At 66.5% G+C, this 86249-nt stretch carries 74 protein-coding genes, 2 tRNA genes and 1 pseudogene; 34 read left to right on the forward strand and 43 right to left on the reverse strand.

What is annotated here, in order from left to right; genetic code table 11:
• From NA11_RS27515 to pknB, 5 genes and pseudogenes are all read left to right on the forward strand, one after another.
• Positions 1-692: pseudogene (locus NA11_RS27515) on the forward strand (serine/threonine protein phosphatase); the annotation flags it as partial.
• Positions 692-2182 (forward strand): FtsW/RodA/SpoVE family cell cycle protein, encoded by a 1491-nt coding sequence (locus NA11_RS27520; RefSeq protein ID WP_069164924.1) that lies wholly within the window; start codon positions 692-694, stop codon positions 2180-2182. The pseudogene NA11_RS27515 and the gene NA11_RS27520, both read left to right, overlap by 1 nt.
• Positions 2179-3642 (forward strand): peptidoglycan D,D-transpeptidase FtsI family protein, encoded by a 1464-nt coding sequence (locus NA11_RS27525; RefSeq protein WP_069164925.1) that lies wholly within the window; start codon positions 2179-2181, stop codon positions 3640-3642. Before NA11_RS27520 ends, NA11_RS27525 begins: the two co-directional genes overlap by 4 nt.
• 31 nt (positions 3643-3673) lie before the next feature.
• A complete protein-coding gene (locus NA11_RS27530; protein WP_069164926.1) occupies positions 3674-5209 on the forward strand; it encodes a protein kinase domain-containing protein in 1536 nt (511 codons plus the stop codon).
• On the forward strand, positions 5206-7098 hold the full coding sequence (gene pknB, locus NA11_RS27535; RefSeq protein ID WP_069164927.1) for a Stk1 family PASTA domain-containing Ser/Thr kinase: 1893 nt from the start codon (positions 5206-5208) through the stop codon (positions 7096-7098). Before NA11_RS27530 ends, pknB begins: the two co-directional genes overlap by 4 nt.
• A gap of 72 nt (positions 7099-7170) precedes the next feature.
• On the opposite strand, the gene NA11_RS27540 is transcribed toward pknB, so the two are convergent.
• From NA11_RS27540 to NA11_RS27555, 4 genes are all read right to left on the reverse strand, one after another.
• On the reverse strand, positions 7171-7590 hold the full coding sequence (locus NA11_RS27540; protein ID WP_069164928.1) for a CBS domain-containing protein: 420 nt from the start codon (positions 7588-7590) through the stop codon (positions 7171-7173).
• 182 nt (positions 7591-7772) lie between these two features.
• The gene (locus tag NA11_RS27545) at positions 7773-8228 is read right to left on the reverse strand and encodes a deaminase (protein ID WP_245746211.1); all 456 of its coding nucleotides are present in this window, start codon (positions 8226-8228) and stop codon (positions 7773-7775) included.
• Between the two features lie 498 nt (positions 8229-8726).
• Positions 8727-9407 carry a RibD family protein gene (locus tag NA11_RS27550; protein ID WP_084655117.1) on the reverse strand — a complete coding sequence of 227 codons (681 nt, stop codon included), beginning with the start codon at positions 9405-9407 and terminating at the stop codon, positions 8727-8729.
• A gap of 99 nt (positions 9408-9506) precedes the next feature.
• Complete coding sequence (locus NA11_RS27555) at positions 9507-10151, reverse strand: aminodeoxychorismate/anthranilate synthase component II (protein ID WP_069164929.1); 645 nt, start codon at positions 10149-10151, stop codon at positions 9507-9509.
• A 211-nt stretch (positions 10152-10362) separates the two neighbouring features.
• Here NA11_RS27555 and crgA point away from each other — a divergent pair, with 211 nt between their 5' ends.
• Complete coding sequence (gene crgA, locus NA11_RS27560) at positions 10363-10626, forward strand: cell division protein CrgA (RefSeq protein ID WP_069164930.1); 264 nt, start codon at positions 10363-10365, stop codon at positions 10624-10626.
• Positions 10627-10746: 120 nt separating this feature from the next.
• The gene (locus tag NA11_RS27565) at positions 10747-11229 is read left to right on the forward strand and encodes a PH domain-containing protein (protein WP_069164931.1); all 483 of its coding nucleotides are present in this window, start codon (positions 10747-10749) and stop codon (positions 11227-11229) included.
• A 145-nt stretch (positions 11230-11374) separates the two neighbouring features.
• Here NA11_RS27565 and NA11_RS27570 read toward each other — a convergent pair whose 3' ends face one another.
• The gene (locus NA11_RS27570; RefSeq protein ID WP_069164932.1) at positions 11375-12238 is read right to left on the reverse strand and encodes a rhomboid family intramembrane serine protease; all 864 of its coding nucleotides are present in this window, start codon (positions 12236-12238) and stop codon (positions 11375-11377) included.
• Positions 12239-12242: 4 nt separating this feature from the next.
• A complete protein-coding gene (locus NA11_RS27575; protein WP_069164933.1) occupies positions 12243-12770 on the reverse strand; it encodes a peptidylprolyl isomerase in 528 nt (175 codons plus the stop codon).
• A 168-nt stretch (positions 12771-12938) separates the two neighbouring features.
• On the opposite strand from NA11_RS27575, the gene NA11_RS44170 reads away from it, so the two are divergent.
• Positions 12939-13151: a hypothetical protein gene (locus NA11_RS44170; protein WP_084655118.1), complete on the forward strand. Its 213-nt coding sequence runs from the start codon at positions 12939-12941 to the stop codon at positions 13149-13151.
• An 8-nt stretch (positions 13152-13159) separates the two neighbouring features.
• Here the strand turns inward: NA11_RS44170 and NA11_RS27580 are convergent, their stop codons facing one another.
• The 4 genes from NA11_RS27580 to NA11_RS27595 form a co-directional block, all read right to left on the reverse strand.
• Positions 13160-13999: an ABC transporter permease gene (locus tag NA11_RS27580; RefSeq protein ID WP_069164934.1), complete on the reverse strand. Its 840-nt coding sequence runs from the start codon at positions 13997-13999 to the stop codon at positions 13160-13162.
• The gene (locus NA11_RS27585; RefSeq protein ID WP_069164935.1) at positions 13996-15003 is read right to left on the reverse strand and encodes an ATP-binding cassette domain-containing protein; all 1008 of its coding nucleotides are present in this window, start codon (positions 15001-15003) and stop codon (positions 13996-13998) included. The genes NA11_RS27580 and NA11_RS27585 overlap by 4 nt, the downstream gene beginning before the upstream one ends.
• A gap of 936 nt (positions 15004-15939) precedes the next feature.
• Complete coding sequence (locus NA11_RS27590; RefSeq protein ID WP_069164936.1) at positions 15940-16869, reverse strand: acyl-CoA dehydrogenase family protein; 930 nt, start codon at positions 16867-16869, stop codon at positions 15940-15942.
• Between the two features lie 39 nt (positions 16870-16908).
• On the reverse strand, positions 16909-17409 hold the full coding sequence (locus NA11_RS27595; protein WP_069164937.1) for a pyridoxamine 5'-phosphate oxidase family protein: 501 nt from the start codon (positions 17407-17409) through the stop codon (positions 16909-16911).
• Between the two features lie 321 nt (positions 17410-17730).
• Here NA11_RS27595 and NA11_RS27600 point away from each other — a divergent pair, with 321 nt between their 5' ends.
• Together NA11_RS27600 and NA11_RS27605 are read left to right on the forward strand one after the other, a co-directional pair.
• A complete protein-coding gene (locus NA11_RS27600; RefSeq protein WP_069164938.1) occupies positions 17731-18441 on the forward strand; it encodes a YoaK family protein in 711 nt (236 codons plus the stop codon).
• 51 nt (positions 18442-18492) lie between these two features.
• The gene (locus tag NA11_RS27605) at positions 18493-19680 is read left to right on the forward strand and encodes a DUF1444 domain-containing protein (protein ID WP_069164939.1); all 1188 of its coding nucleotides are present in this window, start codon (positions 18493-18495) and stop codon (positions 19678-19680) included.
• 35 nt (positions 19681-19715) lie between these two features.
• Here NA11_RS27605 and NA11_RS27610 read toward each other — a convergent pair whose 3' ends face one another.
• From NA11_RS27610 to dnaA, 11 genes are all read right to left on the reverse strand, one after another.
• Positions 19716-20252, reverse strand: coding sequence for a VanZ family protein (locus NA11_RS27610; protein WP_069164940.1), 537 nt, complete (start codon positions 20250-20252; stop codon positions 19716-19718).
• Positions 20253-20825: 573 nt separating this feature from the next.
• Positions 20826-20898, reverse strand: a tRNA-Ala gene (locus NA11_RS27615).
• Between the two features lie 4 nt (positions 20899-20902).
• Positions 20903-21010: a DLW-39 family protein gene (locus NA11_RS46400; protein WP_218023389.1), complete on the reverse strand. Its 108-nt coding sequence runs from the start codon at positions 21008-21010 to the stop codon at positions 20903-20905.
• 29 nt (positions 21011-21039) lie between these two features.
• Positions 21040-21113, reverse strand: a tRNA-Ile gene (locus tag NA11_RS27620).
• Between the two features lie 170 nt (positions 21114-21283).
• Positions 21284-22426 carry a DUF3566 domain-containing protein gene (locus NA11_RS27625; protein ID WP_069164941.1) on the reverse strand — a complete coding sequence of 381 codons (1143 nt, stop codon included), beginning with the start codon at positions 22424-22426 and terminating at the stop codon, positions 21284-21286.
• Positions 22427-22468: 42 nt separating this feature from the next.
• Entirely contained in the window at positions 22469-24991 is a 2523-nt protein-coding gene (gene gyrA / locus NA11_RS27630; RefSeq protein ID WP_069164942.1) for a DNA gyrase subunit A, read from the reverse strand.
• A gap of 70 nt (positions 24992-25061) precedes the next feature.
• A complete protein-coding gene (gene gyrB, locus NA11_RS27635) occupies positions 25062-27116 on the reverse strand; it encodes a DNA topoisomerase (ATP-hydrolyzing) subunit B (protein WP_069164943.1) in 2055 nt (684 codons plus the stop codon).
• A gap of 554 nt (positions 27117-27670) precedes the next feature.
• Positions 27671-28234, reverse strand: coding sequence for a DUF721 family protein (locus NA11_RS27640; protein ID WP_141717878.1), 564 nt, complete (start codon positions 28232-28234; stop codon positions 27671-27673).
• 158 nt (positions 28235-28392) lie between these two features.
• On the reverse strand, positions 28393-29574 hold the full coding sequence (recF, locus tag NA11_RS27645) for a DNA replication/repair protein RecF (RefSeq protein WP_069164945.1): 1182 nt from the start codon (positions 29572-29574) through the stop codon (positions 28393-28395).
• Between the two features lie 279 nt (positions 29575-29853).
• Entirely contained in the window at positions 29854-31029 is a 1176-nt protein-coding gene (gene dnaN, locus NA11_RS27650; protein WP_069164946.1) for a DNA polymerase III subunit beta, read from the reverse strand.
• A 1048-nt stretch (positions 31030-32077) separates the two neighbouring features.
• Positions 32078-34066 carry a chromosomal replication initiator protein DnaA gene (gene dnaA, locus NA11_RS27655; RefSeq protein ID WP_069164947.1) on the reverse strand — a complete coding sequence of 663 codons (1989 nt, stop codon included), beginning with the start codon at positions 34064-34066 and terminating at the stop codon, positions 32078-32080.
• A gap of 644 nt (positions 34067-34710) precedes the next feature.
• Between dnaA and rpmH the strand changes: the two genes are divergently transcribed.
• From rpmH to NA11_RS27700, 9 genes are all read left to right on the forward strand, one after another.
• Positions 34711-34854 carry a 50S ribosomal protein L34 gene (gene rpmH, locus NA11_RS27660; RefSeq protein ID WP_005516618.1) on the forward strand — a complete coding sequence of 48 codons (144 nt, stop codon included), beginning with the start codon at positions 34711-34713 and terminating at the stop codon, positions 34852-34854.
• A gap of 21 nt (positions 34855-34875) precedes the next feature.
• A complete protein-coding gene (rnpA, locus tag NA11_RS27665; protein WP_069164948.1) occupies positions 34876-35283 on the forward strand; it encodes a ribonuclease P protein component in 408 nt (135 codons plus the stop codon).
• Positions 35280-35678 (forward strand): membrane protein insertion efficiency factor YidD, encoded by a 399-nt coding sequence (yidD, locus tag NA11_RS27670; RefSeq protein WP_069164949.1) that lies wholly within the window; start codon positions 35280-35282, stop codon positions 35676-35678. Before rnpA ends, yidD begins: the two co-directional genes overlap by 4 nt.
• A gap of 4 nt (positions 35679-35682) precedes the next feature.
• A complete protein-coding gene (gene yidC, locus NA11_RS27675) occupies positions 35683-36774 on the forward strand; it encodes a membrane protein insertase YidC (RefSeq protein ID WP_069164950.1) in 1092 nt (363 codons plus the stop codon).
• Between the two features lie 150 nt (positions 36775-36924).
• A complete protein-coding gene (locus NA11_RS27680; RefSeq protein WP_245746217.1) occupies positions 36925-37431 on the forward strand; it encodes a Jag family protein in 507 nt (168 codons plus the stop codon).
• 166 nt (positions 37432-37597) lie between these two features.
• The gene (rsmG, locus tag NA11_RS27685; protein ID WP_084655121.1) at positions 37598-38374 is read left to right on the forward strand and encodes a 16S rRNA (guanine(527)-N(7))-methyltransferase RsmG; all 777 of its coding nucleotides are present in this window, start codon (positions 37598-37600) and stop codon (positions 38372-38374) included.
• A gap of 2721 nt (positions 38375-41095) precedes the next feature.
• The gene (locus NA11_RS27690; protein ID WP_245746225.1) at positions 41096-42049 is read left to right on the forward strand and encodes a ParA family protein; all 954 of its coding nucleotides are present in this window, start codon (positions 41096-41098) and stop codon (positions 42047-42049) included.
• A 70-nt stretch (positions 42050-42119) separates the two neighbouring features.
• On the forward strand, positions 42120-43142 hold the full coding sequence (locus NA11_RS27695) for a ParB/RepB/Spo0J family partition protein (RefSeq protein WP_069164954.1): 1023 nt from the start codon (positions 42120-42122) through the stop codon (positions 43140-43142).
• Positions 43143-43396: 254 nt separating this feature from the next.
• Complete coding sequence (locus NA11_RS27700) at positions 43397-44134, forward strand: GNAT family N-acetyltransferase (protein WP_069164955.1); 738 nt, start codon at positions 43397-43399, stop codon at positions 44132-44134.
• A 77-nt stretch (positions 44135-44211) separates the two neighbouring features.
• Here NA11_RS27700 and NA11_RS27705 read toward each other — a convergent pair whose 3' ends face one another.
• The 6 genes from NA11_RS27705 to NA11_RS27730 all read right to left on the reverse strand — a co-directional run bounded on the left by NA11_RS27705 (position 44212) and on the right by NA11_RS27730 (position 52812).
• Positions 44212-45405: an N-acetylmuramoyl-L-alanine amidase gene (locus tag NA11_RS27705; RefSeq protein WP_069164956.1), complete on the reverse strand. Its 1194-nt coding sequence runs from the start codon at positions 45403-45405 to the stop codon at positions 44212-44214.
• A 188-nt stretch (positions 45406-45593) separates the two neighbouring features.
• Positions 45594-45941, reverse strand: coding sequence for a thioredoxin (gene trxA / locus NA11_RS27710; RefSeq protein ID WP_069164957.1), 348 nt, complete (start codon positions 45939-45941; stop codon positions 45594-45596).
• A 60-nt stretch (positions 45942-46001) separates the two neighbouring features.
• A complete protein-coding gene (gene trxB, locus NA11_RS27715) occupies positions 46002-46982 on the reverse strand; it encodes a thioredoxin-disulfide reductase (protein WP_069164958.1) in 981 nt (326 codons plus the stop codon).
• A gap of 164 nt (positions 46983-47146) precedes the next feature.
• Positions 47147-48010 (reverse strand): RsmA family anti-sigma factor, encoded by an 864-nt coding sequence (locus tag NA11_RS27720; RefSeq protein ID WP_141717879.1) that lies wholly within the window; start codon positions 48008-48010, stop codon positions 47147-47149.
• Positions 48011-48084: 74 nt separating this feature from the next.
• Positions 48085-48618 carry an RNA polymerase sigma factor SigM gene (sigM, locus tag NA11_RS27725; RefSeq protein WP_069164983.1) on the reverse strand — a complete coding sequence of 178 codons (534 nt, stop codon included), beginning with the start codon at positions 48616-48618 and terminating at the stop codon, positions 48085-48087.
• A 342-nt stretch (positions 48619-48960) separates the two neighbouring features.
• On the reverse strand, positions 48961-52812 hold the full coding sequence (locus NA11_RS27730) for a murein biosynthesis integral membrane protein MurJ (protein WP_084655129.1): 3852 nt from the start codon (positions 52810-52812) through the stop codon (positions 48961-48963).
• 28 nt (positions 52813-52840) lie between these two features.
• Between NA11_RS27730 and NA11_RS45045 the strand changes: the two genes are divergently transcribed.
• Positions 52841-53125, forward strand: coding sequence for a hypothetical protein (locus tag NA11_RS45045; RefSeq protein WP_141717880.1), 285 nt, complete (start codon positions 52841-52843; stop codon positions 53123-53125).
• A 613-nt stretch (positions 53126-53738) separates the two neighbouring features.
• On the opposite strand, the gene NA11_RS45875 is transcribed toward NA11_RS45045, so the two are convergent.
• The 3 genes from NA11_RS45875 to NA11_RS27740 form a co-directional block, all read right to left on the reverse strand.
• The gene (locus NA11_RS45875; RefSeq protein ID WP_167837747.1) at positions 53739-53909 is read right to left on the reverse strand and encodes a hypothetical protein; all 171 of its coding nucleotides are present in this window, start codon (positions 53907-53909) and stop codon (positions 53739-53741) included.
• Between the two features lie 158 nt (positions 53910-54067).
• A complete protein-coding gene (locus tag NA11_RS27735; protein WP_069164961.1) occupies positions 54068-56584 on the reverse strand; it encodes a DUF6049 family protein in 2517 nt (838 codons plus the stop codon).
• 128 nt (positions 56585-56712) lie between these two features.
• Positions 56713-57252: an NUDIX hydrolase gene (locus NA11_RS27740; RefSeq protein ID WP_305793859.1), complete on the reverse strand. Its 540-nt coding sequence runs from the start codon at positions 57250-57252 to the stop codon at positions 56713-56715.
• 247 nt (positions 57253-57499) lie between these two features.
• Here NA11_RS27740 and NA11_RS27745 point away from each other — a divergent pair, with 247 nt between their 5' ends.
• On the forward strand, positions 57500-58960 hold the full coding sequence (locus NA11_RS27745) for a CCA tRNA nucleotidyltransferase (protein ID WP_069164963.1): 1461 nt from the start codon (positions 57500-57502) through the stop codon (positions 58958-58960).
• 72 nt (positions 58961-59032) lie between these two features.
• Here the strand turns inward: NA11_RS27745 and NA11_RS27750 are convergent, their stop codons facing one another.
• On the reverse strand, positions 59033-59848 hold the full coding sequence (locus tag NA11_RS27750) for a hypothetical protein (protein WP_069164964.1): 816 nt from the start codon (positions 59846-59848) through the stop codon (positions 59033-59035).
• A gap of 216 nt (positions 59849-60064) precedes the next feature.
• Between NA11_RS27750 and NA11_RS27755 the strand changes: the two genes are divergently transcribed.
• Both NA11_RS27755 and NA11_RS27760 read left to right on the forward strand, forming a co-directional pair.
• Positions 60065-60820 carry a LamB/YcsF family protein gene (locus NA11_RS27755; protein WP_069164965.1) on the forward strand — a complete coding sequence of 252 codons (756 nt, stop codon included), beginning with the start codon at positions 60065-60067 and terminating at the stop codon, positions 60818-60820.
• Between the two features lie 17 nt (positions 60821-60837).
• Complete coding sequence (locus NA11_RS27760; RefSeq protein WP_084655125.1) at positions 60838-61539, forward strand: 5-oxoprolinase subunit B family protein; 702 nt, start codon at positions 60838-60840, stop codon at positions 61537-61539.
• 6 nt (positions 61540-61545) lie between these two features.
• On the opposite strand, the gene NA11_RS27765 is transcribed toward NA11_RS27760, so the two are convergent.
• Positions 61546-63075: a glycoside hydrolase family 183 protein gene (locus NA11_RS27765; RefSeq protein ID WP_069164966.1), complete on the reverse strand. Its 1530-nt coding sequence runs from the start codon at positions 63073-63075 to the stop codon at positions 61546-61548.
• A 286-nt stretch (positions 63076-63361) separates the two neighbouring features.
• Between NA11_RS27765 and NA11_RS27770 the strand changes: the two genes are divergently transcribed.
• Positions 63362-63910, forward strand: a complete 549-nt coding sequence (locus tag NA11_RS27770) for a hypothetical protein (protein WP_069164967.1) — start codon at positions 63362-63364, stop codon at positions 63908-63910.
• A gap of 29 nt (positions 63911-63939) precedes the next feature.
• Here NA11_RS27770 and NA11_RS27775 read toward each other — a convergent pair whose 3' ends face one another.
• Both NA11_RS27775 and NA11_RS27780 read right to left on the reverse strand, forming a co-directional pair.
• Positions 63940-65298 (reverse strand): MFS transporter, encoded by a 1359-nt coding sequence (locus NA11_RS27775; RefSeq protein ID WP_069164985.1) that lies wholly within the window; start codon positions 65296-65298, stop codon positions 63940-63942.
• A 64-nt stretch (positions 65299-65362) separates the two neighbouring features.
• Complete coding sequence (locus NA11_RS27780; RefSeq protein ID WP_069164986.1) at positions 65363-65827, reverse strand: NUDIX hydrolase; 465 nt, start codon at positions 65825-65827, stop codon at positions 65363-65365.
• A gap of 259 nt (positions 65828-66086) precedes the next feature.
• Between NA11_RS27780 and NA11_RS27785 the strand changes: the two genes are divergently transcribed.
• The gene (locus tag NA11_RS27785; RefSeq protein WP_069164987.1) at positions 66087-66860 is read left to right on the forward strand and encodes a pirin family protein; all 774 of its coding nucleotides are present in this window, start codon (positions 66087-66089) and stop codon (positions 66858-66860) included.
• A 117-nt stretch (positions 66861-66977) separates the two neighbouring features.
• Positions 66978-67448 (forward strand): DUF4190 domain-containing protein, encoded by a 471-nt coding sequence (locus NA11_RS27790; protein ID WP_069164968.1) that lies wholly within the window; start codon positions 66978-66980, stop codon positions 67446-67448.
• Here NA11_RS27790 and NA11_RS27795 read toward each other — a convergent pair.
• Positions 67438-67944, reverse strand: a complete 507-nt coding sequence (locus tag NA11_RS27795; RefSeq protein WP_069164969.1) for a hypothetical protein — start codon at positions 67942-67944, stop codon at positions 67438-67440. The genes NA11_RS27790 and NA11_RS27795 overlap by 11 nt on opposite strands.
• A gap of 135 nt (positions 67945-68079) precedes the next feature.
• Here NA11_RS27795 and NA11_RS27800 point away from each other — a divergent pair, with 135 nt between their 5' ends.
• The 3 genes from NA11_RS27800 to NA11_RS27810 all read left to right on the forward strand — a co-directional run bounded on the left by NA11_RS27800 (position 68080) and on the right by NA11_RS27810 (position 71481).
• Positions 68080-68931 carry a Scr1 family TA system antitoxin-like transcriptional regulator gene (locus tag NA11_RS27800; RefSeq protein ID WP_069164970.1) on the forward strand — a complete coding sequence of 284 codons (852 nt, stop codon included), beginning with the start codon at positions 68080-68082 and terminating at the stop codon, positions 68929-68931.
• A gap of 10 nt (positions 68932-68941) precedes the next feature.
• Entirely contained in the window at positions 68942-69322 is a 381-nt protein-coding gene (locus NA11_RS27805) for a DUF397 domain-containing protein (RefSeq protein ID WP_069164971.1), read from the forward strand.
• A 140-nt stretch (positions 69323-69462) separates the two neighbouring features.
• Positions 69463-71481 (forward strand): M13 family metallopeptidase, encoded by a 2019-nt coding sequence (locus tag NA11_RS27810; protein WP_141717882.1) that lies wholly within the window; start codon positions 69463-69465, stop codon positions 71479-71481.
• 71 nt (positions 71482-71552) lie between these two features.
• Here the strand turns inward: NA11_RS27810 and NA11_RS27815 are convergent, their stop codons facing one another.
• From NA11_RS27815 to NA11_RS27845, 7 genes are all read right to left on the reverse strand, one after another.
• Positions 71553-72632 carry an ABC transporter ATP-binding protein gene (locus NA11_RS27815; RefSeq protein ID WP_069164972.1) on the reverse strand — a complete coding sequence of 360 codons (1080 nt, stop codon included), beginning with the start codon at positions 72630-72632 and terminating at the stop codon, positions 71553-71555.
• A 66-nt stretch (positions 72633-72698) separates the two neighbouring features.
• Positions 72699-74027: an ABC transporter substrate-binding protein gene (locus tag NA11_RS27820; RefSeq protein WP_084655126.1), complete on the reverse strand. Its 1329-nt coding sequence runs from the start codon at positions 74025-74027 to the stop codon at positions 72699-72701.
• A 9-nt stretch (positions 74028-74036) separates the two neighbouring features.
• Entirely contained in the window at positions 74037-74828 is a 792-nt protein-coding gene (locus NA11_RS27825) for a carbohydrate ABC transporter permease (RefSeq protein ID WP_245746227.1), read from the reverse strand.
• 86 nt (positions 74829-74914) lie between these two features.
• Positions 74915-75844: a carbohydrate ABC transporter permease gene (locus NA11_RS27830; RefSeq protein ID WP_069164990.1), complete on the reverse strand. Its 930-nt coding sequence runs from the start codon at positions 75842-75844 to the stop codon at positions 74915-74917.
• A 305-nt stretch (positions 75845-76149) separates the two neighbouring features.
• Complete coding sequence (locus NA11_RS27835) at positions 76150-76986, reverse strand: L,D-transpeptidase (protein ID WP_069164974.1); 837 nt, start codon at positions 76984-76986, stop codon at positions 76150-76152.
• Between the two features lie 369 nt (positions 76987-77355).
• The gene (locus NA11_RS27840; protein WP_069164975.1) at positions 77356-78732 is read right to left on the reverse strand and encodes a cytochrome P450; all 1377 of its coding nucleotides are present in this window, start codon (positions 78730-78732) and stop codon (positions 77356-77358) included.
• A 146-nt stretch (positions 78733-78878) separates the two neighbouring features.
• On the reverse strand, positions 78879-80153 hold the full coding sequence (locus NA11_RS27845; protein ID WP_069164976.1) for a serine hydrolase domain-containing protein: 1275 nt from the start codon (positions 80151-80153) through the stop codon (positions 78879-78881).
• Between the two features lie 345 nt (positions 80154-80498).
• Between NA11_RS27845 and lppU the strand changes: the two genes are divergently transcribed.
• Both lppU and NA11_RS27855 read left to right on the forward strand, forming a co-directional pair.
• On the forward strand, positions 80499-81113 hold the full coding sequence (gene lppU / locus NA11_RS27850; RefSeq protein WP_069164991.1) for an LppU family putative lipoprotein: 615 nt from the start codon (positions 80499-80501) through the stop codon (positions 81111-81113).
• A gap of 28 nt (positions 81114-81141) precedes the next feature.
• Positions 81142-82617 carry an MFS transporter gene (locus NA11_RS27855; RefSeq protein ID WP_069164977.1) on the forward strand — a complete coding sequence of 492 codons (1476 nt, stop codon included), beginning with the start codon at positions 81142-81144 and terminating at the stop codon, positions 82615-82617.
• A gap of 152 nt (positions 82618-82769) precedes the next feature.
• Here NA11_RS27855 and NA11_RS27860 read toward each other — a convergent pair whose 3' ends face one another.
• Positions 82770-83444 carry a chymotrypsin family serine protease gene (locus NA11_RS27860; protein WP_069164978.1) on the reverse strand — a complete coding sequence of 225 codons (675 nt, stop codon included), beginning with the start codon at positions 83442-83444 and terminating at the stop codon, positions 82770-82772.
• A 560-nt stretch (positions 83445-84004) separates the two neighbouring features.
• On the opposite strand from NA11_RS27860, the gene NA11_RS27865 reads away from it, so the two are divergent.
• The 3 genes from NA11_RS27865 to NA11_RS27875 all read left to right on the forward strand — a co-directional run.
• The gene (locus tag NA11_RS27865) at positions 84005-84823 is read left to right on the forward strand and encodes an ABC transporter permease (protein ID WP_174567739.1); all 819 of its coding nucleotides are present in this window, start codon (positions 84005-84007) and stop codon (positions 84821-84823) included.
• A complete protein-coding gene (locus NA11_RS27870) occupies positions 84824-85687 on the forward strand; it encodes an ABC transporter permease (RefSeq protein ID WP_069164980.1) in 864 nt (287 codons plus the stop codon).
• 7 nt (positions 85688-85694) lie between these two features.
• Positions 85695-86249, forward strand: a 555-nt coding sequence (locus NA11_RS27875) for an MlaD family protein (RefSeq protein ID WP_141717883.1), incomplete at its 3' end; no start/stop codon positions are given.

Here is an 86249-nt window from a genome sequence, read left to right on the forward strand (position 1 = left end):
CGCCGAGGGCCGCGCCGCGCCGCGCCGCCGCTACCCCTGAGCCGGAAGCCAAGGGCAAGTCCCACAAGCTGCGCTGGGTGGTCCTCGCGGTCGCGCTGGTGCTCGCTGTCGGCGTCGGTCTGCTGGTCGGCTACAAGATGATTCGTAGCAACTACTACGTCGGCGCCGACAACGGCTCCGTTGTCGTGTTGCGCGGCCTACCCGGTGCGGTGCTCGGCTACTCGATCCACGATGTGAACCTCGTCGGCTGTGTCACCAAGTCCGGCGAGCTGTCGCTGGTCGATCCCGGCGCCGACCTGCCGTCGTCCTGCCGCGAACTCAAGGTGACCGATCTCAAGCAGACCGGCCGCGAACAGGTCGGCAAGGGTTTGCCGCCCGGCTCGTTGGATCGGGCCAAGGAGCAGATGCGCTCCATCGCGCAGGGCGAGCTGCTGCCGCCGTGCCCGGCGAAGGCTTCGGTGCCACAGCCGGGTGTCGTGCCGACCCCCGAGCCTGCGCCGGTGCCGACCCCGAGCACGGCAACTCCGCCGACCGGTGACCCGGCGCCACCGGCGGCGTCGCCGACGCCGGGTGGCATCGACACCCGTGGCACCGAGATCAAGCCACCGACCAAGTCGGAGTCACCGGTTCCGCCGCCGACCACGTCGTCGAACCCCCAGATCGCGGGGGAGAACTGCCGGGTGACGGACTGATGTCCGCACCGGCACCGCCTGCCGCTGGGGCTTTTCCCAGTCCTCCCGGCGGCTTCGCTCCGGCGCCGCCGCCGAGCACCAGACGCAATGTCGAGCTGTTGCTTCTTGCCGGTGCGGCGGTGATCACGACTGCCTCCTTGTTTCTGGTCGAGGCCAGTCAGGAGCAGTCGGTCACCTGGGATATTGCCAAGTACGGCTTGGCTTTTCTCGGGTTGTTCGGGGTGGCTCATCTCGCGGTGCGTCGTTTCGCGCCGTTCGCCGATCCGCTGCTGTTGCCGATTGTCGCGCTGCTCAACGGACTCGGGCTGGTGCTGATCCACCGGCTCGATCTGGCCGACGAGCAGACCGCGGCCTACAACTCGTGGCCGATGCCGTCGCCCGACGCGAACCAGCAGATCCTGTGGACCGGCCTCGGCATGGTGGTGTTCATCGTGCTGCTCATCGCGTTGCGCGACTATCGGACGCTGGCCCGCTACAGCTACACCCTCGGCTTGGTCGGCCTGGTCGCGCTGGCCACGCCTGCGCTGCTGCCGAGCCGGTTCTCCGAGATCAACGGCTCCAAGAACTGGATCAAGATCACCGGATTCAGCATCCAGCCCGCCGAATTCGCGAAGATCCTGCTGATCATCTTCTTCGCCTCGGTGCTGGTGGCCAAGCGTGATCTGTTCACCGCCGCCGGCCGCCACTTCCTCGGCATGGAGTTCCCGCGCGGCCGCGACCTCGGCCCCATCGTGGTGGTCTGGATCGTCTGCGTCGGCGTGCTCGTCTTCGAGAAGGACCTCGGCACCTCGCTGCTGATCTTCAGCACGGTGCTGGTGATGCTGTACATCGCGACCGAGCGGGTCGGCTGGCTCGTCATCGGCGGCGCGCTGCTCACCCTCGGATTCTTCTTCGCCTACCAGACTTTCAGTCACGTGAAGGTGCGCACCGAGACCTGGCTGCATCCGTTCGACGACTACAACAACACCGGCTACCAGATCTCCCAGTCGCTGTTCGGGCTCGCCACCGGCGGGCTGGCAGGCACCGGCCTCGGCAGCGGCAGGCCCAACCAGGTGCCCTTCGCCAAGACCGACTTCATCATCACCTCGATCGGTGAGGAGCTCGGCCTGATCGGGCTCACCGCCGTGCTCGTGCTGTTCCTGGTGCTCATCGTGCGCGGCCTGCGCACCGCGCTCGCCGTGCGCGACAGCTTCGGCAAGCTGCTGGCGGCCGGACTGGCCTTCACCCTCGCGATCCAGCTGTTCGTCGTCGTCGGCGGCGTCACCAAACTGATCCCGCTCACCGGTCTCACCACGCCCTTCATGTCCTACGGCGGCTCGTCGCTGCTGGCCAACTACGCGCTGCTCGGGCTCCTGATCAAGGTCTCCGACGCGGCCCGCGCGCCTGCGCCCGCCCGCAAGAATGTCCCCGCCGCCCCCATCGCCGACGCGACGACCGAGCTGCTGCGCAAGCCCGAGGCCGGTCGAGCGGAAAAGGGGCCTGCGACATGAACACTCCGCTACGCCGCGTCGCGATGGCCGTGATGCTGATGATCGTCGCATTGCTGCTCAACGCCACCTACGTCCAGGTGATCAAGGCCGACGACTATCGCTCCGATCCGCGCAACTCCCGGGTGCTGCTCGACGAGTACTCGCGCCAGCGCGGCCAGATCTCCGCGGGCGGCACGGTGCTCGCCTCCTCGGTCGCCACCGAGGACCGGTACAAGTACCTGCGCACCTACCCGAGCAGCCCCGAGGCCTACGCGCCCGCCACCGGCTTCTACTCGATGCAGTACGGCAGCACCGGACTCGAACGTGCCGAGGATTCGGTGCTCAACGGCTCCGACAGCCACCTGTTCGGGTCGCGCCTCGTCGACATGGTTTCGGGCCGCGATCCGCGCGGCGGCAACGTCATCACCACCCTGGACCCGGCCATGCAGCAGGTCGCCTACGACCAGCTGACCAGCAAGGGCTACACCGGATCGGTGGTCGCGATCGAGCCGAGCACCGGCAAGATCCTCACGATGGTGTCCACGCCGAGCTACGACCCGAACAAGCTGTCCGGGCACGACGGCGCGAGCGGCACCAAGGCGTGGGAAGAGCTGAGCGCGGACGAACGCCAGCCGATGCTCAATCGCGCTGTCTCGCAGACCTATCCGCCCGGCTCCACCTTCAAGGTGATCACCACCGCTGCCGCGCTGTCGAACAACGTCGCGACGCCGGAGGATCAGTTCACCGCGGCGCCGAACATCACGCTGCCAGGCACGAACACCACCCTGGAGAACTACAACGGCCAGAACTGCGGCGGCGGCCCGACCGCCTCGCTGTACGACGCGTTCCGGCTGTCCTGCAACACCGCGTTCGCCGAACTCGGTGTCAAGGTGGGCGCCGCGAATCTCAAGTACCAGGCACAGGCCTTCGGCATCGGCGAGAAGCGCGGCATCCCGATCCCGGTCGCCGAGAGCACGGTCGGCACCATGTCCGACAACGCAGCGGTGGCGCAGAGCAGCATCGGCCAGCGTGACGTGGCGCTCACCCCGCTGGACAACGCGGTGATCGCGGCGACCGTCGCCAACGGCGGCGTCCGGATGGAGCCCTATCTGGTCGACCAACTGCAGGGGCCCGACCTCAGTGAACTCTCCAAGACCAAACCGGTCTCGGTCGGCCAAGCCGTCACCGTCCAGGTAGCGTCATCGCTGACAAATTTGATGATCGCGTCGGAGAACAACACCCTCGGAGGTGGCAAGTCCCGCTATCAGATCGCGTCCAAGACCGGCACCGCCGAGCATGGCAGCGATCCACGCAAAACCCCACCGCACGCCTGGTACATCGCCTTTGCGCCCGCTCAGAATCCGAAGATCGCCATCGCGGTGGTCGTGGAGAACGGCGGGGACCGGCTGAATGCCACCGGCGGCGCAGTGGCGGCGCCGGTGGCGCGTGCGGTGTTGGACGCCGGTCTGCGAGGGGGCTGAACGATATGGATGTGCGAGTGAGGGTACGGGGATGCTGAACAACGGTGCGATGATCGCCGACCGCTACCGCCTGCAACGCCTGATCGCCACCGGCGGCATGGGCCAGGTCTGGGAGGCGCTGGACACTCGGCTCGATCGCCGGGTGGCGGTCAAGGTGCTCAAGGCGGAGTTCTCCGCCGACCCGACGTTCCGGCATCGGTTCCGCACCGAGGCCAAGACCACCGCCCAGCTGAACCACCCCGGCATCGCCGGGATCTACGACTACGGCGAGACCACCGACCCGCAAGGCAGTGAAACTGCCTACCTGGTCATGGAACTGGTCCAGGGCGAGCCGCTGAACACGGTGCTGAACCGGCTCGGCAGGCTCTCGGTCGGGCAGGGCCTCGACCTGCTCGAGCAGACCGGCCGCGCGCTCGATGTGGCCCATCGGGCCGGTGTGGTGCATCGCGACGTCAAGCCGGGCAACATCTTGGTGACGCCGACCGGACAGGTGAAGATCACCGACTTCGGCATCGCCAAGGCCGTTGACGCCTCGCCGGTGACCAAGACCGGCATGGTGATGGGCACCGCCCAGTACATCGCGCCCGAGCAGGCGGTCGGCGAGGACGCCACCGCCGCGAGCGACGTGTACTCGCTCGGCGTTGTCGGCTACGAGGCGCTTGCCGGGACCAGGCCGTTCAGCGGCGACGGTGCGATCACCGTCGCGATGAAGCATGTGCGCGAGACGCCGCCGCCGATGCCGGGCGATCTGCCCGCGAATGTGCGTGAGCTGATCGAAGTCACCATGGGCAAGGACCCGGCAGGGCGGTATTCGCGCGGCGGCGAGTTCGCCGATGCCGTCGCCGCGGTGCGCGCAGGCCGCAGGCCGCCGCCGCCGAGCGGAGCCAATGCCGCGGTGTCGATGACCGGCGCCACCCGGGTGCTTCCGCCGGGGCCGACGGTCGTCATTCCGTCTACCCCTACAGATTTCGACGGCGCGACGGTCCGCTACAACACGCCGGCCGGGCAGGCCGTCGGCACCGCAGGCCATCCGGTCGCGCCCGCGACAATGCTGAATTCCGGCGGCAACCCGGTGCCGCCGGGTGATGGCAAGCGGTTCACCAGCGCGCAGAAGTGGACGGCCGCAGGCGTCGCCGCAGGCGTGCTGCTCGTTGCCACCGTCGGGTACTTGTTATTCGGCGGCAACACCAATCCGAACAAGTCGACGCCGCCGCCGACGACATCGACAACGGTGCCGAAACCGCCGCCGCCTCCGGTGACGACCACGACGACCGCGAAACCGCTTCCGCCGCCGCCACCGCCGACTACGGTCGAACGAACCACCATCCCGGAGCCGACGACAACCACTCCGGAACCGACCACCACAACGCCGGAACCGACGACGACAACGCCGGAACCGACCACAGCCACGTCCACACCGACCAAGACAAAACCGACAACAACGACACCGAGCACCCGGTCCAAGCCCATTGTTCCTACAGTGGACAAGCCGTTTCCGGGGCTCAACGGTGCCCGAGCCCCCGAGTCTTCCCGCGAGCCCGACTCTGATTCGCAAGGACAACAATGACGACCCCGAAGAATCTCTCGTCCCGCTACGAGCTGGGCGAGATCATCGGGTTCGGCGGGATGTCGGAGGTGCACAAAGCGCGCGACCTCCGGCTCAGCCGAGACGTGGCGATCAAGGTGCTTCGTGCCGACCTGGCCCGTGACCCCACCTTCTACCTGCGGTTCAAGCGCGAGGCACAGAACGCCGCCGCGCTGAACCATCCGGCCATCGTCGCGGTCTACGACACCGGCGAGGCCAAGGTCGACGACGGCCCGCTGCCGTACATCGTGATGGAGTACGTCGACGGCGACACCCTGCGCGATATCGTGCGCGGCCAGGGTCCGCTGCCGCCGCGGCGCGCCATGGAAGTCATCGCGGATGTCTGCGCCGCACTGGATTTCAGCCACAAGGCCGGGATCGTGCACCGCGACATGAAGCCGGCCAACATCATGATCAACCGGGCAGGCGCGGTGAAGGTGATGGACTTCGGCATCGCCCGTGCGATCGCCGACAGCTCCAACCCGATGACACAGACGGCCGCAGTTATCGGCACCGCTCAATACCTTTCGCCGGAACAGGCACGCGGCGAGACCGTCGACGCCCGCTCCGACGTCTACTCGGTCGGCTGCGTGCTGTTCGAAATCCTCACCGGTGAGCCGCCTTTCACCGGTGACTCGCCGGTCGCGGTGGCCTACCAGCATGTGCGGGAGGATCCGCGGCTGCCCTCGCACGTGCATCCGGGGGTACCGCGCGAGCTCGACTCGGTGATCCTCAAGGCGATGAGCAAGAACCCGGCCAACCGGTACCAGAGCGCGGCCGAGATGCGGGCCGACCTGATCCGGGTGCTCGGCGGGCAGAAGCCCATCGCCCCGATGGTGATGACCGACGAGGATCGCACCACCATCCTCGGCTCGAACGAGCCTGCGCCGCGCAGCTACCGCACCGTCGATCGCAACGACGACACCTCCGAACAGGCCATGGTGGAACCCGCGGGCCCACGGCGCACGCTCTACATCGCCGTCGCTGCAGCCGCCGCCGTCGCGGTGGCCTTCGCCCTGTTCTGGGTGTTCGGTCCCGGCAGCAAGGCGGATCAGATCGCTGTGCCCGACCTGTCGGGCAAGCCCGCCCAGCAGGCGACCGAGCAGCTGCAGCAACTCGGCTTCAATGTCGCCATCCAGCAGAAGCCGGACAACAAGATTCAGACCGGCTACGTCATCGCCACCTCGCCGCTCGGCGGCTCGCGGGCCGAGAAGAAGGACACCATCACCATGATGGTGTCCACCGGGCCGACGCAGGTGCCGGTGCCGAAGCTGATCGCATTGACCCAGGACGAAGCCGCCCAGCAGCTCGCGGGGATCGGGCTCCGGGTGAATCCGACGGTGGAACGCAAGCCGTCGCTCGCGTCTGATAAAGACAAGGTCACCGAGCAGAATCCGCCGCCGGGTTCCAAGGTCGACATCGACTCTGAGGTCATCCTGACGATCGGTTCGGGTCCGGAGCCGGTCCGCGTTCCCTACGTCGTCGGGCAGTCCCTCGATGTCGCATCGGCCAACATCGAGGGCAACGGCTTCAAAGTCGTTGTCCAGGAAGTCCCGTCGTCCAAGCCCAAGGGTGAGGTGCTGTCCACCTCGCCTGCCGGTGGCAACAATGCCGAGAAGGGCTCGACGGTCACCGTGCAGGTGTCCAACGACCAGATCAAGATGCCGTCGCTGGTCGGGCTCACGGTCTCGCAGGCCGTGGACAAGCTGCGCGCGGAAGGCTGGACCGGCACGGTGAGCCAGATCAACCAGTCCAGTCAGGGCACCCTCGACCCCGGCGCCGTCGGCCGGGTGCTGAGCCAGCAGCCGTCGTCCGGATCGGCGGTGGCGCGCAACGGCACCGTGTCGATCACCGTCGGGGTATTCGGCTGATCGGTCGAAACAGCAAGCAGCGCGGACACAGTCGAAGTCCGCGCTGCTTTTTCGTTTCCGGGTTGTGCAGGTTTACGGCCGCCCGTAGACCGCCGTCACGAACTCGCCGAGCTGATTGTCGTCGAGGTGCCTGGCCAGGTCGGCCTCGCTGATCATGCCGACCAGCCGCTTCTTCTCGATCACCGGCATGCGCTTGATCCGGTGGCTTTCCATCTGATCGAGGACCTCCTCGATATCGGCGTCGGCGTCGATCCAGCGCGGCGTCGACGCGCAGAGTTCGGCGGCCCTGGTGGTGGCCGGGGAACGGCCCTGGGCAATGCATTTCACCACGATGTCGCGGTCGGTGATGATGCCGCACATCCGATCGTTGTCGTCGGCGATGACCAGCGATCCGACGCCGAGCTCGGCCATCACGCGCGCGGCCTTCCCGACGGTCTCGTCCTTGGAGATCCACGTCCCACCGGGCTTCATGATGTCCCTGGCGGTCGTCATAGCGCTTCCTCTCTTCCGCCGCGTCTTCGAACCGGGCTCGGGTGCCGAGACATGGTGTCGGCGGCCGGCGGTGACGTCGTGGGTAAGTGGCCCGTGTCCGGGTTTACCTCGGTGCTGTGCGAGATGAGCTGACTAGATGGTACCGACCGGTCGCGTTACCGGAGGCGGAATGTGCACAGCCGCTAGCCGAGATCCAGGTGGCGGTTCATCGACATCGCCTCGGCCGCCAGCTCGGGCAGCTCGAGCACCTCGACGCCGTGCTGCCGCAACTTCTCCACGCCGACGCAGTTGGTCACAAAGGTCGCAGGCTCGCGCCAGGCCACCACGACCCTGGGAATCCCCGCGCGCAGGATCCGGTCGGTACACGGCGGTCGCGACGCGGTGGCCCGCTGCGAACACGGCTCCAGCGTGCTGTAGATCGTCGCCGTGGCCAGTCGAGGATCGTCCGGATCGAGTTTGTTCAGCGCGGACTCTTCGGCGTGCACCTTCGCGTCGGTCTCGCGCGAGAACCCGGTGGCGATCTCCACCCCGTCGACCACGAGAACCGCGCCGACCGAGAACGCCGTTTCGCTCGGCGGACATTTCCGAGCCAGCTCGATCGCTCGCCGCATGAACGTCACGTCCTGCTCAGCACTCAACCGACCGCCTCCGAATCGTCTTGGCGCACCTTCGTCCATCCTTCCACTGGGGGGTCTGCAGGCCGAACTCGACGGCAGCAAGCGAATCCGAAGCATCCGGCCTCGGCTCGCAACAATCCGCAACCTTGTTGCGCTCCGCCGGCGCCTCCGCCGGTTGTGGCGCGGCGCGTTTGCCGCTGTCGAAGTTGCGAGTTGTTGCTCGAATCGGAAGTTGGGGGCGTGCGTCGACAGTTGCGAATAGTTGCGTCGAATCAGACCACACCGACTGATATCACCGCAGGCCCACTCGATTTCGCAACAAGCAGCAACGTCTCCCAGTACGTGACGCATCACGGTGCGGCTCCGGAACCGCGCACCCCATCCCGGCGGCCGTCGAGCGTGTGCAGACCGGCTCGTCGAGGCGTGCAACTTTTCCTGCCGGTGGCGGCGCCTACGCACCCGGCACCCAATACCGAGTCCGCACAAGCAAACTCAGCGAAACGCGTCGGCGACCGCCGACTACGGGTGTATCGCTTTCGGGAGGTAGCGCAGGACCGCGATGTCGCCGACCTGGGTGACGTCCGCGAGGTGCATCCTGCGGTGCGGGGCACCGGGATACGAGGCAGGGTCGAGGAATCGGGGGGCGTTCGAATCACCGACCAGGAGCGGGGCGACGGCCAGGTGAATTTCGTCGGCCAAGTCGGCGGCGAGGAACGCAGTATGAATGCGGGTGCCGCCCTCGACCATCAGCCGACCGATGCCACGGCGGCCGAGATCGTCGAGGAGAACGGCGAAGTCGAGATCGGTGCCGAGCGGGACGACGTCAGCGAGGCCGGACAGGGTATCGGCGAGGCGGGTCGCGCCCGCGTCGGTGGTGTACACGAGTTTCGCGCCGCCGTGGTGCCAGAACCGCAGGGTCGGGTCGAGGTCACCACTTGCCGTGACGGTGATCTTCAGCGGGTACTCGGGTTTGCCCGCCGCGATCCGTGCCGCTCGGCGATCGGCGCTGTCGACGAGCAGCCGAGGGTTGTCACGGCGCAGGGTTTCGGCGCCGATCAGGATCGCGTCGGAATCCGCGCGCACCTGATCGACCCGATCGAAATCGGCGGCATCCGACAACCGCAACCGTTCGGAGCTCGCGTCGTCGATGTAGCCGTCGACGCTCATTGCCACCGACAGCAGCACATGCGGACGGGTCACGACTCCGCCTCGCCGGCGCTCAGCTCCGTCGTGTCCGAGGGCGCGCTGTGTCCTCGGTTCACTCGCTGACGCTCGCTCACCGCCGCGCCTCGCCGCTGATCACTGCAGCACCAGCGCGGCGACCTCCGCCTCCAACATCTCCACCAGGCCCTCGCCCGGACGTTCGCCGCAGACACCGAGCCAGTTCGCGAGCATCCGATGCCCGCCCTGGGTAAGGACGGATTCGGGATGGAACTGCACGCCGTGAATCGGCAGCGTCCGGTGCCGCATCGCCATCACGATGCCGCTCTCGGTGCGGCCGAGCACCTCGATCTCGTCGGGCAGGGTGTCCTCGAGGACGGTGAGCGAGTGATAGCGGGTCGCGGTGAACGGGTCGGGCAGGCCGGCCAGCACCCCGGCGCCGATGTGGAACACCGAGCTGGCCTTGCCGTGCAACAGTTCCGGCGCGCGGGTCACCGTGGCGCCGAAGGCCTCGCCGATCGCCTGGTGGCCGAGGCACACGCCGAGCAGCGGCACGGAATGCTTCGCGCAGGCGCGCACCAGGTCGATGCTGACGCCCGCGCGATCCGGCGTACCGGGACCAGGGCTGATCAGAATGCCGTCGAAATCGGCGACGACGGCGTCCAGGTCGGCCAGGTTCGCGTCGTCATTGCGCCAGACCACGGCCTCGGCGCCCAGTTGACCCAGGTACTGCACCAGGTTGAACACGAAGCTGTCGTAATTGTCGACGACCAGAACACGCATGATCAGAGATTACGTGCCCGTACGGTGCCGCGTCGCATCCATTACCAGTTGGGATAGCCTAGAGGCACACCGGAGGGCGCCAGCCGCACCCACCCCGCCGACTCGGTCGGCTGCGATCCCAGAGCCTCGCCCACCCGGCGAGCGAGCTCGGCACCACCGAGACTCGGCCTGCCCCGCCGGTACCGACCTGCACGCCGAACACGAGGACGACATGCCCAAGTCGAAGGTCCGTAAGAAGACCGACTATACGATCAACCCCGCCAGCCGGATTCCGGTGAAGGTGAAAGCTGGGCCCTCGCCGGTCTGGTACGTCGCCATCATGCTCGGCTTCATGCTCGCCGGATTGGCGTGGCTGCTTGTCTACTACCTGGCCGCCGATCACATCACCTGGATGAGCGATCTGAACGCCTGGAACTTCCTGATCGGATTCGGCCTCATGGTCGTCGGTCTGATCATGACCATGAGGTGGCGCTGACACCACATCTGGGTTGCGGTGAGTGACGCTGCCCCCACATATGGGTTACAGACGTGTCATTCATACACACCTGTGGATGAATCTGTGGACAACTCGAGGAGCGATTGGGGAAAGTGACGCGTGACACCTGATTCTCCCGATCTCCACCCCCGCGTTCCCGACCCGCGCCTGGCCTGGACCACGCCGACGCCCGCGCTCATCGCGGTCACCGTCGGCGGCGTCGTCCTCGCCGGTGCGGCCGTCTTCGCCGCCGACGCCGCGAGCAGGCTGCTCGTCGGGTTGGCCGCGGTCGGGCTGTTGGCGCTGGCCGGACTCGGCTTCCGGCAGCGGCCCCGGCTGTCCGTCACCGCGGGGCCCGAGCCGCGACTGGTCGTGCGGACCCTGCTCGGCCCCGACGAGTACACCCGCGAGCAGATCATCCGGGCACGGGTGGTGAGCTATCGCCGCCTCGGGCGCAAGAATCCGATGCTCGAGATCGACGTCGATCGCAACGGCACCGAACGCCTGATGATCTTCGGCCGTTGGGATCTCGGCGCTCGCCCCGACGACGTGTACGAGGAGCTGGTCAAGTCCCTGCGGCTGTCCGGCGACACCACCCGCTAGGTCCTTGCCGTCGAGAGACGTGCCGAAGTTCCTGGCCGGGGCCCTAGTTCAGTAGACCGCCTTCGTGATTCGGGGCGGGTACTAGTCGGCCGACTGCCTTCGTAGTTCGGCGTGTTTCACGTGGAGCCGAACCACGAAGGGTCGATCAGGCCAGGGACATCGCGGTCGCACCGATCATCGCGCAGGATGCCAGCGCGACGACTCCGACCGAGATCCAGCCGATGAGGCGCGCCGCCTCTTGGGATTTCGCGCGCAACCAGGTGGGCAGGAACAGGATGCCCAGCGTCGCGAGCGTGCCCGCGGCCAGCCCACCCAGGTGTCCCCACAGCGAGATGCCCGGCAGTGAGAAGCTGATGAACACGTTGATGGCGATCAGGATCAGCATCTGATTCGGGTTCTGCCGCAACCGGATCAGGATGACGGTGATCGCACCGAACAGGCCGTACACCGCACCCGAGGCGCCCGCGGTGGCGCTGTCCTGCGAGAACACCATGACGGCCGCCGCACCGCCGAGCATCGACACGAGATAGACCGCGAGGTACCGCAGTCGGCCGAGCACCAGCTCGGTGTCCCTGCCGATCACGTACAACGCGAACATGTTGAGCAGCAGATGAATCGGGCCGAAGTGCAGGAAGCCCGAGCCGATCACTCGCCACCACTGACCATCGGCGACATACGGCGGAAACAGCACCCAGCGCCCGAACAGCGCGGCGGTCTGGTTGTCCACCACGCTCTGGGCCTGCGCCGCGGTAATCGCGAAGACCGCCACGTTGATCACGATCAACGCGTAAGTGACGTACGGCTGCGCGCGGCCGGCCTGCGCACCGGCGACGGTGCGCACCGGCCGGACGTCGCGCTGTTCCTGCCGCAGGCAGTCGACGCAGTGCTGGCCGACCGCCGCCGGACGCAGGCATTCCGGGCAGGCAGGCCGTCCGCAGCGCGTGCACGCCAAACCGGTCGGACGAGTGGGGTGACGGACGCACGACGGTGCGGGCGGCTGAGCGGTCATAACCTCATTCGATCGTGATCTTGGTGATTTCGACGGGGTCAAGAGGATGATCGTTGCGGTCCGTCGGTGTCGTGGCAATGGCGTCGACGACCTTGCGGGACTCCGGATCGACGACCTCGCCGAAGATGCTGTGCTTGCGGTTGAGGTGCGGCTGCGGGCCGACGGTGATGAAGAACTGTGACCCGTTGGTGCCAGGTCCCGCGTTGGCCATCGCCAGCAGGTAGCCGCGATCGAAGCGCAGCTCAGGATGGAATTCGTCGCCGAATTCGTAGCCTGGTCCGCCGCGCCCGGTGCCGGTCGGGTCACCGCCTTGGATCATGAAACCGTCCATCACCCGGTGGAAGATGGCGCCGTCGTAGAACGGGCCCGTGCTGCCGCCGCTGGCATTCGCGGTGGTGTAGGGCGCCGAACCATCGGCGAGGCCGATGAAATTCCGGACCGTCTTGGGAGCGTGGTTACCGAAGAGCGAGATCTTGATGTCGCCGCGATTCGTGTGGAGCGTTGCCACAGCGGTCTGATTCGGTGAGGTCACGCCCGCAATGCTACGGTCCCGCCGCCTCGCAACTCCGGCACCACCCCCGGACCGGCCGCGCTGTCACCTCTTGTCGCACCGACTCTCGTCCCCGTCGGAGTCGACGGCGCGACGCGGCGCTGAACTGGGCCTGCTGCATGAATTGCGGGGTTGTGCCAGCATGGGCCAATGACCCTGGGGCCTCTACACGTATCCGCACCCATCCGTAACCGGCTCGCGATCGCGGTCGTCGTCGTATTGGCGGGTGGCGTGGCCTGGCTGGTGCGAAGCAAGCGCCCGCAGCCGCCTGCGCCCGCCCCGGCGCCGCCGCGGATCGGGTACTCCCGCAACGGCTCCGCGCCGACCCCGGTAGCGGGAGCCGGCGCGGAGAACAGTCGCTGACCTGGTGATCAGCGGCTGACGGTCTTCTTGTACTGCCGGACCGCCAGCGGCACGAACACCACCATGATCAGCACCATCCAGATCACCGTGGCCAGCTCGGGATGCTGCAGCGGCCACGCAGTGGGCGGCGGCGCAAGGGCATTGGTGTTGCCGAACAGATCGCGCGTCGCCTGGGTGACCGCGGAGACGGGATTCCACTCCGCGATCACCCGCAGCACCGTCGGCAGCTTCTCGCTCGGCACGAAGGTGTTGCCGATGAAGGTCAGCGGGAAGATCACCATGAAGCTCGCGTTGTTGAAGACCTCAGGGGCCCGCACCAGCAGGCCGACATAGGCCATCACCCAGGACAGCGCGTAGGCGAACAGCAACAGCAGTGCGTAGGCGAGCACCGCGTCGAGGAACGATCCGCGAATCCGCCAGCCGACGACCAGGCCCGTCAGCGACATCACCGTCAGGCTGACCACGTTGATCACCACATCGCTGAGCGTCCGGCCGATCAGCACCGCGGACGGCGCCATCGGCAGCGACCGGAACCGGTCGATGATGCCCTTCTGCATGTCCTCGGCCAGTGCCGCGCCGGTGAAGGTCGCGCCGAACACCACCGTCTGCGCGAAGATGCCCGCGATCAGGAACTCCCGGTAGCCGCCGGGCATGTCGATCGCCGCACCGAAGATGTAGGCGAACAGCAGCACGAACATGATCGGCGACAGCGTCGAGAAGATCAGCACATCGGGCACGCGCTTGATCTTGATGACCCCGCGCTTGAGGATGGTCAGGCTGTCGCTGACCACCATCGAGAGTCGCTCGACGATCGAGGGCCGGTCGATTACCGGAATCGTCGCGGTCATCGGGTCTTTCCTTCCACTGCTGCGAGCTTGTCGGCCGGCGTGTGGCCGTTTCCGTTGATGAGTTCCTCCGCCTCATGGCCGGTCAGGGTGAGGAAGACGTCGTCGAGGGAGGGCCTGCGCAAGCCGACGTCGTGGATCTTCACGTCGTGCTCGGCAAGCTTGCCGATCGCGGAGACCAGCGCCTGGGATCCGTCCGCGACGGGGACGGTGATGCGGCGCAATCCCTGCTCGATGTGAATCTCGCCGTCTGCCAAGCCTTTCAGCGCCTGCGCTGCCGTCGCGAGGTTGTCGGCGTTGTCGACTGTGAGCTCGATCCGATCGCCGCCGACCAGCGTCTTGAGCTCGTCGGCGGTGCCGCGCGCGATGACCTTGCCGTGGTCGATCACCGCGATCGAGTCGGCGAGCCGGTCGGCCTCGTCCATGTATTGGGTGGTGAGCAGCAGGGTGGTGCCGCCGGCGACCAGTTCCTCGATGACGTCCCAGAGGTCGAGGCGGGCGCGGGGATCCAGACCGGTGGTCGGCTCGTCGAGGAACAGCACCGGCGGGTTCGCCACCAGCGCGCCCGCCAGGTCGAGCCGCCTGCGCATACCGCCGGAATACCCTTTGACCGGCCGGTCGGCGGCATCGCTGAGCCGGAAGCGTTCCAGTAGCTCACGGGCGCGCGCCTTACTGCGTTGCACGCCCATGTGATAGAGCCGCCCCACCATTTCCAAATTCTCGAAGCCGGTCAAATATTCGTCGACAGCGGCGTATTGACCGGACGCACCGATGCGTGACCGCAGGGTGCGCGGATCACGAAGCACGTCGATTCCTGCGACAGTCGCGCGACCGGCGTCGGGCACCAACAAGGTGCTCAGCACCCGGACCGTAGTGGTTTTACCTGCGCCGTTGGGGCCGAGTAGTGCGGTGACGGTCCCCTCGGGGACCGTGAGGTCGAGTCCATCGAGGGCCACTGTCGGGCCATATCGTTTGACCAGACCCTCGGCGACTATTGCGTCGGGCATGATTCTCCTGAAGTTCGTCAGTTTTCATGGGATGTATTTGTGCGACACCGTGGTTGGCGCCGACCAATTCGCGCAATCGGGATGCTGGCGATACTCGAGTCAGTATTGCCGGACCCTCCGACAAGTTTCATCCGATTTATTCCATATCCCCGATTTTGGCGCAGTGTGGCATGTCGCCATCGGCGCCGAACGGGCTCTTCTCTCTACAATGTACATAGTTTTCGAAGCAAAGCCACCCCCAAGTTGGCGTGGGTCGCCTGGGCGCCCACACAAAGGTCGCACCTCGATCCAGGCGGTGCTCGGGGGTGCCCGGTCGAGGTGCGACCGATTAGATACTCCCGCGCGCACCCCCGCCGAGTCGTGCGTAGCGGACTACCCGAATCGAACCAACGCGGTACTCGCCCCAGGCACGGATCGAGCCGAAAGGGGCCGAGCGAGTTGATCGCTCGGCCGCTGCGAGTGGCCGGTGTGCGCACGAACACATGTTCGCACCGAGGTACGACAGATTTCCGCGGCAAGGACACACCGATCCACGCGACACGCGCCGCGTTTTCGACGCCGCCGGGACCGCCAATCACCCATAACAGACAGCGATGCTCGACACACTGCGACCGGTCGGCATGTTCTGCCGATCAACAGTGCGCACCGCAGCGCCGCAAACTCGGTATCGGCCTGCGCAACAGCCGTTTTGGCTAACACCAGGCCACCATCGATCAGTGCTCCCTGAGGGGGTGTCTCCGACCCGAAACGAGGGCGGATTGCCGGAAAGTAAGCACACCCAAAAAAACTTCGAAAAGTGGCGCTCCCCACGCGCACACAATCGCGGATCATCGCGTAGGATCATTCACGTCGGCCCCTCCCCCCCGGGCCGACCTTACGCGGGCCTCGGCTAACTCCCCCCCTTCGCCGAGGCCCGCTCCCCATTTCTGGACCAGGTCAGTCGGCCTGAATCTGGTCGGCTCGCACCGTTCGCCACGCTGTAGCCAGCCGCTGCTCCCGCACCTGCCCGGCTATCGCGAGCAACGGCCGATCCCGCTCCCAGCGTTGCCTTGTGGTCGAATCCACCGATCCCCACAGGGAATCCAGCTCCGTCAGCAGCCCGCCGAACGCCGCGAACGCGCCGCCCAACGCGATGTGCACGCCAGGAGAACCCGGCGCATCGATGTCGAGCCCGCGCACCGCCGCGACCACCGTGAGCAGCTGTTCGAGCACCTGCGCGGACCAGCCCGACTCCCGTGCCACCCGGACCAGCCAACCGAGACCGGCCGCGAGCACGTGAATGTCCTCGATCGTGCGGAACGGTTTGAGATAGTCCAGGTAGCCGTCGCCCGGCAACACCTGCGCCGCAACAGCTGTCAGCGTGACCGTGGCGTGCGGGATCTCCGGGGCGAACGGGGTCGCAGGCAGGCTCGTCACGCGCACGCCGGGGTCGCGGGCGTCGACCATGGTGGCGCGCAACCAGTTCCGGCCGTCCTCGGCCACGCCGACACTGGCGATCACCACCAGCCGGTGCGCCATCATGCCCAGCGTGGCAAAGGATTTGGTGCCGTTCAGCTGAGGTGTGCCCTGCTCTTCGGTGAGCGTCGTCATGATCGCCGACGGATGCCCGCCGCCCGCCTCGGTCGCGCACAACGCGACCAGCTCGTCAGCGGCGAGATCGGGGATCAGCGTGCGCAACGCCTCCTGGTATCCCGACAGAAAGGCGTAACCGAGTCGATCCGCGCCGAACCCGCCCGCGATCGCGACATCGACCGGCTTGTCGAATCGGTTCGCGGCCACTCGATGTCGAATCCAGGCGGCCGCGACATCGTCGAGGGGCGTCGCGGCGAGCGGTTCGGTCAGCAGGAAATCGAGCACGGAGTCCACCCCTGCACGGTAACCGGCGGCGAGGCGCGCGGTGCGGCGTCAGCCTGCGACTCGCTCGGCCGCCTGCGGCGCCTGCCAGATCCGGCTGCGCAGGTCCATGCCGCGAATCACCTGAATCCGCCACGGGTCCAGCCGCATGATCTGCAGTGTCGGGTCCCGCGGCGACAGCCAGAACTGACCTAGGTCGTACCCGGCGCCCGGCGGGCTGGTCTGTCGATACAGCTGCCACACCCGCTGCCTGACCTCGTGTGTGTCGACCCACTCTGCCGTCGCGTCCACCGCCACCGAGTTGTTGCCCGGGGCCCAGTAGGAGAAGTTGACGTGCGGGTTCCCCGCGAGATGTGCCGCTTTGACCGGCGTCTTGTAGGTCGCCAGCCAGCCGAGCGGCTGGCCGTCGACCTTCTCCCAGATCGGAATCAGCACTCGCGTGCGTGGTCGATTCCGCCGATCGACGGTCACAATGGTTGCGTAGCCGATCCGACCGACGTACTGGTCGAACTCCGCCTCGAGGTCGGCGAACGCCGGGACCTTGCTCGTCATGCCGCCACCCTCGTTTCTTGCGTGCCACTTGTCACAACAGCCTCCGCACCGACGGTCGTTCTCACGGCCGTCCACAACTCGCTCCATGGTTACTTCTAGTAACTGACATCATCATGCGTTACTGGAGGTGACCACGGAAGACGGCACTTTCAAGTCACTCGGTTACCGCGCGGATACCGGTCGAACACCCGAACCGGAACCCACTCAATCAGTCACGCGCTCGCTGGTGACCATCCGGCAACCCACGGCGCTTCGCGTGCGCATTCCACCGGCGAGCGGTAACACTGTGGAGTGGGATACATCTCGAAAGGAGCCTGACCTGTGCCGAAATCGGACGAAGCGCGCAAGAAGGCGCTTTTCGACAATGAGGCGAGACTGTCATGGGTGCTGGCGGGATTGGCAGGCCTGATCGGCGCCGCCGCCTTCATGCACACCTCTGGCTACTTCGTCACCTTCATGACCGGAAACACCGAGCGCGCCATCCTCGGGCATTTTCACCAGCAGCCGGACACCGCAGTCGCGGCGACGGGGCTGCTGGCGGCCTTCCTCTCCGGTGTGTTCGTCGCCTCCTGGTGCCGCAGGCACTATTGGTCCGGGCACCCGCACGGGCCCACGCTGCTCACCACTTTCAGCTTGGCCATGGCCTCGATCATCGACATCATCCGCTTCCAAGGCGACGACGCCGCCAGGATCGACTTCGTGCCGATCCTGTTCGTTGCCTTCGGTGTCGGCGCGCTCAACACCTCGTTCGTGAAGGACGGCGAGGTGTCGGTGCCGCTGAGCTACGTCACCGGAACGCTGGTGAAATTGGCCCAGGGCATCGAACGCCACATCAGCGGTGGCGATTACGCGGATTGGCTCGGCTACTTTCTGCAGTATGCGAGTTTCGCGTTCGGCGCTCTGCTCGGTGGTTTGCTGAGCATGCTCGTCGCAGGCTGGGCGATGCTCATCACCGCCACCGTCGTCTGCCTGGTGGTGACCGGCTACACCTATCTCCATCTCGACCGGCACGGACCGCTGTCGCCCAGCTGATCCGAAGCTCTTCCCACTGCGACCGTCGTTTGTCGCGGTTACGGTGACCGCGTGGAGAATTTCGGGGGCGATGCCGACCAGTTCGCGGCACTCATTGTGCAACGCATGCGGGATCTCGGCGCGCAAGCGACCTACGATCCCGACGAATTCCGGATCCTGCTGCCGGACGGACATATCTACCTGGGCAACATCTTTCGAGAAATCGCCGATCTCCCCGGCGACGAACGCGAGGAACGGATCGCCCGTTTCCTCGGTGCGGTACAGGACATGGACGAACCGGATTCCTGGCCACAGGTGCGATCCGCGCTGCGACCGATTATGCGGCCGAGCACTTTTGGGCAGCACACTCCGGACGAGAACATGCAGGTGATCGCCCGCCCCACGCTGCCGTTCCTGCACGAACTGGTCGCGGTCGACCTGCCCAACTCCCGCGCGATCGTCTCCACCGCGACCCTCGACCGCTGGGGCGTCACCGCCGACGACGTGTTCGCCGCGGCACACGAAAACCTCACGGCCATGGTCGGTTCCCGTGGCATCAAGCAATCGGGCATCCTCCGTTTCGCCGACAACGGCGACGGCTACTGCACCTCATGGCCGCTGATCCCCGGCTGGCTGGCAGGCACCGGCGACGGCGAGCACCGCCCGATCGCCTTCCTTCCCGACGTCGACACCTTGCTGATCACCCCCGACACCGGCGATCTCGGCCCCTTCTTCGCACTGGTCGAGCGGCAATACCGCGACGCCGTCCGCCCGATCTCCCCGCAGGGCTACACGATCGACGACCATGGCGCCGTCATCCCGCTCGATCAGTCCCCGCACCACCGGCACCTCCCCTTCGTGCAACGCGCCCGATGCGGTTTGGCCGTCACCGAATACGACGCCCAATCCACCGCACTGAACGACGATCTCGACGACGACCTGGCCTTCGACCACCACGACGACCTCGACCCCGCCTTCATCGGTTCGGTCATGTTCGCCCAGGACGACACCGGCCCTTTCACCCTCACCATCTGGGGCGAAGGCGTCGAGTATCTGCTCCCGGAAGCTGACCGCATCCTCTTCTGCCGCACCGACGAAAACAACGAGATGGAAACCCTTTTCGAGGCCCCCTTCGCCACCGTCGCCGAAATCACCGGCCTCACACCGATTCCCGGCATGACACCGCGCCGCTACGAGGTCCGCCACTGGCCCGACCCGAGCACCCTCACCCAACTCCAGTCCGCCGCCATCACCCGCTAGCGCGCCGGGCCCGGAAGATGGCCCGCCGGCAAGTACTACCGATGAATAATCACGTGATCGCGACCCGAATCCACCCGACCGGCATCAGCAACCCACCACCGGCGGGAGAACTGCGCAGCCAGGCACGCGCCGAACGCATTCAACAGCACATCATCGACCGACGAGTGCCGCCCGATCGCCAGCCCGAACTGCGCTGCCTCCACCACAATCGACGCACCACCCGCCACCAGCAGCACCCGATACGACTGCCCGAACCACGCCCACCGCACCGGCAACAGCGCCCCGAGCGCCGCAAAAACCAGCAGATTCCCCCCGAACTGCTCGATCACCCGACTACCACCCGCCTGCTCGGTCAGATCACGCAACAGCAGGAAATTCACCGAACGCCCACTCCCCTTCGGCGTCAAGATCATCCACAACCACGGCACAGTCCCCACCACCATCCCCACCTCACACACCGCCACCCGCCACCCACGCCCCCGCGCAAGCCACCACGCCACCATCCCACCCACCGGCATCGCGGCAATCGCGAAAACCACGACCCCGCCCCACGCCGCCCAAGTCTCATTCACCCCGCAAGTCTCCGCCAAACCACTTGCGCCTCAGCCCATCTCCACAAACCATTCACACAACCAGCACCGGATCCCGACGGTGCAGCAGCAACCTCGCGCACAGCCCACCCGTCGACACCCCAATTGACCTGGCAAACCCCAAAACCCGCAACCACCGACTTGGCAAACCCCCAGTACGACGTGACCACCAGATACTCAATCCGGCATGCGGTCGTGATTCGTCAGGCCAGCAGCAGAGATTCAGCAAGGTCGGCGGCTTTGTAAACGATCAGACCTGCACACAGCCCAAACTGAGTTGGCAGACCCCAAAGGGCAACCAGCGACGAGTACTCAGCCCGGCCAGTGACAGGTATTCGGTCAGACCAGCCGTGGAGATTCGGTCAAACCATCCGCTCTATACGACCAACGACGTATACGGCCCACATTGGATGACCACATCCAAGAAAACCCAACCACCAACTGGGGGGACCGGGGGGCGAAGCCCCGCCGGGCGGGGCGTGGGGGCTGCGCCCCCACAAAACACGCGAAACGCGAAAGTGGCTCATGCTCTCCATGAGCATGAGCCACCAAGCGTGGAGCCTAGGGGAATCGAACCCCTAACCCCTGCCTTGCAAAGGCAGTGCTCTGCCAATTGAGCTAAGGCCCCGAGTTCAGCGGGTGGTGACCTCGTGCCACAGGTCCGCGTCGTTGCGCTGGCGCAGCTTGGAGATACCAATGAGAACCGCGACCACGGCGCCTACCGTGATTAGAAACTTCATGGTTCCCACCCTACTGTCGTGTTCGGGAGTGGGCCTAGGAGGACTTGAACCTCCGACCTCTTCGTTATCAGCGAAGCGCTCTAACCGCCTGAGCTATAGGCCCGTGCGACTCTCGCACCGAAGCACTTGAGCCGAGGCTAGAGATTACCCGACCGGGCGCACTACCTCCAAAACGGCTGGTAGAGGGCGGGAGGGGCAGACGCCGTCCAGATAACCGAAACGGCCGGCATCGTCTCTCAATGGAGTCGATACCGGCCGTCTGGGTCTAGTTGTCTAGTCGGGATCGGCGAGTGTCACTTGGATGCCGCCGACCAGATCACAGCACTGGTTGTAGATGAAGGTGCCGACGGTGCCGAGCGCGGTGAACAGCACCACGTTGATCAGCCCGATGACGCCTGCGTAGCCGAAGACGGTGCCTGCGTCGACGAGACCGACCGATCCGCTGTCTTGGGACACCATGTCGGTGAACGTGTTGTTCAACCGCTCCCACACGCCCATGCCTTCGAGCACGATGTAGAGCAGGCCGACCGCGAGCATCCAGACGAAGAACATGGCGACGCTGATGACCAGCGAGATCTTCAGGGTGGACCAGGGGTCGATCCGACGGATCTGCACGGTGGCCCGCAGCGGTTCGCCGGTGGCGACGGATGCGGCGACCGCGACCGGCACCGCGGGTGAGATCGGTGTCTGCGGACCGGTGGATTCGATGGACGGCGGCAGCGGGTGGCGGATCTCCGACAGGTCGGGCATGTCTTTGATCAGTTCGGGCCGCGCGATGCTGCGGGTTGGTCCGTCGATGCCGACGGACTTCACCATCGCCGCTTCTTTGCGGGCCGCCTTGGCCGCGAGGTCCGCGGTGGTGCGCGCGTTGGTGACGCCACCGCCGAGGCCACCCCCACCGGAGCCGCTTGGGCGTCCGGTGACCGGCGCCTGGCCGGGCCGGTACAGGTTGGACTGCGGCTCCCGCTGCGGGAGCTGCGACCAACCGTCTTGGGTTTGCGGTTGGCCACCACCGTTGCCACCGGAATCGGCGGCTCCGGAATCGCTGTTGTTCATCCGGACCGTCTCCTGATCGAATTCGGGCCCGGGCGCCTGGTTCTGCCCACCCTGTTTCCCCGCGAAATCGCCTTGCTTGCCTTGCATTTCGTGCGGCTGCCCCGGCGGGCCGCCTGCAGGCTGGCCGCCTTGTTGGCCGGATCGGTCGCCACCCTGCTGGCCTTGCTGACCGGACCGATCACCACCCGGTTGGCCGCCGTTCGGCTGGCCGCCATGTGGCTGCCCGCCGCCCGGCTGGCCGTTCTCTGCCGAGGCAACCGGCCGAGGGATCGGCCGCGGCGGAATCGGTGACGGTGCGATCCGCTCGGTCACGCCGTTCGTCTGGTGCCGCTCGTCATTCGGCTGATTCGGAGTGGTCAATGGGAATCCTTAGATCCGTTCGTTGCCGCCGCTGTTGGGTTACTACTCAGAGGAACCGGTGTCGCCTTCTTCGCCTGCGAGCAGATCGGGATCAGGCTCGTCGGCATTGCGCGCGATAGCAAGCAACGTATCGCCCTCGCCGAGGTTCATCAATCGCACACCCTTGGTCTGTCGTCCAGCCTTGCGAACCTGCTTCGCCACTGTCCGGATGACACCACCACCGGACGTGATCGCGTACAACTCATCTTCGTCCTCGACGATGAGCGCACCGACAAGGGTGCCACGCTTGGGGTCGTATTGGACGGTCAATACACCTTTACCGCCTCGACCCTGTGCTGTGTACTCCTCGATCGCCGTTCGCTTAGCGTAGCCGCCTGCTGTGGCTACCAGCAGATATGTATCCGGGCGCACAACATTCAAACTCAAGAGTTCATCAGAGGCGTTGAAGCGCATGCCCTGCACGCCGGAGGTGGCGCGGCCCATCGGGCGCAGTGCCTCGTCGGTGGCGGAGAACCGGATCGACTGGCCGAGCGCCGAGACCAGCAGCAGGTCGTCCTCTGCGGAACAAAGCACGGCCCCGACCAGTTCGTCTTCGTCGCGCAGGTTCACCGCGACGATGCCGCCACTGCGGTTGGAATCGAAGTCCGACAGCTTCGATTTTTTCACCAGGCCATTCTTGGTGGCGAGCACCAGATATGGGGCGACTTCGTAGTTTTTGATCTGGATGATCTGGGCGATCTTCTCGTCCGGCTGGAAGGCGAGCAGGTTCGCCACGTGCTGGCCGCGCGCGGTGCGGTTGGCCTCGGGCAGCTCGTACGCCTTGGCGCGGTAGACCCGGCCCTTGTTGGTGAAGAACAGCAGCCAGTCGTGGGTCGACGAGATGAAGAAGTGCCTGACCAGGTCGTCCTGCTTGAGGCCTGCACCCTGCACACCCTTGCCGCCGCGCTTCTGGCTGCGGTAGAGGTCGGTCTTGGTGCGCTTGGCGTAGCCGGTCTCGGTGATGGTGACGACCACGTCCTCGCGGGCGATCAGGTCCTCGTCGGCCACGTCGCCGTCGGCGGCGATGATCCTGGTGCGGCGCTCGTCGCCGTACTTCTCGACGATCTCGGCCAGCTCGTCGCGCACGATGGCACGCTGGCGCTCCGGCTTGGCGAGGATGTCCTTCAAGTCGGCGATTTCGAGTTCGATCTTGGCCAACTCGTCGACGATCTTCTGCCGCTCCAACGCCGAGAGGCGGCGCAGCTGCATATCGAGGATCGCGGTGGCCTGGATCTCGTCGATATCCAACATCTGCATCAGGCCGGTGCGCGCGGTGTCGGTGTTGGCCGAACGCCGGATCAGGGCGATCACCTCGTCGAGCGCGTCCAACGCCTTGACCAGGCCGCGCAGGATGTGGGCCCGCTCCTCGGCCTTGCGCAGCAAGTACTTGGTCCGTCGGACGATGACGTCCAACTGATGCTTGACGTAGTACCGGATCATCTGGTCGAGCCGCAGCGTGCGCGGCACGCCGTCGACGATCGACAGCATGTTGCAGCCGAAGCTGGTCTGCAGCTGGGTGTGCTTGTACAGGTTGTTCAGCACGACCTTGGCGACCGCGTCCCGCTTGACGGTGACGACGATCCGCATGCCCGCGCGGTCCGAGGACTCGTCGTGGATGTCGGAGATGCCGGCGATCTTGCCGTCGCGCACCTGCTCGGCGATCGAGTTGATGAAGTTGTCGGTGTTGACCTGGTACGGCAACTCGGTGATGACCAGGGTGGTCCGGCCCTTGTTGTCTTCCTCGATCTCGACGACACCGCGCATGCGGACCGAGCCGCGGCCGGTGGTGTAGGCGTCGTGAATGCCCTGACCACCGACGATGAGGCCGTAGGTCGGGAAGTCCGGCCCCTTCACCCGCTCCATGCAGGCGGCCAGCGTCGACTCTTCGTCGGCGTCGTAGTTGTCCAGCGCCCAGTAGATCGCCTCGGCCAACTCGTTCAGGTTGTGCGGCGGGATGTTGGTCGCCATGCCGACCGCGATGCCGTTGCTGCCGTTCATCAGCAGCGCGGGCACCCGGCTCGGCAGCACGGTCGGCTCCTGCGAGCGACCGTCGTAGTTCGGGATGAAATCGACCGTCTCGTGGTCGATTTCGCGCAGCATCTCCATCGCGAGCGGCGTGAGCCTGCACTCGGTGTAGCGCATGGCGGCCGCGCCGTCGTTGCCGCGGGAACCGAAGTTGCCCTGGCCGTCGACCAGCGGGTAGCGCAGCGACCACGGCTGCGCCATCCGGACGAGGGTGTCGTAGATCGAGGTGTCGCCGTGCGGGTGGTAGTTACCCATGGTCTCGGCGACCGGGCGCGCGGACTTCACATAGCCGCGGTCGGGGCGATACCCGTTGTCGTACATCGCATACAGCACGCGCCGGTGCACCGGCTTGAGGCCGTCGCGCACCTCGGGCAGCGCGCGGCCGACGATCACGCTCATCGCGTAATCGATGTAGCTGTTCTGCATTTCCTGCTGGATGTCGACCGGGTCGATCCGGTCGCCGCCGGTGCCTCCGTACGGAGGCAGCGTCGTGTCGGTCATGAAGTCTCCTTAGCGGGCGGTGCGGTTGCGGTTCTGCTCGGGCATGCGCCCGGTGAGCAAACGCACCGGCTTATACGTCGAGGAAGCGAACGTCCTTGGCATTACGGGTGATAAAGCTGCGGCGGGCCTCCACGTCCTCACCCATCAGCACGCTGAACAACTCGTCGGCCGCGGCCGCGTCGTCCAAGGTGACCAGCTTGAGCACGCGCACCGACGGGTCCATGGTTGTCTCCCACAGCTCCTTGGCGTTCATCTCGCCGAGGCCCTTGTAGCGCTGCACGCCGTCGTCCTTGTTGATCTTCTTGCCCGCGGCGAGGCCTGCTTCCATCAGACCGTCGCGTTCCCGGTCGGAGTAGGCGAACTCGGGCTCGGAGCGCTGCCACTTGAGCTTGTACAACGGCGGCTGCGCCAAGTACACGTGGCCCTGCTCGACCAGCGGGCGCATGAAACGGAACAGCAGCGTCAACAGCAGCGTCGCGATGTGCTGGCCGTCGACGTCGGCGTCGGCCATCAGCACGATCTTGTGATAGCGCAGCTTGGCGATGTCGAACTCGTCGTGGATGCCGGTGCCGAAGGCGGTGATGATCGACTGGACTTCGTTGTTCTTCAGCACGCGGTCGATGCGCGCCTTCTCGACGTTGATGATCTTTCCGCGCAGCGGCAGGATCGCCTGGTACATCGAGTCACGCCCGGATTTGGCCGAGCCACCGGCGGAGTCGCCCTCCACGATGTAGATCTCGGACTTGCTCGGATCCTTGGAGCGGCAATCGGCCAGCTTGCCCGGCAGCCCGCCGAGATCGGTGGCGGACTTGCGGCGCACCAACTCTCGCGCCTTACGCGCGGCCACGCGGGCCTGCGCCGAGGACACCGCCTTGTTCACGATGGTCTTCGCGTCGGCCGGATTGGCCTCGAACCAGTGCTGCAGGTGCTCGTTGCACGCCTTCTGCACGAACGACTTGACCTCGGTGTTGCCCAGCTTGGTCTTGGTCTGGCCCTCGAACTGCGGCTCGGACACCTTCACGCTGACGATCGCGGCGAGACCCTCGCGGATGTCGTCACCGGTGAGGTTGCCGTCCTTCTCCTTGAGCAGCTTCTTGTCCTTGGCGTACTTGTTGACCACCGTGGTCAGCGCCGCACGGAAGCCCTCTTCGTGGGTGCCGCCCTCGTGGGTGTTGATGGTGTTGGCGAAGGTGTGCACCGACTCCGAGTAGCCGGAGTTCCACTGCATGGCGACCTCGAGCTCATGCCCGGTGCCCTTGCCGGTGAACCCGACGACGGAGTTGTGGATCGGCTGCTTGGTGCGGTTGATGTGGCGGACGAAGTCCTCCAGACCACCCGGGTAGTGGTAGGTGCGGGTTTTCACCTTGTGCTCGACCGGCGCGGCCGCGCCCTCGGACTCCGCGTGCTTCGGCGCGTCGGCGGTCTCGCTCACCACGTCGTCGGTGATCTCCGAGTCGGTGACCCGCTCGTCGGTGAGGGTGATGGTGAGGCCCTTGTTCAGGAACGCCATCTCCTGCAGCCTGCGCGCGACCGTCTCGAAGTTGTAGGTGGTCGTCTCGAAGATCTCCGGATCCGCCCAGAAGCGGATGGTGGTTCCGGTCTTCTTCGACGCGTCGCCCTGGACCAGCTTGCCGGGGATCGAGTCCTTGTACGCCTGGCTCCAGTGGAAGCCGTCGCGGTCGATCTCCGCCTCCAGCCGGGAGGACAGCGCGTTGACCACGGAGATGCCGACGCCGTGCAGACCACCGGACACCGCGTAGGAGTCCGAGTCGAACTTGCCGCCCGCGTGCAGCTGCGTCATGACCACCTCGATGGTCGGGACGCCCTGGGCGTGCATGGCCACCGGGATACCGCGGCCGTCGTCGACCACCTCCACGCCGCCGTCGGCGAGGAGCGTGACCTCGACCTTGGACGCGTAACCTGCCATCGCCTCGTCGACGGAGTTGTCGACGACTTCCCAGATCAAGTGATGCAGGCCGCGCTCACCGGTGGAACCGATGTACATGCCTGGGCGCTTGCGGACGGCCTCGAGCCCCTCGAGGACCGTGATGGACGAGGCACCGTAGTCCTGCTTGCCCGAGGTAGCGTTGGTCGAGCCCGATGCGTTGGAGTCGTTGGCAGCCACTGGTCGGTAGCTCTCCTTACTTGCTGATCCCCGGCGCAGGGGTCGTACAGCACGCGCTGGCCCCTGGTCAGGTCTGCTCGAAAAATACGGGGCCGCGCGGGCGGTACGGAACGCGCCGAAGGTGATCGCCGCTAGTTACGTCACCATCCTACTGGTACAGCCAACCTACAACGCACCTACGACACCCCTGACGGCTCCGTGAATGCGAGAAATCGGATTGCGGCGAGTCTGTTCCGCCCTTCGGGACTTTGGATCCGCTCTGGGAGGATTCGGACGGTAGGCATCGGGTGTCGTTCCGGTTGCCCTACGGTTCGTCGGCGGTATGTCTGGATTTTACCGAGCTCGGTGCGTTGCCGGTGGGTTGCCTAGCGCCGGGCGAGGAGGCCGGGCGCTGCTCTATTCGCGCCGGTGGGCGGGGGTCGCGGCTCAGCTGTGGATGCCTTGTTGAGCGATGCACAGCCGTTGGGGACGAACGCAGTCCACGCTCGCGGCGGCGAAAATGCTTGTCGCATCGAGCGATACCGTCGAGCGTTTCACGTGGAACGCTCGACTCCCTATCCGTAGGTATCGCGCGGACCGCGGCCTCTGATGTGGCGCTCGCCCTTGCGCCAACTCGGTGCGGCAGGGCCGGTGATCTTCAATGAGTTCACCACTCCGGGGCCGACCGCAGCAGTGATTTTCGCCAGGATCTGGCTCTGCAACATGCGCAATTGGGTTGCCCACGCGGTGGATTCGGCCGCGATGCTCAGCACGTTGTCTTTCAGGGTGAGCGGGGTGGCATGCGCGGCGATGTCCTCGCCGACCACACCGGCCCAGCGGCCGAACACCATGCCCTCGGCGACCTTGGTCGACCAGCCGCGACTCTTCGCGATCGAGCCGGTCAGCGACGACAGCGACTGCGGATCGCGTTGATCAGGGCCTGCACCCGACCAGCCGGTGCGGCGACGTGCGCCGGTCCGAAGTCTGCGCTGTGGCGAAGATCGTCCCTGGCCGACGGACTTTCCGCTCGCCTTTGCCGCGGCGCGCGCCTCTTCCAGAGCGCGCCTGGCCAGATCGATACCGCGCAACTCCGGCTCCGGTCCTGCCGGTTCGGCCGGTGGCTGTTGTTCGGTCACCAGGCTCCTCTCGTAGTGCGCGGCCAGACGTCACTGTACGACAGCGCACCGACGAAAACCGTCGCCTCCCGGCATGGCCGAGTTCTCCACAGGACCTGTTGATAACCATGCTTTTCTGTGCATACGTCTAGCTGTTTTCGCCAGAATGCGAAACTCGATCGTCAGGACGGTGGCGGGACCGGCTCGGCGATCCGCGAGGTCCGGCCGTCCGGGCCGCCGCTGGTTTCCACCCGCAGCGGAGCGGCGGCGAGCTCGGCGGGTACGTCCTCCGGCACCGCCGCGGTGATCAGCACCTGCTCCGCCCCGGCGGCGACAGCGGCGAGGGCGGTGCGCCTGCGGCGGTCGAGTTCGGCGAACACGTCGTCGAGCAACAGCACCGGCTCGGACCCGGTGGCGCGCAACAGCTCGAACGCGCCGAGGCGAAGTGCCAAGGCGAAAGACCATGACTCGCCGTGGCTGGCGAAACCCTTGGCCGGTGCCGCGCCGAGGTTCAGGTCGAGCTCGTCGCGGTGCGGGCCGACCAGGCACACGCCGCGTTCCAGCTCCTTCGGCCTTGCCGCGGCGAGCTCGCGCAGCATGATCGCCTCCAGCGCCTCGGTGTCGTCCGGCGCGGGTTCCCTTGCCGGATCGAGGAATTCGGGCGGCAGGCTCGCGCTGCGGTAACCGATTGTGGCGGGCCGTGATTCGGGGGCGATGGCGGCGTAGGACTGGGCCAGATACGGGTACAGGTCGTGTACCAACCGCAGTCGGTACGTCAACAGCACCGAGGCATGGGTGGCCAAATGACCGTCCCACACGTCGAGGGTGCCCAGGTCCGCCTTCGATCTGGCTTGGCGCCCAGCGGATTTCAACAGCGCGGAGCGCTGGCGAAGGACGCGGTCGTAATCGCTGCGCACCGCGGCGAGCCGTGGCAGGCGGGCGGTGCACAGCTCGTCCATGAAGCGGCGGCGCTCGCCGGGATCGCCACGCACCAGGGCGAGATCTTCCGGCGCGAACAACACCGTCTGCAGGATGCCGAGGATCTCGCGGGTCCGGCGCGCCGGCGAACGGTTGATCTGGGCTCGGTTCGCGGTGCCCTGGTTCAGCTCGACGTCGATCCGCAGCTCACGGCCGGTGTTGACCACCGAAGCGCCGATCCGCGCCTTGTCGGCGCCCATCCTGATCAACGGGGCGTCGGCGGCGACACGATGAGAACCGAGAGTCGCGAGGTAGCCGATCGCCTCGAGCAGGTTCGTCTTGCCGTTGCCGTTCGATCCCAAGAATACCGTTCGGCCTGGGGATAATTCGAGCTCCGCGTGCTCCCAGGAACGGAAGTCACGCAGCGAAAGTGCCCTGATGAACATCCGCTACCTGGCCCCTGCCTGCGCGAACCATGACGTCTCTGGAACGCGCGGCGATGGCATATGCGCAGGCCAGGACGCCGCGAGTGCTGCGGTGCCGCGCTCGGAACCGCCGCGTGCCGCGCACACGGTATCCGCACCGAGCCGAGGGCGCCGCAAGGCCATCCCTTGACCACAGGATGTGGATGTCCTGTGGATGACCGGCGCCGACCGCGTCGAAAGCCACGGCGTTGCTACCGGTTTCGCAGCAACCGAACCCGGATCGCGATCATGCACAGGTGCTCAGCCCGGGAGCCGGACCGGCATCAGCAGGTAGATGTACGGGCTGTCCAGCGCCGCGAACGCACCCGAGTCGAGCGCCTGCGGCTCTTCCTCGGCGGCCGGGAGCAGCACGGCGGGACGACTGGGGGTGGTGAACCCGAAGGTGACCCGCTCGGCGTGCAGCGCGGACAGTCCGTCGATCAGGTAGCCGGGGTTGAACGCGATGGTCAGCGATTCGCCACGGAAGTCGGCCTCGAGCCATTCCTCGGCGCGGCCTGCATCGTCACCGCCCGCAGACAGCTGCAGGCCCTCGGTGGAGAACTCCAGCCGCACCTGGGCGCCGCGCTCGGCGACCAGCGCGACGCGCTTGATGGCCTCGGTGAGCACCGACACCTGGAGGGTGGCGATCGAGGTGTGTTCCTTCGGCAGCAGCTGCCGGAACTTGGGGAATTCGGCGTCGAGCAGCCGGGTGGTGGTCCGGCGGCCCGCGTTCACGATGCCGAGCAGACCGTCCGACCCGCCGCCGGTGCCGAGCGACAGCTGCACCGGGGCATCGGATGCGCCGAGCGTCTTGGCGGATTCGGACAACGTCCGGGCCGGGATGAGCACCGCGGTCTCGATATCGGCGTTCGTCGGCTTCCACTCGATGTGGCGCACCGCGAGCCGGAATCGGTCGGTGGCCGCGAGCACCACCTTCGAACCCTCGATCTCGACCCGGATGCCGGTGAGCATCGGCAGCGTGTCGTCCCGGCCCGCCGCGACGGCGACCTGGCCGACCGCGTTCGCGAACACGTCGACGGGGAGCTCGCCGGTCGGCTGGGGCACCTCGGGAAGCTGGGGATAGTCCTCGACCGGCATGGTCGGCAGGGAGAACTTCGCGCTGCCGCAAGCGATCAGCACGCGCGTGCCGTCGACGGACACGTCCACCGGCTTGTTCGACAGCGCCTTGGTGATGTCGGCGAGCAGCCTGCCGGAGACGAGAACCTCACCGGGCCCTGCGACCTCGGCCGCCACCCGCATCTGCGCGGACACCTCGTAGTCGAAGCCGGAGACGGTCAGCCCGCCTTCGTCGGCAACGAGCAGCACACCGCCGAGCACCGGGACGGGAGGCCGGGACGGGAGGCTACGAGCCACCCAGGCAACGGATTCCGCGAAGTCTTCTCGGGCGACCCGAAACTTCATGCTTGCAAGCTCCATCGCCCGATCTGTCCTCTCCCAGTTCCGTGAGCTGTTGTGCGGTGGCCGGACATTCGTCCTCCAAAGCCTCTCGGCTCGTCAACATCGATTCGCGAAGGGTGTGGATCGGCCGCCATCAAAAGTGTGGCACACGCGACCGACACCAAACCGTACCCGCGTGCGGCCCAACGGCCTAGCCCGACCCGCTAGTCCGCCTCTCCGAGTCTCCTGGCCAGAGCTGGGAGCAGCAACGGCGACGTTGGGGCGGGCGGCAATGTCGAGGTCGAGTCAGCTCGTACCCGGTGAGTTGCCCATGTGCTCACGAAATCTGTTGGCCGGTTTCGTAGACCGGGCTGCACTCGCAAGGAGGCCGCGTGCGTGACATCGCCTCGACGGGGTAACGCGAAGGCAGTGCGGATCGACTGAGGGTCACGACTCTCGATCCGGATCCGATCGCTTCTCCTTGCCTGGGGACGAGAGCAGTTCGGGACGAGACGTCTTCGACCGACTTTCCACACACCCTGTTTCAAAGAGAGTTCTTCTAGAAGAAGAACTGAAGTAGTAGTAGGCACTGTGGATTCTGTGGACTGCGGCCGAATCCGCTGGTCCGGGGCCACATTGCCGTGGGGATGACCGCCGAGTGTCTCGAGGATGAACGCGAGGCGTCTGTGGAGTTCACGAGTTGTCCCATATTCATCCTCGAGCGCTCCTCGAGTTGTTCCACCGAATTCACCCGGTTGTTCACACGTGTGAACCAGGTCGTGGACAGCTCGAGGATTCCTCGAGGACTCCACATGGACTCCTCGAGGAATCCACACCCCCTCGAGTGCCTCCTTGGCTGGTCACTGCCTGTGCGCAAGATTGCCTGGGGAAAGTGTGGATGAAGTCCTGTTAGCGGACGGCGGACGGTCCATCCCCACACCTGTTAGCCGATCGGTGCACAAACCAGTGGATTCCTCGAGGACTCCACAAGGATTCCTCGAGGAATCCACAGGCCACAAAAAGCACCGCCCCAGGTCAGGGGCGGTGCGAAGGTGTTAGTAGAACTTTGGGAGCAGGGTGGGGAGAACTAGCGCGAGCGTTGCTTGATCCGGGCTGTCAGTTCTTGCACCTGGTCGTAGACCCGGCGCCGCTCCGTCATCTCCTTGCGGACTTTCTTCTCCGCGTACATCACCGTCGTATGGTCACGGCCGAATGCCTGACCGATCTTCGGCAGCGACAGGTCGGTCAGCTCCCGGCACAGATACATCGCGATTTGGCGGGCCTGCGCCAGCGGCCGCGCCTTGCCCGGCCCGGTCAGCTCCTCGAGCGTGGTGTTGAAGTACTCGGCGGTGACGGCCATGATCGTCGCCGCATTGATCTCCAGCGCCGCAGTGTCTGGCATCAGATCACGCAGCACCACCTCGGCCAGCGGCAGGTCGAGCGGCTGGCCGTTCAGCGACGCGAACGCGGTCACCCGGATGAGCGCGCCCTCCAGCTCGCGGATGTTGCGCTCAACCCGCGTTGCGATCAGTTCCATCACGTCGTGCGGCACATCGAGCCGGTCCATCCTGGCCTTCTTGCGCAGGATCGCGATGCGCGTCTCCAGCTCCGGCGGCTGCACATCGGTGATCAGGCCCCACTCGAACCTGGTCCGCAGCCGTTCCTCCAGCGTCGCCAGCTGCTTGGGCGGGCGGTCGGACGAGACGACGATCTGTTTGTTGGCGTTGTGCAGGGTGTTGAAGGTATGGAAGAACTCCTCCTGGATACCTTCCTTGCCCTCGATGAACTGGATGTCGTCGACCAGCAGGATGTCGGTCTCGCGGTAGCGGCGTTTGAACGCCACCTTGCGGTCGTCGCGCAAGCTGTTGATGAAGTCGTTGGTGAACTCTTCGGTCGAGACGTACTTCACCCGCATGCCGGGGAACAGCCGCTGGGCGTAGTGCCCGGCGGCGTGTAGTAGGTGCGTCTTGCCCAAACCTGAAGCGCCCCAAACGAACAGCGGGTTGTAAGCGCGGGCAGGAGCCTCCGCGATGGCGACCGCGGCGGCGTGCGCGAAGCGGTTGGACGCGCCGATGACGAACGTTTCGAAGGTGTACTTCGCGTTCAGGCTGGCCGAGGAGCTCGAGGGCGCCGCGGACTCCTGCGACTTGGTGAAGTAGGTCGGCCACGTGTTGCGCACGTTGACCACGGGTTCGTCGTTGCGTTGCTGACCGTCGGTGTCGCGGACCGAATCGTGCGCGGGATCCTCGGCCGACGCCGCCTCGCGCACCGGCGTCCGGACCGGACCGCGCATGGTGGCCGGACCGGGGTCGGGGGTGAACAGCGACTCCTGCCCCGGCGGGATCGACTCGCGCCGGGACGGCATCTCCTGTTCGCGGCGTTGGGGCGGGGCTTGATCGCGTCGGCCCGTCGGTACTTCGGCAGGCACCGGGTAGTCGTCGCGGTCGGCGTAGTCGCCGTTGGTGTAGTCCTGGCGGTCGTACTCGCCGGCGGATGCGTAGTCCGGTGCGTAGTCGTTGTCGGCGTAGTCGTTGCCGCCGTTGTACTCCGCGGCCGGTGCGTAGTCGTTGGGCTGGGCGTAGTCGTTCGATTGCGCGTAGCGCGGCGCCGGATAGTCGTCGTGCGTCGGGTACTCGTTGCCGGGGTAGCCGGGTTGGTTGCGTCCGTTGTCCCTGGGGCCGTTGTCACGGGGACCGTTGTCCCTCGGTCCGTTGTCGCGCGCGCGTTCCGGTCGGCTTGTCATCCTGGCGTGCCGAGGGTTGTTGCCCGCCCGCTCGGTGGGCTGGACCGTCGGCGCGGCGATGCGCACGCCGAGTCCCTCCACCTGGGGGCCGAGTCGCCGGGCCAGCGACCGCAGGATCGGCTCGCGCAGATCGCGTTCAATGGCCTCCTGAGCCAACGAGGAAGGCACCGAGAGCAGGGCGAACCCCTGCGCGACCGTCAGCGGCTTGACCAGTTTCAGCCAGGCCTGCTGTGCGCGGGTGACCGCCGGAATGGCTCCGTCCGGCGACCCGGTGGTCAGCTCGGCGACTACCTCGGGCCACACCGTGGCCAACACGTTCTGCTCGTCGTCCATGCAGTTTCCTCCCCGGAAGTAGGTCGATAGGAGCAGACGGCCGGGGCACGCGGGGAAATTGTGGCGACGACCATGCTCGGGTCGGTACCGTGATCCTGCGTACGTCCGTAACCGGTTCGGACGCTGCCCAGATCCCCAGTCCGGGCGGCGGCGTTGGCACCGTCGGCCCTACGAATATGCCACTCCAGGGGTCTTTCCACACAATTATCCACAGATGTGGAGAACCCTGTGTAACTGTGAAACGCCGTTGCGCGCCGACTCGGCAGGGCTCTGACCAGCGGTTCTGTAGCAATCCCCGAGCAAAGCGTGTTGGTGTTACGCCCGGGCGTGGCTAGGGGTGTGGACGAACTCACGGAAATACTCACAGGGTCTGACCGGTCGAGACCCGTTCCCCCTGGTCGCGCGTCCGAACCAGCTGGGGTGGGGCGAGTTTGACCCGCTCCGAGCCGATCAGTACCCTCGTACAGTCACCCTTTGGTGCGGTGGCGGTCTTGTGCTGACCGCGTGTAGGTCGTTATCGACCGACTGTGCGCCAAGACCGACGCGCCGATGATGACCAGACCTGCGATTCATCGCGAATACCTGTTTCACCGAAAAAAGCTTCGGGTACCGACTGGTGCCCACTGACTCGAGGAGTGTTGACCGTGGCCAAGGGCAAGCGGACGTTCCAGCCGAACAACCGTCGTCGGGCGCGCGTCCACGGCTTCCGTCTCCGGATGCGCACCCGTGCGGGTCGCGCCATCGTCTCGGCGCGCCGCCGCAAGGGCCGCGCCGAACTCACTGCCTGATCCTCGCTCGCGGACGCTCGGGTGTTGCCTGAGCCGTATCGGTTGCATCATCGTGCCGACTTCTCCCGGACGGTGCGCCGCGGCCAGCGAATCGGGAGGCGAGATCTCGTCGTACACGTGCTGAAACACGAGTATGACGGAGTCGTGGACGTGCAAGGACGATCTGACGATCCGGCCGATGGGCTGGTCCGCGTAGGCGGGCCGCGCTTCGGGCTGATCGTCAGCAAGGCGGTGGGCAACGCGGTGATTCGACACCGTGTGGCCCGCCGCCTGCGTCATATGTGCGGCCAGGTGATCCCCGAGCTGCCCGCGGAGACCGACATCGTCATCCGCGCGCTGCCCGGCGCGGCCAACGCCTCCTCGGCGGAACTGCTGCGCCAGCTCCGCGGTGCGGTGCGCAAACTCGGGTTCGCAGCAGGCACAGCATGAGCCTGCCAACGAAGATCGGTCGGCTACCGGCGAACGCACTGATATTTCTGATCGAGTTGTATCGGACCTACGTCTCCCCCACCCGCATGCCGGTGTGCCGTTTCACCCCGACTTGTAGCGAGTACGCCGTCACCGCATTGCGGACGCGCGGACTGTTCGTCGGGCTCGGATTGGCAGCCGTTCGACTGGCCAAATGTGCACCCTGGCACCCTGGTGGGTGGGACCCGGTTCCGGAGCGGAAGCGAAGCACCGTTCGCACCGCGCCAGGGACCGTGGCAGCCACCGATCCGGCGCCGCAGGAAACCAGCCTGCAGGCCGAGCCGGTGTCGGAACCGAAGGCTTGGAAAGGATCACCGCGCGCGGTGATCGGCGATACGAACGACGGGAGTGCATAGAGCCGTGCTCGACTTCATTTATTACCCGGTTTCCTGGATCTTATGGTTCTGGCATCGGGTCTTCGGGTTCGCGTTCGGCCCCGACAACGGCCTTACCTGGGCACTTGCCGTGGTGTTCCTCGTCTTCACGTTGCGCGTACTGCTCTACAAGCCGTTCGTGAAGCAGGTACGCACCACCAAGCAGATGCAGGAGCTGCAGCCGCAGATCAAGGAACTGCAGAAGAAGTACAAGAACGACCGCCAGAAGATGGCGGTCGAGATGCAGAAGCTGCAGAAGGACCACGGCTTCAACCCGCTGATGGGCTGTCTGCCGATCCTGGCCCAGGTGCCGGTGTTCCTCGGCCTGTTCCATGTGCTGCGTTCGTTCAACCGGACCGGTCACGGGATCGGGCAGCTCGGCATGTCGGCCTACGACAACGCGCACACGCCGAACTATGTCTTCAGCGCGACCGATGTGCAGTCGTTCCTGAGCGCCCGCATCTTCGGCGCACCGATCTCTGCCTTCATCACCAGCCCGACCAGCGAGCTGCAGGCGTTCGCCGACTACGGCGGGGTGCCGACCAAGGTCACCATCGCGATCATCGCGATCCCACTGATGGTCATCGCCGGCCTGGCCACCCACTTCAACGCGCGTGCCTCGGTCGCCAGGCAGACGCCGGAGGCGGCCGCCAACCCGCAGGCCGCGATGATGAACAAGCTTGCGCTGTGGGTCTTCCCGCTCGGCGTGCTCGTCGGTGGTCCCTTCCTGCCGATCGCCATCCTCCTGTACTGGGTCTCCAACAACATCTGGACCTACGGGCAGCAGCACCTCGTCTTCGGTCGCATGGAGAAGGAAGAAGAAGAGAAGAAGCAGGCCAAGCTGGAGCAGCGCGCGCAGAACGCGCCGAAGCCTGGCGTCAAGCCGGTCAACACGAAGAAGAAGGCAGCGTCGAGCGCGGCCGATGCCGTGGACGCCGAGGATGCGACCGACGGGGCCGACGCCTCGCCGTCGACGAACGGCACCGGCAAGACGCCGACCAAGGCCACCGGTCAGCGCAGGCCGGGTGGCCAGCGGCGGCCGAACCGGGGCAGGGCGAACCAAAAGCGCCGTCGCTGATCGCATTTCGGTGGTCGGCAGGCCACCACGCTGAGCAACCCTTTGATCGCGCACCGTCCGGCGGCGAGCGCCCGGCGAGCGCGATGAGCAGATGAAGGAAACCAAATGACAGTTGAGACCGACGGAGGGGACGCCACAGTGGCGACGACGATGGTGAACGCCGGAACGGACGCCGACGATGTCGTGAACGATGCCGAAGAAGCCCTGATCGAAGAGGGCGAGATCGCTGGCGACTACCTGGAGCAGTTACTCGACGTGCTCGACTTCGACGGTGATATCGATCTCGACGTCGAAGGCGACCGGGCCATCGTGAGCATCGATGGTGGCCGTGATCTGTCAAAGCTGGTGGGCCGCAACGGCGAAACGCTCGACGCCCTACAAGAACTGACCCGCCTGGCCGTGCAGCAGGCGACCGGCGTGCGCAGCAGGCTGATGTTGGACGTGGCCGGCTGGCGGGCCAAGCGCCGGGAAGATCTGAGTGCGCTCGGTACCGCCGCCGCGCAGCGGGTGCTCGAGACGGGGGCACCGGAGTCGCTGGCTCCGATGACGCCGTTCGAGCGCAAGATCGTGCACGACGCGGTCGCGGTGATCGATGGCGTCAGCAGCGAGAGCGAGGGCGTCGAGCCGAACCGGCACGTCGTGGTTGTTCCGTCCTGAGTGAATAAGCGCGTCGCCCGGACATCCCTCGGGCCCGGCGCATTTCGTCACCCTGACGGGGTAGTGGTTGGATAGGGCCTCTGGTCTTCGGATCGGGGGCCCTGTTCGTGTCCGCACCTGAATGTCCGTCTGTCGCTACCTCTCTGATCGACTCGAGTTCGGAAGGATGTTTCACGTGGAACGAGATCTCGGTGGAACCACCGCGTTGCCTGCCGAGCTGGAACCACCCGCGACGGCTGCGGCGGTGTTCGGCGACCGACTCGAGCTCGCCCGCCGATACTGTGCGGCGCTCGCCACCGCCGGCGTGGAGCGCGGGCTGATCGGTCCGCGCGAGGTGCCCCGGCTCTGGGATCGCCACCTCCTCAACTGCGCGGTGGTCGGCGAGCTGATCGCCGAAGGCGCCTCGGTCGTCGACATCGGCAGCGGCGCGGGCCTACCCGGAATCCCCTTGGCCATCGCGCGGCCCGACCTCCGCATCACCCTGGTCGAGCCCCTCCTGCGCCGCACCATCTTCCTCAGCGAGTTCATCGAAGCCGCCGGACTCGACGTCACCGTCGTCCGCGGCCGCGCCGAACAATCCGGTGTCATGAAGGAAGCAGGCGGCGCCGACGTCGTCACCTCTCGCGCAGTGGCCCCCCTCGGCAAGCTCGCGCAGTGGTCCCTCCCCCTCCTGCACGACCACGGCCGCATGCTCGCCCTCAAAGGAATCAGCGCCGCCGAAGAACTCGAACGCGACGCCGAAGCTCTGGCCCGCGCCGGCGCAGGCAACACCGCCGTCCTCGAATGCGGCGTCGGGCTGGTCGACACCCCCACCTTGGTCATCAGCGCCGAACGCCTCCCCCGCGCCGAACGCACGCCGCGCCGCGAACACGCGGCTGCCCGCAAGGAAGCGAAAGCGGCGAAGCGCGCAGCCGCGCCCGTCCGCGGTCGCAAGACGAAATAGTTCGCGGTGTGGCGGAGCGAATCCGTCCGGCCGCCGCGACCAGACCTAGACGGCACACCGTCTCTCGTGCCCCACATGGGGAGCCGCCATCGGTTGCGGCGGCAGGCGGGCCGCTAGGCGAAGCAAGCGCGGCGCCAACGGCCTGCCCGTCCGGCGTGTTGTAGCGGGCCGTGGCGCCGCCGAAATCCGAAGCGAAGCGGTGGACGGGGTGACGACCGTCGGCCTCCGCCGGTTCGCGACATATCGGTTGTGCGCTGCGGGCGGTAGTTCGCGGACAAGTCAAAGGGTTCGTCGGCGAGTGACGCGGCCACGGATCCCGCGTTGGCAGCGGTGGCGCGGCAGGCGAACTTGCGTGGACGGGATGCGATTCGTCGCCTTCGGGCGGGTGGTTCGCCGGCAAGGAAGGAGCCTTCGTCCGCTCTGGCCACGAGAGCGCCACCCTTAGCTTCGAGCGGAGTAGCGCGGGCGTCAGTTCGGAACGGTTCCCCCGCCAGTCCCCCTCGCTCGAACGGCGCGCCTCGCTCTGTGCACCGAACCGGTCTGGAGTGGTGGTCGCGTGGAGGCTGAGGTGGGGTCGGGCGGGGGTTGACTTGCAACGGTCCCCCTCCGGTCCTCTCGTTCGTATGATGCGCCTCAGTTCTCTGCACCGAGCTGGTCCGGTGTGGTGGTCGCAGGGAGACCGCGCGGGGTCGCGCGGGGTCGGCTCGGAACGGTGCCCGCCGGTCCCCCGCGCTAGAAGGGTGCCTCGGTCTCTGCGCCGAGCCGGTGTGGTGGTCGCGGGAGACGGCGCGGGGGTCGGCTTGGAACGAGGGTGCCCTCCGGTGCCCGCGCTGGAGGGGCGCCTCGTTCTCTGCACTGAGCCGGTCTGGCGCGGCCACCCCTGAAGCCGCCACCTCTGAGGTAGGGGTGCCAATGAGTTGGTTTCACATGAAACATCGGACTCTCCGATGCCAGTTGAGGCCGATCGTCTGCAGGGCGGTTGAGGGGGCGGGGCAGGCGGCTTGGATTGCTCTTCTGATTCGGCGTGCACCCCCTGATTCGGCGTGCAGCGAATCACTCCGCGCGGTTGGTCATTCGCGTGTGCGGTGGCCACCGCGTCATGGCTCGTCGTCTCCGCGTCCTGCCACCAGCGTCACCGTTCGGCCTACCGTGACCGCCACACCGAACCCGGTCGCTCTGGCGGATCGAGCGCTCTGGCGGATCGGGAGCGCTGGAGGATCGGACGCACCCGAGGATCGAGCGCACCCGAAAGAACGGGCGCGCTCGAAGAACGGGCGCACCGGAAGAACGGGCGCGCTCGAAGAACGGGCGCGCTCGAAGAACGGGCGCACCGGAAGAACGGGCGCACCGGAAGAACGGGCGTGCTGGAGGATCGAGCGCACCGGAATGAGTAGCGGATCAGCTGCGTGTTGTGGGCGCGGGGAGATCTGCATGAGTTACGGACGCTCTCGAAGTCCGCTGCGGGCGGTTCCGGCGTTCGGAGGCGGGAGCTGGTTTCACATGAAACATGGATGCCGGGGATACGCCGCGCAGCGTCGCCGGGGATCCATCGTTCCGTACTCCCCTACGTCCATGGACGGGCGAGCCGTGCGGTACCCCTCTGTTCCACGGACGCATCGACGCTGGCGTTGTGGGGCCAGCCGATGGGTTGTCTGGAGACGGGTTGTCTGGAGGCCGTCCGCGCCGGGTCGACCGGGTGGCGGTTCGGCGCGGATGCTTGTCCGATCCCAACGCCAATCGGTTTCACGGGAAACATGTCTCTTCGCCCCCCCGTCGCCGCCGAGGGAGCGGCAACAAGATCTGCGCCCCCATCCACATCCGGGATCCCGTCTATGGATGCCCGACTGCTAGGACGCCGCTGCCCGAGCAGCGGGCAGAGGCGCGTGGATCCACCCGCGCGTAAGGGTTCTGAGTGTCGCACCGTTTCACGGGAAACATGGCGGCCCCTTCCCCGCGGATTGTGTTCGGGCAATGGACCGAAGTTCAGGCATCGGGTGGCATTCGAATGTGTGCCGACTCGTACGAGGTGGAAGGCCGATCTTCGACGGGCGGCTCGAAGCCGATCAGGTTCGGATTGGGTGCGTGGTGAAGGACGAACCCATCGGGCCGGAGTTCTGAACCCATTGTGTTTCCACACTCCCCCGGGCAACGTCACTCGGGTCGGCACCTCACTCCGGTTGGCGGTGGCGGTGGTCGCGCGCGAGATGCCGTCAGCCCCTGGGTGCCCCGGAGTGCGCTGAAAGCGAGCGTGCGATCACTCCGCTGGAGCGATGTTTCATGTGAAACCGAGATGCGGTGTTGTCGCTGGATCGGTTCGGGAGTTCAGCTGCGGGGTCGCGGAGCGCGGTGTAATCCGTTGGGGGGTGGTGTTTCATGTGAAACATTGAGGTTCGGGGGGTCGAATACGGACAGATTCGAGTGTCGTTCGCGCGTTGCCGCGATTCAGCTTTCTTATCGCGCCCAGGGCTGGCAAGCTAGTGAGCGTCGGGCGTGAGCGTAGATGCCACGGTGGATTTGGTGTCACAGCGGCGAGGGCTCCGCTCGGTCGATCGGGCGCCGCGAACCCGGTTGAGCATCATGTTCGTACCGACACAGCTGTTTGATGACACGGCGCCGACGCTCGTCGGAAGCACGTGATCTGAACGTTTCTCGGGTTAGGAGCTGTCTATGTCGAGCGGTCCGGCGAATGTTTCACGGGAAACGACGTCGCGCGTGCCGGGAATGCTGGACTCCAGCAATTTCGACGCGGAGGCATTCGGAAGCACACCGTTCGGGAACATCTCCCCCAGTGAGACCCCGATCGCGGCCGAAGCACAACGCGCCAGCCAGATTCTCCATCCAGGAAAGGTGACAGTGCAGAAACCGCACGAGCAACGCATCATCACCATCGCCAATCAGAAGGGCGGCGTCGGCAAGACGACCACCGCGGTGAATCTCGCGGCCGCCTTGGCGCATCAGGGGATGACGGTCCTCGTGATCGATCTGGACCCGCAGGGCAACGCGAGCACCGCCCTCGGCATCGAACATCACTCGGGTGTTCCGTCCAGCTACGAACTTCTCATCGGCGAGGTGTCGGTCTCGGATGCGATCCAGCAGAGCCCGCACAACGAGCGCCTGCTCTGCATTCCGGCGACGATCGACCTGGCCGGCGCGGAGATCGAACTGGTGTCGATGGTGGCCAGGGAAGGCAGGCTCAAGGCGGCCATCGAGCAGGCCAACATCGCGGGCTACGACATCGACTACGTGATGATCGACTGCCCGCCGTCGCTCGGTCTGCTGACCGTCAATGCGATGGTCGCGGCCAAGGAGGTGCTGATCCCGATCCAGTGCGAGTACTACGCGCTGGAGGGTGTCGGGCAGTTACTCCGCAATATCGGCTTAGTGCAGGCGCACCTGAATCCGGCGCTGCACGTGTCGACGGTGATCCTCACGATGTACGACGGCCGGACCAAGCTGGCCGATCAGGTGGCCGAGGAGGTGCGCGGCCACTTCGGCGATGTGGTGTTGCGTTCGGTGATTCCGCGCAGTGTGAAGGTGTCCGAGGCGCCGGGCTATGGGATGACGGTGCTCGATTATGATCCAGGCTCCCGGGGCGCGATGAGCTACCTCGATGCCGGACGGGAAATGGCGGCTCGGTCGACCGTGTTGGCGCGGGTCGCCGAAGGCGCGGAGTGATCTGGCCGAGTGCGACCCGGGTCGGTGAGACCCGGTTTGGTGTCGGAACGAGGAAGGGGTCAACAGACCGATGAGTCAGGCGAAGAAGGGTGGGCTAGGACGCGGTCTTGCCGCGTTGATCCCGACGGGACCGGCGACGGCGCCGGGGCTCAGCAGTCAAGCGGCCAGCGTCATCGGTCTGGATCCGATCGGGCCGCAGCCCGCGTCGGCGTACTTGCATCGGGTCCCCGACCCCACCGACGACGATCTCGCCTCCGGCGGTGCCGTCTATCGCGAGATCCCGCCGGAGCAGATCGAGCCGAATCCGAAGCAGCCGCGTCAGGTTTTCGAGCCGGAAGCGCTCAACGAATTGGTGCATTCGATCAAGGAATTCGGTCTGATGCAGCCGATCGTGGTGCGTCGGATCGAGCCGGGTGTCGACCAGTACCAACTGGTGATGGGCGAACGCCGGTGGCGCGCTTCGCAAGAGGCGGGCCTGGCGGCGATCCCCGCGATCGTGCGGGAGACCGCCGACGAGTCGATGCTGCGTGATGCGCTGCTGGAGAACATCCACCGGGTGCAGCTCAATCCGCTCGAGGAGGCGGCGGCCTATCAGCAGCTGCTGGAGGAGTTCGGCGTCACTCATGAGGTGCTCGCCGACCGCATCGGCCGCTCGCGCTCGGCTGTCACCAACATGATTCGGCTTTTGAAGCTACCGATTTCGGTGCAGCGCCGGGTGGCGGCGGGCGTGCTGTCCGCAGGCCACGCGCGGGCGCTGCTCGGGCTGACCGCGGGCGTGGACGCGCAGGAGGAACTGGCCAAGCGCGTTGTCGCCGAAGGTCTCTCCGTGCGCAGCACCGAGGAAGCGGTCATCCTGGCGAATCAGGAGGTGGCCCCGCCGCCGGTGGATCCGTCGGAGCCGCCTACCCCGCAACGCAAGCCGATCGTCATGCCCGGTCTGCAGGATGTGGCCGATCGGTTGTCCGGGTCGTTCGACACTCGGGTGATCGTCAGCATGGGCAAGCGCAAGGGACGGATCGTGGTCGAGTTCGGTTCGGTCGACGACCTCGAGCGCATCGTCAATCTCATGGAGCAGAGCAAGCGCGATATGTGACAAAAGTGACAAAAGTAGACTTGTGAATGCGAGAGGTATGACCCAGGACGGAAACGTCACTGTGACAGCGAGTCGAATCCGTGAATCAGCGGACCAGATGACTCGCCGGGGACATACCAACCACAAGTTCCTGACCAACAGCACAGCGACGTGGAATGAGGCGGGTTCGTTTGATCGCTTATTCTTGCTGGCGAGCAACAGAGTGATGCGGCATGAGTGTGGATGAATCGGACAGCTGGAGGCTGAGCAGAGCAGTGTCGACCAGCGTCACAGCACTAACCCTCGGTGAGCTCGACAAGCTCCCCGCGCACTCCCGGCGCTGTGTGTTCTGGGAGATGGATCCTGCCGTCGCCGAGGACTCCCGCGGCTTCAGCGATCCGGTCTTCGAAAAGGAAGCCTGGCTCTCCACGGTCCTGCTGGAATGGGGTTCGTGTGGGCAGGTCGCAAACGTCGACGGCAACGTCGCGGGGTGTGCCCTGTATTCGCCGCCAAGCGCAGTGCCGCGCGCCGCGCTCTTCCCTACCTCACCGGTAAGCCCGGACGCGGTCCTGCTGACCACGCTGCGGGCCGAATTTCCCTATCAGGACAAAGAGGTTGCCCACCAGTTGATGCAGGCCGTGGTGGCCGATCTGGTGCGTCGTGGTGTGCGCGCGCTCGAGGCGTTCGGCATCCGATTCGATCCGCCCGCGCACGCCCTGTCCGAGCGATTCGGCTCGATGACGCTGATGGAGCGGATCACTGCGCCGATCCTCAAGACTTCCGGCCCGACCATGTCGGGTGCGCTGGCCGAGTGTTCGCCGGAAACCTGCATGATCGAGGCGGATTTCCTGGAGGAGGTCGGCTTCGAGGTGGTCGCACCGCATCACAAGTTCCCTCGGCTGCGTCTGGAGCTCAACTCCGACCACGGCTGGAAGGAAGACGTGGAACGGGCGCTCGATCAGCTGCTGGCTGCCGCGTCGATGGCGCCGCCCGCACGCATCGGCGTGCGCTGAATCGCTGAGACACGAAGCGCCCCTGTCGACGAATCGACAGGGGCGCTTTCCGTGAACAACTCTCTCGGCGGCTGCCGCTACATCCGGTCGGCCGCGGCCAGTTCCTCCGCCAGCAGTTCCGCGAAAGTGTATGTGCCCGTTGGCTGGTCGTCTTGCCCGAGCAGATACAGCCGCTTCACCGAGATCAGGATCGCCTCGGCGATCACATCCCGCATCCGTGGATTGGTGAGCACGTTCGCGTCGTAATCGTTTGTCAGATAACCGATATCGACCTGCACGGTCGGCATCTTGGTCAGCCGCAACAGATCCCATGTCCTGGCGTGAGTCCGGCAGTCCTGCAACGATGTTCGCGCGACGACCTCACGCTGGATGAACCCGGCGAGCACCTGCCCGATCATCGACACCGAGCCGTGCGAATTTCCGAAGTAGAAGCCGGCGACACCGTTGGCCAGCGGGCTCGGGTTGGTCGCGCAGCGCAGCGAGATCATCAGGTCGGCATCGAAAGCGTTCGAGGTGTCTGCACGTTCCGCGTCGGTCGGGTTGGCGCCCCACGGCCGCGAAAGGAAGGTCTCCATGCCGGTGGCCGCCATCCGGCCTTCGAGCCGACTTGCCAAGTCCCATAGGATTTCCGACTCGTACACCTCGCCGTACTCGCTCGGCACCGGGTGGCCCTTGTCCGGCCCGCCTAGCCCAGGATCGATGACGATGCGCTTGCCGGTGAGCTGGGGCCCCGCTCGGTGCACCACCTCTTCCTCGGCGATCCGATGCGGATTGCCGCCGGTGACGCGAGCGCCGAGCAGATCGAGCGACCGTAGCGTGTCCGGACCACAGATGCCGTCGGCCGAGAGCCCGATTTCCCGCTGGAAAGCGGTGAGTGCCTCGTGGGTGTGCGGCCCGAAATAGCCGTCCACCCGATGCACATAGAAACCGAGGTCCTGCAGCTTGCGCTGCAGCGTCGCCACGTCATCGCCGTACAGGGGCGCGGAGAGCTGATAGATCAGCGTCCGCGCACCGAGCCGGTAGGACGCCTCTTTCAGCGCCCGATAGGTGGCCGGGCCGACAACACCGTCGACGAGCAGTCCGCGGTGCTGCTGAAACGCGCGCACTGCGGAGTCGAGTCGGTGGTCGAAGGAGGCTTCGGTGTCTTTCCAGTACTCGCGCGCGTCATCGTGATCGGTGTCGACGTGTGCGTGGAGGAAACCGAGGCTTGCCAGGGTGCTCCGAACCTCTGCTACGGCTGGACCGCTATCGCCGTGACGAAGTCGGTGCATGCGTGAGAGCCCTTTCCTTCCGTCAATCCGGGTACCCACTCATGCGATGGGATACACCTTCGCACGACCGGCGTCGGTCGATTGTCTCAGACCCGGATGGGAATTCGACATTCCCGAGTCCAGGCATCCTACGGCGCGTCGGTCGAACACGACGTCCTTTGACGCCTATGACGTTATAGCGCCAGACGTCAGATAATGCCGTCGAGTTCGCGCAAAAGGGCGGCTTTGCCCTTCGCTCCGACGATCTGCTTGACCGGTTGACCGCCGCGGAACAGCATCATAGTGGGCAGCGAAAGGATCTTGTAATCGCGGGCGGTGCCCGGGTTGGCGTCGACGTCCAGCTTCGCGATGGTGAGCTTGTCCGCGTGCGTGCCCGCGATCTCCTCCAGCACCGGGGCGACCATCTTGCACGGCCCGCACCAGGCGGCCCAGAAGTCGACGAGGACCGGCTTCTCGCTGAGCAGCACGTCGTCGGCGAAGGACGCGTCGGTGACGGTGATCGTCTTCGCGTCGGTCTTCTTGGCAGTCTCGGACATGGGTTTCTCCTTGTTGAAGCGCAGCTCGCCCGCGGGGGTGCCGCGGGCGAGGGACGAACGTCAGTTGGCGGGCACCGCGACCGAGCGGCTCGCGTGGTCGAGCGTGTTCGAGGTGATGTCACCCTGTTCGGCGAGCCAGCGCTCGGCGTCGATCGCCGCGCGGCAGCCGGTGCCTGCGGCGGTGATCGCCTGGCGGTAGGTGTGGTCGACCAGGTCGCCCGCGGCGAACACGCCGGGCACCTCGGTGGCGGTGGACGGGTGCACCACCTGCACATAGCCTTCGTCGTCGAGCTCGACCTGACCACGCACCAGCTCGCTGCGCGGATCGTGGCCGATGGCGACGAACAGGCCGGTCGCGGCCAGCTCCGAGGTCTGTCCGGTCTTGGTGTCGCGCAGCGTGAGACTGGTCACGGCGGTATCGCCGTGCACCTCGGTCACCTCGGCATTGAGCACGAACTTGATCTTCTCGTTGGACTTGGCCCGCTCGAGCATGATGCGCGAGGCACGGAACTCCTCGCGGCGGTGCACGATCGTCACGGTGCTGGCGAACTTCGTCAGGAAGATCGCCTCCTCCATCGCCGAATCGCCGCCGCCGACCACGACGATGTCCTGGCCCTTGAAGAAGAAGCCGTCGCAGGTCGCACAGGCGCTGACGCCGCGCCCGAGCAGCTTCTGCTCACCGGGCACGTTGAGGTAGCGGGCGGCCGAACCCATGGCCAGGATCACCGCATAGGCCTGGTAGGTCTCGTCGCCGACGGTGACCGTCTTGATCGGACCGCTGAGGTCGATCGCGTCCACGTCTTCGGTGCGGATCTCGGCGCCGAACCGTTTGGCCTGCTCGCGCATCTCTTCCATCAGGTCAGGGCCCATGATGCCTTCGCGGAAACCGGGGAAGTTCTCCACCTCGGTGGTGGTCATCAGCGCGCCACCGAACTGGGTGCCCTCGAACTGCAGCGGCTGGAGCTCGGCGCGGGCGGCGTACACAGCGGCCGTGTAGCCGGCAGGTCCGGAGCCGACGATGATCAGGTCGCGAACGCTCATGGGGCCCTTCCGGGGGTGTTATCAACTGGACGTCTCGGTCAACAACAGGGTAATGGCTATTGTTCCGGCATCGGACCGGTGCCGGGTGAGCTTGGGCTCAGTCGTGAGATGTGCCGCACTCCTGGAGCTACGCGAGATCGGTTATCGCGTAGGTCACCCGAGCCTCAGCCGATGTCCTGCAGCGCGAGGCGCTGGGGATCGTCTGTGGTGCAACCGGTTCCGACGATCAGCGCGGTGATCTTCGGCGTGCGCGGCCCGGAGAGCAGCAGCAGGACCGCCGCCTTGCCCTCGTAGACGAAGTCGGTGGAGCCGAGCACGCTTCGTTCGAGTCCGTTGGCGCGCACGCAGCGCTCCTGGGCAGGCACACTGGCGAGCAGTCCGCTGGCGTCGTTGCGGCCGAGCGCCGCGAGCAGGACAGGGGAATCGAGCAGGGTGGGTGCGACGACCTTGGTGCCGACCGCGGTGGTGCCGACGTTGGTGGGGCCCGAGGTCGGCTGCGCGATCGGTGGGGCGTCGTTGCCACGCACCGAGGTCAGTGCGATAGCGGCGCAGGCAACGACCGCGACCGCCGCAGCGGCGGCGGTGAGCCAGCGCAGCCTGCCGCGCCGGTGTTCGTCGAGTGCGACGGGGGCGGCCGGTGTGCTCGTCGGCGGAGTGGAAACCGCAGGGGTATCGGCCTTTTCGGGTTCGGCGGAGTACGGCAGCCGATAGATGGTCGCGCCCTCGTCGGCGGGTTCCTCGGAGAGGTCGAGTCCGTCGACGAACAGTTCGAGCCGGGCCGCGACATCGTCGGGCATCGCATGGATGACGTGGTCGCTGCGGCCGAGCGCGCGCAGTTCACTGCTGACATCGTCGAGCGCATGCAGGTAGCGCAGCGACTCGCCGTCGCCGCGGACCACGGGCCACAGCTGCTCCCCCACTTCGGGTGCGACATTGCCGGCGTGCAGGTCGGCGAGCAGCTCGGCGGAGAACGGAGGCTGCGGCATGGACCTGGTCGCCATCGCACCTCCAGTGTTCTCATCTGACATCACGGAATCCCCTCGGGCCGGGGAGCTGCTTGGACATCGCGTACGGGTTCGTCACTATTACTGACGCATCTCAACTACTTCCGGTTCCCCGGATCGCGGAGAAATTCCAAACGTTCTTGTAGTCGCTGTCGACCGCGGGCGCAGCGGCTCTTGATCGTCCCCTCCGGAACGCCGAGCATCGCCGCGGCCTCCGCCACGCTATACCCCTCCAGATCGATCGCGACCAGAGCGGTCCGCTGGTCCGGCGGCAGCGAGAACAACGCGTGGTCGACGACCAGCGACATCTCCAACTCGGCCACCGCGTCCCGCTCGTCGCGGGGTTCCGGCATCGTCTCCGGTGTGAGGGAGACGGCCTTGCGAATCTTGTTGCGCCGGATCCGATCCAGACAGGCATTCACCACGATCGCGTGCAGCCAGCTGCGTACCTCGGCCTCGGCCCGGAACGACGCTGCGGTGCGATGGGCCGACAGCAGCGCGTCCTGCAGTGAATCCGCGGCGTCCTCGCGCGTGTAGGAGGTGCGCAGCGCGGTCTGCCACAGATGATCGTTGTGCCTGCGCAGCAACTCGGCGAAGGCGTGCCGCTGGCCACGGACATGGGCCTGCAGCAGCTCGACATCGGTGTAGTCCTCGCCAACGAACGGCCGCTCGCGGAACGCGACAGGCCGCGAAGAACCCCCGCGGAAATCCTCGTTCAAATCGGACGACAATGCCAACCCCTTGGACAGCGCTCACGGTGGCAACGGACACGAACGACCATCGCCGAAATTTCGCAGCATCCAGGATCGAGTAACCAGAACCCGGGAAGCTCCCCTGCTGAGAGCGCGAGGAGATCATATCGTCCTGCACGATTCGACAGCAACCAAACGGGAAACGGAGAATGACGCGAGAGCGGGCGTCAGCGCGTGGCCTGCACGGTTACACGACACATGCGGCAGTGGATCCGAAACTAGCTAAGGTGCAGCGTCGAAACGAATATCAGCGATCGAGGTTTGGAACTGACCACCGGAGTTCCCTAGTCCGGTAATCCAGACGAGCACGTAGCGGACAGCTTGATCGGTGCGCACCGTAATATCGGTGATCCCGTCGCCTAGCTTGGCCGAGCCGATCAACTGAGTCTGATCCAGTGTCGGCTGCGCGGTCGGCGAGGTGCGGATCTCCACCGAGGTGCCTGGGCTCGGCGAGTTGATCGAGACGGTTGTCAGCTTCGCCGGGCTGGGTAGCGTCGCTAGTAGCCCGACGCCTTTCTTCAGTGCGGGGAACTGCTGGAAGTACTGGTCCGTCTTCCATAGGGTGCCCGGGTTCTGGTCGATGACCGCGTTCACGGTGCCGACCCCGTCCGGCGTGCCCTCCGGCGAGAACACCGTCACCCCGGTGATCGGTAGCGGTACGCCGCCGGCCGGGGCAGTCGGTCCTGCGGCCGCTGGTGTCGCCGCGGGCGGCGCGCTGTTCGTGGTCAGGCCGATGTTGCGCTGTTCGTTGAGTGGCGCGTCGGAGGCGCCCGGCGCGAACACGCTGACCATCCACCAGATCACGATGCCGACCACGAGCGCGGCCAGGATGCCTAGCCCGACCATGATCCACATCATCCGCTGGGATCTCTCCCGTTCCGCCGCAAGCAGTTCCGGGTCGGCCAGCGACTCGTCCGGCGCCGACGGTGGCCGTTGGCCAAGGCGTAGCACGGGGATGAAGTCGGTCTTCTGGTCGACCACCGACGCCTGCTCCAGCACGTGCTGGACGGTCGCGGCGGTGCGCACACCCTTGTTGGACTCCAGCGAGCGCACCGCGACCGCCGAAATCTCGAAGGGCACTTCCGGTCTGATCTGCCTCGGCTCGACCGGGGTGCCGTCCGGGCCGAAGTCGGCGAGCCGCAGTCCGCCGACGGTCGCGGCGGTGCCGGTGACACCGCCGGAACGGATCGGCCAGCGTGCGGTGATCAGTGCGTAGAGCATCGCGCCGAGGCCGCGCACATCGGACTGCGCGTCGGAATCGGACAGCGTGCCGGGGAAGGCGAGCACCGCGTCACCGGACGCGCTGATCCGCACCCGATCCGGATGATCGATGGACAGCGAGCCACCACCGCGATGGGCCAGCTCGGCGGCCGAGGCCAGCGCACGAATGGCGCGCGCGGCGCCGATCGGCGACGGCACGGTCTCGGCCATTTCACGCAGCGACCGGCCCGGCGTCCACTCGGCGACCACGATGCCGCCGGAGCTCCCGCGCACCACATCGAGCACTCGGGCGAGACCGGGCGAATTGATCCGGCCGAGGCGCAGCGTGCGGGACAGGATGGCCTGCGGGCCGTCGTGGCCGGAGTTGTCCGCGGCTTTCTGGTCGGCGTCGACGAACGTCAGCGCGACCTCGCGGTCCAGCTTGATGTCGAGCGCCTGCCAGAACTTCAGGCCGCGCGCGCCACCGTGCCCGGCGAGTAGCCGGTATCGGCCGCCCGCCACCGACGCGCCGGGAATCAGCTTGGGGCCACGCGGAGTTCGTTTGACACCGCCGCCGAGCGGCGGCATCTCCGGCGACCCGATCGGGATCATCCCGGTGTCGTACATCGGGTCGCGTGGCGGCAGCTGATTCTGGCGATCCTGCGGCTGGCCCGGTTCGGGTGCCTGCGGTGCCGCGTCGTGATCCGCAGGACCGGTACCGGTCTCTCGGTTCGCGTACGCGGGATCCGACGGCTCTCCTCCGGGCGGCGGGGCATCGGTCGAAAGCCCGCCTGCCGTGGTCGCAGAAGAATCAGCGGCTGGGACGCCGCCCACCGCGTCGTCGCTCACCCTCGGTCCTCCTTCGCCCTGGTATGTCGAGGTTTCGGCGATTTCGCCACTTGTGCTTCTCTGCCGAACAGGGTACGGGAACTCGCCCATGCCGGTGATGTCAACGGCGTCGGCTCGGATCACGGGAAGCACCATCGTCTGCGCGTCCATGTACGGGTCGAACCTCGGGTACGCCAGATAGGGGTCAGGCCTGCGGAGCACCTGGGTGGCGTACTGATCTTCGACCGGTCCGTCCAGATCCAGATCGGGTGCGGGCGGGGTCCAGCCGAGGCGGCGCGAGATGGCAACGGTGATGGCGACAACCTCCGGAACACCGGCGAGTCGCATCAGCCCGAACGCTACCGCGAACATGACGACCGCGGTGATCGCGACCCGGATGAGTGACCCCGGTCCGCCGAAGGCATGCGTGAGCCGTTCGAGCCCGAGCACCCGATCCACGATCCACATGACGGCGCCGCCTGCGATCGACGACAGCACCACCCTGGTGACGGTGCGGCTGACATTCGACATCCGCAGATCGCCGAGACTGCGGTGCAGCAGATAGCCGCCGACCACCGCGCCGACCGCGAACCCGAGGCCGTTCGCGACGCCGAGCGCGATCACGACGTGTTCGGCGTCGGTCACCATCGGGGCGATCGCGGAGAACACGATCTTCGCGGCCGTGATGCCGAGGATGATCCAGGTCGGGATCCAGGCTTGTTCCCTGGCGTAGAACACCCGCAGATGAATCAGCACCAGCGCGTAGGGAATCAGCGAGAACGCCGACCAGCTGACGGCGAGGCCGAGGCGCGCGGCGTCGGAGCCGCCGAAGTTTCCGTAGCCGTACAGCGCCTGCCCGACCTGCGGCCCGGCGAGCGTCAGGAAGGTGACGACCGGGACGAGCGCGATCATGGTCAGCCTGGTCGCCGCCGAGAGATCGTCGACGACCGCGGGAGTGTCGTCGGCCGCGGCGTTGCGGCTCAACCTCGGCATGATCGCGGTGAGCACGGTGACGCCGAGGACGCCGTAGGGCAGCTGCAGCAACAGCCACGCGTTGTTGTAGATGGCCGGGCCTGCCGCGTCGGCGTGCGAGGAGATGCGGGTGGCGAAGACGAAGCCAGCCTGGCTGATCAGGACGTACAGGATGATGGCAGCGCCCATCCCACCGAACTGCTTGAGCCGCGCGTCGACACCCCACAGCGGCCGCAGGTCGATGCGCTCGCGCCGGATCGCTGGCACCAGGCTGATGGCCTGCACCACCACGCCGATCGTGACGCCGCCGCCGAGGACAAGCAGTTTCGGATCACTCATCTTCACCGGGTTGAGCGTGATCTCCCCCGGCATCAACACATAGAGGCCGAGCACGGTGAGCACGACGACGTTGTTGAGCACCGGAGCCCACGCACCAGGTTTGAAGTTCTGCCTGGTGTTGAGGATGGCGGTCAGCAACGCCGACATGCCGTAGAAGAGGATCGCGGGCAGCAGGAGGAAGGCAAGCGCCGTGGTCAGCCCGGTGTTCACCTTGCCGTCGTCGGACAGGAACACATAGGTGGTCAAGATCGGTGCGGCCGCGGTGGCGAGCAATGCCGCGGTGGCGAGCACGACGAAGGCCGCCGTGACCAACCGCCGGACGAAGGCGGCGCCGTGGTCGGGGTCTTCTTGTTCGGCACGCACCAGCGTCGGCACCACGATGGCGGTCAGCACCGCGCCGAGCACCAGTTCCGCGATCATGTTCGGGATCTGGCTCGCCACGGTGAACGCACTGGCGATGGCGGGGCCGAGCACGGTCAGCAACAGCAGCTGCTTGCCGAAGCCGGTGACCCGGCTGATCAAGGTCGCGAAGGCGATCGAGCCGGAGTCGCTCAGCAGCCGGGAGCTCGAATTCGGCTTGGCTTCCTTCGAACTCGGCGCGAACTCCTCGGCGACCTCCCACTCCTGGGTTCGGGGACGGTGGCCCTTCTCGGCGACCGCCGCCGGTGGCTGGCGCCGCTGCGGCGGGTACGGGTCTGGCCTGGCCTGCGGCGGCGCGTAGCGCGGGGGTGGCACGCGGCTGGACTGCGGCGCACCCACCGGGATGGGGCCTGACTGGCCCGGCCGAGGTGCGCTGGTCGGAACCGGGTCGGATTGTCCTGGCGCGGGCCTGGACTGGTTGGGCACCGGACGCGGCGCGATGGGTTGGCCCGCAGCCGGGTACGGCGCGCCGGCCGGACCCGAGGCAGGGCGTGGCGGACTGTGCTGGCCCGGCGCTCGGCGCGGTGTGCTGGTTGGTAGCGCTCCGGACTGGTCGGGCGCTTGGCGCGGTGCGCTGGTCGGGATGCCACCCGACTGCCCGGGTGCCGGACGCGGCGCGTTCGGCTGACCGGGCGCTTGACGTGGTGCGCCCGGCGCTTGGCGCGGTGCGCTCGCAGGTAGCTGTCCGGACTGACCCGGTGCCGGACGCGGCGAACTGGTCGGAATTCCACCGGACTGCCCTGGTGCTGGACGTGGTGAGCTTGTGGGGATCCCACCCGACTGACCCGGTGCTGGACGTGGCGAACTGGCGGGGAGCCCACCGGACTGACCCGGTGTCGGGTGCGGCGAACCGGTCGGGCTTCCACCCGGCTGACCGGGAGGTGGTGGCCCGGGGCGCTGGCCAGGCGGCACCGGCCGCTGTTGCTGCCCTGGTCCCTGCGGGGTTGCCGGATATTGCCGTTGGCCTGGATGTGGCGCTGGTGCAGGCCGTTGCGGTGGACCCGGCGGTCGCTGTGGCGGTCCCGGCGGCATGCGCTGACCTGGCCACGGCTGTGGCGGGGCCGATGGCCTACTCACATGTGGGGTGCGCGGCGGGGGCGCCTCGTGCGGATCGGGCTCGGGCTCGAACTCGTCCGCTTCCGCCTGAGGTGGTAATCGTTCCCACGGCGCGACGGGCGCGCGCCGGGCCGGTGGTCGATCGCCGGGGCGAGGCCGGTGCGGCGATGCGTCATCGTCGCTCATCACGCCTCCAGTGTCGTGCGGGACGCCCGCACCCGCTCGGCCACGCTCAGCGCCGCGCGATCGTCGGTCATCGCGCCCTCCCGCGCCGCGCGGGACAGGCCGTATCGGTCGGTCCGGCAAGCGACGTCATGGCTGATCCGCTCACCGTTCCTCCTGGTACTGCCCTTCACCCACACCGCACGCGCGCGGATGCGGGCACTCCGCGATTGTCCTCCACTCTGCCACTGTGGTTTGCCGGACGTCCAAATCTGGTCGCCGTGGCGGGTCTCCGGGTGAGCAACTTCGCAGTGAGTTCGGCACGCGGCGCGGGGCGCCGGTCGACCATGCCTCACTGTGCCTCCTGCTGCTCCTGCTGTTCGATGACCCGCTTCTTGGCGCGCCGGTACCGGTTGACCCGCCGCCGGGTGTTCGGATCGAACCCCTCGTCGGCCGGGTCGGGCTGCCCGCGGAACCGGCGCCACAGGCGGCGTCCGGCCAGCAGGAACAGCAGCACTCCGGCACATGCCGTAATTATTGCCAAGACCTGACCATAGGCGTTGGAACGCACCGATACCTGCGTGGCATTACCCAGCGGGATGCCATCGGGTGTGGTAAGCGAGATCGGAATGATGAAGGTTTCGCTGTCGCGCACCTCGGTCGGAATCTGGAACGAGCGCTTGCCTTTCGGCGGCAGGTCTTGCACGCCGAGGTCTTCGATCTTCACCGCCGCAGGCACCTCGATCTTGATCCTGACCTGGACGGACACCGGCAGATCGTTCTGCGCGACCAGCAGCAGCGGGCTCTGTTCGGATGCGAGGGTGTACACGCCGCCCGGCGGCAGCACTGTCACCGAGTGATAGATCTTGTCCAACGTCCGAGTGGACTGGTCGATCCTGCGCTGCGCGAAGGTGTTCGCCTGCGACGCGTCGCCTGCCCGCCGATCGGACAGGCTCAGCGTCCGGATCAGATCGTCGCGCAAGGGATTCAGGAACTGGCCCGGCTTGAGCTGGGCTTCCGGCACGTCGATCAGTGCGCGCATCAGCTCACTGATCCGCCTGGCCTGGTCGCGCACCGGATCGAAAAACCGGTCGGGGACCGCGTCTTTGGCGGCCTGCGGCAGGTAGTCCAGTTCGTACGGCTGCGGGTCCGGCGGCTGCTCGATCAGCTCCTTGAACGGGCGCGGCGCGGCCAGATTGCTGCGCACCAGCAGCTCCAGCTGGCGTAACAGGGTGGTCGCCTCGTCCCGGTTGGCGCTCCACTGCTGCGGTGGGACGAGCAGTAGCGAGCGCGGCTGGTCGGGCTGCGGATTGAGCGCCGACCACGACATTGCGCCGAGTGCGTCCTGTAAACGGGCGGTGCGGGAATCAATGGTGACGTCGTAGCGCACCTTGGCCGGGGTGAACGAGGGGGTCGGCGGGTTCGAGCCGACCGCGGCCAGTGCGGTCGCCGACCAGATGTCGAATGTCGCCGCATGCAGCGCCGGGTCGGCAGGCGGATTCCCGTTCGGCGGAACCGGATTCGCGGGCGGCACCGGCTCGGCAGGCGGTGGTGCGGCCGCGGTGATCGCGGGCAGCCTGACCACGGGTGGGGCCGCGGGCTCGCTCTGCGAGATCTGGTTCACCGTGGTCTGGGCCCGGCCCCTGGTGGTCGAGGTCGGCCGCACCGCTTCGGACGTGCCCGCCTTGCCCTCCTCGGCGACCGCGGTGTCGGCAAGCACGGCAGTGCTCAAACCATGGCTGCGCAACAACGTTCCCGCGCCGCCGTCGATGCTGCCCGAATCCGGCAGGCTCACCCCGCGCACCGACTTGGTGGTCAGGATCGTATCGATGAGCTCTGCCGGTGCGTTGATCGCCCTCGCCGACAAGTCGGGGTCGTTCACGGCCGCCAGCGCATCGAGGTCGACCTGTCCGAACGGCAACGCCACGGTGCACATTGATGCGGCGAGGGTGCGCAATCGGTCCAGCCAACTCTTCGCCTGCGCGCCACCGGTGCCGTCCCTGATCGCGCCGCCAGGATCGGACGGGCTGGCCAGCACGCGATAGCCCTTGGTCATCGCCTGCGCCGTGAGCAGCAGGTCGGGGTCGATCGCGAGACACACCGAGGAGGCGAGGGTCCGGTCGCGGCCCGGCGCCGGGCCGACCACGGTCTCCACTGCCCCGAGGAGTTCGTCGAGGCGGCCACCCTTGTCGAGTTGCTTGGCCAGCTCGTCGTCGGTGAGTTCGATCTTGCCGTCCACCGAGCCAGCGACGCCGGCCACCACGCGTGGTCGGTCGGCCAGCGGCCACAGCAGTGTCGTCGGCACCGGTGCGCCCGCGGGCATGGGTACCGCGGCGCTGGCGTCCGCGGAGTTCGACGTCGGCGGCAGGCCGAGCACCGGCAACAGGAACCGGGCATCGTCGAGCCTGGACTCGACGCCATAGTCGGGCTTCCCGTTCACGTTCAACAACAGCGGGTACACGCCGGGTTCGTTGATGGCCAGCGAGGTACTCGACCCACTGCCCTGGCGCAGCGGGATGCGCATACTGAACTGCTTGCGCTCGAACGGTTTCAGTTCGGTCGCGATGGCCTGGAACGGCGCCTGCAGGTCGTAGCTGTTCTCTTCGAGCTGCAGCGTCGCGCGCAGGTTGCTCGGCGTGGTGATCGCGGCCGCGCGCTGCATCCGGACCCGGATGTTCTCCACCACGCGATCGCCGATATTGGTGAGCGTGCCCGCCACCGTCAGCACCGGATCGCTGGTCGTCGTCACCGCCGTCGGTGTCACCGAATCCAGCGTCAGCTTCACGAACTTCTTGGCCCCGTCGGACTGCGCAGTCGCGGCGGGCGCGAGCACCGTCGGCACGGTCGCCGCCGTGCCGAGGGCGATCATGGCCACGGCAATGACGCGGGACAGTATGCTCCGCTGCCACCGCCGGTCCCGTCGCTGAGGGCGCGGGCCAACCCATCGCCCGGCTACCACCCCCCGCGGAATCGCTGCGCGATGCCGAGAAGTTTGGGTCATCGCTTGCCGGTCTCCATCCGGTCGATCAGTTTGTTGGCCACTTCGGCCAGGCGCCGCTCGTCCGCGTATGCCAGTCGGGAATTCAACTCGCTCAACGGGACCCACGCCACCTGGGTGACTTCCACGTCGGCGTCGGACAATTCGCCGCCGGCGAAACGCAACAGATAGTGATGCACGGTTTTGTGTACCCGCCGGCCGTCGGTGACGAACCAGTAATCGATGCTGCCGAGCTCTGCCACCACGACGCCGCTGATGCCGGTCTCCTCCGCCACCTCACGGATCGCGGTTTGCTCGGCCGTCTCACCCTCTTCGATATGGCCCTTCGGCAGCGACCACAACAGCCGCCCACGCCGATCCGTTCGCCCGATCAGTGCCGCGCTTCGCTGCTCCCGCGGACCGTCCAAGCCGTCCACGACCAGCCCGCCGGCTGAGGTTTCCCGCACCGTGCGCATGCGCGGTTTCGCCGCGTTGGCGGTCGAACCGCGGCGCCGAGGCTGGCGGCGTCGACTGTTCGCACGATCGGCCGGAGACACCAAGCAATCCTACTGTGCTGATAATTGGCCGCGTGGCCGCGGCCGCGAACGGCGCTCGCAGAACTCGCGCGTGGTGATTGCGTTGGCAGGGCAACGTCACAACCGGCTGTGTGCGCTGGATTACTGTTGCCGCTGAGGTGGCCGCGGACGTGCTTGTAAGGACTCGCGTGGTGGACAGCGTCGGCAGAAAGTTGTCGCCTGTTGTGTGCGCTGGGAAATGGGTTGGGTGGGCTCGGTAAGCTGCTGATTCGTGGTTTCGCCCAAGTCCGAGGACGCAGAGCTGGATAGACGTACCCGATTGCTGGCTGCGGCGGCGGTGACGTTGGGCAGGCTGTCCGATGTGGTCGAGCCGCTCGGTGAGCTGTTCGCGGCGCGCGGGTTCGAGTTGTATCTGGTCGGCGGCAGTGTGCGGGACGCGGTGCTCGGACGGCTCGGCACGGACCTGGATTTCACCACCGACGCGCGCCCTGAGCAGGTGCAGGAGTTGCTGCGCGGGTGGGCCGATCATCTGTGGGATACAGGCGGTTTGGCGTTCGGCACGGTCAGCGGGTCGAAGGCGGGGCAGCAGCTGGAGATCACCACCTTCCGCAGCGACAACTACGATCGGGTCTCCCGCAATCCCGAGGTCACCTTCGGCGACAATCTCGCCGACGACCTGGTGCGCCGCGACTTCACGGTCAACGCGATGGCGGTGCGCATCGGCGCCTGCGGCGAGCTCGAGTTCGTCGATCCGCTCGACGGGATGGCCGCGCTGCTCGAAGGCGTGCTCGATACCCCTGCGGCGCCGGAGGATTCGTTCAACGACGACCCGCTGCGGATGTTGCGCGCCGCCCGGTTCGTCGCCCAGCTCGGCTTCGAGCTGCACCCGAGGGTGCGCGCGGCGATCACCGCGATGGCCGACCAGATCGATCGGATCACCGCCGAGCGGATCCGGGTGGAGCTGGACAAGCTGATCGGCGGCTTGCATCCGATCGACGGCATCAACATCATGTGCGAGACCGGGCTGGCCCAGCGGGTGCTGCCCGAGGTGCCCGCGATGAAGCTGGAGATCGACGAGCATCACCAGCACAAGGACGTCTACTGGCATTCGCTGACCGTGCTCGAGCAGGCCATCGACCAGGAAGAGGGCGACCCCGACCTGGTACTGCGCTGGGCCGCGCTGCTGCACGACATCGGCAAGCCGGACACCAAACGCAACGAGCCGGGCGGCGGCGTCAGCTTCCACCACCACGAGGTGGTCGGGGCGAAGATGGTGCGCAAGCGGATGCGGGCGCTGAAATACCCGAAGCAGTTCACCGAGGACGTGGCCCGGCTGGTGTTCCTGCACTTGCGTTTTCACGGTTACGGCAAGGGTCAGTGGACTGACTCCGCGGTCCGCCGCTATGTCACCGACGCCGACGAACTGCTTCCCCGCCTGCACAAGCTGGTCCGTGCCGACTGCACGACCCGCAACAAGCGGCGGGCGGCCGCGTTGCGCGCCACCTATGACGAGCTGGAAACCCGGATCGCGCGGCTGCGCGAGCAGGAGGATCTGGCCAAGGTCCGCCCCGACCTGGACGGCAACGCGATCATGGAGTTGCTCGGTCTGCCTGCGGGACCCGAGATCGGCAAGGCGTGGCGGTTCCTCAAGGAGCTGCGGCTCGACCGCGGCCCGATGAGTCGTGAGGAGGCGGAGGCGGCGCTGCTGGAGTGGTGGAAAACGCAGAGCTGATCCACCCTGTCGCCTCCTGCCGACCCACCCCGTCGACGCCAACCGCCGCAGGCCCCGGTGTGCTTAGCAGGCTCAGAAGACGATCAGCCTGGTCCCGGTGACGATCGCGGAGCGGATCTGCGCCAGATCGAACGACCCGGTGATCTCGGGCAGCTCCACCCGGAAGCGCACCAGGTCGCCGTCGCGGGTGGCGTGCACGATGCGCGCCTGATTCGGCAGCTGTTCCAGCAGCAGCGCGGGTGTGCGGATCATCCGCCGCGGCATCCGCAGCCCCAACCAGCTGACTCGGTGCAGGTGGACGGTGACCTGGTTGTCCGTCACGGAGGCGTCGACGAGAGCGGTCAGCAGTCGCCGCCGGTGTTCGGCCCGGATGAGTCCACTCGCATCGATGCTGAGTGCCCAGTCCAGCGGCTGGGTGTTGAGCCACCCGACGAGCGCCGCGGTGGTCACCGTGCCGTCGAGGTCGAGCTGGGTGGTCCGCACCTTCGTCGGCATGCCGGGGATCAGCCGGACGCCGTGCGCGATCACGGTGACGGCCTCGATCGGGTGATCGTCCCAGCGCAGCCTGGACAGCACCGTCTTGGTCTGGAAGTGGGCGCCGCGCCTGCGCACCTTGAGCACCTGCAGGGTGGCGTGCAGGTCGTGCCCGAGCAGGGTGGCGGTGACTTCCTGCCCGCCGAAGCGGCTGAGAATGCCTTCGCTGAGCACGGTCATCAGGACGTCAGGCACCAGCGCCGTTGCGGCACCAGCGCCGAGATCGGCGACCGGATCGACCCAGGAGGTGGTGACCGAGATCCACTGCTCCAGCCAGGACTGGTCGAAAAGGCGCTTGCCGAGATCGACGGCCCGCAACGGCGACCAGGACTTCGGATCGAAATACGTGGCCATGATTGGTCCGAGCGTACTTGCCGACACCGGCCTCGACCATCGCGCTGTGACCCAGGTCGCCGGATCTCCGGCCATCGCATACCGGGGTGAACCGGGGCGGATGTTTGCCGGTGAGCTGCGGATACTTCGCTACGTATCGGGCATTCTTGCTTGTGGAAGGTCGTCGGAACCAGAATCAGGAGTCTGTCTCCGATACAACTCCACGGAAGGGTGCATATGCCGCTGGATCTGAACAGCGATCTCGGCGAGGGCTTCGGTCCGTGGACGATGGGCGACGACGCGGCGATGCTCGACATCGTCACGAGCGCCAACATCGCCTGCGGGTTCCACGCTGGTGACCCCTCGATCATGCGCAGGGCCTGCGCGCTTGCCGTCGAGAAGGGCGTGCGGATCGGGGCGCATGTCGGCTACCGGGACCTGGCCGGCTTCGGCCGCCGCGACATCGTGATGGATCCGGCCGAACTGCGTGATGAGGTGCTGTATCAGATCGGCAGTCTCGACGCGTTCGCCAAGGCGGCGGGCGATCGGGTTCGCTATGTGAAACCCCATGGTGCGCTCTACCATTCGGCGTCGCGTGAGCGCAGGTTCGCGGACGCGGTGCTGGCCGCGCTTGCCGAGTACGACCCGAGCCTGGCGCTGCTCGGCCCTGCCGGGAGCGAGTTGGCACACGCGGCCGAGGCCGCCGCCGTGCGGTTCGTCGGTGAGGGTTTCGCCGACCGTGCCTATACGCCGAGCGGCACCCTCGCCGCGCGCGGCCTGCCCGGCGCGGTGCTGCACACCGACGAGGCTGTCGCGCAGGCGGTTTCGATCGCCGTCTCGGGCAAGGCGCGGGCGGTCGACGGATCGGGCGAGGTAGCGGTGCAGGCTGCGAGCATCTGCGTGCACGGCGATACTCCGGCCGCGGTCGAGATGGCGCGGCGCATCCGCAGCAGCTTGGACGAGGCCGGGGTGCCGGTCGCACCGTTCTGTTGAGTAGTGAGTCTGTCGCGGTGACCGAGGGGTCCGAGAAAGCCGACCCGGATCGGTTGATCCGGGCGGCAGGTGATCGCGCACTGCTGGTGACGCCATTGGGGCGAGCGGAAGTCGCCGAGCTGGTCGACGCCATGCGGGCGCACCCGCTTGGCGGCGTGGAAGACGTGCTGCCTGCGGCGGAAACCGTGCTCGTCACGCTACTTTCGGCCGAGCACGCGGAATCGGTGCGCCGCGCACTCGTGACGCTGCTGCCCGCGGTGCAAGAGTCTGCGGCAGTGGCGAATTCGGGCAGTGTTTCCCGTGGAACATTGTCGGACAACGATTCTCCGGACGACCCGCTCGTCATTCCGGTCCACTACGACGGCGCCGATCTCGCGGAGGTCGCCGGGCTGCTCGGGATGAGTGCCGCCGACGTCGTCGCGACGCACACCGGCACGGTGTGGCGGTGTGCGTTCGTCGGATTCGCCCCCGGCTTCGGCTACCTGGCTTCCCCGGACGACCGATTGACCGTGCCGCGAAGGCCGCAGTCGCGCACCACGATTCCCGCGGGCGCGGTCGCCCTGGCCGGTGGCTACACAGCGGTGTATCCGCGCGGCACGCCAGGCGGCTGGCATCTCATCGGCAGGACGGAGCTGACGATGTGGGATGTGGACCGGGATCCGCCCGCCCTGATCCACGCGGGCGGCTTCGTCCGGTTCGTCGACGCCGATCGATCCTGAACCGGCTCAGTTCGGCGAATCCAGCTCGGTGTGCATGAGATACACGTTGTAGCTGTCCCAGGCCGACAGGGTGTAGTACAGATCCTTGCTGGTCGACCACGGATGGATGAACCCACCATAGGACTTCGGGTAGTCGCTGGTGGAGAGCAACGGCACCGGCTCGGTCCACTCGCCCTGCGGGCTCGCCGCAGTGCGCAGCACGATCTCGCCACGGCCTGGATCGAGATACACCAGCTGCCACCGATCGCTCTCGTGGTCGTACCGCACCGAGATCTCGCTGGCCAGACCGAGAACCAAGGGGGTGGCCTGGTTTTCCGCCGCCGGCGCCCAGCTGCCACCCACCCAGTATTGATAGGCCGACTTGTTGAGCACGTGACCTTTCGGCACCCTGGCCAGCCCGATCACGCCGATCCGGCCGTTGGGCGTGCCGAACATATAGACGTACTCCCCCTGCGGCACCATTGCGGCCACCTGGAATCGGCCGACCCCGAAGAGGTTGTCCCACTTGGCATGCTGGTCCTTGGTCCAGGTGCGCCCGTTGTCGTCGGAGTAGGCGAGGCCGCCGTAGTTGTTCCACCACATGCCGGGGATGCGTTCCCATCGTTTCACCGACATGTAGCTCAGGTACTGGCGGTCGCCGAGGGCGAATCCCGAGGTCGGGATGGTGGTGGTTTCCCAGTTCTTGATCTTCCGGCTGCTCAGGATCTCGGCGGCGTGGCAGCTGCTGTCCTGCACCATGGTGTCCAGCGAAAGCCCGTCGGACAGTTCGCGATCGGTGCTGTAGCCGAGCACGTTGCTGCGCCAGTCCTGGTCGTCGCTGCCCATCCCGCCCGCCTGCCAACCCTTCCCGAAGGTGTCGCCGAAGACCATGGCGATCTCACCGGGCTTGGTTTCCCACATCACGCCGAGGTCGGTGCCGTCCACCTGCCAGCGCAGGTCGGTGCGATTCTGCGAGCCGTGCCCGGTCACCTGGCCGACCAGTTCGGTGGTTGCGACGCGCGGCGCGGCGACCGCTGCGACGCGCGGACCCGGCTCGATCGGGTGCACCACGGTGGGCGGTGCAGGCGGCGCCGCTTCAGCGGCGTCGCCAGGCACCGGGATCGGGATGGGTTCGATCTCCGGTTTGATCGCGATCCGCGGCAGGGCAAGCGGCGCAGGGGAACTCGGTTGCGCTCCGGCGCCGTTCTCGGGGAGTCGGCGTGGATCGGCATCCGCCGCCGCAGGTTTCGCGATGTCGCGGACCTCGGGGCACGGGGTGTGGCATGGGTCGAGCGGCAACCGCGGCGGATCGATCCGCGTTTCGTGCCGCGGCGGGTCGGGCACCGGGACGTGGGTGAGTTCGGGAATCGGCACCGGGATGTCGAGTTGTTCGGGCAGCGTCACCGGAGGCGGCGGTGGCAGTGCCGGATCGGGTGTCCGGTCGCGCGGGTCGAAACCGATTTCGCCGCAACTGTTCACCGGCGCGGGCGCCCACGGGAGCGGACCGGCCTGCGCGGGTGGGACGGGCAGGATGAGCAGTAGTGCACCGACCAGCATCGGTGCCAAGGGCGCGGTGACTCCGGATCGACGCGGCACGGACAGGGGGCTACTCGGCGATCCCGGCCAACGGACACGACCGGGTTCCCCACCCGGGTAGTAGCTTTCGCACCGCGTGTCGCACTGGAAAAGCCATGTCGCGTTGACTCCCTTTCGATTCGGGGCGAGGCGACAACAACGTACCTGACCAGCGAGAACGAATGAGGGACCTCGCGTCGTCGGCGCTGTCGGCACGGAATGCCGCGCGAAGGGGAACCGAACTGCGCTGGCGTGCGTCCAATCTCACATGGACGAGATCGAGTACGTGTTCGGCACGGGTGACGGCACGGTGCACGTCTGGACCAGCGAGGCGGATCTGAATCTGACCGGATCGGGGGCGCCCGACGCGGTGCAGCTCGACTTCGATGGCGACGGTCTCGTCGACGACGCCCTCTGGGATACCGGAGGTGTCGGTCTCGCCGACGTGGCAGCCCTGGATCTGGACGACGACAACGTCCTCGATCATTTCTATACCGACCCCAGCGGTAACGGCACCTGGAACCACCACATCACCGGCACCTCGGCCGACGCCTTCAGCGAACCCCTGAACTGGATCGTGCGCGCCGACCACGCCGCGGCCACCGAGCACGCGCCCCCACCCGAAGCCCTTGCCCCGGAGCCGGATCGACTACTCGACCAGCCCGGCAGTGCCGACGATCAACTGCAGGAGCCCGACGACCCCGCCTCGATGTCCGACCCGTCGCCGGGCAAACACACAGACCTGCCCGAATACCTCTTGGCGCACTGGATGAACCGCGCAGGACGCGATATCGACGACCGTCCGATCACCGCCTGATCCACACCTTCCGACCTGCGGATGTCGACTCAGCGGCGGCGCGCGATGATGCTGCGTCCGCGGGTGAGGACACCGCGTCCGCGCATGTTGACGACGATCGCGGCGATGCCGACGCAATAGATCACGGCGCCGGCCAGCACGACGGCCAGCGACCGTCCGTCATCCGGGATGACCAGTGCCGCAGCGGCAATCGCGACGATGAAGGCGATGTTGAAGACCGTGTCCTGCAGTGCGAACACCTGTCCGCGGCGCGCGTCGTCGATGTCGATCTGCATGGTCGCGTCGCCGGTCAATTTGATCGTCTGCCCGGCAAGCCCGAACAGGAACGCCCCGACCAGCAGCAGCTGGTGTGCACGCGGCACCGCCGATCCGGCGTGGGCCAGCGCGATCGGCGTGACCAGCGTCAACTGCACCACCGTCGCGGTCACCAGCCCGAGCACCACCGTGCGCGGCCGCCCGAGCCGCGGAATCAGGAACGGCGCGACCACGGCCGCCACCAGCATGCCCGAGGCGGCGGCGGCGATCGCCACCCCGAAGCCGAGCAGTCCGTTGCTCAACCCCGACCCGTCGGTCGGCGCCTGCCGCAGCACAAGCACCATGATCAAGGTGTTGGTGCCGAACACGATTCGATGCGCACCGATGCCGAGCATCGCCGTGGTGACGTGCGCCGATTCCCACACCGCCGTCGCGCCCGTGCGCAAGCCGGTGGCGATGGCACGCACCGTGCTCTCGTTCGCTTGGACCTCCGACGGCTCCGGCCCGAGCACCCTCGGCGCGAACCCGGCCGCCAACAGCGCGCTCACCACCGACCCGACGCCGCTGATCGCGACCGCCACCGCCGACCCGAAGTCGCCTGCCCCGACCAGCCCGATCACCGCCACCGAGGTGGCCGCGCCGAGCCCGGCACAGCCGGAGGCCACCGTGGCGAGCACCGAGTTCATCGGCACCAGCCATTCCTGGGCGAGCACCTTCGGCAGCGCCGCCGACACGCCCGACAGCACGAACCGGCTGATCCCGACCACGGCCAGCGCGAGAAGCAGCAGCGGCGTCTCCCCGATCCCGGCGAGCAGCCCCGCGCACACCACCCCGATCAACACCGCACGCAGCACGTTCGCGACGAGCAGCACCGTGCGCCGATCCCAGCGATCCAACAGTGCCCCTGCGTACGGCCCGATCACCGAGTACGGCAGCAGCAACACCGCGAATCCGGCCGCGATGGCCAGCGGATCGGTCTGCCGCTCCGGATTGAACAGGATCGCCCCGGACAGCGCCGCCTGGAACATGCCGTCGCCGAATTGGCCGGCGAACCGCACGACGGCCAGCCGCAACACACCCGGACTTTCGCGCAGCGCATTGCGCAACGGCACCGGCCGCTCGTCCGCGGGGATCGGGCTCTCGGAGCGACCAGTGGACACGCCGTGAGGTTAGTTGCTTCCGCGACGCGGTGCCGAATCAGTGCGCGTCGGTGACCAGCGCGCTGACCGCCTCGCGCATGTCCGGCGCCATCGGCAGTTCGTCGAGGATGTCGGCGTCGATCCATGCGAACGCGTCGTGCTCGCCGGGCGCCAGCGCGACCTCGCCGGGTTCGACGTCGACCATGAAGCTGTATTTGCGGACCCTCGACTTGGTTCTGGTGGCGTAGTCGAAGCCGCCGAGAAAGTCGGTGATGGTGCGGACCCGGAGGCCGGTTTCCTCGTACAGTTCCCTGGCCACGCACTCGGCGAACGTTTCATCGGATTCGACTCCGCCGCCGGGTAGTTCGTACATGCCGCCGTGGTAATCGTCGGGGACGCGGCGGACCACCAGAAGTTTGCGGTCGCGGAAAACCGCGACGCCGACGACGAAATGGGCGATGCCGTCCCGGCGTGCTTCGCTGCGGAGCTGTCGCTCGATGCGGTCGAGCGCTTCGGGTCGCATTCGTTCGTCACCTCCGGTTTCGTTGCCGCACATCATGTTACGAATCCGGTGCCGATTCGGCAGTGGACAGCGCGGTGGTCACCGCCGAGGTCGTGCGCCGGGTCGACGTACCGGTTGGTTCTGCTCGCCTGACGTTCACCCACTGGTCGCTCGCGTAAAATACCGAGTGCAGGACAATTTACTAGGAATATGGAGTACCGCCACGGAAGTGCTCCTACCCTGAAAGGTGATCGGTGCACGGCCCGAGAGGAGGACCATGATGTCCACACTCACGACCCCACACATCGACGTCCATCGAGCCGGCGACCGCATGAAGACGCGGATTTCGTGGCTGGATTCCAAGCATTCGTTCTCGTTCGGCGAGCACTACGACCCCGACAACACCCACCACGGATTGCTGCTCGTCAACAACGATGATGTCGTTTCCCCCGGTCAGGGCTTCGATACCCATCCGCACCGGGACATGGAGATCGTGACATGGGTGCTCGGCGGCAGCCTGGTGCACCAGGACTCGCTCGGCCACAGCGGCGTGATCTACCCAGGGCTGGCGCAGCGGATGAGCGCGGGCACCGGCATCCTGCATTCGGAGAAGAACGACTCGTGGCGGCTCGGCGGCACCGAGCACGCGGAGCCGGTGCATTTCGTGCAGATGTGGGTGGTCCCGGACGAGCCCGGTCTGACCCCCGGCTATCAACAGCTGGAGATCGACGACAGCTTGGCGGCAGGCGGCCTGGTGACGGTGGCCGCAGGCCTGCCGCGCTACCGCGATCGCACCGCCATCGCGATCAACAGCAGCCACGCGGCCTTCCACGTTGCCCGCATGTCCGGCGATCCCGAGCAGGCGATCGATCTGCCCGACGCACCGTACCTGCACGTTTTCGTCGCCCGCGGCGAGGTGGAGATGGAGGGCGTCGGCACCCTGGACGAGGGCGACGCGGTCCGGCTGACCAGGACCGGCGGCCAGCGGGTCATCGCGCGCAGGCCCTCGGAAATTCTGGTGTGGGAGATGCACGCGCGGCTCGGTGCTCAATAGCAGGAGGGGCATTAACATCCGCCGGTAGTGCATGCGATCAGTAGGCGATCCCCGCGCACTCCCTCCGGGCTCGTTCGTCCGGAGGCGCAGTGCGAGGCACTGACGGAGAGGAAGTCCATGTCGCAGTATCCGCCCCCGCCCCCCGGTCAGTACCCGCCGCCCGGGTATCCGCCGCAGGGCGGTTATCCCGGCGGGCAGCCCGCCTGGCAGGAGTCGCCGAAGGGTAAAGGTCTGGCGATCACCGCCCTTGTCCTCGGCATCCTTGCCGTGCTGAGTTGCTGGACGCTGGTCGGCGGCTACCTCTTCGGTGTGCTCGCGATCATCTTCGGCCTCATCGCGGCGGTGCGTTCGGGCGGCAAGGGCATGGCGATCACCGGTTTGGTCCTCGGCGCGCTCGGCCTGATCGCCGCGATCGTGTTCACCATCGTCGGCTACAGCTTCTTCGTCAAAACCGGCGGCAAGGATCTCGTCGACTGCCTGAACAACGCGGGCAACGACCAGTCGAAGATCGAGCAGTGCGAGCGGGACTGGAACCAGAACATCGAGGATCGCTTCAGCATCACGCTGACGCCACGCCCTACTCCTTGATCGCCGCGCAGGCCCTCGTTGCGGCGAGAACATCGCCGAGGTCGCGGCGAAAGTCGCTCTCGGGCGCGGCAATCCAGCTGCGATAGCCGGTGTTCTCGTCGGTCGGCGACGGCAGCACGATGCTGCTGCCTGGCAGCGCGACCGCGGCGCAGACCCGGAACAGGTCGGCGAAGAGTTCGGTGTCCAGATACGAGTTGTCGGTCGGGCCGGTCAGGAAGGTCCACCGGTCCGAGCGCGGGTGCGCGATGATCGGGCCAGGCCGCTGCTCGGGCGGGGTGGCGATGAGTCGCGCACGCACTTGTTTGCCGAGGGCGGCGGGCATCACGACCGCACCGACCGCGCCGATCTCCAACATGATTCGGCCGAGCGCGGGATCGACGATGCCGTAGAGGCCGTGTTCCTTGCGATAGCAGCGGCAGCGGGCGATGGCGTCCTGAATCGCCGTGAAGTCCGTGGTTGCCGGCAGACTGCCTGGCTCAGTGCGGGGAATACTCATGACGAACCTCGCCTCGATGCGGGTGGATCGCGTGAAGTGGGGAGAATCGACCGCTGAGACCAGACCATAGTGCGGTGCTACCTGCTTGACAATAGTCACACGCCGGTGAGTCGGCGGCGCGTACGATCGCCTGTCATGGCACCCGTCTCGCCTACTGTTGCCCGCTGGGAACTGGTGTTGCGGCTGCGGGAGCTGCGCGAGCAACGCGGCTTCGATTCGGCGGGATTCGCCAAGCGGGTCGGTTTCACCCCGGCCAACTGGTCGCACGTGGAAAAGGGCAGGCGCGTGCTCACCACCAACACCATCGGCCCGGTACTCGAGCTGCTCGAGGTGGGGGCCGAGGAACGCGAGGAACTGCTCGCGCTGCTCGACGCGAGCAAGGAACGCGGCTGGTGGACCAAGTCGTCCGCGCTGATCGGCCCCGAACTGCAGCGGCTGTACGGCATGGAATCCGGCGCGCAGAGCATTCGCAGCTACGACAGTCTGATCGTGCCTGGGCTGCTGCAGACCGAAGACTATGCCCGCGCGTTGATCAGCGCCGATGTGATGATCCGCCCGGTGCAGGTCGAGCAGCTGGTCGCCATCAGGATGCGCAGGCAGCAGCGGCTGCGCGGCGCCGAGCCGGTGGAGCTGACCGCGGTGCTCGGCGAGGGCACGCTGCGGCAGCAAACCGGGGGCGGCGAGGTGCTGCGCGAGCAACTCACCCATCTGGCCGACCTGATCGACGAACTCGACACCGTCGAGGTGCGGGTCATCCCGTTCGCCGCGCCCGCGGGCGCGGTGCTCGGCGGGTCCAGTTTTCACCTCATCGACTTCGCCGGTGCGCGCCTGCCGACCTTCGGCTGGGCGGAGAGCGCGGTGTTCGGTGGCGCGGTCGACGACCCCGATCTGGTGCGCGATCTGAGCTTCGCTTACGTTCGCGCACAAGAGCAATCGCTGGACTGTGACGAGTCATCGAGCCTGATCAGGGCCTATGCGCGCGTGTAAAATCCAGCCCATGGCCACCACCGCAACCCCCCGGTCGGTTTTCACTGATTGGTTCACGTCGACTCGGTCGAACAACGGCAATCAATGTGTCGAGGTTCGCTTCGAGGGCGACGCGGTGCTCATCAGAGACAGCAAATACCGCCGCAATCCGGCCAACCACCCCGCCGAAGAGCCCATCGTCACCATCTCCGCGCACGAATGGAATGCGTTCCTCGACACGCTGCGGGCGCGCAGCCGAACGAGCGGTGCGTTGATCGCGCACACCGCCGCCGACGGCAGCACCACATTGCGGCACGGCACCACTGTTCTCGATTACACCCCGCAGGAGTGGGATGCCTTCCTGCTCGGCGTGCACGACGGCGAGTTCGATCGCCTCGCACTGACTGTCTGACCGACCCCACCGCTTATCCCCCCGGCCGTTTCGCGGCCGGGGGCCTACTTTCCCGCCGCTGCACAGACCCCGGCCGCTCAGGCTGCCATCCCTATGCCGACTCCGTCGGGCACTTGTCGTCCGTGGGCATACTGGAGAGCGTGACTTCCGAGCTGACCAGTCCTTCCGGTATCGATCTGACCTATCTCGACCAGGGCGTACGGGTACAGGACGACCTGTTCGCGCATGTCAACGGCGCATGGCTGGACGACTACGAGATTCCGGCCGACCGCGCGGTGGACGGCGCCTTCCGCACCCTGTACGACCAGGCGGAGTTGGACGTCCAAGCGATCATCCAGAACGCGTCCGCCGAGTCTGCGGCACCCGGCACCGATGCCCGCAAGATCGGCGACCTCTACACCAGCTTCATGGACACCGACGCCGTCGCGGCGGCGGGTCTCACGCCGATCGCAGGCGAGCTCGCCGCGATTCACGAGGTCGCCGACCGCAGCGCGTTCGCCGGGCTGCTCGGCAGACTGCAGCGCACGGGCGTCGGCGGGGCCGTCGGGGTGTATGTCGACACAGATGACAAGGACTCCAGCCGCTACCTGGCGCATGCCACCCAGTCCGGCATCGGTCTGCCCGACGAGTCGTATTACCGCCAGGACGAATACGCCGACATTCGCACCGAGTACATCGCGCACATCGGCCGTGTATTCGCCTTGGCCGCCGCCGATTCCAGGGTCGCCGCGGTGCTCCCCGCCGATCTGGACACGGTCGGGCAGCGGGTGTTCGAGCTCGAGCGCAAGCTGGCCGCCGGGCACTGGGATGTGGTGCGCCGCAGGGACGCTGAACGCAGCTACAACCTGACCACGTTCGACGCGCTGGTCGCCGCGCATCCCGAGTTCGATTGGGCGGCATGGACGTCGGGTCTCGCCGAAGGCACCGAGAAGTCAGGTCCCGAGGTCTTCGCCGAGGTCGTTGTCCGGCAGCCGGACTACCTGACCACTTTCGCCGAGGTGTGGTCGGCGGCGTCGCAGGCGGACTGGCAGGCCTGGGCCGCATGGCGGGTGTTCCGTTCGCGCGCACAATATCTCACCGACGCGTTCGTCGAGGAGAGCTTCGGCTTCTACGGGCGCACGCTGACCGGCGCGCAGGAGAACCGGGAGCGCTGGAAGCGCGGTGTCGGTCTCGTGCAGGATCTGCTCGGCGAGGCGGTCGGCAAACTGTATGTTGCGCAACACTTCCCGCCGGAGGCCAAGGCCAGGATGGTGGAGCTGGTCGCCAACCTGCAGGAGGCCTACCGCCGCAACATCGCTCAGCTGGATTGGATGGGGCCGGACACCAGGGCGGCCGCGCTGGCCAAGCTGGAGAAGTTCACCCCGAAGATCGGCTACCCGGACACCTGGCGCGACTACTCGGACGTGGTCATCGATCCGGCCGATCTCGTCGGCAACTTCCGCAGCGGTTACGCCGCCGATCACGATCGCGACCTGAACAAGCTCGGCGGTCCGGTCGATCGCGGCGAATGGTTCATGACACCGCAGACCGTGAATGCCTACTACAACCCCGGCATGAACGAAATCGTCTTCCCCGCCGCGATTCTGCAGCCGCCGTTCTTCGACATGAATGCCGACGACGCCGCCAATTACGGCGGTATCGGCGCGGTGATCGGCCACGAAATCGGCCACGGTTTCGACGATCAGGGCGCCAAGTACGACGGCGACGGCAACATGATCGACTGGTGGACCGACGACGATCGCACCGAATTCGGCAAGCGGACAAAGGCTTTGATCGACCAGTACGACGTGCTTTCGCCCAAGGACCTCTCCGACGAGCACACCGTCAACGGTGAATTCACCATCGGCGAGAACATCGGCGACCTCGGCGGCCTTTCCATCGCCCTGCAGGCCTACCAGATCTCCCTCGACGGCGCCGAGGCTCCGGTCATCGACGGCCTCACCGGCCTGCAGCGCGTCTTCTACGGCTGGGCCCAGGTCTGGCGCACCAAGGCCCGCACCGAGGAGGCCGTCCGCCGCCTCGCCGTCGACCCGCACTCGCCGCCGGAGTTCCGCTGCAACGCCGTCGTCCGCAACATCGACAGCTTCCACGAAGCGTTCGACGTAAAGGAAGGCGACGCCCTGTACCTGGCCCCCGCCGAACGCGTCAAAATCTGGTAATCCACGCAGGCCGAGGGCATTACCGTTCGGGTAATGCCCCGGCTCGCCGCGTTCGCTACGGCTGTGGTGATTCAGCGGAGGCGGAGGCCGGTGGTGGCGTCGAAGAAGAAGATCTCTTCGAGTTTGGGGGTGAGGCGGAGGCGGTCGCCGAGGGCGACTTGGAAGCGGCGGTCGACGCGCGCTACTACCTTGCCGGACTGGCTGTTCCAGTCTTCGGCGACACCGTGGCTGTAGACGAAGGATTCGGCGCCGAGCTCTTCGAGGAGTTCGGCGGCGACGGTCAGGCCGTCCTGTTCGGTGGTGACGTCCCAGGATTCCGGGCGGATGCCGACGGTGACCCTGCTGCCGGTTTTCGCGGTGGGCGGCAACGGGATTCGCAGGTCGTCCAGCACGGCGGCGCCGTCGCGGACCGGGGCGTCGAGCAGGTTCATGCCCGGTGAGCCGATGAAGCCTGCGACGAAGGTGTTGACCGGGTTGTCGTACAGGTCCCGTGGCGCGGCGATCTGCTGGAGCTTGCCGTCGAGCAGAACGGCGACCCGGTCGCCCATGGTCATGGCCTCGACCTGGTCGTGGGTGACGTAGACCGTGGTGGTGCCGAGTCGCTTTTGCAGCGCGGCGATTTGGGAGCGGGTGCTGACGCGGAGTTTGGCGTCGAGGTTGGACAGCGGCTCGTCCATGCAGAAGACCTGCGGCCTGCGGACGATGGCGCGGCCCATGGCGACGCGTTGGCGTTGGCCGCCGGACAGTTTCGCCGGTTTCCGGTCGAGCAGCGGTTCGAGCTCGAGCATCTTGGCCGCCTCCTGCACCCGAATCAGGGTGTCGGCCTTGCTCATTCCCGCGTTGCGCAGCGCGAAGCCCATGTTCTCCGCGACGGTCATGTTCGGGTACAGCGCATAGCTCTGGAACACCATCGCCACGTCCCTTGCCCGCGGCGGCAGACCGGTGACGTCCTTGCCGCCGATGAGGATTCGACCGGCCTCCACCGATTCGAGCCCGGCAAGCATGCGCAGACTGGTCGACTTCCCACAGCCCGATGGACCGACGAGAACGATGAATTCCCCGTCGGCGATGTCGATCTCCAGGCTGTCGACCGCGGGCGTCGGCGCGCCGGGGTACAGGTGCGTCACCCCGTCGAACTGCACTGTGGCCATGGGCGTCGGTCTCCTCGTGTGAACCAGAGGTGGCGGCCACCTGGGTGGCCGCCACCGATACGGGTGCTACTTGGGCAGCTTCGGCGTGATCTGCCGGTCGATGATGGCTTGCAGCTGCCCGGTGAGGCCGGCGAAAACCGTTGCCGGGTCCTGGTTCTGCAGGCCGATCTGCTCGAGCGCGGTGCCGATCAGCTGGTCGCCGCCCGGCACGAACACCCGGGCGTAGTCCTGCGACTTGGTCACGGCCAACTGGTCGATGGCGACCTTCGCCCTCGGGTTCTTCGCCAGGAAGTCCTGCTCGCTCGGATCGCTGACCGCGGACTTGCGCACCGGCATGTACCCGGTGTTCTGCGAGAAGTACGCGGTGTTGGTCGGGTTGGTGATGAACTCGATGAACTTGAGCGCGTTCATCTTCCGCTCGTCGGAGATGCGCGCCGGGATCGCGAGGCCCGCGCCGCCGGTGGTGACGCCCGGCCCGTTCGGGTGCGGCAGGAACGCGGTGCCGAACTGCAGCTTGCCTTCCGCATTCTGCGTGATCCCCTTGAGGTCACCGGTGGAGGCGATGGTGGAGGCGATCACGCCTGCACCGAAGTCGACGGCGATCTGCGGCTTGATGCCCGCGTACTTCTTGGTGTGGATCGAGTCGCGGAAGAACTGCGCGGACGCGATGGTGGCCGGGTCGTTGAACTTCAGCGCCCACTTGTCGGAGTACGCACCACCGAAGGTCCAGTTGGGACCCTGGAACGTCCAAGCGAGGTAGTTCTTGGCGTCGCCCCAGCCGTGCGCGAGCTTGCCCTCGCCGACGACCGACTGGATCTTCGGGCCCCACTCGTCGAATTCCTGCCAGCTGTTCGGACCACGGTCCGGCAGACCGGCTTTCGCCCAGACGTCCTTGTTGTAGTAGAACAGCGGCGTCGACCGCGAGTACGGCAGTGCGTAGTGCTTGCCGTTGAACAGGTAGTCGGCGGCGAGCGAGTCGACGTAGTCGTCGAGCTGCACGCCTGCCCCGCCGAAGTGCGCGTCGAGCGGCTCGATGGTGCCGTTGAGCGCGTAGTTGAACCACCAGACATCCGACAGCACAATGACATCGGGCAGCTCACCACCGGAGAGCGCCGCGTTGAACTTCTGCGACACCTCCTCGTAGTTCTTGCCCGCGTCGATCAGGTTGACCTTCAGGTCGGGGTACTTCTCCTGGAAGCGCTTGATCAGCTCGGTTTCGAAATCCTTCGAAGCGCCAGGGTGGTTGGACCAGAAGTTGATGGTCTTGGCGTCGCCGCCCTGCTTGGCGCCACCGCCGCCGCCCGCACACGCGGTGAGCACCGCACCCGCGGTCGCCGCGCCTGCCAGACCGATGAATCCGCGCCGCGACAATCCGGGGAACTTGGATGGGGACACTGGTTTCTCCTAACCCTTGACCGCACCGGAGGTGAGGCCTTTGATCATGTGACGTTGCAGCACAAGGAACACCACGAGGATCGGCAGCATCGTGAGCAACGTGCCTGCCATCACGGGTCCCCAGTTGGTGACGCTCGGATTCTCGGTGTTCTGCAAGAGGGTGAGGCCGACCGGCAGCGTGGCGACCTCGGGTCCGTCGGCCATCAGGAACGGCCACAGGTATTCGTTCCATTCGTTGACCAGCGTGACCACCGCGAACGCGACCATGGTCGGCCCGGACATCGGCAGCACCACCCTGGTCAGCAGCCGCCACCAGTTGGCGCCGTCCATGCGCGCGGCCTCGATGACCTCCGAGGGCAGCGACAGGAAGTGGTTGCGCATCAGGAAGGTGCCGAACGCGACGCCGCAGAGCGGAACGATGATGCCCTGCAGGGTGTTTCGCCAGCCGAGCTGGGCGATCAGCGCGTAGTTGGAGATGACGGTGATCTGGTTGGGCACCATCAGTGCCGCGATGATCACCAGGAAGATCACCGACTTGCCGGGGAACCGCAGGAAGACGAGCCCGTAGGCGCTGAACACGCCGAGCACGAACTTCACCGCGGAGACGACTCCGGTGACGATCAGCGAGTTGGTCAGGAAGGTCCAGAACGGCAGTTTGGTGGTGGCGTCGGCGTAGTTCTCCGGGCGCCAGCTGTGCGGCCAGTACACCGCGGGCTGCACGTAGATGTCGGGGCGTTCCTTGAACGAGGTGATGACGATCCAGAACAGCGGAACGCCGACGATGATCAGCACACACACCATGGCCGCGTAGCCGAGCACCGTCACCGCGCGTTGCCGTTGCTGGTAGGACAACGGCCGAACCCGCACTGCGGCGGGTGTTTCGATGCTCACTGTTCGTTCCGATCCATGACGCGCACCTGTATCAGCGTGACGACCAGCAGCACCAGGAACATGATGGTGGCCACGGTCGCGCCGTAGCCGGCGCGGAAGTTGACGAAGGATTCCTGATAGACCTGGTAGACCATCGTCGTGGTGCCGGTGCCGAGCGGCCCGCCGCGGGTCATCACGTTGATGATGTCGAAGACCTGCAGCGAATTCAGCAGCACCGTGATCGACAGGAAGAACGTGGTCGGTCGCAGCTGCGGCAGCAGCACCTTGGTGAAGGTGGTCCAGCGCGAGGCGCCGTCCATCTCGGCCGCCTCCATCAGCTCGGCCCGAACTCCTTGCAGCGCCGCCAGATAGATGACGAAGCTGTAGCCGAGGTTCTTCCAGATGTAGGTCACCGTCACCATGAACAGCGCCCAGTTCGGGTTCTGGTAGAAGTCGGGCGCCTTGTCGACGCCGAGGCGGTGCAGCAGATCTTGGACAAGGCCGAAGCTCGGATCGAAGATGAACTGGAAGGCAACGCCGATGGCAGCGCCGGAGATCACGAACGGCGCGAAGATGGCCGAGCGGACCACATTGCGGCCGAACAGTTTCCGGTCGAGCAGCATGGCGAGCGCCAGGCCGAGGACCATGCTGCCGACCACGGCGGCGAGCGTGAAAACCACGGTGTTGGTGACGATTTCCCAGGAATCGGTGCGACCCCACCATTCGGTGTAGTTGTCGAATCCGATGAAGGTGACCAGCGGGTCGGAGATGTTCCAGTCGGTGAACGAGAGCCGGATGTTGTCGACCAGCGGCCGGTAAACGAACAGCGTCAGCAGCGCGAGGTTCGGGACGACGAGCACCAGGAACAGGGCGTAGTCCTGCCAGGGCCGGTTGCGCAATCCGCGTCCGCGCGGTGGGGGGAGAACTCGCTCCGGCTTGGCTCGCACGTCGCGCACTCTACGGACTGGAGCAAACAGTCGGTTAACACCAACCGCCGTAACGCTGAACACTCGGAGCACCGGGATAGTGAATCAAAGCCAGACATACCGAACAGCAACTTTGTGAAAATTGATCATTTAGTGCGGAGAGGTTGTGCATCGGTTCACGGGGCGATCTGCCAGCAGCTTCACGCGAAGAACGCGTTTCGTTGCCGCTCGATAGCTCGCCCGAAAACAGCTGTGGCGCGGGACCTTTGCCTCAGGTCCCGCGCCACAGCGTCGGATTATTCGGTTGTGCTATCGGTCAGGCGATGTCAGTTCCAGTCGCCGAGACCATCACTGGCGCTCAGCGTCCCGCCGTTGGTGTTCGCCACGACGACCGGGTCACCCTTGCGCGAGTTCTCCATGAACCACTTGGCGTTCTCGGTGCTCACGTTCAAGCAGCCGTGGCTGGAGTTGGACTTGCCCTGCTGGCCGACCGACCACGGGGCGGCGTGCACGAAGATGCCGCTGTTGGAGATGCGGGTCGCGTACTCGACCTCGAGTTTGTAGCCCTCTGGGTCGGTGATCGGAACGCCGTAGGTGGACGAATCCATGATCATCTTGCGCAGCTGTTCGCCGACGATGTAGATGCCGTTCGGGGTCTCGTGCTTGGGCTTGCCCATCGAGGTCGGCATCGTCTTCACCACCTCACCGTTGCGGGTGATCGTGATGGTGTGGGTGGTGTCGTCGGCGGTGCTGACGAACGCATCGCCGATCCGGAAGGCGCTTCGCGTGTCGCCCGCCTGCACCTGCACGTCGGTGTTGTCCGGCCAGAAGTCGTTCGGCCGCCAGCGCACCTGCTTGTCGCCGCGCCAGGTGAAGTGGCCCGGCGCGTTCTTGGAGGAGGTGACCTTGATGAACTTCTCGGCGGTCGCGTGGTCGGTGACCGGGTCTTTGAAGTTGATGATGATCGGCTGGGCCACCCCGACGACCTCGCCGTCGGCGATGCTGATCGAGGGTGGTGCGAAGTTCGGCTGCTGCGGACCGGGCGCGGGGGCCGAGCCTGCCGATCCGGTGCCGAGCCCGGGGATGGGGTCGGCGGTGGCAGGCGCGACGAGCAGGACACTCGCCGCCGCGATCGTCGCGGACAACAGGGCGCCCGCCCGCATCCTGCGGGTTAGCTGCGCTCTCCGCTGGTGAGCAGGTAGCGACCCGGTGTGCGAAGCGGCATGCATAGGTTTCTCGTCCATTCCATCCCTCGCCCACCCGCACCTTGCGCGCGCGTGAGGAGATCTCTCATTCGGCGTGGCGCCGACACAGTGGCACCACGGGTATTGACGGCCCGACCCTGCTGTCCTTCCTACCGTCCCGGTGCGGCTCGAAGCCAGTTGCGTTTCATAGTGATTCGAGCAGACCGCACGGTGTGGTAGCCGTCACATAACCCGGCACGCATGGGCCGACTTCGTGAAAGTTACCGGTCACGTCGGCGTGTCCGGTTCGCCGCCGAAGCGTGCTGGTCCGCCGCGATGCTGGGATCATCAAACATCTTGGTGATGTAAATCACTCACCACGTCGAACGGAATCGAGTGATGCGGACCGGTTGCTATGTTGTGCGGCACCGAGATTGGCGTACGGCCGTTCGCGTATCGCGGGGTGAGGCGCAGGCGTACCCGGCTGAGAATGGTAGCCAACGTGATTCGCAGTTCGTAGTCCGCCAGCGACGCCCCGACGCACCGCCGATGGCCACCACCGAAGGGTGCGAATTCGAAGGGCCGGTACTTGCGCCCGACGAACCGCTCCGGCTGGAAACGCTGTGGCTGCGACCACACCTGCGGATCCGAATGCAGCAACGGAACGGCGATCCCCATCGTGTCCCCCGCAGCCAGCTCGACCCCGCGCAGCACGAACGGCTCGGTCAGCCTGCGCAGCACGATCGGCACCGGCGGGTGCAGGCGCAGGGTTTCCTGACACACCGCATCGAGATAGGGCAGCCGTGCCAGGTCGAGCGGATCGGCGTCGGGCCCTGCTTCCTGCAACTCGATGCGCAGCCGTTCCAGCGTGGCCGGGTCGCGATGCACGTGGTACAGCGCCCAGACCAACGTGGTCGCGGTGGTCTCGTGCCCGGCGACGACCAGCGTCCGGAGTTGTTCGCACAGCTCGTCATCGGTGCGGTCGGTGTCCTCGGTCTGCAGCAGCAGACCGAGGATGTCGTCGGAGGAGTCCCCGCCGCGCCTGCGTGCGATGTCGGCGCGGATGAGCCGATCCAGCCGCTCGCGTGCCGCGACGAACCGATCCCACGGTGCCCGGCCGAACATCCCGTGGCGCAACACCGGAAGCAGCATCAGCGGCCCGGAGAAGGTGGACAGGAATTCCGCTACGGCACTGAGGTATTCGGCTTGCCGCTGTCGGCTGGACGCCCCGAACACGGCCTCGAGGATCACCCGCAGCGTGATCGCCCGCGCCGCCGCCCGCGAGTCGATGCGGGCGCCTGGCCGCCACACCTGCCCCTCGGCGCCGCCCGCCAGCTCCTGCAGCGTGGATTCCCGGATGATGGCGCCGTACTCGCGAATCCGTGTGCCGTGGAAGGCGGGCGCGAGCACTGCGCGGTCGCGGCGATGCCGTTCGCCTGCCGTCAGGATCAGCGACGCGCTGCCGACCAGCGGTTCGATCGGATTCGGCCGTGGTGGCTCGACCCCGTCGGCCGGTGCACGGAACAGCTCGCGGGCGCCTTCGGCGGTCCCGGTGAACAGCCCGGTGCCGAAGTTGGGGAAGCGGACGAAGAACGGATCGCCCTCCCTGGCTCGGCGCCAGCGGAAGTACCTGTCGAAGTCGAGGCCTGCGGCCGCCGCGTGCAGCAAGAAGAGTCGAGGGTGCCTCGGCTCGCCAATGCCGGGCGCGGGTGTGCCGGCGTCCATATCTATAGGTACGAACTCAGGGGCCTTGCGGTTCGACCGACCCTAGGGCCGGGGCCCTGGGACGCATCCGACCGAAACGTCGACCCGGGCCCTAGGGCCAGTGTCGAAGTCCCAGCCGACGCCTCCGGGGGCCTTCGACCCGAGCCCTAGCCCTCGGTCTCGTCGACGACAACGGACGGTTTCGCCCGGCGCACCGTGTTGCGCGCGGTTGCCGCCAGCCGAGCCAGCCTGGCGTCGCCGAGCGCGGTCACCGCGTTGCCGAGCCGATTGGTGACGAACGCGATCGACATCCCCAGCTCCGGATCGGCGTAGGCGCCGGAACCGCCGACGCCGTAGTGGCCGAACGCCTTTCGCGGCTGCTGCTTGGACATCAGCACCGGCCGGTGATAGCCGAGGGTGAAGCGCAACGGCAAACCGAGCACGTAGTCCCTGCTCTCGGCGGGCTGCACCTGGTTGAGCGCCTCGATCGTCTCCGGCAGCAGGAACTGCACGGTCTCCTGCCTGCCCGGCCGTTCGACGAAGACCCGGCCGTTGTTGGCCAAGGCGCCGTACATCCTGCCGAGCGCCCGCGCCGAGAAGACGCCGTTGAAACCGGGCATCACCGCATCGTGCACCCTGGGGTCGCGGATCAGCTCGTCGAAGCTCTCCGGCATGCCCGCCTCGGCGATCCCGCGGATCGGCCGGACCCAGGACAGCACCGACGAGGCGGTGTTCCAGCGGATCCCTGGCGGGCTCAGGTGCGGGAAGATCTTGGCGATCCGATACCGCTGGGATTCCGGCACCCGGAACCAGAATTCGTCGAGGCCGAGCGGCTCGGCGATCTCCCTGCGCACCACGTCGGCGAACGGGTCACCGGTGACGCGCTGCACGATCTCGGCGACCAGCCAGCCGAAGGTGATCGCGTGATAGCCGGAGGTGCGGATGCGCCGCGGGTCCGGCGGGCTCTCGGCCAGCGCGGTGATCACCGCGTCGTAGTCGAGGATGCCCTCGCGGCCGGGGACCAGGCCGCGCACGCGGTGCAGGCCCGCCCGATGCGCGAGCACGTCGCGCACTGTGATGTCGCCTTTGCCGTGCGCCCCGAATTCGGGCCAGTAGGTGGCGACCGGCGCGTTGTAGTCGATCAGGCCGCGCTCGGCCAGCCGGTGCACCACGGTCGACGCGACGCCCTTGCCGGTCGAGAAAGTCAGTGCGACCGTGTCGCCGTTCCAGCGGCGGTCCTTGCCTGCCCAGCCACCCCAGATGTCGACCACCGGTTTGCCGTCGAGGTACACGGACAGTGCGCCGCCGCCTCGGCTCGGCTGGGTGAACATGCCGAAGAATTGATCGGCGAGCCGAATGAATCGCGGGTCGACCAGCATCTCTTTGGGCGCGGCCAACTTACCGGCGGCCGGGTCGGCGGCGTCGAAGCCGCCGGCTGCCATTGCCGAAACCATGGGGTCACCTCCTGACCGCCGAGCATCGGGTGCGTCCCTCAGGGTAACCGCTGCGGCGGGTGTGCCCGCGGCAGCGACGGTGGTGGAGTGATCGATGTCGCCGGTCGTGCTGTTCGGCGAAAGTGCTGGTGCCGGGTGCACCCGGTGGGTGGGCAGGCACGCGGCGGCCGCCGTTCATCCCAGATCGGTTGCGAGCGGCTCGATTCCATTGTGAAGTCGACGGGTGTCCGGTTTATGGTGTATGCATGGCGGGGATTTAGAAGCACCGCAATGTTTACTTCGAATTCCCGCGGGGGTGTGAGTTCGGAGCGTTACAGCTCGGGAGGACTGTACGTGTCTGGTCAACTGACGTCGTCGCGTGTCGTATTCGCGGTATTTGTCGCGACTGCCGCCTTACTGCTGGTCGGCTGTAGTTCCACCATCAGCGGCCGCGCGCAGCCCGCGGTGAACAACGGCACCGTCGACGCCGTCTCGGTCACCAACACACCGAAGGCGTCGCCTGGCCGAACCACCACCGGCAAGCCGTCGACGACCAGTGGAAACACCGACTTCAGCGCCAACATCGGCGATTGCGTCACGCTGGGCGGCACCACCGCCAACGCCACCATCGCGAAGGCGTCGTGCGGGAGCCGGGCGGCGAACTACAAGGTGATCGACAAGAAGTCGAAGAGCAGCCAGTGCTCGAGCGACGCCGACAACTATTACGCCGAGACCCTCAACGGCATCGAGCAGGGCGCGTATTGCCTCGACATCGACTGGGTCGTCGGCGGCTGCATCGATGTCGGCGGCGACGACCCCAAGCGGATCGACTGCGTCGGCGCGGCGCCGGTCAAGGGCGTCAAGGTGATCAAGCGGGTCGACGGCGCCAGCGATGTCGGCGCCTGCGACAGCGGCACCGGCTATGTCTATGAAGTCCGCCGCTTCGTCGTTTGCGTAGAAGAGCTCTGACGAGTCGCGCAGCGATTATGTTGAGGCAGTGAGCAGCACTGAGCTACCTCGGCTGAAATCGGCGAGCGGCCGCTGGATCCTGCTGGCCACCATCCTCGGTTCGGCGGTGGCCTCGCTCGATGCGACCGTGGTGAACATCGCCCTGCCGCGCATCGGGGAGTCGCTGGATACCGATGTCGCCGGGTTGCAGTGGACATTGAACGGTTACACGCTGACGCTGGCGTCGTTCATTCTGCTCGGCGGCTCGCTCGGCGACCGGCTCGGCAGGCGCAAGGTGTTCGTCTGGGGCACCATCGGTTTCGCGTTCGCGTCGGTGCTGTGCGGCGCCGCGATGAACATCGAGATGCTGGTGTTCGCGCGCGTGCTGCAGGGCGTGGCGGGCGCGATGCTCACCCCCGGCAGCCTCGCGCTGATTTCTTCGTCGATCGATCAGCGTGATCAGGGCGCGGCGATCGGCCTGTGGTCGGGCTTCGGCGGTATCGCCGGTGCGCTCGGCCCCTTCCTCGGCGGCTGGTTGATCGATCTGGCGGGCTGGCGGTCCATCTTCTTTCTCAACGTGCCGCTGACGCTCGTCGTCGTGCTCGTCGCGCTGAAACATGTGCCGGAGAGCCATGATCCGCATGCCACCACCCGGCTGGACGTGCCAGGCGCCTTCGTGGTCGCCCTTGCGCTCGGCGCGCTGACCTTCGGCCTGATCGAGTCCATGCCGCTGCTGCTGGTGGCGGGTCTGCTGTTGCTCGCGGCGTTCGTGGCGATCGAGCTACGCAGCGACCATCCGCTGGTGCCGCCTTCGCTGTTCAGCTCGCGGGTGTTCACGGCGGCCAACCTGGTCACCCTCGCGGTCTACGCGGCGCTCGGCGGCGTCTTCTTCCTGCTGGTACTGGAACTGCAACTGGTGGCGGGCTATTCACCGTTGATGTCGGGTGTCGCCACCGTGCCCGCCACGCTGGTGATGCTGGTGCTCTCCGCGCCTGCGGGCCGCTGGGCGCAGCGGCACGGCCCGCGCCTGCCGATGACGCTCGGCCCGCTGCTCGCCGCGGGCGGCATCGCGCTGCTGCTTCGGCTCGGGCCGGACACCACCTATCTCACCGATGTGCTGCCCGGCATCGTGGTCTTCGGGCTCGGCCTCTCGGTGCTGGTCGCGCCGCTGACCGGGGCGGTGCTCGGTGCGGTGCCGTCGAGCGAGGCAGGCATCGCGTCCGGGGTGAACAACGCCGTCGCGCGCACCGCGCAGCTGCTCGCGGTCGCCGCACTGCCTGGCCTTGCCGGAATCTCCGGCGCGCTCGGCGATCCCGTCGCCTTCGACAACGGCTTCGCCAAGGCCATGTGGATCTGCATCGGGCTGCTTGTGGTCGGCGGTGTGCTCGCAGGCGTGCTGCTGCGGCAGCCGCGCCGAGCCGTCCCCACCTTGGACACCGTCGACTGCCTGCCGCAGTGCGCGGCCGCCACGGGCCCCGCGCTTGCCCCCACCCGTTCAGAAGTCCCTGCCGGAAAAGAAAAATGAGCGGGCCGCTTGGCCCGCTCATTTCCACGTGATCTCGGGAGTACATGGGTAACTCCCCGGGTACGAGCTGACTCACTCGCTCCCGCACCGCCGCTCGCCAGGGTCCCTTCGCGGATCCTGGGTCTGGCGCCAGAATCCGCGAAGCGGCCCAATTAAATAGGCCGGTAACCCGCGCCGATGCCGCCGCGGCGGTCGATGTCATCAATGATCGATGTCATGTTGGTGCCGACCTCGGGGCCGAAGCAGGCGATCGCCAGGTAGGCGTTCACCATGCCGACGAGGGTGTCGCCGATGACGACCGGCGCACCGGAATCGCCTTCCACGACACACATCTGGCTCCAGGTCTCCATGTTCGACCCGAAAACGTCGCCGTAGCTGATGCCGCAGGTATTGCCGGTGGTGCGGCCTTCCTTGCAGACGATCATCGGGAAGGCGGCCGGTGCGCCGAGCCTCGCGATGGTCACGTTGCCGATCCGGTTCACCGGGATGATCTTGCCCGGCTCGAATTGGATGATGGCGTAGTCGAGATCGTGATTGGAGTAGACGAACCGGCCGATCACGCCTGCGCCGCGGTTGGCCTCAGCGAAAACCTCGGCACCGGGGTCGCCGCAGTGGCCTGCGGTCAGTCCGACCAGCCGACCGTCCCTGTCGTGGCCGACAGTGGTGACGGTGCACTCGAATTGGTTGTCGATGATGATGCCGGAACCGCCGCCAACGACCGGCGGGCCCGGCTCGGCCTGCGCGGCCCCGGCGCTGGTTCCGAGCAGCGCCGCACCAAGGGCTACGGCGAAGGCAGCATTGGCCACCTTGGCGAGTTTGCTGAACATGTCCCTCCAGACGTCGGAAGCCCGCACGATATCAATCTGTCGCACCCATCGTGTCAGTATTCGGCTCCGGGTGTGTCATCTACGACGGGGTGTCAACAGCGGCGAGCCTCGATCTTATTTTGGACATAATCGCCGACATGTCCCTAATTGTTACCGATAGCTATTAGCTATGAAGAGGCTGAATGTCAGACTCTACTTTGTCGTCTAGTAGTAGTACAGCCCGTTCTGTTCGGTTCTGGAATCAAATGTGATTTTGCATGAATTCTATCCGAATAAAAGGGCAAGAAGATCAACTGTGGGCGGCCGATTCACCGGTCTGACCTGTAACTTGTTCCAGACATACCGCCCATGTTTTTGGGCCAGAACCCAATGTCGGAGACTTGGTACATAGCGATTCGTACACAGTGACCGTGGTCTATGACTGCAATCACAGGAGGGTGGTGTGTTCTGGCTTACTACGTAGTAAGGTGCGTCAAGCAAACAAGTCGCCGGGGCAGCCAACCGGCGTCGAGAGGGGTTAGCCAGTGCAGTCGACCGAGAGTCCACCAACAGGGTCACGGATGAGTGATGCGGTCGATTGGACCAAGGGTTACTGGACAGACCATCCGAAGGCTTCGCTGGAAACCTTCGGCCGCCAGATCACCATGGGCATCGCCGCGGTTGCCGAGTTGTTCGTCGCGATCTTCCGGCGTCGCTTCCCTTTCCGTGAGTTCGTCCGCCAGTGCGCGTTCATGTCCAGCGTTTCCGCGGCGCCGACACTGCTGGTCGCCATCCCGATCGGCGTGATCGTCTCCATCCAGGTCGGCTCGATCGCCGGACAGGTCGGCGCGACCTCCTTCATCGGCGCGGCCAACGGCCTCGGCATCATCCAGCAGGGCGCTCCCCTCGTCACCTCGCTGATGATCGCCGGCGCGGTCGGCTCGGCCGTCTGCGCCGACCTCGGCTCCCGCACCATTCGCGAAGAGATCGACGCCATGAAGGTGATGGGTGTCGACCCGCTGCGCAGGCTGGTCGCCCCCCGGCTCGGCGCGGCGATGCTGGTCAGTGTGCTGCTCTGCGGCTTCGTCGTCTTCGTCGGCTTCCTGACCGGCTATATCTTCAATATCTTCGCGCAGAACGGTACCCCCGGGTCATACATCGGTACGTTCTCCTCGTTCGCAGTCACTCGCGATCTCTTTGTCGCACTGGTGAAGTCGCTCATATTCGGTCTGCTCGCGGCGATCATCGCCTGCGACAACGGGCTGAATGCGCGCGGTGGTCCTGGTGGTGTGGCCAACGCGGTGAATTCCGCGGTGGTGAGTTCCGCCATCATGTTGTTCGGCGTGAACCTGATTATCACCCAGGTGTACAACGCACTGTTCCCATCACAGGTGGTCTGAGTGTCGTCGACTTATGTTCCCCCGCTGCTGCGGCCGTTCCAACAGTTACGCAAGGGTGCGCAGGCACCGGTCGACCTGCTCGCCAAGCTCGGCCATCAGGTGTTCTTCCTGCTGCGCTCGATCGGCTCGATCCCGTTGGCGCTCAAGCACTATCCCAAGGAAGTGTGGCGGCTGCTTTCCGACGTCAGCTGGGGTAACGGAAACCTGGTCGTCGGTGGCGGCACCATCGGCGTCGTGTTCATCCTCAGCGCGTTCGGCGGGATGACCGTCGGTATCCAGGGCTACAACTCGCTGAACCTGCTCGGCCTCAGCCCGATCACCGGCGCGGTCTCGGCCTTCGCCACCACCCGCGAACTCGGGCCGCTGCTTGCGACGATCGCCTTCGCCGCGCAGGCGGGCTGCCGGTTCACCGCGCAATTGGGCGCGATGCGGATCTCCGAGGAGATCGACGCGCTGGAGTCCATCGCGATCCGGCCGCTGCCCTACCTGATCAGTACCAGGATGTTCGCCGCGATGGTCGCGATCATCCCGCTGTACTGCCTCGGCCTCGCCGTGGCCTACTTGTCCTGCTCGCTGACCGTTCAGCTGATCGGCGGCACCGCGAGCGGGACCTACTCGCACTACTTCTACCAATTCCTGATACCGGGTGACGTGATCTACTCGCTGGTCAAGGCGATCTTGTTCGTCGGCATCACCACGTTCATCCAGTGCTACTACGGTTTCTTCGCCTCCGGCGGGCCGGAGGGTGTCGGCGTCGCGGCCGGCCGGGCGATCAAGGTGTGCATCATCGCGGTCGTCTTCGCGAATCTGTTCATGACGTTGGCGATCTGGGGCGTCAACCCCGGCATCCGGATCTCGGGGTAGCGACCAGATGATCATCGATCCCAGTGGGCGTGGACCCACCATGCGACAGCTGCTGCTCGCGGGCGTGGCCGGCTTGATCGTGCTCGCGCTCGTGCTCGGCTTCCTGATGGCGCGCTACACCGGTTATTTCGTGGACAAGGTGAACGTCATCGCGAACCTGACCACCACCGGTGACGGACTGCCCGCGGACGCGGACGTCAAGTTCCGTGGTGTGCTCGTCGGCGCGGTCTCCGGCGTCGAGGTCGCGGCCAAGGGCGAGCTGCAGAAGGTGCAGATCGAGATGAAGCCGGAGTTCGCCAAGGGCGTTCCGGCCAACGTGACTGCCAGGGTAGTGCCGAGCAACCTGTTCGCGGTCACCTCGGTCGAGCTGGTCTTCAACGGTCCGGCCGATCAGTACCTGCGTGAGGGTGCGGTGATCGAGGAGGATCGCAGCGCGGGCACCATCGCACTGCAGGACACCCTCACGACCGTGCGCAACATCCTCGACCGGATTGATCCGGTGCAGTTCGGTCGCGTGCTCGGCACTTTGTCGCAGGCGCTCGACGGCAGTGGCCGGATGCCC

This window comes from Nocardia altamirensis NBRC 108246 (genome assembly GCF_001612685.1).
GTDB classification, from domain to species: Bacteria; Actinomycetota; Actinomycetes; order Mycobacteriales; family Mycobacteriaceae; genus Nocardia; species Nocardia altamirensis.

What these genes read in the sequence shown, in the direction of transcription:
- NA11_RS27520 (WP_069164924.1), top strand. Translation starts at nt 692, where the DNA reads ATGTCCGCACCGGCACCGCCTGCCGCTGGGGCTTTTCCCAGTCCTCCC.
- NA11_RS27525 (WP_069164925.1), top strand. Translation starts at nt 2,179, where the DNA reads ATGAACACTCCGCTACGCCGCGTCGCGATGGCCGTGATGCTGATGATC.
- NA11_RS27530 (WP_069164926.1), top strand. Translation starts at nt 3,674, where the DNA reads ATGCTGAACAACGGTGCGATGATCGCCGACCGCTACCGCCTGCAACGC.
- pknB (WP_069164927.1), top strand. Translation starts at nt 5,206, where the DNA reads ATGACGACCCCGAAGAATCTCTCGTCCCGCTACGAGCTGGGCGAGATC.
- NA11_RS27540 (WP_069164928.1), bottom strand. Translation starts at nt 7,590, where the DNA reads ATGACGACCGCCAGGGACATCATGAAGCCCGGTGGGACGTGGATCTCC.
- NA11_RS27555 (WP_069164929.1), bottom strand. Translation starts at nt 10,151, where the DNA reads ATGCGTGTTCTGGTCGTCGACAATTACGACAGCTTCGTGTTCAACCTG.
- crgA (WP_069164930.1), top strand. Translation starts at nt 10,363, where the DNA reads ATGCCCAAGTCGAAGGTCCGTAAGAAGACCGACTATACGATCAACCCC.
- NA11_RS27570 (WP_069164932.1), bottom strand. Translation starts at nt 12,238, where the DNA reads ATGACCGCTCAGCCGCCCGCACCGTCGTGCGTCCGTCACCCCACTCGT.
- NA11_RS44170 (WP_084655118.1), top strand. Translation starts at nt 12,939, where the DNA reads ATGACCCTGGGGCCTCTACACGTATCCGCACCCATCCGTAACCGGCTC.
- NA11_RS27580 (WP_069164934.1), bottom strand. Translation starts at nt 13,999, where the DNA reads ATGACCGCGACGATTCCGGTAATCGACCGGCCCTCGATCGTCGAGCGA.
- NA11_RS27585 (WP_069164935.1), bottom strand. Translation starts at nt 15,003, where the DNA reads ATGCCCGACGCAATAGTCGCCGAGGGTCTGGTCAAACGATATGGCCCG.
- NA11_RS27595 (WP_069164937.1), bottom strand. Translation starts at nt 17,409, where the DNA reads ATGACGAGCAAGGTCCCGGCGTTCGCCGACCTCGAGGCGGAGTTCGAC.
- NA11_RS46400 (WP_218023389.1), bottom strand. Translation starts at nt 21,010, where the DNA reads ATGAAGTTTCTAATCACGGTAGGCGCCGTGGTCGCGGTTCTCATTGGT.
- gyrA (WP_069164942.1), bottom strand. Translation starts at nt 24,991, where the DNA reads ATGACCGACACGACGCTGCCTCCGTACGGAGGCACCGGCGGCGACCGG.
- recF (WP_069164945.1), bottom strand. Translation starts at nt 29,574, where the DNA reads ATGTTCATCAGGGCACTTTCGCTGCGTGACTTCCGTTCCTGGGAGCAC.
- dnaN (WP_069164946.1), bottom strand. Translation starts at nt 31,029, where the DNA reads ATGGAGCTTGCAAGCATGAAGTTTCGGGTCGCCCGAGAAGACTTCGCG.
- dnaA (WP_069164947.1), bottom strand. Translation starts at nt 34,066, where the DNA reads ATGGACGACGAGCAGAACGTGTTGGCCACGGTGTGGCCCGAGGTAGTC.
- yidD (WP_069164949.1), top strand. Translation starts at nt 35,280, where the DNA reads ATGAGCCTGCCAACGAAGATCGGTCGGCTACCGGCGAACGCACTGATA.
- NA11_RS27680 (WP_245746217.1), top strand. Translation starts at nt 36,925, where the DNA reads ATGGTGAACGCCGGAACGGACGCCGACGATGTCGTGAACGATGCCGAA.
- rsmG (WP_084655121.1), top strand. Translation starts at nt 37,598, where the DNA reads ATGTTTCACGTGGAACGAGATCTCGGTGGAACCACCGCGTTGCCTGCC.
- NA11_RS27690 (WP_245746225.1), top strand. Translation starts at nt 41,096, where the DNA reads ATGCTGGACTCCAGCAATTTCGACGCGGAGGCATTCGGAAGCACACCG.
- NA11_RS27695 (WP_069164954.1), top strand. Translation starts at nt 42,120, where the DNA reads ATGAGTCAGGCGAAGAAGGGTGGGCTAGGACGCGGTCTTGCCGCGTTG.
- NA11_RS27705 (WP_069164956.1), bottom strand. Translation starts at nt 45,405, where the DNA reads ATGCACCGACTTCGTCACGGCGATAGCGGTCCAGCCGTAGCAGAGGTT.
- trxA (WP_069164957.1), bottom strand. Translation starts at nt 45,941, where the DNA reads ATGTCCGAGACTGCCAAGAAGACCGACGCGAAGACGATCACCGTCACC.
- trxB (WP_069164958.1), bottom strand. Translation starts at nt 46,982, where the DNA reads ATGAGCGTTCGCGACCTGATCATCGTCGGCTCCGGACCTGCCGGCTAC.
- NA11_RS27720 (WP_141717879.1), bottom strand. Translation starts at nt 48,010, where the DNA reads ATGTCAGATGAGAACACTGGAGGTGCGATGGCGACCAGGTCCATGCCG.
- NA11_RS45045 (WP_141717880.1), top strand. Translation starts at nt 52,841, where the DNA reads ATGGGGCCTGACTGGCCCGGCCGAGGTGCGCTGGTCGGAACCGGGTCG.
- NA11_RS27735 (WP_069164961.1), bottom strand. Translation starts at nt 56,584, where the DNA reads ATGATCGCCCTCGGCACGGCGGCGACCGTGCCGACGGTGCTCGCGCCC.
- NA11_RS27750 (WP_069164964.1), bottom strand. Translation starts at nt 59,848, where the DNA reads ATGGCCACGTATTTCGATCCGAAGTCCTGGTCGCCGTTGCGGGCCGTC.
- NA11_RS27755 (WP_069164965.1), top strand. Translation starts at nt 60,065, where the DNA reads ATGCCGCTGGATCTGAACAGCGATCTCGGCGAGGGCTTCGGTCCGTGG.
- NA11_RS27765 (WP_069164966.1), bottom strand. Translation starts at nt 63,075, where the DNA reads ATGCTGGTCGGTGCACTACTGCTCATCCTGCCCGTCCCACCCGCGCAG.
- NA11_RS27770 (WP_069164967.1), top strand. Translation starts at nt 63,362, where the DNA reads ATGGACGAGATCGAGTACGTGTTCGGCACGGGTGACGGCACGGTGCAC.
- NA11_RS27780 (WP_069164986.1), bottom strand. Translation starts at nt 65,827, where the DNA reads ATGCGACCCGAAGCGCTCGACCGCATCGAGCGACAGCTCCGCAGCGAA.
- NA11_RS27785 (WP_069164987.1), top strand. Translation starts at nt 66,087, where the DNA reads ATGTCCACACTCACGACCCCACACATCGACGTCCATCGAGCCGGCGAC.
- NA11_RS27790 (WP_069164968.1), top strand. Translation starts at nt 66,978, where the DNA reads ATGTCGCAGTATCCGCCCCCGCCCCCCGGTCAGTACCCGCCGCCCGGG.
- NA11_RS27795 (WP_069164969.1), bottom strand. Translation starts at nt 67,944, where the DNA reads ATGAGTATTCCCCGCACTGAGCCAGGCAGTCTGCCGGCAACCACGGAC.
- NA11_RS27800 (WP_069164970.1), top strand. Translation starts at nt 68,080, where the DNA reads ATGGCACCCGTCTCGCCTACTGTTGCCCGCTGGGAACTGGTGTTGCGG.
- NA11_RS27805 (WP_069164971.1), top strand. Translation starts at nt 68,942, where the DNA reads ATGGCCACCACCGCAACCCCCCGGTCGGTTTTCACTGATTGGTTCACG.
- NA11_RS27815 (WP_069164972.1), bottom strand. Translation starts at nt 72,632, where the DNA reads ATGGCCACAGTGCAGTTCGACGGGGTGACGCACCTGTACCCCGGCGCG.
- NA11_RS27825 (WP_245746227.1), bottom strand. Translation starts at nt 74,828, where the DNA reads ATGGTGTGTGTGCTGATCATCGTCGGCGTTCCGCTGTTCTGGATCGTC.
- NA11_RS27835 (WP_069164974.1), bottom strand. Translation starts at nt 76,986, where the DNA reads ATGCGGGCGGGCGCCCTGTTGTCCGCGACGATCGCGGCGGCGAGTGTC.
- NA11_RS27840 (WP_069164975.1), bottom strand. Translation starts at nt 78,732, where the DNA reads ATGGACGCCGGCACACCCGCGCCCGGCATTGGCGAGCCGAGGCACCCT.
- NA11_RS27845 (WP_069164976.1), bottom strand. Translation starts at nt 80,153, where the DNA reads ATGGCAGCCGGCGGCTTCGACGCCGCCGACCCGGCCGCCGGTAAGTTG.
- NA11_RS27860 (WP_069164978.1), bottom strand. Translation starts at nt 83,444, where the DNA reads ATGTTCAGCAAACTCGCCAAGGTGGCCAATGCTGCCTTCGCCGTAGCC.
- NA11_RS27865 (WP_174567739.1), top strand. Translation starts at nt 84,005, where the DNA reads ATGAGTGATGCGGTCGATTGGACCAAGGGTTACTGGACAGACCATCCG.